The organism is Streptomyces sp. AK010, assembly GCF_014207295.1.
Lineage (GTDB): Bacteria > Actinomycetota > Actinomycetes > Streptomycetales > Streptomycetaceae > Streptomyces > Streptomyces massasporeus.
This window is the reverse complement of sequence record NZ_JACHCX010000002.1, coordinates 164,855-260,070: the sequence shown is the minus strand read 5'-3', so window position 1 is coordinate 260,070 and position 95,216 is coordinate 164,855. Positions and strand designations below refer to the sequence as shown.

At 72.3% G+C, this 95,216-nt stretch carries 80 protein-coding genes and 3 pseudogenes (1 of these 83 cut by a window edge); 33 read left to right on the top strand and 50 right to left on the bottom strand.

Annotation, left to right across the window (positions count from 1 at the left end; all coding sequences use genetic code 11):
• Nucleotides 1-751 (bottom strand): annotated as a pseudogene (locus HDC93_RS04440) (hypothetical protein); the annotation flags it as partial.
• Between the two features lie 202 nt (nucleotides 752-953).
• A complete protein-coding gene (locus tag HDC93_RS04435) occupies nucleotides 954-2,339 on the bottom strand; it encodes a transcriptional regulator (RefSeq protein ID WP_185007363.1) in 1,386 nt (461 codons plus the stop codon).
• A 306-nt stretch (nucleotides 2,340-2,645) separates the two neighbouring features.
• On the opposite strand from HDC93_RS04435, the gene HDC93_RS04430 reads away from it, so the two are divergent.
• From HDC93_RS04430 to HDC93_RS04420, 3 genes are all read left to right on the top strand, one after another.
• Entirely contained in the window at nucleotides 2,646-3,308 is a 663-nt protein-coding gene (locus HDC93_RS04430; RefSeq protein WP_185007925.1) for a bifunctional DNA primase/polymerase, read from the top strand.
• A gap of 113 nt (nucleotides 3,309-3,421) precedes the next feature.
• Nucleotides 3,422-4,213 carry an ABC transporter ATP-binding protein gene (locus HDC93_RS04425; RefSeq protein ID WP_185007361.1) on the top strand — a complete coding sequence of 264 codons (792 nt, stop codon included), beginning with the start codon at nucleotides 3,422-3,424 and terminating at the stop codon, nucleotides 4,211-4,213.
• Entirely contained in the window at nucleotides 4,210-5,802 is a 1,593-nt protein-coding gene (locus HDC93_RS04420; RefSeq protein ID WP_185007359.1) for a transporter, read from the top strand. Before HDC93_RS04425 ends, HDC93_RS04420 begins: the two co-directional genes overlap by 4 nt.
• 103 nt (nucleotides 5,803-5,905) lie before the next feature.
• Here HDC93_RS04420 and HDC93_RS04415 read toward each other — a convergent pair whose 3' ends face one another.
• Nucleotides 5,906-6,805 carry an alpha/beta fold hydrolase gene (locus HDC93_RS04415; RefSeq protein ID WP_185007356.1) on the bottom strand — a complete coding sequence of 300 codons (900 nt, stop codon included), beginning with the start codon at nucleotides 6,803-6,805 and terminating at the stop codon, nucleotides 5,906-5,908.
• Nucleotides 6,806-7,405: 600 nt separating this feature from the next.
• The gene (locus HDC93_RS04410) at nucleotides 7,406-8,098 is read right to left on the bottom strand and encodes a metal-dependent transcriptional regulator (protein ID WP_010035781.1); all 693 of its coding nucleotides are present in this window, start codon (nucleotides 8,096-8,098) and stop codon (nucleotides 7,406-7,408) included.
• A 271-nt stretch (nucleotides 8,099-8,369) separates the two neighbouring features.
• Between HDC93_RS04410 and HDC93_RS04405 the strand changes: the two genes are divergently transcribed.
• Nucleotides 8,370-9,125, top strand: coding sequence for an SIS domain-containing protein (locus HDC93_RS04405; RefSeq protein ID WP_185007354.1), 756 nt, complete (start codon nucleotides 8,370-8,372; stop codon nucleotides 9,123-9,125).
• A gap of 85 nt (nucleotides 9,126-9,210) precedes the next feature.
• Here HDC93_RS04405 and HDC93_RS04400 read toward each other — a convergent pair whose 3' ends face one another.
• Nucleotides 9,211-10,665 carry a PAS domain-containing protein gene (locus HDC93_RS04400; RefSeq protein WP_185007352.1) on the bottom strand — a complete coding sequence of 485 codons (1,455 nt, stop codon included), beginning with the start codon at nucleotides 10,663-10,665 and terminating at the stop codon, nucleotides 9,211-9,213.
• Between the two features lie 131 nt (nucleotides 10,666-10,796).
• A pseudogene (locus tag HDC93_RS04395) lies at nucleotides 10,797-11,209 on the bottom strand (RidA family protein).
• Between the two features lie 298 nt (nucleotides 11,210-11,507).
• Between HDC93_RS04395 and HDC93_RS04390 the strand changes: the two are divergent.
• Nucleotides 11,508-11,984 carry a diadenosine tetraphosphate hydrolase gene (locus HDC93_RS04390; protein ID WP_185007350.1) on the top strand — a complete coding sequence of 159 codons (477 nt, stop codon included), beginning with the start codon at nucleotides 11,508-11,510 and terminating at the stop codon, nucleotides 11,982-11,984.
• Nucleotides 11,985-12,036: 52 nt separating this feature from the next.
• Here the strand turns inward: HDC93_RS04390 and HDC93_RS04385 are convergent, their stop codons facing one another.
• A complete protein-coding gene (locus HDC93_RS04385; protein ID WP_185007348.1) occupies nucleotides 12,037-13,137 on the bottom strand; it encodes a citrate synthase 2 in 1,101 nt (366 codons plus the stop codon).
• A gap of 285 nt (nucleotides 13,138-13,422) precedes the next feature.
• Between HDC93_RS04385 and pdxH the strand changes: the two genes are divergently transcribed.
• Complete coding sequence (gene pdxH / locus HDC93_RS04380; protein WP_185007346.1) at nucleotides 13,423-14,091, top strand: pyridoxamine 5'-phosphate oxidase; 669 nt, start codon at nucleotides 13,423-13,425, stop codon at nucleotides 14,089-14,091.
• Between the two features lie 3 nt (nucleotides 14,092-14,094).
• Here the strand turns inward: pdxH and HDC93_RS04375 are convergent, their stop codons facing one another.
• The 8 genes and pseudogenes from HDC93_RS04375 to HDC93_RS04340 form a co-directional block, all read right to left on the bottom strand.
• Nucleotides 14,095-14,496 (bottom strand): DNA-binding protein, encoded by a 402-nt coding sequence (locus HDC93_RS04375; RefSeq protein ID WP_185007344.1) that lies wholly within the window; start codon nucleotides 14,494-14,496, stop codon nucleotides 14,095-14,097.
• On the bottom strand, nucleotides 14,493-14,741 hold the full coding sequence (locus HDC93_RS04370; protein WP_031106279.1) for a type II toxin-antitoxin system CcdA family antitoxin: 249 nt from the start codon (nucleotides 14,739-14,741) through the stop codon (nucleotides 14,493-14,495). Before HDC93_RS04370 ends, HDC93_RS04375 begins: the two co-directional genes overlap by 4 nt.
• A 53-nt stretch (nucleotides 14,742-14,794) precedes the next feature.
• The gene (locus HDC93_RS04365) at nucleotides 14,795-15,406 is read right to left on the bottom strand and encodes a TetR/AcrR family transcriptional regulator (protein ID WP_185007342.1); all 612 of its coding nucleotides are present in this window, start codon (nucleotides 15,404-15,406) and stop codon (nucleotides 14,795-14,797) included.
• Nucleotides 15,394-16,128 carry an enoyl-CoA hydratase family protein gene (locus tag HDC93_RS04360; protein ID WP_185007340.1) on the bottom strand — a complete coding sequence of 245 codons (735 nt, stop codon included), beginning with the start codon at nucleotides 16,126-16,128 and terminating at the stop codon, nucleotides 15,394-15,396. The genes HDC93_RS04365 and HDC93_RS04360 overlap by 13 nt, the downstream gene beginning before the upstream one ends.
• A pseudogene (locus HDC93_RS04355) lies at nucleotides 16,125-17,012 on the bottom strand (AMP-binding protein). The gene HDC93_RS04360 and the pseudogene HDC93_RS04355 overlap by 4 nt, the downstream one beginning before the upstream one ends.
• 30 nt (nucleotides 17,013-17,042) lie before the next feature.
• Complete coding sequence (locus HDC93_RS04350) at nucleotides 17,043-18,170, bottom strand: acyl-CoA dehydrogenase family protein (RefSeq protein WP_185007338.1); 1,128 nt, start codon at nucleotides 18,168-18,170, stop codon at nucleotides 17,043-17,045.
• Between the two features lie 221 nt (nucleotides 18,171-18,391).
• Nucleotides 18,392-20,236 (bottom strand): biotin carboxylase N-terminal domain-containing protein, encoded by a 1,845-nt coding sequence (locus HDC93_RS04345; protein WP_185007336.1) that lies wholly within the window; start codon nucleotides 20,234-20,236, stop codon nucleotides 18,392-18,394.
• Between the two features lie 5 nt (nucleotides 20,237-20,241).
• The gene (locus HDC93_RS04340) at nucleotides 20,242-21,840 is read right to left on the bottom strand and encodes a carboxyl transferase domain-containing protein (RefSeq protein WP_185007334.1); all 1,599 of its coding nucleotides are present in this window, start codon (nucleotides 21,838-21,840) and stop codon (nucleotides 20,242-20,244) included.
• Between the two features lie 209 nt (nucleotides 21,841-22,049).
• Here HDC93_RS04340 and HDC93_RS04335 point away from each other — a divergent pair, with 209 nt between their 5' ends.
• Nucleotides 22,050-23,249: an RNA-guided endonuclease TnpB family protein gene (locus HDC93_RS04335; protein WP_185007332.1), complete on the top strand. Its 1,200-nt coding sequence runs from the start codon at nucleotides 22,050-22,052 to the stop codon at nucleotides 23,247-23,249.
• Nucleotides 23,250-23,284: 35 nt separating this feature from the next.
• On the opposite strand, the gene HDC93_RS04330 is transcribed toward HDC93_RS04335, so the two are convergent.
• Together HDC93_RS04330 and HDC93_RS04325 are read right to left on the bottom strand one after the other, a co-directional pair.
• On the bottom strand, nucleotides 23,285-24,952 hold the full coding sequence (locus tag HDC93_RS04330) for an acyclic terpene utilization AtuA family protein (RefSeq protein ID WP_185007330.1): 1,668 nt from the start codon (nucleotides 24,950-24,952) through the stop codon (nucleotides 23,285-23,287).
• Complete coding sequence (locus HDC93_RS04325) at nucleotides 24,949-25,743, bottom strand: TIGR03084 family metal-binding protein (protein WP_185007328.1); 795 nt, start codon at nucleotides 25,741-25,743, stop codon at nucleotides 24,949-24,951. The genes HDC93_RS04330 and HDC93_RS04325 overlap by 4 nt, the downstream gene beginning before the upstream one ends.
• 139 nt (nucleotides 25,744-25,882) lie before the next feature.
• Between HDC93_RS04325 and HDC93_RS04320 the strand changes: the two genes are divergently transcribed.
• Nucleotides 25,883-26,260 (top strand): hypothetical protein, encoded by a 378-nt coding sequence (locus HDC93_RS04320; protein ID WP_185007325.1) that lies wholly within the window; start codon nucleotides 25,883-25,885, stop codon nucleotides 26,258-26,260.
• A 161-nt stretch (nucleotides 26,261-26,421) separates the two neighbouring features.
• On the opposite strand, the gene HDC93_RS04315 is transcribed toward HDC93_RS04320, so the two are convergent.
• The 7 genes from HDC93_RS04315 to HDC93_RS04280 all read right to left on the bottom strand — a co-directional run bounded on the left by HDC93_RS04315 (nucleotide 26,422) and on the right by HDC93_RS04280 (nucleotide 36,549).
• On the bottom strand, nucleotides 26,422-27,393 hold the full coding sequence (locus tag HDC93_RS04315) for a DMT family transporter (RefSeq protein WP_185007323.1): 972 nt from the start codon (nucleotides 27,391-27,393) through the stop codon (nucleotides 26,422-26,424).
• A 164-nt stretch (nucleotides 27,394-27,557) separates the two neighbouring features.
• A complete protein-coding gene (locus tag HDC93_RS04310; protein ID WP_185007321.1) occupies nucleotides 27,558-28,694 on the bottom strand; it encodes a peptidoglycan bridge formation glycyltransferase FemA/FemB family protein in 1,137 nt (378 codons plus the stop codon).
• A gap of 138 nt (nucleotides 28,695-28,832) precedes the next feature.
• The gene (locus tag HDC93_RS38125; protein ID WP_260419404.1) at nucleotides 28,833-32,117 is read right to left on the bottom strand and encodes an FAD-binding and (Fe-S)-binding domain-containing protein; all 3,285 of its coding nucleotides are present in this window, start codon (nucleotides 32,115-32,117) and stop codon (nucleotides 28,833-28,835) included.
• A 37-nt stretch (nucleotides 32,118-32,154) separates the two neighbouring features.
• Nucleotides 32,155-32,997 (bottom strand): carbohydrate ABC transporter permease, encoded by an 843-nt coding sequence (locus HDC93_RS04295; protein ID WP_185007319.1) that lies wholly within the window; start codon nucleotides 32,995-32,997, stop codon nucleotides 32,155-32,157.
• 7 nt (nucleotides 32,998-33,004) lie between these two features.
• Nucleotides 33,005-33,997 carry a carbohydrate ABC transporter permease gene (locus HDC93_RS04290; RefSeq protein WP_185007317.1) on the bottom strand — a complete coding sequence of 331 codons (993 nt, stop codon included), beginning with the start codon at nucleotides 33,995-33,997 and terminating at the stop codon, nucleotides 33,005-33,007.
• A 105-nt stretch (nucleotides 33,998-34,102) separates the two neighbouring features.
• A complete protein-coding gene (locus tag HDC93_RS04285; RefSeq protein WP_185007315.1) occupies nucleotides 34,103-35,446 on the bottom strand; it encodes a sugar ABC transporter substrate-binding protein in 1,344 nt (447 codons plus the stop codon).
• Between the two features lie 83 nt (nucleotides 35,447-35,529).
• A complete protein-coding gene (locus HDC93_RS04280) occupies nucleotides 35,530-36,549 on the bottom strand; it encodes a LacI family DNA-binding transcriptional regulator (protein ID WP_185007313.1) in 1,020 nt (339 codons plus the stop codon).
• A 209-nt stretch (nucleotides 36,550-36,758) separates the two neighbouring features.
• On the opposite strand from HDC93_RS04280, the gene HDC93_RS04275 reads away from it, so the two are divergent.
• Complete coding sequence (locus HDC93_RS04275) at nucleotides 36,759-38,111, top strand: mucin-1 (RefSeq protein WP_185007311.1); 1,353 nt, start codon at nucleotides 36,759-36,761, stop codon at nucleotides 38,109-38,111.
• A gap of 72 nt (nucleotides 38,112-38,183) precedes the next feature.
• On the top strand, nucleotides 38,184-39,302 hold the full coding sequence (gene serC / locus HDC93_RS04270; RefSeq protein WP_185007309.1) for a phosphoserine transaminase: 1,119 nt from the start codon (nucleotides 38,184-38,186) through the stop codon (nucleotides 39,300-39,302).
• A gap of 91 nt (nucleotides 39,303-39,393) precedes the next feature.
• On the opposite strand, the gene HDC93_RS04265 is transcribed toward serC, so the two are convergent.
• The 4 genes from HDC93_RS04265 to HDC93_RS04250 form a co-directional block, all read right to left on the bottom strand.
• Nucleotides 39,394-40,047, bottom strand: coding sequence for a formylglycine-generating enzyme family protein (locus HDC93_RS04265; RefSeq protein WP_185007923.1), 654 nt, complete (start codon nucleotides 40,045-40,047; stop codon nucleotides 39,394-39,396).
• A 108-nt stretch (nucleotides 40,048-40,155) separates the two neighbouring features.
• Nucleotides 40,156-41,730, bottom strand: coding sequence for an alpha/beta hydrolase (locus HDC93_RS04260; protein ID WP_185007308.1), 1,575 nt, complete (start codon nucleotides 41,728-41,730; stop codon nucleotides 40,156-40,158).
• A gap of 348 nt (nucleotides 41,731-42,078) precedes the next feature.
• Complete coding sequence (locus HDC93_RS04255) at nucleotides 42,079-43,593, bottom strand: cellulase family glycosylhydrolase (RefSeq protein ID WP_185007307.1); 1,515 nt, start codon at nucleotides 43,591-43,593, stop codon at nucleotides 42,079-42,081.
• Nucleotides 43,594-43,768: 175 nt separating this feature from the next.
• Nucleotides 43,769-44,383, bottom strand: coding sequence for a low molecular weight phosphatase family protein (locus tag HDC93_RS04250; RefSeq protein ID WP_185007306.1), 615 nt, complete (start codon nucleotides 44,381-44,383; stop codon nucleotides 43,769-43,771).
• 330 nt (nucleotides 44,384-44,713) lie between these two features.
• Here HDC93_RS04250 and HDC93_RS04245 point away from each other — a divergent pair, with 330 nt between their 5' ends.
• Nucleotides 44,714-45,187, top strand: a complete 474-nt coding sequence (locus HDC93_RS04245) for an LPXTG cell wall anchor domain-containing protein (RefSeq protein WP_185007305.1) — start codon at nucleotides 44,714-44,716, stop codon at nucleotides 45,185-45,187.
• A gap of 337 nt (nucleotides 45,188-45,524) precedes the next feature.
• Here HDC93_RS04245 and HDC93_RS04240 read toward each other — a convergent pair whose 3' ends face one another.
• Both HDC93_RS04240 and HDC93_RS04235 read right to left on the bottom strand, forming a co-directional pair.
• Nucleotides 45,525-46,517, bottom strand: a complete 993-nt coding sequence (locus tag HDC93_RS04240) for a GDP-L-fucose synthase (protein ID WP_311774485.1) — start codon at nucleotides 46,515-46,517, stop codon at nucleotides 45,525-45,527.
• Nucleotides 46,514-48,097, bottom strand: a complete 1,584-nt coding sequence (locus tag HDC93_RS04235) for a polysaccharide biosynthesis tyrosine autokinase (RefSeq protein WP_260419403.1) — start codon at nucleotides 48,095-48,097, stop codon at nucleotides 46,514-46,516. Before HDC93_RS04235 ends, HDC93_RS04240 begins: the two co-directional genes overlap by 4 nt.
• A gap of 211 nt (nucleotides 48,098-48,308) precedes the next feature.
• Between HDC93_RS04235 and gmd the strand changes: the two genes are divergently transcribed.
• From gmd to HDC93_RS04215, 4 genes are all read left to right on the top strand, one after another.
• Nucleotides 48,309-49,349 (top strand): GDP-mannose 4,6-dehydratase, encoded by a 1,041-nt coding sequence (gene gmd, locus HDC93_RS04230; RefSeq protein ID WP_185007303.1) that lies wholly within the window; start codon nucleotides 48,309-48,311, stop codon nucleotides 49,347-49,349.
• A gap of 4 nt (nucleotides 49,350-49,353) precedes the next feature.
• The gene (locus HDC93_RS04225; RefSeq protein ID WP_311774484.1) at nucleotides 49,354-50,283 is read left to right on the top strand and encodes a glycosyltransferase; all 930 of its coding nucleotides are present in this window, start codon (nucleotides 49,354-49,356) and stop codon (nucleotides 50,281-50,283) included.
• A 96-nt stretch (nucleotides 50,284-50,379) separates the two neighbouring features.
• On the top strand, nucleotides 50,380-51,873 hold the full coding sequence (locus HDC93_RS04220) for an O-antigen ligase family protein (protein ID WP_185007301.1): 1,494 nt from the start codon (nucleotides 50,380-50,382) through the stop codon (nucleotides 51,871-51,873).
• 18 nt (nucleotides 51,874-51,891) lie between these two features.
• The gene (locus HDC93_RS04215) at nucleotides 51,892-52,653 is read left to right on the top strand and encodes an FkbM family methyltransferase (protein WP_185007299.1); all 762 of its coding nucleotides are present in this window, start codon (nucleotides 51,892-51,894) and stop codon (nucleotides 52,651-52,653) included.
• On the opposite strand, the gene HDC93_RS04210 is transcribed toward HDC93_RS04215, so the two are convergent.
• From HDC93_RS04210 to HDC93_RS04170, 9 genes are all read right to left on the bottom strand, one after another.
• Entirely contained in the window at nucleotides 52,654-54,267 is a 1,614-nt protein-coding gene (locus HDC93_RS04210) for an oligosaccharide flippase family protein (protein ID WP_185007298.1), read from the bottom strand.
• Nucleotides 54,264-55,343 carry a hypothetical protein gene (locus HDC93_RS04205; protein WP_185007296.1) on the bottom strand — a complete coding sequence of 360 codons (1,080 nt, stop codon included), beginning with the start codon at nucleotides 55,341-55,343 and terminating at the stop codon, nucleotides 54,264-54,266. Before HDC93_RS04205 ends, HDC93_RS04210 begins: the two co-directional genes overlap by 4 nt.
• Nucleotides 55,344-55,412: 69 nt before the next feature.
• Nucleotides 55,413-56,255, bottom strand: coding sequence for an FkbM family methyltransferase (locus HDC93_RS04200; protein WP_185007294.1), 843 nt, complete (start codon nucleotides 56,253-56,255; stop codon nucleotides 55,413-55,415).
• Between the two features lie 130 nt (nucleotides 56,256-56,385).
• Nucleotides 56,386-57,273, bottom strand: a complete 888-nt coding sequence (locus HDC93_RS04195) for an FkbM family methyltransferase (protein ID WP_185007293.1) — start codon at nucleotides 57,271-57,273, stop codon at nucleotides 56,386-56,388.
• Nucleotides 57,260-58,465, bottom strand: coding sequence for a glycosyltransferase family 4 protein (locus tag HDC93_RS04190; protein WP_311774483.1), 1,206 nt, complete (start codon nucleotides 58,463-58,465; stop codon nucleotides 57,260-57,262). Before HDC93_RS04190 ends, HDC93_RS04195 begins: the two co-directional genes overlap by 14 nt.
• Entirely contained in the window at nucleotides 58,459-59,697 is a 1,239-nt protein-coding gene (locus HDC93_RS04185; RefSeq protein ID WP_185007291.1) for a glycosyltransferase family 4 protein, read from the bottom strand. Before HDC93_RS04185 ends, HDC93_RS04190 begins: the two co-directional genes overlap by 7 nt.
• 80 nt (nucleotides 59,698-59,777) lie before the next feature.
• On the bottom strand, nucleotides 59,778-61,115 hold the full coding sequence (locus HDC93_RS04180) for a glycosyltransferase family 4 protein (RefSeq protein WP_185007288.1): 1,338 nt from the start codon (nucleotides 61,113-61,115) through the stop codon (nucleotides 59,778-59,780).
• The gene (locus tag HDC93_RS04175; RefSeq protein ID WP_311774482.1) at nucleotides 61,112-61,972 is read right to left on the bottom strand and encodes a WecB/TagA/CpsF family glycosyltransferase; all 861 of its coding nucleotides are present in this window, start codon (nucleotides 61,970-61,972) and stop codon (nucleotides 61,112-61,114) included. The genes HDC93_RS04180 and HDC93_RS04175 overlap by 4 nt, the downstream gene beginning before the upstream one ends.
• 59 nt (nucleotides 61,973-62,031) lie before the next feature.
• The gene (locus HDC93_RS04170) at nucleotides 62,032-63,030 is read right to left on the bottom strand and encodes a UDP-glucuronic acid decarboxylase family protein (RefSeq protein ID WP_185007915.1); all 999 of its coding nucleotides are present in this window, start codon (nucleotides 63,028-63,030) and stop codon (nucleotides 62,032-62,034) included.
• 192 nt (nucleotides 63,031-63,222) lie between these two features.
• Here HDC93_RS04170 and HDC93_RS04165 point away from each other — a divergent pair, with 192 nt between their 5' ends.
• From HDC93_RS04165 to HDC93_RS04150, 4 genes are all read left to right on the top strand, one after another.
• A complete protein-coding gene (locus HDC93_RS04165; RefSeq protein ID WP_185007284.1) occupies nucleotides 63,223-63,882 on the top strand; it encodes a sugar transferase in 660 nt (219 codons plus the stop codon).
• A 103-nt stretch (nucleotides 63,883-63,985) separates the two neighbouring features.
• Complete coding sequence (locus HDC93_RS04160; RefSeq protein ID WP_260419401.1) at nucleotides 63,986-65,899, top strand: DUF4012 domain-containing protein; 1,914 nt, start codon at nucleotides 63,986-63,988, stop codon at nucleotides 65,897-65,899.
• A 171-nt stretch (nucleotides 65,900-66,070) separates the two neighbouring features.
• Nucleotides 66,071-67,588, top strand: coding sequence for a polysaccharide biosynthesis tyrosine autokinase (locus HDC93_RS04155; RefSeq protein WP_185007282.1), 1,518 nt, complete (start codon nucleotides 66,071-66,073; stop codon nucleotides 67,586-67,588).
• A gap of 214 nt (nucleotides 67,589-67,802) precedes the next feature.
• Entirely contained in the window at nucleotides 67,803-68,531 is a 729-nt protein-coding gene (locus HDC93_RS04150; protein ID WP_185007977.1) for a glutaminyl-peptide cyclotransferase, read from the top strand.
• Between the two features lie 124 nt (nucleotides 68,532-68,655).
• On the opposite strand, the gene HDC93_RS04145 is transcribed toward HDC93_RS04150, so the two are convergent.
• A complete protein-coding gene (locus HDC93_RS04145; RefSeq protein WP_185007280.1) occupies nucleotides 68,656-69,630 on the bottom strand; it encodes a WD40 repeat domain-containing protein in 975 nt (324 codons plus the stop codon).
• A gap of 123 nt (nucleotides 69,631-69,753) precedes the next feature.
• Here HDC93_RS04145 and HDC93_RS04140 point away from each other — a divergent pair, with 123 nt between their 5' ends.
• Nucleotides 69,754-70,428 carry a GDSL-type esterase/lipase family protein gene (locus tag HDC93_RS04140; protein WP_185007278.1) on the top strand — a complete coding sequence of 225 codons (675 nt, stop codon included), beginning with the start codon at nucleotides 69,754-69,756 and terminating at the stop codon, nucleotides 70,426-70,428.
• A 120-nt stretch (nucleotides 70,429-70,548) separates the two neighbouring features.
• Nucleotides 70,549-71,541 carry an aldo/keto reductase gene (locus tag HDC93_RS04135; protein ID WP_185007276.1) on the top strand — a complete coding sequence of 331 codons (993 nt, stop codon included), beginning with the start codon at nucleotides 70,549-70,551 and terminating at the stop codon, nucleotides 71,539-71,541.
• A gap of 219 nt (nucleotides 71,542-71,760) precedes the next feature.
• Here the strand turns inward: HDC93_RS04135 and thpR are convergent, their stop codons facing one another.
• The gene (thpR, locus tag HDC93_RS04130) at nucleotides 71,761-72,333 is read right to left on the bottom strand and encodes an RNA 2',3'-cyclic phosphodiesterase (RefSeq protein WP_185007274.1); all 573 of its coding nucleotides are present in this window, start codon (nucleotides 72,331-72,333) and stop codon (nucleotides 71,761-71,763) included.
• 26 nt (nucleotides 72,334-72,359) lie between these two features.
• Between thpR and HDC93_RS04125 the strand changes: the two genes are divergently transcribed.
• Together HDC93_RS04125 and HDC93_RS04120 are read left to right on the top strand one after the other, a co-directional pair.
• Entirely contained in the window at nucleotides 72,360-72,878 is a 519-nt protein-coding gene (locus tag HDC93_RS04125) for a GNAT family N-acetyltransferase (RefSeq protein ID WP_185007272.1), read from the top strand.
• Nucleotides 72,879-72,978: 100 nt separating this feature from the next.
• Nucleotides 72,979-73,566 carry a Uma2 family endonuclease gene (locus HDC93_RS04120; RefSeq protein WP_185007270.1) on the top strand — a complete coding sequence of 196 codons (588 nt, stop codon included), beginning with the start codon at nucleotides 72,979-72,981 and terminating at the stop codon, nucleotides 73,564-73,566.
• 7 nt (nucleotides 73,567-73,573) lie between these two features.
• Here HDC93_RS04120 and HDC93_RS04115 read toward each other — a convergent pair whose 3' ends face one another.
• Nucleotides 73,574-74,950, bottom strand: coding sequence for an MFS transporter (locus tag HDC93_RS04115; protein ID WP_185007268.1), 1,377 nt, complete (start codon nucleotides 74,948-74,950; stop codon nucleotides 73,574-73,576).
• Nucleotides 74,951-74,977: 27 nt separating this feature from the next.
• Entirely contained in the window at nucleotides 74,978-75,415 is a 438-nt protein-coding gene (locus HDC93_RS04110) for a MarR family winged helix-turn-helix transcriptional regulator (RefSeq protein ID WP_030849396.1), read from the bottom strand.
• Nucleotides 75,416-75,564: 149 nt separating this feature from the next.
• Here HDC93_RS04110 and HDC93_RS04105 point away from each other — a divergent pair, with 149 nt between their 5' ends.
• Nucleotides 75,565-75,798 carry a ribbon-helix-helix protein, CopG family gene (locus HDC93_RS04105; protein WP_185007266.1) on the top strand — a complete coding sequence of 78 codons (234 nt, stop codon included), beginning with the start codon at nucleotides 75,565-75,567 and terminating at the stop codon, nucleotides 75,796-75,798.
• Here HDC93_RS04105 and HDC93_RS04100 read toward each other — a convergent pair.
• The gene (locus HDC93_RS04100) at nucleotides 75,768-77,219 is read right to left on the bottom strand and encodes an NCS2 family permease (RefSeq protein WP_185007264.1); all 1,452 of its coding nucleotides are present in this window, start codon (nucleotides 77,217-77,219) and stop codon (nucleotides 75,768-75,770) included. The genes HDC93_RS04105 and HDC93_RS04100 overlap by 31 nt on opposite strands.
• Nucleotides 77,220-77,336: 117 nt before the next feature.
• Between HDC93_RS04100 and HDC93_RS04095 the strand changes: the two genes are divergently transcribed.
• The 3 genes from HDC93_RS04095 to HDC93_RS04085 all read left to right on the top strand — a co-directional run bounded on the left by HDC93_RS04095 (nucleotide 77,337) and on the right by HDC93_RS04085 (nucleotide 81,152).
• On the top strand, nucleotides 77,337-77,618 hold the full coding sequence (locus HDC93_RS04095) for a DUF2530 domain-containing protein (RefSeq protein ID WP_185007262.1): 282 nt from the start codon (nucleotides 77,337-77,339) through the stop codon (nucleotides 77,616-77,618).
• Between the two features lie 138 nt (nucleotides 77,619-77,756).
• Entirely contained in the window at nucleotides 77,757-78,602 is an 846-nt protein-coding gene (locus HDC93_RS04090; protein ID WP_185007260.1) for a class I SAM-dependent methyltransferase, read from the top strand.
• A gap of 156 nt (nucleotides 78,603-78,758) precedes the next feature.
• The gene (locus tag HDC93_RS04085) at nucleotides 78,759-81,152 is read left to right on the top strand and encodes an HAD-IC family P-type ATPase (protein ID WP_185007258.1); all 2,394 of its coding nucleotides are present in this window, start codon (nucleotides 78,759-78,761) and stop codon (nucleotides 81,150-81,152) included.
• A 446-nt stretch (nucleotides 81,153-81,598) separates the two neighbouring features.
• Here HDC93_RS04085 and HDC93_RS04080 read toward each other — a convergent pair whose 3' ends face one another.
• From HDC93_RS04080 to HDC93_RS04070, 3 genes are all read right to left on the bottom strand, one after another.
• Complete coding sequence (locus HDC93_RS04080) at nucleotides 81,599-82,345, bottom strand: hypothetical protein (RefSeq protein WP_185007256.1); 747 nt, start codon at nucleotides 82,343-82,345, stop codon at nucleotides 81,599-81,601.
• Between the two features lie 129 nt (nucleotides 82,346-82,474).
• A complete protein-coding gene (locus tag HDC93_RS04075) occupies nucleotides 82,475-85,603 on the bottom strand; it encodes a sacsin N-terminal ATP-binding-like domain-containing protein (protein WP_185007253.1) in 3,129 nt (1,042 codons plus the stop codon).
• A 207-nt stretch (nucleotides 85,604-85,810) separates the two neighbouring features.
• A complete protein-coding gene (locus tag HDC93_RS04070; protein ID WP_185007251.1) occupies nucleotides 85,811-86,737 on the bottom strand; it encodes a DUF3027 domain-containing protein in 927 nt (308 codons plus the stop codon).
• 270 nt (nucleotides 86,738-87,007) lie between these two features.
• Here HDC93_RS04070 and HDC93_RS04065 point away from each other — a divergent pair, with 270 nt between their 5' ends.
• The 4 genes from HDC93_RS04065 (at nucleotide 87,008) to HDC93_RS04050 (ending at nucleotide 90,596) form a co-directional block, all read left to right on the top strand.
• Nucleotides 87,008-88,441 carry an MFS transporter gene (locus tag HDC93_RS04065; RefSeq protein ID WP_185007249.1) on the top strand — a complete coding sequence of 478 codons (1,434 nt, stop codon included), beginning with the start codon at nucleotides 87,008-87,010 and terminating at the stop codon, nucleotides 88,439-88,441.
• A gap of 76 nt (nucleotides 88,442-88,517) precedes the next feature.
• The gene (locus HDC93_RS04060; RefSeq protein ID WP_185007247.1) at nucleotides 88,518-88,991 is read left to right on the top strand and encodes a DUF2771 domain-containing protein; all 474 of its coding nucleotides are present in this window, start codon (nucleotides 88,518-88,520) and stop codon (nucleotides 88,989-88,991) included.
• Entirely contained in the window at nucleotides 88,961-89,761 is an 801-nt protein-coding gene (locus HDC93_RS04055; RefSeq protein ID WP_260419428.1) for a futalosine hydrolase, read from the top strand. Before HDC93_RS04060 ends, HDC93_RS04055 begins: the two co-directional genes overlap by 31 nt.
• The gene (locus HDC93_RS04050) at nucleotides 89,751-90,596 is read left to right on the top strand and encodes a 1,4-dihydroxy-6-naphthoate synthase (protein ID WP_185007245.1); all 846 of its coding nucleotides are present in this window, start codon (nucleotides 89,751-89,753) and stop codon (nucleotides 90,594-90,596) included. The genes HDC93_RS04055 and HDC93_RS04050 overlap by 11 nt, the downstream gene beginning before the upstream one ends.
• 4 nt (nucleotides 90,597-90,600) lie before the next feature.
• Here the strand turns inward: HDC93_RS04050 and HDC93_RS39225 are convergent, their stop codons facing one another.
• A complete protein-coding gene (locus HDC93_RS39225) occupies nucleotides 90,601-90,984 on the bottom strand; it encodes a cold-shock protein (protein WP_185007243.1) in 384 nt (127 codons plus the stop codon).
• Between the two features lie 164 nt (nucleotides 90,985-91,148).
• Here HDC93_RS39225 and HDC93_RS04040 point away from each other — a divergent pair, with 164 nt between their 5' ends.
• A complete protein-coding gene (locus tag HDC93_RS04040; RefSeq protein ID WP_031110609.1) occupies nucleotides 91,149-91,397 on the top strand; it encodes a hypothetical protein in 249 nt (82 codons plus the stop codon).
• Here the strand turns inward: HDC93_RS04040 and HDC93_RS04035 are convergent.
• A complete protein-coding gene (locus tag HDC93_RS04035; RefSeq protein ID WP_185007241.1) occupies nucleotides 91,376-92,008 on the bottom strand; it encodes an HAD family hydrolase in 633 nt (210 codons plus the stop codon). The genes HDC93_RS04040 and HDC93_RS04035 overlap by 22 nt on opposite strands.
• Before the next feature lie 53 nt (nucleotides 92,009-92,061).
• Complete coding sequence (locus tag HDC93_RS04030; protein ID WP_185007239.1) at nucleotides 92,062-93,051, bottom strand: hypothetical protein; 990 nt, start codon at nucleotides 93,049-93,051, stop codon at nucleotides 92,062-92,064.
• A 164-nt stretch (nucleotides 93,052-93,215) separates the two neighbouring features.
• Between HDC93_RS04030 and HDC93_RS04025 the strand changes: the two genes are divergently transcribed.
• Nucleotides 93,216-95,216, top strand: partial view of a helicase C-terminal domain-containing protein gene (locus HDC93_RS04025; RefSeq protein WP_185007237.1) — the 5' portion only. Its footprint extends 540 nt past the window's final position; 2,001 of the gene's 2,541 nt are visible here — the first part of the coding sequence; it begins with the start codon at nucleotides 93,216-93,218; its stop codon lies off the right edge, out of view.

Here is a 95,216-nt window from a genome sequence, read left to right as displayed (position 1 = left end):
CATCGGCACCCGGCTGCGGCTGGGCGCTCCCGGCGGCGACGCCGTAGGCACCGGCGGCCGGCCCCTGCGGATACCCGTATCCGGAGCCACCCTGCGGCGGCCCGCCTGCGTCACCACCCCCGTACGCATCGGCACCCGGCTGCGGCTGGGCGCTCCCGGCGGCGACGCCGTAGGCACCGGCGGCCGGCCCCTGCGGATACCCGTATCCGGAGCCACCCTGCGCCTGGTCGTCCCCGGCAGGGTGTCCGTATCCGGCGGCGGAGTGCGGCGGCTGCCCGGGCGCGTTGCCGGAGCCCTCCGGAGGCAGCGGGGCCGCACCGGGGGTGCCGTACGGGTCGTACCCGGCGCCGCCCGCGGGCGGCTGGCCCGTGCCGTACGGGTCGGGGTGCTCGGGGATGCCGTAGGGGCCCGGGGACGGGGTGCCCTCCGGGGGGAGCGCTCCCGAGGGGTACGCGTCCCACGCGGGCTGCTGCGGCGTGCTCCACTGCTCGGGCTGCGACTGCCAGGTCTGGCCCGGCGCGGCCGGGGTCTGCTGCCGGTCGGGGCCCCAGGGCTGGCCCCAGGTCCGGCCCTCCGCGGGGGCCGAGGCCTGCGGCCCGGCCGTCGACGGCGGGGCGGGCCGGCGGCCGGGGGCGTCGGCGGGTCCGCCCGTCATGCCCGGCAGCAGGGGTTCGCCACCGTCGGAGGGCAGCACGATGCCTTCGCGCGCGGGGCGCGCCGAGGGCTCCTCGCCCTGTCCACTCTGCGTCACCGGGACTCCTACTAATGGGGGACCTTGTGAATCGTCGGGTCACGCTACCGGGTCCCCAGAGCCCCGTGCCACGCAGCACAGGGCGCGACCTCATTGCCCTGTGAGCGCGGTAACACCACCGGCTCACGGCGCGCTGTTCATGTCACCTCCTGCGCGCCGAGCCGCTGTTTCCCGCACGTTCACGCACCCGCAGACCTCGTGTTCACGCCGCCGCCTGCAGGTCGAGCCGCGCCCCGAACTCCCTCACCACCGCCTCGTCCCGGTACGGCTCCAGCCGCTGCTGGAAGTCCTCCAGGTACTCGGCGCCCCGGTTGGAGCGCAGCCCCTCCAGCAGTTCCACGGCCTTCATGCCGCTGGCGCACGCCTCTTCGATCTCGCGCTGCTGCACCTGCGCCGTGGCCAAGAGCACATATCCGATGGCCCGGCGGCGAGCCCGTGTCTCGGGATGCCCGGCCAGCGACTCCTGGGCGCACCGGGCCGCCGCCTCGGCCTGCCCGAGATCCCGGTGGCAGTGCGCCAACTCGTCGGCCAGATAGGCCTTGTCGAAGTGCGCGATCCACACCGGGTCGTCCCCGGCGGCCGGGTCGGCCGCCTCCAGGGCGCTCACCGCGCGCCCTGCCGAGGACTGGGCGGCGTGCACGTCGCCCATGAGGGCGTGCCCGCGCGCCTCCGCCGCGAGGAACATCGACTCCGCCCGCGGCGACACGCGCCCCCGCGCCCCCTCCTGCGCCGCCCGCGCCAACTGCGCGATCTCCCGCGGGTTTCCGAGCTGCGCGGCGAGGTGGCTCATGGACGCCGCGAGGACGTACCCGCCGTAGCCGCGGTCCCCGGCGGCCTGTGCCAGCCGCAGCGCCTGGATGTAGTAGCGCTGGGCCAGGCCGGGTTGCCCCGTGTCGACGGCCATGTACCCGGCGAGCTCCGTGAGCCGGGCCACCGCGGCGAACAGGTCCCGCCCGACCGCCTCCCGGTAGGACCCCGCCAGCAGCCCCGAGACCACGCTGTTGAGGTAGTGCACGACGACCGGCCGCACATGCCCGCTGCCGTACTGGTGGTCGAGATCCACGAGCGCCTGCGTCATGGCCTGGACCGCCTGCACGTCGGACTGCCCCACCCGCGGCCCCGCCGAGCGCGACACCTGCGAGTCGGGCGAGGAGATCAGCCAGTCGCGGCTGGGCTCGACCAGCGCGGACGCGGCGACGGAGGAGCCGGACAGGAAGTCCCGCCGCCCCACGTCGCTGCGCCACAGCTCGCAGACCTGCTCGACGGCCCCCAGTACCGTCGGCGAGAACTGCAGGCCCACGCCCGAGGCGAGGTTCTTGCCGTTGGCCATGCCGATCTCGTCGATCGTGACCGTACGGCCGAGTTTGCGGCCCAGGGCCTCGGCGATGATCGCCGGGGCCCGGCCCCGTGGCTGCTGTCCGCGCAGCCAGCGCGCCACCGACGTCTTGTCGTAGCGCAGGTCGAGGCCGTGCTCGGCACCGCACATGTTGACCCGGCGGGCCAGGCCGGCGTTGGAGCATCCGGCTTCCTGGATGAGCGCCTGGAGCCGTTCGTTCGGCTGCCTGGCGACGAGCGGCCTTGCGGCCATGGCGTACCCCCTGTGGCTGCGGTGCCTGCCCACGCACCGAGTTGACGTGTCTTCCGCGGCCGAGCCCCTCACGTCCCAGCGAAAAGATCCGGCCGTGAAGATCAATGCCCCGCCCACCAGGTGAAAATGCGAGGCATGTGAGGATTGCCGGGGTAACGGCTGTTGCCGGCCCCACTCGTGGCTACCCAGCTCCGGCCACGGTTCCTCCTGCGCGCCCCCGCACATGCACCCATGCGCCCCGGGAACAGGGGCGATGCTCTCCCCCGCGCACGCGGGCGGGCGTAACCCCTGGTGACGACCAGAGTTGTGTTCATCGTGGAAGAGACGATCGCCGGCGCCGAAGCCGCTCAGATCCCGAAGCAGCGCGGGGAATCGCTGCTGGAGGCCGCTGTTCGCTACGCCGAGGAGCGCCACTGGGACGTGTTCCCCGGCACCTGGCTGGAAGCCGTCGACGGGAGTCAGCGCTGCTCCTGCGGTGACGCGGCGTGTCCGGCGCCGGGGTCGCACCCGGCGCGTCCGGACTGGGCGACGCAGGCGACGGGCAGTGCGACGGTCGCGCGGCGGATGTGGCAGAAGCAGCCGACCGCGTCGATCCTGCTGCCGACGGGGCGGACGTTCGACGCGATCTCCGTGCCGGAGACGGCCGGGTTCCTCGCGCTGGCGCGGATGGAACGGATGGAGCTGACGCTCGGGCCGGTGACGCTCACGCCGGATCGGCGGATGGAGTTCTTCGTGCTGCCGGGGGCCGGGGTGAAGGTGCCCGACCTGGTCCGCAAGCTGGGGTGGTCGGTGTCGTCGCTGGATCTGACGGTGCTGGGTGAGGGGGCGTATGTGGCTGCGCCGCCCACGCGGTTCGGGTCCCGGGGGGCTGTGCAGTGGGCCTGCCGGCCTACTCCGGCGAATCGGTGGCTGCCGGATGCGGAGGAGTTGATCTCGCCGTTGGCGTATGCGTGCGGGCGGGATCGGTAGCGCCTGAAACGTCTGCGTGGTTCCTCGTCGTCGGCGGCTTCGGGTCGTGTGTGGTTGATCGCGCAGTTCCCGCACCCCTGAAAGAAGGGCGTCGCCCCGCCGTAGGGTTCTCCGTGACGGAGGGAGGCGCGGTGGGATCCAGCGCTGTGCGTGTGCGGGGGCTCTGGAAGCGGTTCGGGCAGCAGGTCGCTGTTGCCGGGATCGATCTCGAGTTGCCCGCGGGCAAGTTCATCGGGCTCGTCGGGCCGAACGGGGCCGGGAAGACCACCACCTTGTCGATGGTGACCGGGCTGCTCCGGCCCGACCACGGGACCGTCGAGGTGGTCGGGCACGACGTGTGGCGCGACCCCGTCGAGGTGAAGGCCCGGATCGGGGTGCTGCCGGAGGGGCTGCGGCTGTTCGAGCGGCTGTCGGGGCGCGAACTGCTGGCGTACACGGGGCGGTTGCGCGGGCTGCCCGGTGCCGAGGTCGACAAGCGGGCCACCCAGCTCCTCGACGTCCTCGACCTGGCCGGCGCCCAGCACAAGCTGGTCGTCGACTACTCGACCGGCATGCGCAAGAAGATCGGGCTCGCCGCCGCTCTCCTGCACAATCCCGAAGTGCTGTTCCTGGACGAGCCGTTCGAGGGGGTCGACCCCGTCTCCGCGCAGACCATCCGGGGCGTCCTGGAGCGGTACACGGCCTCGGGCGCCACGGTCGTGTTCTCTTCCCACGTCATGGAGCTCGTCGAGTCGCTGTGCGACTGGGTCGCCGTCATGGCCGCCGGGCGGATCCGCGCCACCGGCACGCTCGCCGAGGTGCGCGGCGACGCACCGTCGCTGCAGCGGGCGTTCCTCGAACTCGTCGGCGCGCAGAGCCGGGACGCCGGGTCCGACCTGGACTGGCTGGGCGGCGGGTCGCGGTGAGCGCCCCCGCGATCACCCCGGTCTTCGTACGGCTGAAGCTGTCGCTGCTGCGCAACGGGCTGCGGCAGTCCGGCGGGCGGAAGGCCGCCTACATCACCTCGGCCGTCTTCGCCCTGCTCTTCGCCGCGCTCCAGCTGATCGGCCTGATCGCGCTGCGCGGGCACGCCCACGCCGAGTCGGTGGTCGTGCCGGCGGTGGCGGTGCTGGGGCTCGGCTGGGCGGTGATGCCGCTGTTCTTCCCCAGCGGTGACGAGACCCTCGACCCGACCCGGCTGGTGATGCTGCCGCTGCGGCCCCGGCCGCTGGTGCGGGCGCTGCTCACGGCCTCGCTGGTGGGCATCGGGCCGTTGTTCACGCTGTGCCTGCTGGTCGGGTCCGTGGGCGCGGTGGCGCGGGGCTGGGCGGCGTTCGCCGTCGGTGCCGTCGCCGTCGTCCTCGCGCTGCTGGTGTGCGTGGCCCTCGCGCGGGCCGTCGCCGCCGCCAACGTACGGCTGCTGACCAGCCGCAAGGGGCGGGACCTCGCGGTGCTCAGCGGGCTCGTCATCGCCATCGGGGCGCAGATCGTCAACTTCGGCGCGCAGCGGCTCGGGGCGTCCGGGCTGGGCGAGCTCGACCCGGCGGCCGAGGTGCTCCAGTGGGTGCCGCCCGCGTCGGCGATCGGCGCCGTGCACGCGGTGAGCGAGGGCTCGTACGGTCCGGCCGTCGCGCAACTGGCGCTGAGCGCGGGTGCGCTGGTGACGCTGCTCGCGCTCTGGTCGCGGCATCTGACCCGGCTGATGACCTCGCCCGACGGCTCCACCCTGCCGAGCGCCGAGTCGGCCGCGAAGGAGCGCTCGTCGAGCGGGCTCGCGCGGCTGCTGCCCGCGGGCCGTACGGGCACGGTGATGGACCGCAGCCTGCGGTACGTGTGGCGCGACCCCAAGACCAAGGCCGCCTGGGTGACGTCGCTGGCCATCGGGCTGATCGTGCCGGTGTTCAACGCCTGGCAGGGCACCGGGTCGGTGTACTTCGCGTGCTTCGCCGCCGGGATGCTCGGCATCCAGATGTACAACCAGTTCGGGCAGGACACCTCGGCGTTCTGGATGGTCGCGATGACGATCTCCTCGGCGCGTGACGCCTACGTCGAACTGCGCGCCCGGGCGTACGCCCTGCTGCTGATCACCCTGCCGTACGCCACGCTCGTGACGGTGCTGACGACGGCCATGCTGGGCGACTGGCGGCGGCTGCCCGAGGCGCTGGGGCTGTCCTTCGCGCTGCTCGGCGCGATGCTCGCGACCGGGGCGTGGACCTCCGCCCGCTTCCCCTACTCCATCCCGCAGGAGGGCTACAAGAACGTCGCCCCCGGGCAGACCGGGCTCGCCTGGATCTCCGTCTTCGGCGGGATGATGGCGGCCGCCCTGCTCTGCGCGCCCGTCATCGCGTTCACGATCTGGCTGAACGTGAGCGCCGACGGCGACGACTGGACGTGGTTGCTGCTGCCGGCGGGCACGGCCTACGGGGCGGTGCTCACGGCGGCGGGGCTGAAACTGGCCGCTCCGCGGACGGCCCGGCGGCTGCCGGAGATCCTGGCGGCGGTCAGCAAGGGGTGACACCGGAGCGCCGGGCACGCCCTTGGGCGCCGGGGCGGGCCGGTCGGTCCGACGGAGGCCGCAGACGGTGAGCAAGGGCTGACACCGGCCCCGGGAGCCGGTGTCAGCTGTCGCCCAGCGAGTCCAGGAACGGTTCGATGGCGGCGCGCCAGGCCTCCGGCTGGTCGTAGTGCACCAGGTGGCCGGCGTCGGCGACCTCCGCGTACTGGCCGCGGGGCAGGACCCGGACCATCTCCTGGGCCTCGGCGCGGCCCAGCTCGCCGTCCAGGCCGCGCAGGACCAGGGTGGGGCAGCGGACCTGGGTCAGCTCCTCCCAGTGCGCGTCGTAGACCCATGTCTCGCGGGAGCGGAGCATCTGCTCCGGTTCGAAGACGGGGCGCCAGCCGTCCGGGGACTCGGCCATCACCTCGGCGTAGAACTCGCCGCGGGCCGGATTGGGCCGCTCCACCCAGGGGTCGTCCTCGCCGAACCACTTGCGGACGTCGGCGAGGGTGGCGAAGGGCAGCGGCCAGGACTCGAACCACTGGCCCCACTCGCGCTGGGAGGCGGCGCCGAGCGCGGACGCCCGCATGTCGCAGATGATCAGCCCGCGCACCAGGTCGGGACGCTTGGCGGCGAGCTGCCAGGCGGTCAGCGCGCCCATGGCGTGGCCGATGAGGACGACCGGGGCGAGGCCCAGCTGCTCCAGGGCGGCCTCGGCGTCGTCGACGTAGGCGTCACGCGTGAAGGAGCCCTGCGGGGGTTTGTCGCTGCGGCCGTGGCCGCGCTGGTCGAGGGCGACCGCGCGGTAGCGCCCGGAGAGCCAGCGGGCGGTGGACGCCCAGTGCGAGGCGCGGCCCATGAGGCCATGCAGTAACAGCACGCCCGGGGAGCCCTCCGGTGCGATGTGCCCGGCGTGCGCCCCCTGGCCGTCCTGCGCCGGATCGGTCTTGGGCGGGTCGCCGAACTCCCAGGCCGCCAGGCGTACGCCGCCCGTCCCGGTCACGTCGATGCGTCGCGCCATGTCCTGGCACCCCCCAAGCTTCGCGCGGACCACGGCTCCCTCGAGCCGTCCGGTCCTGTGAACCGTGTTCTGCCTGCTGTGCCTTCTGCCGTGCTGGTTGCCGTGTCCGTCGGTGCAAGTGTGCCGTGCGCCGCCCGCAGACTATCGAATGCGCATTCGAGAATCGGGTTTCCGCGGACAACACCCCTCGTTCGAGTGACCACTCCCGGGGATTGATCGCCGCCGCCGAGGGGAGATCTTCAGCGGGGGGCGGACCGCTCGGGGAAACCGGTCCGCGGGGAATGACCCTGAGAGCTCGGGGCTCCGGGTCAGCACGGGGGAGGACAGGCCCCGGCGCCACACGGCGCCGGGGCCCTCCACATCTGCGCGGCACATCCTCCCGCCCCCTCCCCGGCCGGCGACATCGCTGTCGAGCCGCGGCCCAGAGCCCCTCAGGTCATATGCCTCACGCGACAGCGTCGCACGGGAAGCGTACGGGCGCTGCCATTCGGCGGACTGGATCCCGGATTCGGTCCGGATCACGCCAAGAGCCCACCGGCGCCACAACAGCCGCACGCGCAACTGGAGTTGGCGTATTCCCCGGCGCGACAGGCGGTCGGCTCAGGGCTTGGCGACGAACACGTGGGAGGCGACGTCCGACTCCAGCTCGGCCGCCTCGCCGCCGCTGCCCACCAGCACCCCGCCCGCCGACTCGGTCACGCTCACCACCGAGCCGGGCTGCACGCCCGCCCGCCGCAGCGTGTACATCAGCTGCGCGTCCGTCTGGATCGGCTCGCCGATCCGGCGCACCACGACCGTCTTGCCCTCGGCACCCGGGTCGAGGCTGGCCAGCGACACCATGCCCTCGTCCAGGAACGGGTCCGCGCCGTCCTTCTCGCCGAGCTCCTCGAGACCCGGGATGGGGTTGCCGTACGGCGACTCGGTCGGGTGCCGCAGCAGCTCCAGGACGCGGCGCTCCACGGCCTCGCTCATCACGTGCTCCCAGCGGCACGCCTCCGCGTGGACCTGCTCCCACTCCAGACCGATCACGTCGACGAGCAGACACTCGGCGAGGCGGTGCTTGCGCATCACCCGCGTGGCCAGCCGGCGGCCCTCGTCGGTCAGCTCCAGATGCCGGTCGCTGGCGACGGACACCAGGCCGTCACGCTCCATCCGCGCCACGGTCTGGCTGACGGTCGGCCCGCTCTGGTCCAACCGCTCGGCGATACGGGCGCGCATGGGGACCACACCCTCCTCCTCCAGCTCGAGGATGGTGCGGAGATACATCTCCGTGGTGTCGATCAGTCCGGACATACGTGCCCCTCGAATGAGATCTGCCGGAGGCTGGACGGCTCACCGGCGTGTGCGCTGGCCCTGCACCCAATTCTGCCGGATACCACCGACAACCGGGCCTCGGGAGGGAAAGCCGGGGATTACCCGGCCGGGCGCAAGGGTACGGACTACCCTTTCGGCGGCTTCCCCGGGCTCGGCGCGCGGCACCCACGGCCGTATTGACACCGCACTGGTCCAGACCGCACCGTGATGCGCGACACAAGCCGCCCAGGCCAGCCCGAAGGGACCCCGTATGAGCGACCGCGCGCCGGCCGGCCAGTTCCTCGACGCCGCGATCGGCCTGCTGGAGCGGCTCCGCGACGAGGAGGCCGGCAGCATCGCCGCGGCCGGCACGCTCCTCGCCGACACCGTCGCGGACGGCGGCCGCCTCTTCGCCTTCGGCGCCGGGCACTCCTCCCTCGCCGCGCAGGACCTCGTCTACCGCGCCGGCGGTCTCGCGCTGATGAACCTCCTCGTCGTACCGGGCGTCGTCGGCGTGGACGTCATGCCCGCGCCGCTCGGCTCCGCCCTGGAGCGCGTCGACGGTCTCGCGAGCGCCGTCCTCGACAGCTCCCCGCTCCGCGAGGGCGACGCCCTGCTGGTCATCTCCCTGTCGGGGCGCAACGCCCTGCCCGTGGAGATGGCCATGAGCGCCCGCGCCCTGGGCGTGAAGGTCATCGGCGTGACCTCGGTGTCCTACGCCTCGCAGACGAGGTCCCGGCACGCCTCCGGCACGTATCTGAAGGACCACTGCGACCTCGTCCTCGACTCGAAGATCGCGGTCGGCGACGCGGAGCTCACCCACGACGGCATCCCGGCCCCCTTCGCCCCCGCCTCCACGGTCGTCACCTCGGCCCTCCTCCAGGCCGTCATGGCGACGACGGCCACCACCCTCGCCGACCGCGGCATCGAACCGCCCCTGCTGCGCTCCGGAAACGTCGACGGCGGCCACGACTGGAACACCCGGGTGATGGAGCAGTACCGCGACCGGATCTTCTACCGGCACTGAGCGGGCCGGGGCGGGTACCGCGACGGACCGGCCTCCCCCAGCTCGGCGCGGAGTACGGCGGGGCGGTGCCGCGAGGCCCGGCCCCTCACACCTCGTCCGACAGCCCCGCCAGATCCAGCGACGCCGCGATCCGTACCGCCACGTCCTCCGCGTACATCGCGTCGGACCGCTCGAAGGCACTGCGGCCCGCGCCCCGCAGGAACGTCACGACCCCCAGGGTCCGGCCCCGGCTGCGCAGCACCGCGCACAGGGCGTGCACCGCGTCCGGGGGCCACTGGCGGGCCAGGGCCCACTCGCGGGCCGCCTCGGGCGGGGCCCCGCCCGCGCTCGCGCGCAGGGCTCCCACGCGCTCCACGCACTGGAGGGCCGGATGCCCCTCGGCGTAGCGGACGGGCAGGCCCGCCAGGTCGGCCAGCTTGCTCGGGCCCGGTGCGCCGGACGGCGTGGCGGCCACCCGGACCAGCCGGACGGGTCCCTCGGCCTGCGTGTCGGTGAGCGCGCCGCCGACGACCCGGTCGATCACCGCGTGGTCCGCGAAGCCGGCCAGGGCGAAGTCCAGGTGGACCGTGGCCGCCTCCGCCGGGTCCTCGCACTCGGCCGCGGCCCGCGACGCACGGTGCAGCTGCTGCGTACGGAACCGCAGCAGGGACGCCTCCTGCTCGGTCTGCTTGGCCTCCGTCACGTCCTGGAACAGCCAGCCCACACCCAGCGGAACCGGTTCTTCCGCGAGCGGTGAGGCCAGCCGGAGGAAGCCGCTGCGCCAGCACCGCCGCTTCTCGCCCTCCGTCGCGCGCACGCTCACCCACACCTCGGCGGGCGCGGGCGGGGCGCCCTCCGCCAGCACATGCTGCAGCGCGCTCTCCAGCTCCTCCACGCCCTGCGACAGGAGCTCGCCGAGCGGCCGCCCCAGCACCGACGTACGGCCCGTGCCCAGCGCCCGGGCCGCGTGCGCGTTCACCACGGCCGGCCGCAGGTCCACGTCCACCAGGACGACACCCCAGCTGGCGTCGTCGAACAGCGCCTCGCTCAGCGCGATCGAACGCTCCAGGTCGATCTGCGCGTGCACCTCGCTGAACGCGCAGTACACCCCCGCCGGTTTTCCGTCGGGCCCGCGCACCGCGGCCGACTGCGTCCGCACGAGCACCCGCCCGCCGTCCTTGGTCAGCAGGGCGAACTCGTGCACCTGCCGCCCGGGCGCGTGCATGACGGACAGCAGTCGCCCCTCGACCTCCTCGGCGTCCGCGGTGCGCACGGCCCACCCGGCCAGACCGCGCCGCCCCACGGCCTCGTCCGCGCTCCACCCGAGGATCCGCTCGGCCTCGCGGTTCCAGTGCGTCACGACCCCGTCGGCGTCGAACGCGCACAGCGCCGCGTCCATCCCCTCCAGCAAAGCGGCAAGCAGATCCGAACCATCCGAGTTCTCCCGCTCGGGCTCGTCCGGCCCCAGCTCGTCGGTGGTCCCACTACGCCGGGAAGCACTCACCTGGACCCCCTGCAGGCTGCGTCCGCACGTCCGGCACGTCGGTTCGCTCCTTGCCATCATTCAACTGGAACGTGACCCAGCGCACACCGAGTTCCCACAACATTGAGGGAATCGTTGTACGGCGGCAATCCCCACGTCAACGCCACGGAGGCCGCCCGGCCGGACAGATCATCAGCCGATCGTCGACGTCAGTCGATCAACGGCAGGGCCCCGGCGCCGCTCCCCCGCCGCGCGTACACCTCGACCTCGATCTTCATACGGGGGTCCGCCAGCCCGCACACCACCATCGTCGCGGCCGGCCGCACCTCCCCGAAGCACGCGCGCAGCACCGGCCAGCACGGCTCGAAGTCCTCCCGCTCCGGCAGCAGGTACCGCACCCGCACGACGTCCGCGAGGAACACTTGGCCTCCTTCAGCGCGGCCCCGATGTTCCGCAGACACTGCTCGGCCTGCTCCACCACGTCGTCCGAGATCGTCATGTCCGCGTAATCGAACCCGGTCGTCCCCGAGACATGCGCCCAGTCCCCGTCCACGACGGCCCGGGCGTACCCGATCCGCTCCTCGAACACCGAACCGCTGAGAATCGCCTGCCGCTGCGTCACGGAGTCAAGCTCTCAGAAAAACGGTTGATCCGAGGCCGGACCGTTTCCTAGGCTCCAGGTACACGAGAGAGGAGGTGGTTCGGCAGATGTATGAGAACCGGACGCGTGAGGTGGCTGCGGGCTAGCGGCCCGTCACCACACACAGTGCGGTGCCGGACCAGCGCGTGAGCGAACGCGCAGCCGGCCCAATCTCCAGCGGTCACCCGACCCGCGAGTCGCCGGTACGTCCGGCCGGCTCCTCCCCAGGAGGAACCAGACTCGCGGGTCGTCTGCGTTTTTCCGCGGCTTCCCGGGGGCGATGACGGTGGACGCGTGGCGTGACGACCGGATCGGGAGCGCCCTGCGGGGTGAGAACCCGGCCGTGATGCGGCGGCTGGGCTCGGGGTTCGCGGTGATCGGGGATGTGCAGTTCCTGCCCGGCTACTCGGTGCTGCTGACCGATGATCCCGCGGTGCGGCGGTTGTCCGGGCTGCCGCGGAGCGGGCGGCCGGCGTTCCTGGCCGACATGGACCGGCTGGGGGAAGCCGTCGAGCAAGCCTGCCGGCGGGTGGAGTCAGGGTTCCGAAGGGTCAATCTGGAGATCCTCGGCAACGCCGACGGATTCCTGCACGCCCATGTGTGGCCGCGCTACGACTGGGAGCCCGGGGAGTTCATGCGGCTGCCCGTGTGGCTCTATCCGCGACAGCGGTGGAGCGAGGAGCGGTACGCGCTCGGGCCCCGGCACGACCGGCTGCGGGAGGCCATCGGCGAGGAACTGGACCGGCTCGCGGGGTGAGCACGCGGACGGCCTCACCCGGAGGTGGGTGAGGCCGTGCGGGGCGGGTCGGTCAGTGGGCGATGTCCTCGTAGCCCTCGATCTCCCGGGGGTTGCGGGTGCCCGGGCCGACGTAGCGGGCCGAGGGGCGGACCAGGCGGCCCGTGCGCTTCTGCTCCAGGATGTGGGCGGACCAGCCGGCGGTGCGGGCGCAGGTGAACATCGAGGTGAACATGTGGGCCGGGACCTCGGCGAAGTCCAGGACGATGGCCGCCCAGAACTCGACGTTCGTGGCGAGGACGCGGTCGGGGCGGCGGGCGTGGAGCTCGGCGAGGGCCGCCTTCTCCAGGGCCTCGGCGACCTCGAAGCGGGGGGCTCCCAGCTCGCGGGCCGTGCGGCGCAGGACCCTCGCCCGCGGGTCCTCGGCGCGGTAGACGCGGTGCCCGAAGCCCATGAGGCGCTCGCCCTTGTCGAGCGCGTTCTTGACGTAGGCCTCCGCGTCGCCCGTGCGCTCGATCTCCTCGATCATGCCGAGGACGCGCGAGGGGGCGCCGCCGTGCAGCGGGCCGGACATCGCGCCCACGGCGCCGGAGAGCGCCGCCGCCACGTCCGCGCCGGTCGAGGCGATGACCCTCGCCGTGAAGGTGGACGCGTTCATGCCGTGCTCCGCGGCGCTCGTCCAGTACGCGTCCACCGCCGCCACGTGCTTGGGGTCCGGCTCGCCCCGCCAGCGGATCATGAAGCGCTCGACGACGGACTGCGCCTTGTCGATCTCCCGCTGCGGAACCATGGGCAGGCCCTGGCCGCGGGCGGACTGGGCGACGTAGGAGAGCGCCATGACGGCCGCCCGGGCCAGGTCCGCGCGGGCCTGCTCGCCGTCGATGTCGAGGAGGGGTTTGAGGCCCCAGACGGGCGCGAGCATGGCCAGGGCGGACTGGACGTCCACCCGGATGTCGCCGGAGTGCACGGGGATGGGGAACGGCTCGGCGGGCGGCAGCCCGGGGTTGAAGGCGCCGTCGACGAGCAGGCCCCAGACGTTGCCGAAGGAGACGTGGCCGACCAGGTCCTCGATGTCGACGCCCCGGTACCGGAGTGCGCCGCCCTCCTTGTCCGGTTCGGCGATCTCCGTCTCGAACGCGACGACTCCCTCGAGCCCGGGTACGAAGTCGGACATCAGGCGGCTCCTCGTGATGTAAGTGACAGATGGTGTGATGTGGGGTGGGGCGAACGAACCATGTGTCAGTCAGCTTGCGAAGCGGGCGGCCGTCCGGAGGATCCACGGTCGTCTGCGCGACTCGCGGTCCTGGCCGGTCTCCCCCTGTGATGCCCCGAACGGCTTGCGGTCACCCAACCGATACGGCACCGAAACGATATCCCCGAGTGCCATGTTTGGGGAGGGTTCACGGCACTCAGTGCCATGCAGTGACGAAGGACACCGTCCGTACGGCAAGATGACCGGGTGACCGACCGCGACGACGTCCCTTTCGATCTGGCCTCGATGCGCAAGCAGTACCGGGCCGAGGGGCTCTCCGAGACCGAGCTGGCCGCCTCGCCCGTCGAGCAGTTCGCGCGCTGGTTCAAGCAGGCCGCGACAGACGGCGGGCTGTTCGAGCCGAACGCCATGATCGTCTCGACGGCCGACGCCGAGGGGCGGACGAGCGCCCGTACGGTGCTGCTGAAGCACTTCGACGTGCAGGGCTTCGTCTTCTACACGAACTACGACTCCCGCAAGGCCCGTGACCTGTCGGAGAACCCGTACGTCTCGCTGCTGTTCCCCTGGCACCCGATGGCCCGGCAGGTCATCGTGGCCGGGGTCGCCCGGCGCACCGGCCGGGACGAGACGGCCGCGTACTTCCGCACCCGGCCGCACGGCTCACAGCTGGGGGCGTGGGCCAGTGCCCAGTCCTCGGTGATCTCCACCCGCGCCGACATCGACGCCGCGTACGCCGAGCTGGCGGCCCGCTACCCGGAGGGCGAGCAGGTGCCGGTGCCGCCGCACTGGGGCGGCTTCAGGGTGGCCCCGCAGACGGTGGAGTTCTGGCAGGGCCGCGAGAACCGGCTGCACGACCGGTTGCGGTACGTGGAGCAGGCGGACGGCAGCTGGCGGGTGGAGCGGCTCAGTCCGTGAGGCTCAGATGCCGATGAGCCGGACTCGGTCGCCGCACAGCCGCGCCATGTCGTCGACGTCGGACGTCAGCACGGCCACTGGGCCCGGCTGCCGCAGTGCCACCTCGGCGACGGTCGCGTCGATCGCGTACCTGTGACCGGGCAGCCCGGCGGCCTTCAGCAGTTCCGCGGACGCTTTCGCGGCGCCCTCGGTCACCGGCTCGACCTTGACGCGGGAGAGCGCCCACTGCAGACGGGGCATGTTCACGCGCGCATGACTGACTTCCACGATGGTGTTGGCGCCGATGACGAAATCGGCGCCCATGGCGTGGAGAACCTGGAACATCGCCAGGATCTTGCGATCCTGGGCGATCCAGGCGGAGAGCCCCTGAGAGTCCAGGACAACCGTCTCGACGTGCTCCGTCACGCCGCGCTCGCCGATCCGCCGGCATCCGCGGTGCCGAAGATCCTGGAGCGGGCCTCGGCCAGCTCCTCCTCGGTGAACGCCCCGTGCTCCTCCTGGTGACGCATCAGGTCGGCACCGAGCAACTGATGCCGCAGCTGGCGTGCCACCGCCTCGGCGACATAGCCGGAGACGTTGTCGGTGAGCTTCCTGAGTTCGGCGACCTGGTCTGTCGGCAGTGTCACCGTGATGCGCGTCGTGTCCGCCACGCTTCGAGCATACCGCGGTATGCACGCTCCGCGTCCGTGCTGCCACCAGCCCCTCAGCCCAGCGACTCCTCCAGCAGCCCCGCCCACTGCGCGACCACCCGTTCCCGGCGGGCCGCGTCGTCCGTGAGGAGGTTGGCGAGGCCCAGGCCGCGGGCCATGTCGAGGAGGCCCTGGACGGTTTCGCGGACGCCGGGGACGGATTCGTCGGCGGACAGCAGGTCGACGGCTATGCGGTGGGTCTCGCGGCCGACGCGGGATTCGAGTTCGGTGACGCGGGGCCGCAGCTGCTCCTCGTTGGACGCGGCGACCCAGAGATGGAGGGCGGCGCGGAACAGCGGCCCGGTGTACAGGTCGACCAGGGCGGCGACGACGGCGTGGCGGTCTCCGGCCGCGCCGTCGGGGAACAGGTCGCGCAGGGCCGTGGAGCGTTCCTCGGCGACGTACTCGACGGCCGCCGTGAAGAGGTCCTCGCGGGTCGGGAAGTGGTGCTGGGCGGCGCCCCGGGAGACGCCGGCGCGTTCGGCGACCACGGAGACGGTGGACCCCGCCCAGCCGTGTTCGGCGAGGCAGGACACGGCGGCTTCGAGGAGCCGCTGCCGGGTGGCCCGGCTGCGGTCCTGCTTGGGGACTCTCTCCGCACGGTCGACCGTGCTCACACCACCCATGCCGGATCCCGTCGTTCGAGGAAGGCCGTCATCCCCTCGCGCGCCTGCGGGGAGGAGAACAGCCGGGCCGAGAGCGCGGTCAGGTCGGCGGCGTCCCGGTCGAAGGCTTCCAGCACCCTAGCCGTGAGCAGCCGTTTCGTCTCGGCCAGGGCGTCGGGGGCGGATCTGCGCAGGCCTTCGAGGATGGGGTCGAGGGCCTTGTCGACATCGCTGTCACAGGTGGTGAGCAGGCCCGTTGCCACGGCCTCGGAGGCTGCGAAGCGTTCGCCGGTGAGGTAGTGGCGGGCCAGGGCGCGGGGGTCGGCGCGGGGCAGGATCGGCAGGGAGATCACGGCCGGGGCGACCCCGATGCGGACCTCCGTGAAGGCGAAGGTGGCGTCCGTGGCGGCGACCGCGATGTCGCAGGCTGCCAAGAGGCCGAGGCCGCCCGCGCGGACGTGGCCGGTGACCCGGGCGACGACCGGCTTGGGCAGCTCGACGATCTGCCGCAGCAGGGCGACCAGCGCCTCGGGCACGGGAGGGTCCTTGAGGTCGGCGCCGGCGCTGAACGTGTTGCCGGTGTGGGTGAGGACGATCGCGCGGACGCCGGTGTCCTCGCCGGCGTCGGTGAGCGCGTCGGCCAGTTCGCCGACGAGGGCCGCCGACAGGGCGTTGCGGTTGTGGGGCGAGTCGAGGGACAGGGTCTCCACGGCACGCGCGCGGGTACGGGTGATCAGCGTCATGCGCTCTCCCTGAGCTGTCGGCGGAGGATCCTGCCGGAGGCCGCGCGGGGGACGCCGACGATGAAGGTGACGTGGCGGATCCGCTTGTAGAGGGCCACGCGCTCGGCGACGTACATCATGATCTCCGCCTCGGTGAGCTCCCCGGCGGACGGCTGGCGGACGACGTAGGCGTGCGGGACCTCGTTTCCGTCGGCGTCGTACCTGCCGATGACGGCGGCGTCGGCGATGCCCGGGTGGGTGAGGAGCAGGGCCTCCGGCTCGGCGGGCGCCACCTGGAAGCCCTTGTACTTGATGAGCTCCTTGACGCGGTCGACGACGAACAGCCAGCCTCCCCCACTTACGGCTTCGCTCGAGCGGGAGGTGCCCCCATCGTCCGCATGGCCCACGTCGCCGGTGTGCAGCCGGCCGTCGGGGTCGATCATCGCGGTGGTGGCGTCGGGGCGGCCGGGGTAGCCCTTCATGATCTGGGGGCCGCGGATGAGGATCTCGCCGGATTCGCCGGCCGGAAGGTCCTTGCCGGGGTCGTCGAGGGGGACGACGCGCATCTCGGTGCCGGCGATGAGCTTGCCGACGGTGCCGGGCGGGGCAGCGGGTGCACGGTGGTGACGGTGGCACCCGCGCGCGTGGCCGCGTAGAAGGCGGTCGGGAAGGCGATGGTGTTGGGGCTGTGCAGGGCGAGGACGTCGCCCTTGCGGACACCGGCCTCGGGCGAGGGCGGCGGCGACGCGCCGGTGGAACCGGTCCACCTGCTCGTACGAGAGGGTGGTGCCGTCGGTGCCGTCGATCAGGGCAGGGGGGTCGCCGAACTCGGCGGCCCGGGCCAGGACCGCGTCATGGATGGGCAGGTCGACGGGCGGGACGTCTGCGTACTCGCTGCGGAACATGGACGGTTCCTCCTCGCGGCGCGGGCCGTCTCAGTACGACTTGGGCAGGCCCAGGGTCTGGTGGGAGACGTAGTTGAGAATCATCTCCCGGCTCACCGGGGCAATACGAGCCACGCGCGCGGCCGTTATCAGCCGGGCCAGGCCGTACTCGCGGGTGAGGCCGTTGCCGCCGAGGGTGTGCACGGCCTGGTCGACCGCCTTCACACAGGCCTCCCCGGCCGCGTACTTCGCCATGTTGGCGGCCTCTCCGGCGCCCATGTCGTCGCCCGCGTCGTAGAGGGCGGCGGCCTTCTGCATCATCAGGCGGGCGAGTTCGAGTTCGATGTGCGCCTGGGCCAGGGGGTGGGCGATGGCCTGGTGGGCGCCGATGGGGGTGTTCCAGACGGTGCGGTCGCGGGCGTACTCGACGGCCTTGGCGAGGGCGTGGCGGCCCATGCCGATCGCGAAGGCGGCGGTCATGATGCGCTCGGGGTTGAGGCCGGCGAAGAGCTGGAGGAGTCCCGCGTCCTCGTCGCCGACCAGGGCGTCGGCGGGCAGCCGTACGTCGTCCAGGACGAGTTCGAACTGCTTCTCCGCGGCGTTCAGTTCCATGTCGATGGGGCGGCGGGTGAAGCCGGGGGTGTCGCGCGGGACGATGAACAGGCACGGCTTGAGGCGGCCGGTGCGGGCGTCCTCGGTGCGGCCGACGATGAGGGTCGCGTCGGCGATGTCCACGCCGGAGACGAAGACCTTGCGGCCGGTGAGGAGCCAGTCGCCGGTGTCCTGGTCGCGGCGGGCCGTGGTGGTGATGCGGTGGCTGTTGGAGCCGGCGTCGGGCTCGGTGATGCCGAAGGCCATGAGGCGGGTGCCGTCGGCCAGGGCGGGGAGCCACTGTTGCTTCTGGGCGTCCGTGCCGAAGCGGGCGATCACCGTGCCGCAGATGGCCGGGGAGACGATCATCATCAGCAGGGGGCAGCCGGCGGCGCCGAGTTCTTCGAGGACGACGGAGAGTTCCGAGATGCCGCCGCCTCCACCGCCATGGGCCTCCGGCAGGTTGACGCCGATGTAGCCGAGCTTGGCCGCGTCGGACCAGAGTTGGGTGGTGTCCCCTTCTCGGCCGTGGCGTTTGCCGAGTGCGGAAACGGCTTCTCGCAGGGCTTTGTGGTCTTCGGTGTCCATGGAGTCCTCCTTCGGGTGCGGGCTCGTCGTGGCTTGTCGCGCGGTTCCTCGCGCCCCTGAGGGGTCCTTTCACTATGAGCGTCCGATCAGGGCGCGTGGTCTGGTGCCGTGCGTCGCAAGGCACCGGGAAGCCCTCGTAGCGGAGCTACCAGGGCTTTTCGGCAACGCGGCGAGGTGCGGTGCCAGGCCGCGCGACCCGGACGGGCATAGTGAAAGGACCCCTAAGGGGTCTCCGTCACCACCGCCAGGAGCGTGCCCGGCTCCACCTGTTGGCCGGGTACGGCGTGCAGAACGGTCAGCGTTCCCGTCGCGGGGGCCGTGATCTTGTGCTGCATCTTCATCGCCTCCAGCCAGAGGAGGGGCTCGCCCGCCTTGACCGGGGCTCCTGCCGTGAGGCCGTCGGCGACGCGGACGACGGTGCCCGGCATGGGGGCCAGGAGGGAGCCGGGGGCGTGCTGGGTGGTGGGGTCGGGGAAACGGGGCAGGGCGGTCAGGGCCGTGGTGTTGACGTAGACCTGGTCGCCGTGGCGGGCGACCTCGTACGTCCGCCGCACCCCGTCCACGTCGAGGATCACGAGCCGCGCGTCGGCGTGCACCACCCGCACCCCGTCCGCCTCCAGGCCCCTGCCGCCGTGCCGGTAGCGGGCCTCGTGCTCCTCGCCCGCCATCAGGTACCGCTTGGTCTGCGGCTGGGAGGGGACGTTGCGCCAGCCGCCGAAGCGGGAGCGGCCGTGGGCGTCGGCGAGGGCGGCGGCGAGCGGGGCGTGCGGGTCGGGGGCCGGTTCGGTCAGCCCGGGCAGGTGGCGGTCGTAGAAGCCGGTGTCCATGCGGGCGGCGGTGAACTCCGGGTGGCGCAGGGAGCGGACCAGGAGGTCGCGGTTGGTGACGGGGCCGTGGATCACCGCGCGGTCGAGGGCTGCGGCCAGCTTGCGGATCGCCTCGGCGCGGGTGGGGGCGTGGGCGACGACCTTCGCGAGCATGGGGTCGTAGTGGACGCCGATGTCGTCGCCGTCCGCGTAGCCGGTGTCCAGGCGCACGGCGTCGGGGACGGCGAGGCGGTGCAGTCGGCCGGTCTGCGGTGCCCAGTCCCTGGCCGGGTCCTCGGCGTAGAGGCGGGCCTCGACGGCGTGGCCCCGCGCGCGTGGGGGGTCGACCGCGAGGGCGTGGCCCTCGGCGACGCGGATCTGCTCGGCGACGAGATCGACCCCGAACACCGCCTCCGTCACGGGGTGTTCCACCTGGAGGCGGGTGTTCATCTCCAGGAAGTGCGCCCGCTCGCCCGCGACGAGGAACTCCACGGTTCCGGCGCCGACGTAGCCCACCGCGCGGGCGGCCCGTACGGCGAGGGCGCGGACCTCCTCGTCGAGCGCCGCGGACAGTCCGGGCGCCGGGGCCTCCTCGATCACCTTCTGGTGACGGCGCTGCAGGGAGCAGTCGCGGGTGCCGAGCGCCCACACCGTGCCGTGCGTGTCGGCCAGCACCTGCACCTCGACGTGCCGGCCGCCCTCCACGTACGGCTCGACGAACACCTCGCCGTCGCCGAAGGCGCTCACGGCCTCGGCCCGGGCGGCGGCCAACTCGGCGTCCAGGTCCGCCAGGTGCCGTACGACGCGCATGCCGCGGCCGCCGCCGCCCGCCGCCGCCTTCACCAGCACCGGCAGATCGGCCTCGGTGACCTCCCGCAGGGGCTCGATGCCCAGCAGCTCCTTGGCGCGCGTCTTGGACGCCATCGCCTCGATCGCCTCCGGGGGCGGCCCGATCCACACCAGACCGGCGTCCCGGACGGCCCGGGCGAAGCCGGCGTTCTCCGAGAGGAAGCCGTAACCGGGGTGCACGGCGTCCGCGCCGGCGGCGAGGGCGGCCTTCACGATCAGGTCGCCGCGCAGATAGGTGTCGGCGGGTGCCGACCCCGGCAGTCGTACGGCGGTGTCGGCCACGCGCGCGTGGAGGGCGTGTGCGTCGGCGTCCGAGTGCACGGCGACCGTCCGGATCCCCGCCTCCCGGCAGGTGCGGACGACACGGCAGGCGATCTCGCCCCGGTTCGCGACAAGAACTGAAGTGATCATTGGCCTCACATCCGGAAGACGCCGAAGCCGCCGCGGGCGCCCTCGTAGGGGGCGGTGTGGATCGCGGACAGGCACAGGCCGAGGACGGTGCGGGTGTCGCGCGGGTCGATGACGCCGTCGTCGTAGAGCCGCCCGGACAGGAACATCGGCAGCGACTCGGACTCGATCTGCTGCTCCACCATGGCGCGCAGCGCGGCGTCCGCCTCGTCGTCGTAGGGCTGCCCCTTCGCGGCGGCCGACTGGCGGGCGACGATCGACAGCACGCCGGCGAGCTGCTGCGGGCCCATGACGGCGGACTTGGCGCTGGGCCAGGCGAAGAGGAAGCGGGGGTCGTAGGCGCGGCCGCACATGCCGTAGTGCCCGGCGCCGTACGACGCCCCCATGAGGACGGAGAGATGCGGCACGCGGCTGTTGCTGACCGCGTTGATCATCATCGCGCCGTGTTTGATGATGCCGCCCTGCTCGTACTCCCTGCCGACCATGTAGCCGGTGGTGTTGTGCAGGAAGAGCAGGGGGATGTCGCGCTGGTTGGCGAGCTGGATGAACTGGGCGGCCTTCTGGGACTCCTCGCTGAACAGGACGCCCTGGGCGTTGGCGAGGATGCCGACCGGATAGCCGTGCAGGGCGGCCCAGCCGGTGGTCAGGCTCGTCCCGTACAGCGGCTTGAACTCGTCGAAGTCGGAGGCGTCGACGATCCGGGCGATGACCTCGCGCGGGTCGAAGGGGCTCTTGAGGTCGCCGGGGACGATGCCCAGCAGCTCCTCCGGGTCGTACTTGGGCGGTTCTGCGGGCCCCGGATCCTCGTACGCCTTGCGGTGGTTGAGGCGGGCGACCACGCGGCGGGCCTGCCGGAGCGCGTCCGGCTCGTCGACGGCGCAGTAGTCGGCGAGGCCCGAGGTGCGGGCGTGCATCTCGGCGCCGCCCAGGGACTCGTCGTCGCTCTCCTCCCCGGTCGCCATCTTCACCAGCGGCGGGCCGCCGAGGAAGACCTTCGCCCGCTCCTTGACCATGATCACGTGGTCGGACATGCCGGGGATGTAGGCGCCGCCGGCGGTGGAGTTGCCGAAGACGACCGCGACGGTCGGGATCCCGGCGGCGGACAGCCGGGTGAGGTCGCGGAAGATGGCGCCGCCGGGGATGAAGATCTCCTTCTGCGACGGCAGGTCGGCGCCGCCGGACTCCACCAGGCTGATGCAGGGCAGCCGGTTGGCGAGGGCGATGTCGTTGGCGCGCAGGGCCTTCTTCAGCGACCAGGGGTTGCTCGCTCCGCCGCGCACGGTCGGGTCGTTGGCGGTGATCAGGCACTCCACGCCCTCCACCACCCCGATCCCGGTGACGAGGGACGCGCCGACGGTGTGGTCGCTGCCCCAGGCGGCCAGCGGGGACAGCTCCAGGAACGGCGTGTCGGGGTCGAGGAGCAGCTCGATGCGCTCACGGGCGAGGAGCTTGCCGCGCTTCCGGTGCCGTGCGACGTACTTCTCGCCGCCGCCCGCGAGGGCCTTGGCGTGCTCGGCGTCGAGTGCGGCGAGCTTGGCGAGCATCTCCTCGCGGGCCGCCCGGTGATCGGGACTGTCGGTATCCAGCGTGGAGTGGAGGATCGTCACTGCTCACCTCCGAGGATTCCCTGACACGGGGCACTCCAACGATGCACCCGACGATGCCCGAAAAGGCGAACATGCGTCCGATGGTTCACCAGTTGCGGTAGTGAGTGCTGAATTGCAGTACGTGTGTGCAGATGTCGTACATACGGTCCATCCATGAAGGTCGCCTGATCCGGGCGAGCGAGGCCGGACGTGCACACGGAGATGCCGACATGGCAGCGGGACAAGCGGGCGGGGCGGGGCCCGCTCGATATACGTACCGCCTGCGCGTGTCGGCCACCGCCCGTGCTGCGCTGCTGGCGGAGTGGGGCCGGTGCCGGTGGATCTGGAACGAGTGCGTGTCGCGCTCGAAGAAAGCCCATGTGGAGGAGGAAGAGTGTGGTCCGGCACGGCTGGACCGGATGCTTACCGAGGCCCGCGCCATCACGCCCTGGCTGGCCGAGGGAGCATCCGTTCCGCAGCAGCAGCTGATCCGGGACTTCGGCAAGTCCCGTGCGAAAGCCCTCAAGGACATCAAGAACCGACTGCCAAAGCGGCTGCGGGCCGGAATGCCGGGCTACAAGAAGAAGCATGAGGCCGATCCGAGTCTGAACTGCACCCGCCGCGGCTTCCGGCTCAAGGACGGCCGATTGCACCTGGCGGGCGGGATCGTTCTTACTGTGGTGTGGTCGCGGGAATTGTCGGCCGAGCCCTCGTCGGTGCGGGTATACCGGAACTGCCTTGGCGACTGGTACGCCTCGTTCGTCGTCCCCGCCTGGATCGAACCGCTGCCTGGAACCGGTCGGGCCATCGGGGTGGACTGGGGGGTGAAGGAGGTCGCGACTACTACCTCGGACGGCCACGACCTGCCCCACCCCGGGCATGGCAAGAAGGCGGAGAAAGAACTGTCCAGGTACGACCGGATGATGGCCCGCCGCAAGCCCGCCAAGGGGCAAGTGGCATCTAAGGGCTATCGGGAGGCGAAGAAGTGGCGGGCGAAGACCTACCGGAAGATCGCCCGGCAGCGGCAGGACGCGGCACGCAAGTGGGCGAAGAAGGTCGTGCGCGATCATGACGCCATTGCGGTCGAGGACTTCCGGCCGAAGTTCCTCGCCAAAACGAGCATGGCGCGCAAGGCAGCGGATGCAGCGATCGGCGCTACGAAGAAGGCTCTGATCGAAATGAGCCGCAAGCACGGACGGGACATCCGCCTCGTCCACCCCGCGCACACCACCATGGAATGCGCATCGTGCGGAGCGAGAACCAAGCACGCACTCCCCCTTTCGGAACGTACTTACACCTGCACCGCGTGCGGATCCGTGTCCCCCCGGGACAAGAACTCTGCTCACGTGATGTTGGTCCGGGCTGGTCTGGCCCCGGCTGGTGTTGAGGGCGTAAGACCTTCTGGAGCGCTGCTCCAAGAGGCCGCCTGAGTCAGAAATTTCCCTGAGGCCGCAAGGGAAAGCAGTCAAAGCAGGGCCTCCGGTATCTCCAGGTGGCGGGAGCGCAGCCATTCGCCGAGGGCCTTGGCCTGCGGATCGAAGCGGTGCTGCGCGGCGACGCCGGCGCCGAGGATCCCCTCGACGACGAAGTTGAGGGCGCGCAGGTTCGGCAGCACGTGCCGTACGACGGTCAGTTCGCGGCTCTCGGGGATCAGCTCCCGGAACCGGTCGGCGGTCAGCTCGTGAGCGAGCCAGCGCCAGGCGTCGTCCGTGCGTGCCCACACCCCGACGTTGGCGTTGCCGCCCTTGTCCCCGCTGCGGGCTCCCGCGACGAGCCCGAGAGGGGCGCGCCGGGTGGGCCCGGGCTCCGGCGGCTGAGGCAGGGATGGCTGCGGCACCGCGTCGAGTACGGCCGTGTCGTGGGCCGGTGGCACGGGGATCCGGCGCCCGTCGTGGAGGACGGCCACATGGTCGACGGAACCATGGGGGACGTACACATCCTCGAAGACCCCATAGGGCGAGCCTTTTCCGGGTGGGGACAGCACATGGAAGCCGGGGTAACTGGCCAGCGCCAGCTCCACGGCCGCCCCGCTCAGCGCCCGCCCGACGGCCCCCTGGTCGGGGTCCCGTACGACGAGCCGCAGCAACGCGCTCGCCGTCTCCTCGGTCGGGGCGTCGGGACGGTCGGTGCGGGCCAGCTCCCAGCGCACGTCGGCGACCTTGCCCAGGGCCGGTTCCAGCTGCTCCCGCACCAGGGCGGCCTTGGCCTCGATGTCGAGGCCGGTGAGCACGAAGACGACCTCGTTGCGGAAGCCGCCGAGCCGGTTGAGTCCGACCTTGAGGGTGGGCGGCGGTGCCTCCCCGCGCACGCCCTCGATCCGCACCCGGTCGGGCCCGTCCTGGCTCAGCCGTACGGTGTCCAGCCGGGCGGTGACGTCCGGACCCGCGTACCGGGCACCGGCCGTCTCGTACAGCAGCTGCGCGGTGACCGTGCCGACGTCGACGAAGCCGCCGGTGCCGGGGTGCTTGGTGATGACGCAGCTGCCGTCCTCGTGCAGCTCGGCGAGCGGGAAGCCGGGGCGGCGGGCGTCGCCGTCCCGGAAGAAGGCGTAGTTGCCGCCGGTGGCCTGTGCCCCGCACTCCAGGACGTGCCCGGCGACCACGGCGCCCGCGAGCCGGTCGTACTCCGTTTCGCTCCACCCGAAGTGGGCGGCGGCGGGCCCGGTGACCAGGGCCGCGTCCGTCACCCGCCCGGTGACGACGACGTCGGCGCCCGCCCGCAGGCACCGCGTGATGCCGAAGCCGCCGAGGTAGGCGTGGGCGGCGAGGGAGCCCGGGTGCGCGGCGGTGAGGTCGTCGCCCGCCACATGGGCGACGCGTACCGGAATGCCCAGCCGGTCGGCCAACCGCCGTACGGCGTCCGCGAGTCCGGCCGGGTTGAGCCCGCCCGCGTTGGTGACGATCCTGACGCCCCGCTCGTGCGCGAGCCCGAGGCACTCCTCCGACTGCCGCAGGAAGGTGCGGGCGTATCCGGCGGCGGGGTCCTTCAGGCGGTCCCGGCCGAGGATCAGCATGGTCAGTTCGGCGAGGTAGTCGCCGGTGAGGACGTCGAGATCGCCGCCGGTGAGCATCTCGCGCATCGCGTCGAAGCGGTCTCCGTAGAAGCCGGAGGCGTTGCCTATGCGCAGGGTCACGAGGCGGACTCCTTCGGCGGGCGTCCGCCGCCCGGCGGCCCGGCGAAGGCCTGCGCGATGTCCAGCCAGCGGCCGGCGTCGGGGCCGTGGGCGCGCAGCGCGAGGTCGGTGCGGTGGGCGCGCTGGGTGACCAGCAGGCAGAAGTCGAGGGCGGTCCCGGTGAGGCGCTGGGCGGCGTCCTCGGGGCCGTACGTCCACAGGTCGCCGGAGGGGGCGCGCAGTTCGACGCGGAAGGGGTCGGCGGGCGGGGTGAGGCCGTGCACGCCGAAGGCGAAGTCACGGGTCCGTACCCCGAGCCAGGCCACATGCCGAAGCCGGTCGGTGGGTGGGCTCACCACACCCAGGGCGTCGGCGACGTCCTGTCCGTGGGCCCAGGTCTCCATCAGCCGGGCCGTCGCCATGGAGGGGGCCGACATGGGCGGGCCGTACCAGGGGAAGCGCGCCCCGGGCGGGGCGGCCCGCAGGGCCCCCTCCAGTGCCGCGCGGCCGCCGCGCCACCGTGCGAGCAGTTCGCCGGGCGGGAGTCGCGCGCCCTCCTCGGCGCCCTCGTCCACGAAGGAGCCGGGCGCGGCGAGGGCCTTCTCGACCAGGGCGTGGAAGCCGTCGGGGTCCGTGACGGCGAGCAGGGCCGAGCGGTCCGTCCAGGCGAGATGGGCGATCTGGTGGGCCACGGTCCAGCCGGGCGCGGGGGTCGCGAGCGACCAGCGCCGCGGGGGCAACCCGGCCACGAGGCGGTCGAGTTCCTCGCTCTCCTCGCGCAGGTCGTCGATCACGGACGTCGGATCGGACACGGGGCGCTCCCCTCGGGGCACGGCGGTGTGCGGGGTGTGGCGTGTGCGGGGTGGTGCGGCACGCGGGGTGGCGCGGCGTGCTGAGGAGCATGGCAGCGGGAACGGAAACAATCAAGCGTGCTTGCATGAAACCTTTGCGGTGGCCGGAAGCGTGCTCTTCGGCGGCGAGATCAATACACTCCGGCTCGCGCTCGTGGGCGTCCTGCCGGCGCCGACCGCGCCGTCGGCCCGGCGGGACCTGCTGCGCCGGGCCGCGAACCCGTCCGGTGCGATGGTGGCCCTGATCGCCGCGGTGTTCGTGATCCCGCTGACGGTCCTCACCGGCTTCGTCGAGGGGCGGTTCGCCACCAACCCGGCGATGACGGTGGTCACCTGGGTGGTCGTCGTGCTCGTCCTGGTGTGGGTGCTGCCGTTCATCGCCTGGGGCGTCGGCCTGGCGCCGCTGCCCGTGCCCGCACGTCCGACATCCACCAGACCATGCCGCCGCTGCTCGCCATGGCGCTGGTGTGGGAGATGACGCTGATCGACCTGTTCACCGCCGGGACCTGTTCAACGGGGCCGGACCGGACAAGGACCGCTCCCCTCGCCGGGCAGGACAGCGGCCGCTTTCCCTCGCCGGGCAGAAAGTGGCCGCTTTCCTTCGCCGGGCAGAAAGTGGCCGCTTCCCTCGCCGGCTGCTCAGCCCTCCAGCCCCGTGCTCTCCAGCGCTGCCCGCTTCTTGCGGCCGCGACCCACCTGGGTGCGCACCGCGCCCATGCTCGCCGCGACGACGAGGGCGATCGCGGCGGCCTCGGCGGCGCTGAGGGCCTGGTCGAGGATGAGGAAGCCGGCCGTCGCGGCGATGGCCGGTTCGAGGCTCATCAGGATCGCGAAGGTGGAGGCGGGCAGGCGGCGCAGGGCGAGGAGTTCGAGGGTGTAGGGCAGCACGGAGGAGAGCAGGGCGACCGCCGCGCCCAGCCCCAGCGTCACCGGGTCGAGCAGTTTGGTCCCCGACTCGGCGATGCCCAGGGGCAGGAACAGCACCGCCCCGACGGCCATGGCCAGGGCCAGCCCGTCCGCCTGCGGGAACCGGCGGCCCGTACGGGCGCTGAAGACGATGTAGGCGGCCCACATGGCGCCCGCGCCCAGGGCGAAGGCCGCTCCTGTGGGGTCGAGCCCGCTGAAGCCTCCCCCGCCGAGGAGGAACACACCGGCGCAGGCGAGCGCCGCCCAGACGACGTTGATCGCGCGGCGGGAGGCGAAGACCGAGAGGGCGAGCGGGCCGAGCACCTCGAGCGTGACCGCCGGGCCCAGCGGGATACGCGCGACGGCCTGGTAGAAGAGGCCGTTCATCGCGGCCATGGTGATGCCGAAGACGACGACCGTGCCCCAGTCGGTGCGCGAGTGGCCGCGCAGGCGCGGGCGGCAGACCAGGAGCAGCACGACGGCCGCGACCAGCAGGCGCAGGGCCACCACCCCGAGGGCGCCCGCCCTGGGCATCAGCGTCACGGCCAGGGCGCCGCCGAACTGCACGGAGATCCCGCCCGCCAGCACCAGGCCCACGGGCCCGAGGGAGCCGAGCCGGCCCGGGCCGGAGCCCGGCGCGGTGGCGTCGGCGGTCGCGGACGGGGCTGGGGAAGGGGCTGGGGTGGCGGTCTCCGGCGTGGTCACGGGCGGTCCTGTGCTTCGGGGGGGGCGGTGTCAGGGGTGTGGCACGTGTGCGGTGCGTGTACCGGGATGCACTCAACGTACATCCCGATGCACTGCACAGTCCAGGGTAATGGACTTCGTCAGGTGCGTGAATCCTTTTTGCCTCTGTCTCGGGCCGTGAGACGTCAGCGGCGGGCGAGGTACAGGTTCAGCGCCTTGTAGAGCAGCCGGTTGAGCGGGTAGTCCCATTCGCCGAGGTACTCCACGGCCTCGCCGCCGGTGCCCACCTTGAAGCGGAGCAGGCCCAGCAGGTGGCTGGACTCCTCCAGGGTGTCGGTGATGCCGCGCAGGTCGTAGACGGCGGCGCCCAGTTCGTGCGCGTCGGTCATCATGCGCCACTGCACGGCGCTGCTCGGCTGGACCTCGCGGCGGCGTGCGGTGGAGGCGCCGTAGGAGTACCAGACGTGGTCGCCGACGGTGATCATGGTGGCCGCGGCGAGCACCTCGCCGTCGTGGTAGGCGAGGTAGAGCCGCATGCGGTCGGGGTGTTCGGCGGTGAGCGCGCTCCACATGCGCTGGAAGTACGGCAGCGGGCGGGGGATGAACCGGTCCCGTTCGGCGGTCTCGCAGTACAGCTCGTGGAAGGCCGGCAGATCCCCCAGGTCGCCGCGCACGACCTTCACCCCGGCCTTCTCCGCCTTCTTGATGTTGCGGCGCCACTGCTGGTTCAGGCCGTCGTGGATGTCCTCCAGCGACCGGCCCGCGAACGGCACCTGGAAGACGTACCGGGGCTGTCCCGCGGCGAAGCCGTCCTCGGCGGAGGCCTCGGACCGCCGCCAGCCCATGCGGCGCAGACCGTCCGCGACCTGGCCGGCGCGCGGTTCGTACGACGTCGCCTTCACGTCGCGCAGTCGCCGGGCGGCCGGGTCGGCGATCGCCGCCTTGACCACGTCCGCGCTCCAGCGGCGCACCACGACCGGCGGGCCCATCCGCACGGCGAAGGCGCCGCGCCGTCTCAGATGCGCGAGCATCGGCTCCAGCAGGCGGTCGAGGCCGGGCTCGTGCCAGTCGAGAAGCGGACCCTCGGGCAGGTACGCGAGGTGGCGCGGCAGCCCGGGCACCCGCGGCCCGGGCAGGGGGCGCAGCAACACCAGTCCCGCGCCCACGAGCCGACCGCCGTCGTCGAACCAGCCGAGGCTCTCCGCCTGCCAGTCGGGCTTCACCTCGCCCCAGGAAGGGACCTGGGTGTGGCTGGCGGAGGGGCGGGCCATGACGAACGCCAGGTGCTCGTCACGGGTGATCGGCTGGACACGGACGCTCATGCGGCGGGCTCCTTCGAGCAGCGGCCCTAGGCGGGCGGTGACTGGTCCCGCGAGCCTAGGAGCGGCCCCGTCCCTCCCCCTGCTCAGACACTCGGGTCCGCCCTCCCGTGGCCCGAACGCCTCACGTCCCGTCGTGCCTCAGTCCCCGTCCAGGGCCTCGGCCAGCACCTCCGCCAGGTGCCTGCCCCGCACGCCCGCCAGCTGCTCCAGCTGGGTACGGCAGGAGTAGCCGTCCGCCAGGACCACCGCGCCCTTTGGGGCGTCCCGTACGGACGGCAGGAGCTGCTCCTGCGCGCAGGCGGCGGACACCTCGTAGTGGCCCTTCTCGAAGCCGAAGTTTCCCGCGAGGCCGCAGCAGCCGCCGCTCAGTTCGCCGGTGAGCAGGGCCGCGTCCCGCAGCCGGCGGTCGGCGGCGTCGCCGAGCACCGCGTGCTGGTGGCAGTGGGTCTGCCCGGCCACCGGGCGGTCGACGCGCGGCGGCGTCCAGCCGGGTGCGTGGCGCTCCAGCGTCTCCGCGAAGGTGAGGACCTTCGCGGCGAGCCGGGCCGCGCGCGGGTCGTCGTGCAGCAGTTCGGGGACGTCCGTGCGCAGGGCCGCGGCGCAGCTCGGCTCCAGGACGACGACCGGGGCGTCGGTCTCCAGGACCGGTTCCATCAGGTCGAGCGTGCGGCGCATGACGGCCCGGGCCCGGTCCAGCTGCCCCGTCGACACGTACGTCAGCCCGCAGCAGACCCGGCCCCGGCCGCGCAGCAGGGACAGCGGGTCGAGGGCGACCGTCCTGCCGTCGCCCACCGGTGGCTTCTCCAGACGCAGCGTCGGCGGCAACGCCACCCGCAGCCCGGCCGCCTCCAGCACCCGCACGGCGGCCCGCCCCACGCCCGGCGCGAGGTGCTCGGTGAAGGTGTCGGGCCACAGGACGACGAGCGGCCCCTGCCCCGCACCGCCCGAGCCATGACGAGCAGGCCCACCATCACCGGGCGCACCGTTCGCGCCCGCCGCCGAGCCCTCACCGACAGGCCCCCTGCCGACACCGGGCACCCCCGCCGAGCCCTCACCGACAGGCCCGCTGCCGGCACCGGGCACCCCCGCCGAGCCCTCACCGACAGGCCCCCTGCCGACACCGGGCACCCCCTCCACGACACCGCCCGAACCACCACCGCCGACCGCACCGCCCGCGTCGCCGACCGCACCGCCCGCGTCGCCGACCGCACCGCCCGTGTCGGCGGCCGAACCGCCACCGGCAGGCCCTCCACCACCGACCGGCGCACCACCCACACCATCACCCGAGCCCCCACCCGCAGGCCCGCCGCCACCGCTGACCTCACCCCCCACACCGCCACCACCACCCCCGGCCGCACTCGACTCGGCCCTGCGCCGCTCCCACCACCCGCTGAACGTCCGCGTGGCCAACCGCGGAATGTCCCGCTCGGGCGCGAGACCGCCCAGCCGTTTCGCCGCCCAGGCCAGGGGCGGTACCGCGGACAGCGCGTTGACCAGCCGTGCCGTGTGGGTGCGGGACACCGTGCGCAGCCACACCGGCAACCGTCCCAGGGCGTAGTGCGCGGCGGGCCGGCGGCGGCCGGCGTAGTGCTGGTGCAGGAACTCCGCCTTGTACGTGGCCATGTCGACCCCGACCGGGCAGTCCGAACGGCAGCCCTTGCAGGACAGGCACAGGTCCAGCGCGTCCCGGACCTCCTCCGAGCGCCAGCCGTCCGTCACCACCTCACCGGCGAGCATCTCGTGCAGCAGCCGGGCACGACCGCGTGTGGAGTGCTCCTCCGCGCCCGTCGCCCGGAAGGACGGGCACATGACGCCCGAGCCGGACACCGAGGTCGTACGGCACTTGGCGACGCCCACGCAGCGCCGCACCGCCGCCGAGAAGTCGCCGCCGTCCGAGGGGTAGCCGAAGGCCACGTCGACGGGCTCGCGGGGCAGGACGGAGAAGCGCAGGCCGCTGTCCAGGGGCGCGGGGCGGACGAGCATCCCGGGATTGAGCAGGTCGTCCGGGTCCCACACGCCCTTGACCCGCTCGAAGAGGCCGACCATCTCGGGGCCGTACATCCTCGGCAGCAGCTCCGCCCGCGCCTGCCCGTCGCCGTGCTCCCCGGACAGCGACCCGCCGTGCGCCACCACCAGCTCCGCGAGCTCCTCCGAGAAGCGGCGGAAGCGGGCGACACCGGCCTCGGTGAGGAGGTCGAAGTCGATCCGGACGTGGATGCAGCCGTCCCCGAAGTGCCCGTACGGCGTGCCGCGCAGCCGGTGCGCCGCCATCAGCGCCCGGAAGTCCCGCAGATACGCCCCGAGCCGGGCCGGCGGCACCGCGCAGTCCTCCCAGCCCGGCCACGCCTCGGTCCCGTCGGGCATGCGCGTCGCCGTACCGCTCGCGTCCTCCCGGATCCGCCACAGCGCCCGCTGCCCGGCCGGGTCGGTGACCACGCGCGCGTCCAGGACGTCGGCGGCCCGCACGATCGCCTCCGCACGCGCGCGTGCCTCCCCCGCCGACTCCCCGCCGGTCTCCACGAACAGCCAGGCCCCGCCCCGCGGCAGTTCGGCCGTGGACGGCACCAGGTCCGCCGCCATGCCCTCCACCGTGAGCGGCCCGAAGGGCAGCAGCCCGGCCGCCGCCTCGGCCGCCGCGCTCTCGTCGGCGTAGCCCAGCACGGCCAGCGCACGCGCGCGTGGCGCCTCGACGAGGCCTACGACGGCCTCCGTCAGGACGCCGAGCGTGCCCTCGGAGCCGCAGAAGGAGCGGGCCACGTCGGCGCCGTTCTCCGGCAGCAGGGCGTCCAGCGCGTAACCGGAGATGCGGCGGGGCAGCTCCGGGAAGCCGGTGCGCAGCCGGGCGAGTTCCCCCTCGGCGAGTTCTCGCAGCCCGTCCGGTGCCCCGGCCCAGTTTCGACCGAGCCGCAGCCGCCCGCCCCGCGCGCAGACGACGTCCAGTTCCCGCACGCTGTCCGCGGTGGTCCCCCACGCCACGGAGTGCGAGCCGCACGCGTTGTTGCCGATCATGCCGCCGAGCGTGCAGCGGCTGTGCGTGGACGGGTCGGGCCCGAAGCGCAGCCCGTGCGGGGCGGCGGCCTCCTGGAGCCGGTCCAGCACCAGCCCCGGCTGCACCACGGCCGTCCGCGCCCCGGGGTCCAGGGCGACCAGCCGGTTCATGTGCCGGGTGAAGTCCAGGACGACACCGGTGCCGGTGGCCTGCCCGGCGATGGAGGTGCCTGCGCCGCGGGCGACCACGGGCACGCCTTGCTCCCGGCACACCGCGAGCACCGCCGCGACGTCGTCGGCGTCACGCGGAGCGACCACGCCGACCGGGACCCGCCGGTAGTTGGACGCGTCCATGGTCGTCAGCGCCCGGGACGTGACGTCGAACCCGACCTCGCCCCGGACGACGGCACGCAGCCGTGCTTCGAGATCCGTCATGCGTCCAGGATGCATCCGGTCACTGACGGTGACTCCCCTAGCCCTTGACCGCGGAGCTCGCCACGCCCTCCACGAACCAGCGTTGGAAGAACGCGAAGACGATCAGCACGGGCAGCACCAGCAGCACTCCGAAGGCGAGGATCTGGCCCCAGTCCGGCGGCTGCTGGCCCTGGAAGACGCTCATCTCCAGCGGCAGGGGACGCACGGACGGGTCGGACACCATCAGCACCGGCCACAGGAAGGAGCCCCACTGGATGAGGAAGGTGAGGATCGCGACCGAGGCGAACACCGGCCTGGACATCGGCACGATGATCGCGAAGAAGGTGCGCCAGGGCCCCGCGCCGTCCAGCCGGGCCGCCTCCTCGATGGTCGTCGGGATCTTCTTGAAGAACGTGTGGAACTGGTAGATCGCGAAGGCGTTGGCGACGAACGGCAGCGCCTGGATGAACAGGGTGTTGCGCTGGCCGTTGAACATGTAGAACAGCGGCACCGCCACCGATTCGAACGGGATCAGCATCAGCAGCAGGACGAGGGTGAACACCGCGTTCTGTCCCCGCCACTTCAGCCGCGTCAGCCCGTAGGCCGCCATCGAGTTGACGATCAGCCCGCCCGTCACCACCACGAACGACAGCAGCACGGAGACGCCCATGAACTGCCAGAAGTAGCCGGTGCTGTCGGAGTTCAGGCTGTCGAGGACGGCGGTGTAGTTGTCGAAGGAGAGGTGGGTGGGCAGGAAGCCGGACAGGCCGTTCAGGACCTCGTCGGACGGCTTGAGGCTGCCGAGGAAGAGGTAGAGCGCGGGGAGGGCGAAGACGAACGCCAGGACGCTCAGGACGGTGTAGTCGAGGACGCGGCGCACGGGCGTACGGGTCATGGCCATGGGTGGGTCAGTCCTCGTTGTCGGGCCGGACGACGCGGCGCTGGACGACGGTCAGGGCGACGACGATCAGGAAGAACACCACCGTGACGGCCGAGGCCTGGCCGATGTCGTTCTGGTCGAAGGCCGTGGTGACGGCCTGGTACATCACGGTGCGGGTGGCGTCCTCGTCCAGGCCGCCGCCGCGGATGAGGATGTACACCTGGTCGAAGACCCGGAAGGACAGCACCGAGGTGAGCATCGCGACGAAGACCAGGGTGCCGCGGATGCCGGGCAGGGTGACGTGCCGGAACTGCTGCCAGCGCGAGGCCCGGTCCAGTTCGGAGGCCTCGTAGAGCTCGCCCGGGATCTGCTGGAGGCCGGCGAGCAGGATGACCATCTGGAAGCCGACGCCCTGCCACACCGACAGCACGATGACCGAGCCCATCGCGGTGAGGCCGTCACCGAGCCAGTCGAAGGCGCCCCAGTTCCCGAAACTCACCGTGTCCAGTAGCGAGTTGAGCATGCCCTGCTCGCTGCGGGCGAGGACCAGCCGCCAGATCACGGCGACCAGCGCCATGGGGAAGACCACCGGCATGAAGAAGAAGGACCGGAACACGCCGATCGCCTTCAGCTTGCGGTTGAGAAGGATCGCCAGCGCCAGCGCCAGCCCCGTCTGGAGCGGTACGACGACGACGGCGAAGGTCAGGTTGTTCAGCAGCGCCCGCAGGAACGGGCCGGACAGGTCGGGGTCGGTGAACAGCCGCCGGTAGTGCTCCACTCCGAAGAAGGCGGGCTCCAGCGGCGAGCCGAGGCGGACGTTGTAGAAGGAGAGCACCACGGCATAGCCGAACGGGACGCCGACGAAGGCGATCAGCCCGACGACGGCCGGGGCGGACATCAGCAGCCCGTGCAGCCGGTCACGGTTGCCGCGCGCGGGACGCGGGGGCTTGGCGGGGGCTGCGGACGAGACGGCCTGCGCCCGGTCTGGGCCCGCGGCCTGAGCGGATTCCACGGTTTTCACGGGAGGGGTCCTCTTCCCGGCGGGGCGGGCCCGGCCGGGAACGCGGGCCGCGTCGCAGCGGCACCACGTCACCGACGGCCCGCCCGGGCCGATGCGTCCTGCGGGTTACGGGATCTCGTAGCCGGCGTTGTCGGTGAAGTCCCGGTCGATGGCGCGGGCGGCCTTCCGCAGGGCTTCCTCGGGGTCGGCGCCGCCGTAGATCGAGTTGAGGGCCGTGTTGAACTTGGCGGTGACGGTGGGGTATCCAGCGGTCACCGGGCGGGTGACGGCGACGCAGGAGGAGGCGATGTCGCTGTCGCCGCACGGCTTGGCCAGCTGGTCGGCGAAGAGCTGGAGCGGGCCGCCCTTCTTGTACAGCTCGCTCCCTGCGAGGGCCGACTTGGTGGCGGGCACCGCGCCGTTGGCCTTCGTCATGGCGCCGACGTTGGTGTCGTTCAGCAGGTAGTCCAGGAAGGCGCCGGCGGCCTTGCCGTTCTTGCTGTCGGCGCCGATGCCCCACGCCCACGAGCCCTGGCCGGTCTTGGGGCCGTTGCCGAAGTCCGGCAGCGGCAGCACGGCGAGGTCGTCACCGAGGGCCTCGCTGTAGGCGGGGTAGTTCCAGTGGCCGACCCAGCTCAGCGCCACCTTGCCCTTGGCGAAGGCGTTGCCGTCGGTGTTGGGGTCGACGTAGGGCTTCCAGGACTGGAAGGTCTTCATCGCGGAGACGGTCTTGGGGCTGTCGAGGGCGCCCTCGGCCTTGCCGTCCTTCAGCAGGCCGCCGCCGGCCGACCAGACGATCGGGGAGAAGCCGAAGGTGCCCCACTCGGAGGCCAGGCCGTACTGCTCCGAGATGTCGAGGACCTTGCCGTCGGAGTCCTTGCCCTTCAGCGCCTTGAGGGCCTTGCCGAACTCCTCGGCCGTCCAGGCGTCGTCCACGCTCGTCGGGTACGTCACGCCGGCCGCGTCCAGCAGCTTCTTGTTGGCGTACAGGCCGAGCCCGGCGTCGAACATGCCCAGGCCGTAGTGCTTGCCGTCGATCTCGCCCTGCGCCTTGATCGCGTCGGTGGCGTTGCCGAGGGTCTTGGCGGAGACGTGGCCGTCGACCGGGGCGAGCTTGCTGTTGTAGACGAAGTTCGCCATGGTCGGGCCGTCGAACTCCAGCACGTCCGGCAGTTCGGAGGCGTCGGTGGCGGTGATGGTCTTCGTGTAGTCCTTCTCCGGTATGAGCTTCAGCTCGGCCTTGACGTCGCTCTGCGAGGAGTTGAAGGACTTCACCGCGTTCTGCAGCGCGGTCGCCTCGCTCGCCTGGCCCTGGTGGGCCCAGACGCTGATGGTGCCCTTGCCGCTGCCCTTCTGGGCGGAGGTGTCGCTGCCGCCGCTCCCGCCGCCACAGGCGGCCAGCGCGGCCAGCGGCAGCAGGGCGAGGGCCGTCAGGCCCGTACGACGGAGTCTTCCGTGGCCGGTGATCATGGTGGTGCCTCCGAGCGGGGTGTGCGGTGGGTGCGCGGACGGTGGGGAGGAGAGGGGAGGGGGAGCCGGGGAAGCCCCGCCCCCTAGCGCTGCCGGCCGGTGTGCGGCGGGGCGGTGGTCTCGCGGAGGATGAAGCGGATGGGCATCTCGACGGGGCGCGGCGGCCCGGCGTCCGGCTCGTCGAGCTGCGCGAGCAGCAGCCGGGCCGCCTCCCGGCCCTGCGCCGCGACCGGCTGGGCCACGGTGGTCAGCCCGACCACCTCGGACAGCTCGTGATCGTCGAAGCCGACCACGGACACGTCCTCCGGGACCCGCAGCCGATGCCGGCGCAGGGCGCGCAGGGCGCCCATCGCCATCTCGTCGGACTGGGCGAACACGGCGGTCGGCGGCTGGCGCAGCGCCAGCAGTTCGGTCATGGCCCGCTCACCGCCCTCGACCGTGTAACCGCCGTCCGCCTCCAGGGCGGGGTCGGGCTCGATCCCGGAGTCGGTGAGCACGTCCAGGTAGCCCTGCCGGCGGTCGAGGGGCGTGGTCCAGTGCAGCGGCTCGCTGGCGCCGGAGATCATGCCGATCCGCCGGTGGCCGAGGTTCACCAGGTGCCGTACGGCGCTCTCCGCGCCGCCCCGGTCGTCGATGCCGACCACCGTGAAGCCGGGCCGGGCGCCGCCGACCGTGGTGGCCAGCGGCACGGCCAGGGACCGCAGGGCGGCGGCCTCCTCCGTGTCCGGGATCAGCAGGGACAGCACGGCGTCGACCCGCTTGCGGATCGGCAGCTTGGTGAAGAAGCGCTTGCGGGCCTCGGGTGAGCCGAGGTTGTACAGCAGCACGTCGTAGCCGGCGGCGCTGAAGACCTTCTCGGCGGCGTCCAGCACGGTGCCGAAGAACCATCGGCCGACGTACGGGACGACGACGCCGATGGTGTAGGTGCGTCCGCTGGCCAGGCTGGAGGCCGAGCGCGAGGCGGTGTAGCCCAGGTCGGCGGCGACCGCGACGATCCGGGCCCGCATCCCCTCCGACACACCGGGACGGCCGCGCAGGGCCCGGGACACGGTGGACGCCGAGACCCCGGTGGCCTCGGCGACATCGGTGATGCTGACCGTCACGGGACGCTCCTAGATCGGGTGCACGCCGTGTACTCGGGGTCGTCCGGAACACATCGGCGTGTGAGGGAGTGACGAGACCGTAAACCCGCTCCTGTGGTTGCGCAAGCGTTTGCGTTCGGATTTACTTCGGCTGACTTCCAGAGGAACTCCGCCCAGCAAGATCACAGCGCACACGTTTGAGTGCCGCTGTCGGCAGACAGGACCCGTCCATGCGATACGCGCCCCCCGGCCTCTGCGTGAACGACTTCGACCTCCTGCGCCACGCGGACGGCACCTACACCGCGCTGCACCTCCAGGGCCCGTGGACGGCCGAGTTCGACCACCTGCGCATGGAGACCTCCTACGGCCGGGCCACCTCCACCGACCTGGTCCGCTGGGAACCGCAGGGCACGGCCTTCGGCAACGGCCTGCCGGGCCGCTTCGACCAGCAGGCGGTGTGGACCATGCACGCCTTCCCGCACGGCACCGGCATGGCGATGCTCTACACCGCCGTCTCCGGACTCACCCCGGGCGGCTGGCCCCTGCAGTCGGTCGGCCTGGCGTACTCCGGCCGCACCGACGGCACCGGCTGGCACCGCCACGGCACCGGACCGGTCGTCGAGGCGGACGGGCGCTGGTACCGCACGGGCGAACGCATGGGCTGGCGCGACCCCTTCGTCGTACGCGACGACGAGTCCGACGGCTGGGTCATGCTGGTCTGCGCCGCAGACGCCTCCCTGCCGGTCGAGGTCAGCGGATGCGTCGCCTGGGCGACCTCCGACGACCTGGAGCACTGGACGGTCCACCCCCCGCTCGTCTCCCCCGGCGACGTGGACGAGCTGGAGTGCCCGGTCCTGGAACGCCTCGACGACGGCGGCTGGTTGCTGCTCGGCTCCGTCGGCGCCACCCGGGGCTTCGAGGCGTGGACCGCCCCGCGCCTGCGCGGCCCGTGGACCCGGCGCGGCCCGCTCGGCCCGACGGGCGCGTACGCCCCGCGCGTCGTCACCGCCCCCGACGGCTCCCGCGTCGTGCTGCACACCACCCCGCGCCGCGTCGGCCTGACCGACACCGGTGACCGCTGCCGCGGCATGCTCGCCCAGCCCAAGTCCCTCGTCGTACCGCGGGACGCGGCGCCCCGCCTGGAGTGGTGGCCCGGCCTGGACGCCTGGCTCGGCGAGGAGACGTACGACGACGCCCCCTTGCACGCGGTCGGCGACATCGCCCTCTCGGGACGCACCGACGTCACCTTGCGCACGCATGTCTTTGACGGGGACCGGCCCGCGCTCACGGTCGGCTGCGACGGCAAGCACCTCCGCGTCACCGGCCCCGACGGCACCCCGCTCGGCGAGATCCTCCTGCCGGAACCCGCGGCCGGCTTGCGCATCCTCACCGTCGGGGAGTACGTCGAGGTCTACGCCGACGGCGTCTTCGTCCTCACCACCCTGTGCTACTCCGGCCGCCCCGCACCCTGGACGGCCGCCGCCGAGGACGGGGTCCGGCCCGTCGCCGTGCGCCCCCTCCGGCTGCCGGACCCGCACCGCGACGACGCCTCGGCCGTCTGGCCCGGCCCGGCCCGGCACTGACCCGTCCACCTCCCGTCTCACCCGACGGACGACGTTTCGCCCACGTTTCTGGAAACGGCTACGCTCCCCTGCGTGGCTGAGATCCGGATTCCCTCTGACATCAAGCCCGCGGACGGACGTTTCGGCGCGGGTCCCTCCAAGGTGCGGACGGAGGCGCTGGACGCCCTCGCCGCGACCGGCACCTCTCTCATGGGCACCTCCCACCGCCAGGCTCCCGTCAAGAACCTGGTCGGCCAGGTGCGCGAGGGCATCAGTGAGCTGTTCCAGCTCCCCGACGGCTACGAGGTGATCCTCGGCAACGGCGGCTCGACCGCCTTCTGGGACGTCGCGACGCACGGCCTGATCGAGAACAAGTCGCAGCACCTGAACTTCGGCGAGTTCTCCTCGAAGTTCGCCAAGGCCGCCAAGCTCGCCCCCTGGCTGGCCGAGCCGGACGTCATCGCCTCGGACCCCGGCACCCACCCCGAGGCCGTCGCTCAGGCCGGCGTGGACGTCTACGCGTTCACCCACAACGAGACCTCGACCGGTGTCGCCATGCCGATCAAGCGCGTGGCCGGTGCCGACGAGGGCTCCCTGGTCCTGGTCGACGCCACCTCCGGCGCGGGCGGCCTCCCCGTGGACATCACCGAGACGGACGTCTACTACTTCGCCCCGCAGAAGTCCTTCGCCTCCGACGGCGGCCTGTGGATCGGTGTCTTCTCCCCGGCCGCGATCGAGCGCGCGGAGCGCATCCACGCGTCCGGCCGCCACGTCCCGGAGTTCTTCTCGCTGCCCACGGCGATCGACAACTCCCGCAAGAACCAGACGTACAACACCCCGGCGCTGGCCACCCTCTTCCTGCTGAACCAGCAGCTGGAGTGGATCAACGGCCAGGGCGGCCTGGACTGGTCCGTCCGGCGCACGGCGACCTCCGCCCGCACGCTGTACGGCTGGGCCGAGGACATCAAGTACGCCAACCCGTTCGTCACCGACCCGGCCAAGCGCTCGCAGGTCATCGGCACGATCGACTTCACGGACGAGGTCGACGCCGCCGCCGTCGCCAAGGTGCTGCGCGCCAACGGCATCGTCGACACCGAGCCCTACCGCAAGCTCGGCCGCAACCAGCTGCGCGTCGCGATGTTCCCGGCGATCGACCCGGCGGACATCGAGGCGCTCACGAAGTGCGTCGACTACGTGATCGAGAAGCTCTGATCCTTCTCGCGTACGTGACCGAGGGGCGCCCCGCTCGTGCGGGGCGCCCCTCGTTCGTGCTGGTGGCCTCGCACCACGGCCTGCGCTCGCGCTACGCCCCCGGCGTCGAGCACGCCACCCGGAACCCCACGTCGTCGATCCGGAACGTCGGATGGCTCCGGCGGCGCACCGAAGCGCGGCAGCTCCAGTGCTCGTCGGACCAGCCGCCGCCGCGCAGCACCCGGTAGGTGCCGTAGACCTCGGCGTCGTAGAGGTCCCAGCACCAGTCCCAGACGTTGCCGAGCATGTCGTACAGGCCCCAGGCGTTGGGCAGACGGCCGCCCACGGGGTGGACGCGGTCGTCCGCGTTGCCGCGGTACCAGGCGATCTCGTCGAGCGGGCCGTAGCGGGGGCCGGTGCTGCCGGCGCGGCAGGCGTGTTCCCACTCGGCCTCGGTGGGCAGCCGGTAGCCGTCGGCGGCGGGGTCCCAGTCGGCGCTCCCGGAGCCGGGCCGCTCCTCGTACGCAGGGGTCAGGCCCTCGCGCCGGGACAGGGCGTTGCAGAACCGGATCGCGTCCCACCAGGACACGCCCTCGACGGGCAGCCGGTCGCCCCGGGCCGTGCTCGGGCGCTCGCCGGTGACCTGGGCGTACCACTCCTGTGTGACCGGGAAGGCCGACATCCGCAACGACGCGACCTCCACCGCCCGACTGCGCTGCGTCCGCCGGTCGGACAGCGTGACCCGTCCCGCCGGGACGGCCACCATCTCGTCGTCCGCCGTGGCTTCCCCCATGACCGGACAGCTTAGGGGGCGCCCGGCGAGTATCACCGGACGCCCCCCTGTCGTCCCGTCAGGCCTGGTTCACCGAGACGCTCAGCGTCCGGACCCCAGGATCGCGCGCAGGCCGTCACCGGCCGCCGCGACGGCCGGCTGCGGCTTGGGGTCGGGGTTCTTCTTGCACACCGCGTCCGCCACACCGCTGCCGTGCGGAACCTTGCCGTTGGTGAGGTACGCCGCGAGGTGCTTGTCGAGGCAGGCGTTGCCGCTCAGCGTGATGCCGTGGTTGCCGCCGCCCTGCTCCACCACCAGGCTGGAGCCCTTCAGCAGCCGGTGCATGGTGACGCCGCCCTGGTACGGGGTGGCCGCGTCGTCCGTCGCCTGGAACAGCAGCACCGGCGGGAGCTTGCTGTTGGCGACGTTCACCGGCTTCAGCGTCTTCGTCGGCCAGAACGCGCACGGCGCGTTGTACCAGGCGTTGTTCCACGCCATGAACGGAGCCTTCTCGTACACCGCCCAGTTGTCCTTGCGCCACTGCTTCCAGTCGCGCGGCCAGGACGCGTCACGGCACTGCACCGCGGTGTAGACGCTGTAGCCGTTGTCGCCGGAGGCGTCGATCGCCGCGATGTTGTCGTAGGCCTTCACCAGCGCCGCGGTGTCGTGGTTGTTGACGTACGCCGCGAACGTCTGGGCGAGCGTGGGCCAGTAACCGTTGTTGTAGCCGCCCGGTATGAAGATGTCCTCAAGCTCCGAGGCGCCCACCTTGCCACCGGCCGGCTTCTTGGCCAGGGCCGCCCGCATGGCGTACCACTTGGCCTCGATCTTCTTCGGGTTCGTGCCGAGCTTGTACGTGGAGTCGTACGTGGCGATCCACGCCATGAGGGCCTTGTGGCGCTTGTCGAAGGCGTAGTCCTGCTGGATGTTGTCCTCGTACCAGACGCCGGTCGGGTCGACGATCGAGTCCAGCACCAGGCGCCGCACCCGCTCGGGGAACAGCTTGGCGTAGACGGCACCGAGGTAGGTGCCGTACGAGTAGCCGAAGTAGTTGATCTTCGACGCGCCGAGGGCCTTGCGGATCGAGTCCATGTCCTTCACGGCGCTGACCGTGTCGATGTACGGCAGGACGTCCTTGTACTTCGTGCCGCAGGCCTTGGCGAAGGCCTTGGCACGGTCGAGGTTGGCCTTCTCCAGCGCCGGGGTGCTCGGCACGGAGTCGGGGCGCACGGGGTCGAAGTGGCCCGGCTTGCAGTCCAGGGCGGGCTGGCTCCTGCCCACGCCGCGCGGGTCGAAGCCGATGACGTCGTACTGGGCGGCGACGGCCTCGGGCAGGGAGGACGCGACGAACTCGGCCAGCGACAGGCCGCTGCCTCCCGGACCGCCGGGGTTGACGAGCAGCGGGCCCTGGGACTTCGGCGCGGTGTGCGGCACGCGGGAGAGAGCCAGCGTGATCTGCTTGCCCCGCGGCTTCGCGTAGTCGAGCGGCACCTTGACCGAGCCGCACTGGAGCGTCGGGGTGTCGTCCGTCGCGCACTTCTTCCAGGTGACCTTCGCGGCGGCGGTCGTCAGGGCGGTGTTCGCGGAGTGCGACGCGTCGGCGTTGGCGGGGACGGCGGCGAGTGTCCCGGCCAGGACGACCGTGGCACCGCACAGGACGGCTGCGCTTCTTCTCATGTGGAGTTCTCTCGCAACGGTGAGGGGGGTCAGGCCTGCGAGTGACGCGGGCCGTGCCGCATCGTTTCGGAAGAGCGCACCGCGCATGTACGAATTCGAGCAAGACTTGACCAAATCGAGGCACAGTCAGCTCTCAGGAAGCCTCTGAAAGCGGGGCGTTCCGGCAATTTCTGGACACACGTCCCGGCCGCGCGGGCCGGACAGTCGGTCAGGCGGGCTGAACCCTCTATCAGGCGGGCCGGACAGTCGGTCAGGCGGGCTGCACCGTCGATCAGGCGGGCCGGGCAGGGCAGGCGGGTCGGACAGGGGGCGCCCGGCGAGCACCGGGCGCCCCGCCTCACTCCGTGCTCATGTCGCCGTGCACCTCACGCTCGGCACCGCCCCGCCCCCGGGCGCGCCGCCCAGGCCGAAGTTCGTCGAACCACCCACCGGCACAGTCCCGTTGTGTGCCGCGTTCACCGCCGTCACGGTCGCCCCGCTCTGGGTGTGTGAGGCGTTCCACATGTTCGTGATCTTCTGGGATCCGCTCCAGGTCCATGTCACCTTCCAGGACTTCAGCGGCACGCTCCCCGCGTTGGTCACCTTCACCTCGGCGTTGAAGCCGCCGCCCCAGTCACTGCCGACGGTGTAGGCGGCGGTGCAGGTGGCGTTCCCGCCCCCCGGGTCACCGGGGCCGCCCGGACCGGGACCGCCGGGGTCGAAGCCCGGGGCCTTGACGGACGCCAGGTACCCGTCCTTCACCGTGTCGACCGTCTGCCAGTCGTCCTTCAGGATGCCGCCCGTGTCACCGGAGTTGGGGTTCCAGGACCAGAACGTCCAGTGGAAGCTGTCACCGCCGTACGCCGACGTCGAGCGCAGGTACTTCACCAGCTCGGCCAGCCACTTCTGGTCCACCGAGGGCTGGAGCGTCGTACCGAACTCCCCGAGCCACACCGGGGCGGTGTTCTGCTTGAAGATGTAACCCCAGTACTTGTCCCAGATCCCGGGCATGTTGGCGGGGAAGGACGGGTCGGAGAACCAGGACTGCTGCGCCACCGAGGTCGCGTAGTCGTGCGCCGAGTAGACCAGCCGGTTCGGGACGTCCAGTTGGACCGGGTACTGGGCCACACCCATGAGGTTGCCGCCCCACCAGCCGTTCGTGCCGTTGTACGACTGCACGCCCTCGACCATGATCAGCAGCTCGGGGTTGGCCGAGAGCACCGCGTTGCCCGCGCGCTGGGCGGCCAGTCGCCAGTCGCGGGAGGTGTCGCCGCAGCCCCAGCAGGCCGGGTCGTGGGGCTCGTTGTGCAGGTCGATGCCGACGACGGTGGAGTTGCCCCGGTAACGCGTCGCCAGGGCCTTGAGGTTGGTGATCCACGTCGACTCGGACACCGACGCCGTGTACCAGAGGGCCGACTGGCCCGCCGCGTCCGGCCGGTGCCGGTCCAGGACGATCTTCAGGCCGGACCGGCCCGCGTAGGCGACGATCCTGTCCAGGACCTGGAGGGACGTCAGCCCGCGCAGGTCCGTGTTCCTGCCGTCGGTGTTGATGCTGTCCGGCATGGTGCCGGGCCCCAGGATGTCGTCGCTGTAGGGCATCCGTATGGTGTTGTAACCCAGCGACTTCATCTGGTCGATCATGCTCTTGTAGTCGCGGGCCCACAGGCCGTGGGCGACGTGGTTGGCGGTCTCGAAGCCGAACCAGTTGACGCCGGCGATACGGACCGGCTGCCCGGCTGCGTCCAGGATCTGCCGGCCACTGGTGTGCCAGTAGCCGGCACCTGCCTGCGCGTCGACGTCGGCGACTGCCGACGACTGCGTACCGGCCAGGGGCAACACGAGCGCCGCGGCGACGCACAGCGCTCTTCGCAGAGTGCGGAACATGGCTGCTTCCTCTCGGGGAGGCGCGGCCCCGGAACAGGTGGGAGCGCTCCCACTCGCGCCGCGCACTTCCCAGGAAACGGGCACACCATGAGCACGTCAAGGAGGGTGCGTGCACTCATCACGCCGCTCGGCCCTCCGCGGGGTGCGGTGGCAGCGTCGACAAGCCCGCGGACCGCTACGGACACACCCCGGGCTCGGCCGGGCCGGCCGTCGCCGAAGACGGATGCAGTTCCGGTCGCACGAGTACGGCGATCCGCTCCACGACCTCCTCGATCTGAACCAGGCACTGCTGTGCTTGGGGCGGGGGTGCGCCTAGGGGGTCCTCCACATCCACCTCACCCATACGGGCCGACACGGCACCACGGCGAGCGGCCGCACCCTGCACGAGGGCGGCAAACCGTGCGGCCGGGTCCAGCATGCCGACGGTGTCCTCGGACCGCGCCAGCCGGGCGAACTCCCGGAAGGTGAACGCACGGGACAACGCACGCACGGGGGAGAGCCGCACGGCGGCCTCACGATGCTCCCGCGCGGCACCCAGCACCAGGTCCGCGTTCTCGACCATGTCCTCGGTCAGCCGGCGTGAGCCCACCCCGCAGGGCCGCAGGCCGCGCCCGGCGAGGAAGGAGGTGACAGCAGAGGCCACGGGCACACCCGCGACGGCCCGGGTGCCGGCACTGCTCACATGGATCACGTGTTGATACTCGATCAGCTGATGCCTGAGCAGACACTCGGCAAGCGGGGAGCGGTAGAGGTTGCCGGTGCAGACCACGAGTACACGGAACGGGGGCACGCACCCTCCAGAAGGGGAAGAAGAGCGGATCGGACGTGCGGCACGGGCACATGGCGCCGCGGTTCACGCCGGACGGGCCGGGGCGGTCGCCGCGGGCCTGCCCCCTCACATAGCGCATATCGGGCGACTTCGATCCTCGAAGCGGGGCAAACGACGGCCAGTCCGGTGATCCGTATGCACCATAGGGCGCCATATTTGCCAAAAATGCCTAAACGAGCCCTTTCAGCGTTATCTATGCACATACCGTACTCGGGGTCGGACCATGCCGTCGCCTGACTGCACTTGAGGAGCGTGAAAGCGATGACGGCGTCATCGAAGTGTCGTGCCGCCTTGGCGACCGCGGCAGCCTCTGCTGTCCTGGCCGCAGTCCCCGTCATCGGGGCCCAGCCAGCCCACTCCCAGCCATATCCGCCCAATCCCCCAACCCTGACCCTCACCGCCACCACGGTCGTCGCGGGAGACGACCTCGGCTTCACAGGGACCGGGTTCCTGCCGACCGAGGGGGTGAACGCATTCCTGTTCTCGAAGCCGGTCAAGCTGGGCCGCTTCACCGCCGACGCGAACGGCACGGTGAAGGGCACCGTCACCATCCCCAAGTGGACGGATCCGGGCAAGCACATCTTCCGTCTCAAGGGAGTGAAATCGAAACGGTCCTTGGGGGCCAAGATCATCGTCCGCCCGCACAGGCCTCACCTCGCCAACACCGGTGAGGACCGCTCGCTCGTCATGGCGGGCGGATCCGCGGCACTGCTGGCACTCGGGGCCGGCGCGATCGTGGCCGTCCGGCGACGGAAGCACAACTGACCACCCGTCGACCGGGCAGGCGCGAGGCCTGCGCATGTGCGGGCGCCTGACGGCGGATCCCCCGACCCATCCGTCGGGGGATCCGCCGTCGGCTGCCTCCCCCGGTCCGCCCGAGGCAGTTCCCCGGGGAAGGCGCGCGCCGGACCCTGACGTCCCTCACGCACGTCGAACGGCAAGCCCGGTGGGCTGAGCCGGTCGTCGTGCCGTGCCCACCAGGACGACCCGTGCGCCGTCGCGGGACCGGAGGCGCCGAGGAGCGGCGCCCGTGGCGTCCCGCCGCTGACGGCACCGGAGGGGCGGCTCGCCTCCGGTCCGGCTCCGGCCGTCGCGCGGACCGTCAGCGCCGCAGTGTGCCGGCCTCCAGGTTCTCCACGTACCAGGCGTACGTCCGGGCGATGCCTTCCCGCAGGCCGATACGAGGAGCCCAGCCGAGCGAGGTGAGCCGGGATACGTCGAGGAGCTTGCGCGGAGTACCGTCCGGCTGCCTCGTGTCCCACTCGACGCTCCCCCGGTACCCCGCGACGTCCGCGACGAGCTCCGCCAGCTCCCGGACGGTCAGGTCCGTGCCGGTGCCGACGTTGACCGGGCCGTCCGCGTCGTAGCGCTCCAGCAGGTGGAGGCAGGCCCGGGCCAGGTCGTCCACGTGCAGGAACTCCCGGCGGGGCGCCCCGGAGCCCCAGTTCACGACCCGCTGTGCTCCCTCCTTGCGGGCCTCGTGGAAGCGCCGGATCAGCGACGGCAGTACATGGGAGTGCTCCGGGTGGAAGTTGTCCCCGGGGCCGTACAGGTTGGTCGGCATCGCGCAGATCCACGGCAGTCCGTACTGGCGCCGTACGGCCTGGACCTGCTGGATTCCGGCGATCTTGGCGATGGCGTAGGCGTCGTTGGTCGGCTCCAGAGGCCCCGTCAGCAGCGCCTCCTCGCGGATCGGCTGCTCGGCGAACTTCGGGTAGATGCAACTGGACCCCAGGAACAGCAGCCGCTCCACCCCGTGCTCCAGAGCCGCGTCCAGCACGTTCACCTGGATGCGCAGGTTGTCGGAGAGGAACGCGGCGGGCCGGGTGGCGTTGGCCTTGATCCCGCCCACGCGCGCGGCGGCCAGGACCACCACGTCCGGACGGGCGGCGGCGAACCAGTCGAAGACCTCGCGGCGCTCGCGCAGATCCAGTTCCGCGGACCCGGGCCCCACCAGGTCGGTGAAGCCCTCCCGCGCCAGATGCCGCCAGACGGCCGAGCCGACCAGTCCACGGCTTCCGGCCACGAGCACCCGGGCCGAGCGGTCCAGCGGGCGGTCGGCGACCCCGTACGGCTCCGTCACCACGGCGGTCACGACTGCACGCTCCGTTCGGCGGCCACCGGGCGCGGCGGTTCGTCGGAGAGCACCGCCACCGGAGCGGTGAGCCGGGCGTCCGGCCCGCCGCCCGGAGTCGGCAGGGCCGGTGCGGTGCCGGCGGACGGCCTGCGCCGCAGCGCCCGTGCGATCCGCGCCAGGCGCGGGAGGCCAAGGGCCCTGGCCAGGCGGGTGAACCGGCCCGCCTTGTGGCACTGCGGCCGGTACTCGTAGGCGTACCCGTGGGCGCCGCGGTCCTCCTTCGGCGACGCCATGTTCAGGACCGTGCCGACCACGGAGGCGCCCACGTGCCGCAGGGAGCGCAGGGCCTCGGCGATCTGGTCGCGGCTGGTGCGGGAGGCCCGTACGACCAGGAGGTAGCCGTCCACCTCGGAGGCGATCACGGAGGCGTCCGCGACGGGGAGGACCGGAGCGGTGTCCACCACGACGTGGTCGAACCTCTCGGCGAGGCCGCGCAGTACGGCCTTCATCTGGGCGCTGCCCAGCAGTTCGGTGGGGTTCGGCGGCACCGCGCCGCTGGTCAGTACGGAGAAGGAACCGGCGGACTGCAGCAGTTGCCGCACCTCGGCCCGGCCGATCAGCGCGGTGGTGAGCCCGGCGTCCCTGATCACGCCCAGGGTGCGGGCGGTGGAGGGACGGCGCAGGTCGGTGTCGACCAGGCACACCGAGGCACCGGTCTCGGCCAGGGTGGCGGCGAGGTTGACCGCGACACTGGTCTTCCCCTCGCCGGACAGCGGGCTGGTCACCGCGATCACCTTCGGCGGCCGGTCCACGTCCACGAACTGCAGACAGGTGCGCAGCCGCCGGAAGCCCTCGGCGCGCAGGCCGTGCATGTCGTCGCGGAGCGCCAGCGGCCGGCTGGTCGCCTGGGGGTCGTGCACGATGCTGCCGAGCACGGGCGGTCCGCCGAATCCGGCCAGCGCGTCGGTGAGCGCCTTGGACGTGCGTACCGACGAGTCGAGCGTCTCCCTCGCCAGGGCGAAACCGGCGCCGAGGATCAGACCGGCCAGGAGCCCGAGTGCGATGTTCACGGCCGGCCGCGGCGAGAAGGGCGCGGCGGGCACGGAGGCCGGCTCGGTCACGCTCAGCCGCACCGGCGACGACTCGGCGTCGACCGGGCGCTCGAGCCCGCGGATCACCCCGGTGAACCTTTCGGCGACGGCGTTGCTGATCCGCGCCGCCCGTGCCGCCCGGGTGTCGGTGACGGTGAGCTGGAGGAGCACCGTGTCCGGCTGGGCCGTGGCGCTGATCTTGCCGCTCAGCGCGGCCGGCGACATCTTCAGCTTCAGCTGCTTCACGACGTGCCCGGTCACCAGGGGGCTCGTCGCCACCTCGGCGTACGACCGGACACGCGCCTGGGTGAAGAGGTTGCCCTGGGCGAGCTGGGCGGTGTCCTCGTCGGTGCCGCCCTGCAGCGAGACGAAGAGCTTGGCGGTGGCCCGGTACTCGGGGACGGCCGTGTAGGTGAGGAGTACACCGGCCGCCGTGCCGAGCAGCGTCAGCACGGTGATGGCGCGCCAGCGGCGAGAGAGGACTCGTAGGTAGTCGCGAAGGTCCAAGGTGTCCGTCCCCGATCGGATCCGGTGATGGGGTGGGTGGTGATGGGTGGGGCGGTGCCCCACCTTACGGCGAAAGGGGCGGGAGACGACATAACGCCACATTGCATAAGAAATGCAGTAATTGTTCCCTACACTGGTGCGGTGCCGGGGGTGCCCACCAGCAATGGAGCCTTCCGACGCCTCTTGAAACCTCATCAGCCAAGGAGCGCGTGTGACCGTCAAAACGGCACTCATCACCGGCATCACGGGCCAGGACGGCTCCTACCTCGCCGAACTGCTGCTGGAGAAGGGGTACCGGGTGCACGGAATCGTCCGCCGCGCCTCCACCTTCAACACCGAACGCATCGAGCACCTCTACCGCGACCCGCACGACCCGGAGGCGCGCCTCTTCCTGCACTACGGGGATCTCACCGACGGGACGCGGATGACGGGCCTGCTGGAGCAGGTGAAGCCGGACGAGGTCTACCACCTGGCCGCCCAGTCCCATGTGCGGGTGTCGTTCGACGAGCCCGAGTTCACCGGGGACACGACAGGGCTGGGTACCACCCGGCTGCTGGAGGGCATCAGGAGGACGGGCCTGCCCTGCCGCTTCTACCAGGCGTCCAGCTCGGAGATGTTCGGCGCCGCCCCGCCTCCCCAGGACGAGGCCACCCCCTTCCATCCCCGCTCGCCCTACGGGGCTGCGAAGGTGTACGCGTACTGGGTCACCCGCAACTACCGCGAGGCGTACGGAATCCACGCCGTCAACGGCATCCTGTTCAACCACGAGTCCCCGCGCCGCGGCCCCACGTTCGTGACCCGGAAGGTGGCCGTGGCCGCCGCCCGGATCAAGGCCGGCCTGCAGGACGTGGTCCACCTCGGCAACCTCGACGCCCGCCGCGACTGGGGCTACGCCGCCGAGTACGTCGAGGCGATGTGGCTGATGCTGCAGCAGGACCGGCCGGACGACTACGTGATCGCCACGGGAGCCAGCCACAGCGTGCGCGAGTTCGTCGACCAGTGCTTCGCCCACGTCGGCCTCGACTGGCGCGACCACGTGCGCTTCGACGAGCGCTATCTGCGCCCGACCGAGGTCGACCACCTGATCGGCGACGCCTCCAAGGCGGAGTCGCAACTCGGATGGCGAGCGACCGTGCGCGCACCCGAGCTGGCCCGCCTGATGGTCGACGCGGAACTCAGCGTCCTCCGCAACGGACTCGCGCCGGGAGACCAGGCCGCGCCGTCCGCCGTTCCCGCCCCGGCCGCGCGGTGACCCGGTGCTCGCCGATCGCATTCCGCCCGGGGGAGCTCCGCGCGGCGTCGCCGTCCTGATGACCAGTCACAACCGCCGGGACCGGACGCTCGCGGCCATCTCCTCGGTACACACCCAGACCGGCCTTCCGGCCGGAACCCGCTGCACCGTCCACCTCGTCGACGCCGGCAGTGCCGACGGCACGGCCGACGAGGTGCGGGCCGCCTTCCCCGGCACCGACGTGGTGACGGTCGGCGCGGACGTGCACTGGGGCACCGGTACCGGGATCGCCGCCACCCGGGCCGATCCCGCCGCCCATGTGCTGTGGCTCAACGACGACGTGGTCCTCGACCCGGGCGCGCTCGCCGCGCTGCTGCGCGCCGCCGCACCCCTGGACCGCCCGGCCGTCGCCGTCGGCGCCATGCGCTCCGGTGACGGAACCCGCACCACCTACAGCGGCTACCGCCTCGTCAGGTCCCGGCTGCGGCCCCCGGTCCTGGAACGGGTGGAACCCGACGCCCACGACGCCACGCCGTGCGACACCTGCAACGGCAACGCGGTGCTGGTCACGGCCCCCGCCCGGCGGGTCCTGGGCGACCTCGACCCGGCCTTCCCCCACCGGATGGGGGATCACGACTACGGGCTCCGGGCCCGCCGGGCCGGCATCCCCGTGCTGCTCGCACCGGGCCACGTGGGCACCTGCGACGACAACTCGGGCGCGGTACAGGGCACTTCGGCCGAACCCGGACTCGACGCGCGCACCGCGCTGCGGAGGCTGGTGTCGGTGCGGGAGCAGCCGCCCGCGCCGTGGTGGCGGTACTGCCGCCGTCATCTCGGCCCCTGGGCCCCTCTGGTCTTCTGCTCCCCGTATGTGAAGACCGTCCTGAGAGCCGGCGTGCGCCTGCCGGGACCCGTACCGCGGCACCGGCAGTCGTCCCTTCGCGCGGACCCCTGAGCCACCGGTCCCGCGGCCGGACGGGAGAACCGACCGTGCCACCGGCCGCGGGGACCCGTTCGGCCCACGCATCCCCACACCCCAGAACGGATCACGGTGCGACTCCTACCCGTTGACCCGCAGACCCTGCTGATGCTGCTCACGGCGCTTCCGGTCGTCGGGCTGCTGCTGTGGGTCTTCGCCCGGCACTGCGGGATCGCGATCGGCCTGCTGCTGGGCACCCAGGTCTGGGTCGTCGTCGCCGGCGGGCAGACGGCCGCCCTCGACATCGGCGTTCGCGTGTACCCGACCGACATCCTGGACGTGTGCGCGATCACCGTCGCCCTGGTGCGCGTGCCCCGCTGCAACCTCAAGTCCCACGCCGGGGTGGCGGCCCTGCTGGCCATGGTCGTTCTCACCGCCTGGTCCACCCTCCGTGGGGCGGCCGCCTTCGGACTGCAGGCCGCGGGAAACGACTCCCGGACGTACTTCTGGCACTTCCTCGCCATCACCCTGTATCTGGCCACCGCACCGCTGAGCGCCTCGCTGAGCCGGGTCGTCCCCCGGGCCTGGCTGGCCACCGCGGCTGCGTACGCGCTGCTCGGTGTGGCCGGCTGGGCGGACCGCGGACTGCACGCGGCGAACGCCCATCTCGCCGTCGACGGTGTGACGGTGGACTCCCGGCCGGTGCCCGCCGCCGCGGCACTGGTCCTGGCCCAGGCCGCGATGCTGTTGCTGGCTCCGGGTGCGTCCGCCCCGCCGGCCGCCGGTGTGCCGGACCGCGGTGGCACGGCGAGCGGACTGCGGGTGAAGGGCAGACACCTGACGGCCTTCGTGTTCCTCGTTCTCGTGGTACTGCTCCAGCACCGGACGGTCTGGGCGGCCACCGCGATGATGGGGCTGGCCTGGTGGGTGCTGCGTCCCGCGCGCGGCGGACAGCGCTTCGTGTCGGCGGGCGCGGGAACGCTCGCGCTCTGCCTGGTGGCGCTGCTTTACGCCGCCGGCGCCTTCGGCGCGATCGGCGGTTTTCTGACGGACTCGTTCAAGGAGACGCAGGGCACCCACAGCACCTTCGCGTGGCGGATGCTCGGCTGGCAGGATCTGCTCGAGGCCCCGCGGACCTTGGTCCAATGGCTGATCGGCGCGCCGTTCGGGTCCGGCTACGAGCGGTTCATCGGGGGCGGCCTCGTCACGGTGTCCCCGCACGACTACTACCTGCACATCATGCTGCGGCTCGGACTGGTGGGGCTGCTGGCGCTGCTCGTCGTCTACGTCCGGACCTGGAGACGCCTCGTGCGGGGTGGCACCGCGACCCTGGCCCTCCGTGTCGTGATGGTCGGCCAGCTGGTGCTGTTCGTGTCCTACTCGGCCTTCCCGGAGCAGGCGGTGCTGCTCGGTTTGTGCATGTGGCAGGCGCGGCTCCGGCCGGCCGACGGGCTCCCGCCGACGCCGTCGCCCGACGCTCCCGCCCCCGTGGCACCCGTGCCACGTCCCGACCCGCTCGGCCGATCCGCCGTCATGAAGCAGGAGGGCGCAGCACCCTCGGAGACCGCCGGAACCCGTGAAGGCACGGCGTGTGAAACATCGCCATCAGTGACAAAGCCGACATAAGCCGATCACAATGGGCGGGTGACTCTTCTTCACCGGGCCCGCAAGGCCGTGCAGCGCTTCGGATTCGACGTGAACCGGTTTCCGGAGTGCTCCTACGACTACCGCATGGTGCGGCTGCTGCGTCATTCCGGCGCCGACGTGGTGCTGGACGTGGGGGCGAACCGCGGTCAGTACGGGCACAACCTGCGGCGATTCGGGTACCGAGGACGCATCGTGTCCTTCGAACCCCTGCGCGGACCGTTCGAGGCGCTGCGCCGCCGGGCGGCCGCGGACCCGCTGTGGTCCGTGTTCCCGTACGCCCTCGGCGACGAGCGGACCTCCGTCACCCTGAACGTGGCCGGAAACAGCGGACTGAGCAGTTCCGTACTGCCCATGCTGTCCCGGCACGCCGAGGCGTGCCCGGACTCCCGGTACGTGGGCCGCCAGGAGGCCGAGCAGTACCGCCTCGACGACCTCTGGCCGCAGCTGGCGGAACCCGGGGACCGCGTCTTCGTCAAGCTGGACGTCCAGGGCTACGAGGAAGCCGTACTGAGGGGGGCCGAGGATCTCGCGCGACGCTGCTGCGGACTGCAACTGGAAGCGTCCTGCGTCCCCTTGTACGAAGGCGGTCCCCTGCTGCACCAGGTGATGGACCGTGCGCAACGGCGCTACGGCCTGACCCTGACGGCGGTGGTGCCCGGCTTCACCGATCGCCGGACCGGCCAGATGCTCCAGTGCGACTTGGTGTTCCTCCGCGACCGGGAGCCGCCGGGGCCACCGGAAGCGGCACCCGGGTCCTGATCACTGCGCCTGCGGCCGGGTGGTCCGGCTGCGGCGGAGGACCGGTACCCGGAGAGGGAGCAGGCCACGGGCGGCAGCCACCCTGTACAGCGGAAGCCGGGTGCGCAGCGGGCGGCAGAGGACCACGGCGAGCCCGACGGCCGGCAGCACCAGCAGGACGGCAGGACAGGGCAGGCCGGCGGCCGTCCGGGACAGCGCGGCTCCCGAAGCGTACGCTGCGAGCCCCAGGGCTGCGTGCACTGCGTAGCCGACCCACAGACGACGTGCCTCGACCACGCCGTGACCGCGCCACTTCCACATCTGCACCGCCAGACCGCCCAGTTGACCTGTCAGGGCGGCCAGGGCCAGCAGAGTGAGGCTGTCTCCGGCGGTGGCCAGCACCGCCCCCGCGAGGGTCACGACCGCCGCCGCGGCCTGTGCGGCCGCCATCCGGCGGTGGGAACCGCACACCGTGTCCACGGAGAGCCCGACCGCGTACACGACGGCGACGGCGGAGAAGAGGCACAGCGGGGGCACCAGTCCGGCCGCTTCGTCCCAGCCCGGTCCCAGGAGCAGTCGCAGCGCCCCGGACCCGGCCCCGGCGAGGAACGCGAACGGCAGGAAGGACAGCGCGGAGGCTGCGAGCAGGACGTCGGTCGCAGCGCGGCGGACGGCGGGCTCCTCCCGGCCTCCGGGCGGGCGCGCCTCCGGCGACGGCTCCGGCGCCTGCGCACGCACCCTGGTGAGGGCGGGGGTCGTGACACGGGTCAGGCCGGCCGCGAGCGTGGTCAGGAGCAACCCGGTGAACAGTGTCGAGCGCGAGTAGTACCCGGCCGCTACAGGACCGAGCACCGCCCCGGCCGCCCACAACGGCACCGTGTTCGTGACGTACTGGGCGAGCTGGTGTCCGGCCAGGAACCCGGAGGATCCCGCGAGTTCGCGGTACCGGCCGGGCCGGCCGCAGGTCCGGTCGCCCGGCGGCAGGCGCCGGGCGACCAGCATGCCGGCGAGGACCGCGATGCCCAGCTGGGTGGTCACCGAGGTGGCGGCCAGGCCCAGCGGGGTCCAGCCCGCCGCCAGGAGCAGGGTTCCCGTCAGCAGCCCGGCGGCCAGCGCCCCGGTCTCGACCAGGACCGCGGCCCGCTGGGCCTGCAGACGCCGCAGGCCGGCGGCGCTCACCGCTCCCACCGGAAGAAACAGGAACTGAAGGGCGAGCACGCGCAACAGCCCCGTCGTCTCGGGGGCGTTCCACACCTCGGCCCACAGCGGGGCCGTCGCCTGCACGAGGGCGAAGCACACGAGTCCGCTGAGCAGGCCCAGTCGGACCGTCGCCACCAGCAGTCCGCGCGTGAGCTCTCGCGAACGCAGCACGGTCGTGGCGAGTCCGGCGTTGGCGAAGTAGCCCAGCAACTGGGTGATGGACAGCGCGGACGCGAAGGCCCCGAAGGCCGCGGCGCTGACGGCGCGTCCGGTGTACGCCGTGTATCCGAGCTGGAGGAGGGAGGCCACGACGGCCGCCGAGTAGTTCCACAACGTCCCGCTGACCACCGCGCGGGAGTGCGGACGCTCCTCACCGGAAAGGACGGTCTCTTCCCCCGTCCGCGCTCCACCCGCCGGGCCGCCGTCGATCCTCACCCCCGGTGCTCCTCCTGGGCCGCGATCCGCTGCCATGGGTCGGTGGGCGGCGAAGGCAGCGGCACGAACGCGCCCAGCATGAACTGGACGGAGTGCAGATCGGTCAGGCGCGAGCGCACCCAGCGGCGCAGTCGCTCCGCTGCGGAGTCCAGCTCGTGCTGCTCCTCCCGCAGCAGGTCCCCCACGCGGTCCACCGCGTCTCGGGGAGTGCGCATGAGGTGCAGCCCGTCCTGAGGACCGGGCAGCCATTCCATCCCGGGCCGTCCCTGGCCGACGTGGACGCGGCCCGCGGCCCCGGAGATCGGCAGCCGGTCGGAGAAGTACCCGGGGTACCGCCCGTAGTGGTCCCATCCCACGCTCATCCGCGCGGAATGGAGGACGGCGATCTGCCGCTCGAAGGGGACCGGGCCCCGGGCGTGCGGACCGTGCCAGCCGGAGCCGAACACGCCGAGCCGGCAGCCCAGGCGTCTCAGCCCGCGGACGACCCGTACCCGCTCGCCTGCGCCCGGCAGACGGGGGAGGATCCGGGCCCGCACCACGCAGTTGCCGATCGTCACCACGTCGAACAAGGCTGCGTCGCCCGGTGGAGCCGGCTGGTCCTGTTCGGGAAAGCAGTCCAGCGGCAGGGTGTGCGGCACGTAGCGGACCGGCTTGCCCGCGATGCGCCGCAGCATGGCCAGTTGCGCGCCTCCGGCGACGCTGAACACGGCGTCCGCCGCGCGCAGCCACGAGCGGCTGGACGCGGGAAGCCGTTTGTTGCCGCCCCAGGCGTCGCCCTCCTGGTACACCACGGGAGGCGAGCCGGCCAGCCGCAGCAGCCGTGCGACCTCCCCGTCGGAGAAGGGGAATCCGTGCGGGGACTGGACGAAGACCACGTCGGGTCGGGACTCGACGACCGTGGCCTCCAGCGATTCGACTGCGGCCCGATGCCCACCGCGGAGCAGTTCGGCCCGTGGCGCGGCCGGTACATGACTGAGGTGTCCTTCGGCCTGCAGTCTCCGGAAGGCGCCGGTGAACCGGCTGCGCCGCGTCAGCTCGGTCTCGTTGTTGAGGTGCAGCACCACCGGTGCGCTCACTTGTGCTCCTCGCGTCCAGGGTCACCGTCGCCACGGGCCTCCTGCGGCGTCTTCGACACGCCGGGGACGTCAGTCCACGAGGAAGTTGGCGTACCGCGGCGGTGGTACGAATCCGGGCGGGGCCGGCACCACTCCCTCCCTCCCGAGGTGGCGGATCTGCCGGTATCCGAGTTCGAGAACGGCCCCGCGCAGCCTCTCCAGGGCGGTTCCGTCGAGGCACTCGGCGATGATCGTCGGACGGTGGGCCGAGATCGTGCGGCTCATGCCGCTCAGCACCTCGGGTTCCAGCCCTTCGACGTCGATCTTCACCAGATCGACGGGGAGGTCCCCGATCGCGTCGTCCCCGGTGGTGACGTCGACTTCCACCGTGTCGTTCGAGGGCCCCGCCGCGAGCAGGGAGGCGGCGGTGGTGTCGGCCGGGATCCCGAGGACCGCCCGGCCGCCGGCGCTGGACAGCGCCTTCTCGACGAGGACGACCCGGTCCTGGAGACGGTTGACCTCGATGTTGCGGCGCAGTTTGCGCATCGCGGCCGGATTGGGTTCGACGGCGACGGCCGTCAGGCGCGCGTTGGCCCGGCAGGCCAGCAGGGTGTAGATGCCGGAGAAGGCGCCGATGTCCACGAACCCCCGGGCGTTGCGGGCGAGGTCGAAGAAGACCGGGTGGGTGGTCTCCTCCCAGTGGCGCATGTTCGTCCAGATGAGGCTGCGGGCCAGGATGTCGTCGGCGTCGCTGGCGTAGCGGAACCCACTGCCGTCCGGCGCGCGGAGCGTCCATACGCCGGTGGGGTGGAGGCGCTTCCATACGGCGTTCGGCACGCAGCCGCGCATCGTGGCGAGTCGGACGGCCCGCTGCACACCGGGCAACCGGAACAGCGAATCGCGGGCACTACGCAAGGTGTCGTGCACAGTCACGCGGGTCAACGTACGGCAGCGGCCTCGGAGATCCGCGGCCAACGCCGAAGTGTCGGTGTTCTTCCCGACCGCTTCACTCCTCGGCACCAGTGACCCGGTGGCGGCGGTATCCGCGGCACCGGATCCGGGGTCATCCGGCGACGGGCTCCGCCCGCTTCCGGCCGGCGGGTGTGCGCCGAGTACGAGGCTCGGGCGTTCTGAGCGACGCCACGTAGTTGCTCACCCCGCGGAAGTGCTCGAGCTCCTCGGTATACCTTCGTACGGGCAGCAGGAGGCCGCCGGGGCAGATGCGCCACAGGCGGTAGCCGAGCGGGGAGAGGAGGTCCCAGAAGTCGCGGAAGAAGGTGCGGGAGTAGACGTTGGCCGAGCCGAACTCGAAGGCGATGGTCGTCACCTTCCCGTCCCCGAGACTGCCGGCCGCTCCGCGCAGCGCCTGCAACTCCGCTCCTTCGATGTCGAGCTTCAGCAGGTCGATCCGCTCGATCCCCCACCGCTCCACCTCCCGGTCGATGGTGGTGACCGGCACCTTCTCCTGATGTGCCGTCATATCGCCGAAATAGGAGTCACGGCGGCGGTGGACGGACGCCACGCCCGAGCCCGGTGTGTCGGCGAAGATCGTCGCGGAGCCCTCCTCGTCGCTCACCGCGGCGGGAATGACCACCTGGTTGGGGATCCCGGCCCCGGCCAGCGCCGACTGGCACGCGGGCTGTGGTTCGAACAGGAAGAAGCGGCCGGTCCGCGTGCCGAGGGCGGAGCGCAGCCCGGCCGACCACTGGCCGTAGTTCGCACCCACGTCGAAGACCACGGGGGCCTCGACGCCCTGGAGGCAGCGTCGCGCGGCGACGATCTCTCCACGCAGGTCCCAGCCGGTCCCGGCGCCCCTTCCCTGGAGGATCTCCAAGTAGATCTCGAGCAGACGGGTCCCCTGCCGCATCCGCCCGCTGCTCGCCAGCCGGCACAGCTGGGGCGCCGCGGCTTTGGCCGTCCGGCCGAGGAGACCGGCTTCATGTACCTGCATGGGGGTTCCTTTGGTCTCGTTCCATCGCCTGCAGCAGCCCGTCGCGGAAACGCGCCGCCATGCCCTCCGCCGTGTACGCCGGGACGTCGTCCCGGCATGCCGTGCGGAGGGCCTCCAGCCGTGCGGGGTCGCGCAGCAGCGCGGTCACGGCGCCGACGTAGGCCGCGGGGTCGTCCGGTGCGACCAGCGCGTTGCGGCCGTCGGCCAGGTACTCGAACTCGGGGGCGTGCCAGGGCCAGTCCGTGGTGACGACGGGTGTTGCGAGGGCGAAGGAGTCCACCGCGCAGAGTCCGACCCGGCCCGGCATCAGCATGACGTCGCTGACCGCCCCGAGCGGCGCGGCCCCCGCTCCGCCCGTGTGGCCGATCGCGACCACCGGGCTGCCGGGCCGGTTCGCGGCGGCGTCGACGAGGTGCCGGTCGGCGCCGTCGCCCGCCACCAGAAGCCGGAATCCCGGGAGTTCGGCAGCGATGCGGTCGGCGCAGTCCAGAAGGAACGGGATCCGCTTGGGCGTGTCCAGCCCGCCGAGATAGAGGGCGGTGCGCCCCTCGCTCAGGCCGTACCGCTTCCGCAGCAGCGTGGCCTCGGCGAACTCCGCGGTCCCCGGCCGCGCGGCCCGGGCGCGCGCGGCCACGAGTTCCGCGGTGTCGACGGAGTTGCGCACCACGGTGATCCGGTCGCGGGGGAATCCCCGCGAGGCGACGTGCGCCGCTCCGCCCTCGGTGTAGGCGAAGAACCAGGATCCCAGCCGGGTCAGCGCGCCCTTCACGACGGCTTCCAGACGGCTCGGCGGCTTGGTGTACGTCCGGCCGTGCCCCCAGAACGCGACCCGGGGGGCGTGCCCCGGGCGGCCCGCCGAGCGGAGCAACAGCGGGTACGCCTCCAGGTTGTGCAGCGCCTGCTCCAGTACGACGAGGTCCGCGCCGGCCGCCCGGCCCTGCACCCGGCGCCAGAGCAGGGACCGCCCGCCGGGTACGGGAAGACGCCGGGTGGGGACCTGGGTCGCGCATGCGCAGGATGCGGCGTCCCCGCGTTCGGCCTGGTGCGGGGGCGCCGGTCCGTGCAGCACCTCCAGATCCACGCCCTCGGACGCCAGGCGGGCCTGCAGAAGGTCGAAGAAGGACGTGCGGTACCCCGGGACGTACGGCTGCACCACGACCACGCGGCGCCGGGCGCCTTCGGCGGTCAGCACGCCCGCTCCGCGACGCCGGCTCGTGACAGGGCTTGTGCGTACACGGCCTCCATGCCGGCCGTCCAGGACCGTGCGCTGTACCGCTCGGCGTGCACCCGTCGGCAGCGCTCGCGCAGCAGGGGGAAGCGCTCGCGTGCCGCCGCGAGGGCGTACGGCAGTTCGTCGGAGCCGCCGTAGACCGACCCCGTACCGTCCCTGCGCACACTGTCCGCCGCCGCCGATCCGGCCAGGGCGAGCACGGGCACTCCTGCCGCCAGTGCCTCCTGGCAGACGAGGGCGGTGGCGGACTCGGGGCAGGCGCTGGGGAAGACCAGACCCGTGTAGTGGGGCAGTCGGGCGGCGATCTCCCTGCGCGAGAGCGTGTCGAGCAGCCTGACCCCGCCGGGCGCGGCTTCCCTGCAGGCCGACTCCAGCGGTCCGGAGCCGATCACATCGAGGGGTTCGCCCTCCGGCCAGCTCCGGAGCAGGGGAAGGATGCCCTTCTCCTCGCTGAGCCGGCCCGCGTACACCCAGCGCGTGCCCGCGCCCGGGGCCGGCGCGGTCCGGCCCTCCGGGGCGGCCGGGCTCGCGGGCGCGACGAAGTTGGGCAGCAGGGCCAGCTTTTCCGGCGGCACGCCGAACCGCAGGTACAGGTCCCGGCTGCGCTCGGAGAGCGTCACCAACCGCTGGGCGCGCCGCAGCAGGGGGTGGGCGGCCGTTCCGCGCCGGCCGGCCCAGGCGAGGGGGAGCGTCGCTCCGCGGCCGCCGCGGTAGCAGCCGTGCCGCAGCCCGGTCCAGCGGTCGCCGTCGGGGCACGCGGTGCACACCTTCCCGTCACGGAAGAGCGTGGCGGCCGCGCACACCGGCCGGTAGTTGTGGAGCGTGGCGACCACCGCACCCGGCCAGCGGTCCAGCCAGTCGGTGGCGAAGTTGGGAAAGAGATTGTGCACGTGCACCACATCGGGGTCGAGCCGGCGGAGGTCGGCGAGCGGCGACCGGCCGCGGCCCGTGGCGACCCGGACCGCCGCACGCAGGGCGTAGCCCCGCTCGGTCTCCAGGTCGTCGGTGTGGGCGGCGACCAGGGTGACGTCGTGCCCGGCGGCGCGCAGCGCCTCCGCCTGGTCGAGCACGGCGGCGTTCTCCCCGCTCGGCCGGCGGGAGGAGTAGAAGCTGTGCACCAGTGCCACGCGGTAGGCCGCGGGGTTGCTTGCGGAAGTGCCCGTACCGGGACGGGTTTCCTCTTGTGCTGGCATGCGCTGTGCTGCTCTTTCCGGTTGCGGGTGGGCGGTTGCGGTTCCGGGACCGTCGGCCGCCGCCGACGGGGACCGGCGCTTCAGCGACGGTCCAGAACGGCTTCGTAGAGCCGCTCGGCGAGCTCTGCCTTCGCGGTCCAGGTGTGCTGCCGGGCCCACCGCGGCCCGGCCTCGGCCGTACGGCGGAGGGCTTCCTCGTCGGCGAGCACTCCGGCGAGCGCGTGGGCGAGGCGCTGGGGCAGGTCCGCGGGGTCGCCCAGCGGTACGGGGGCCGCGCAGCCCGGCGCGGAGAAGTCCCCCACACCCTGGTGGTCGAGATGCACCACGGGCAGCCCGCGCGCCCACGCTTCGAGGTTCTGCACGCCGAAGGAGTCCCGGAGGCTGGTGAAGAGCAGCACGTCCGCGTCGTCATACGCGGAGAGGGTGTCCTTCCAGGGCAGTCGGCCCCGGAAGAACACGGACCCGGTGAGCCCCAGCCGGGCGGTGAACCGCTCCAGGTCCGCACGGAGCGGGCCGTCCCCGAGTACCACGAAACGGGCGTCGGGAACGCGGGCCGAGAGGTGCGCGAACGCTCTGAGGGCCAGCTCCGGGGCCTTGATGGCGGTGAGCCGTCCGACCCACAGCACGGTCGGGGGACGTCGGCGCCGTTGCGGCGGCTCCCGCCGGGGCTCGCGCAGCAACGCGTCGGGCACGCCGTCGCTCAGGACCAGTCGGGGGTCGGAGCGGCCCAGGCGGCGGGCCCGTCGCGCCGTGTCGCGATTGGTGGCCAGGACCAGAGCCGCCTCCCGGAGCGTCGCACGGCACGTCGGACGCAGGCTCATGCCCCGCACCCACAGCAACTCCCGCACCATCTCCTGGAAGTAGGCGGGTCCCAGCCAGCGGCGGTGGCTGTGCGGCGCGGTCTGCCCGCCGCCCACGGGGCCGAACACCAGCGGAGGTCCGAGCCGCCGCAGCGCGCTGCCGCCCACGAGCGAACCGTACGAGACGTGGTGCACCAGATCGGCGCGGTCCAGCCCGTTGGCGCGCGCGTGTGCGAGGGCGCGCCGCTGCCATCCGTCGTAGTGGACGAACTCCAGGGCCTGGCTGCGCAGGAAGCCCGGCAGCACGCGCACCCACCAGGGCCGGGGCGGGACGGGGACGACGTGGGTCCTGATCCGCCGCCCCACCGCGCCGAGGGCATCGATGCGCCTGCCGATGTGCTCCGTGTTGCCGCCGTGGGGGCGGGTCAGCAGCTCGACCGTGTGCCCGCGCCGCGCCAGCGCCTCGGCCCAGGCCCAGCCCATGCCCGGCTCGGTGCCGCGGCTGGGGTCGCAGGCGTACGAGGCCAGCACGATGCGCAGCGCCCGTGCGGTGGGGGCGGGGGGCGGGACGTCGTGCCGGTGGGATACGTCCGGGGCCTCGCCGGTCGGGGCCGTCAACGCGCCCTCTCCCGCCTGCCGGTGAGTCCCGTCCCGACGTCCGAAGGCCGCGCCGGCGGGGCTGACGCCCGCGGAGCCGGCCGGAGGGCCGCCTGCCGGACGACGCCCCCGACGAACCGGGCGTTGCCGAACAGATAGCGCCGCCACAGCCGGCGCGGCTCGCAGCCCAGCCGGAACAGCCACTCCAGTCCGCCCTGTTGCATCCAGGACGGCGCCTGCCGCTTGCTGCCCGCGATGAAGTCGAACGCGGCGCCCACCGCCACGGTCACCACCGGCAGCGCCGCGCTGAGCTCGGCGGCCCGGTGGTCCTGCAGCGGAGTGCCGAGCCCCACCCAGACGACGTCGGCCCCCCGTGCGCGGATGTCGTCCTCCTGGTCCCGCAGCTCCTGGGCGGTCAGCGACCGGAACGGCGGGGAGCAGGAACCGGCGAGCACGGCCCGGGGGAAGCGCCTGCGCAGTTCGCGCTGCAGCGCGGCCAGCACCTCGGGTGTGGAGCCCAGCAGGTAGTGGCGCAACCCCGTGCCCTGGCTCATGGAGAAGACGTCCAGCATCAGGTCGGGGCCGTAGACGCGCCTGCGCGGCAGCGCCGTGTCCCGGTGGAGGAGCTGGTTCGCCCAGACCACCGGCTGCCCGTCGGCGAGGTTGAGGAACGCCGAGCGGAGGGTCCTGAGCAGCGCCGGGTCCCGGTCGGCCAGGGCGAGGGTGTAGGCGTTGCACAGGTGCACGTCGCTCCCCGCGGGGGCGGCGGCTGTGCCTGCCTGTGCCGACCGGTGCGCCTCGCGTGCCTCCCGGGTGTGCAGGGCGCGGTGCACCACCCGGCTGGCGGCGCCCTCACGGGTGTGCGCCGTGACGGGCACGCCCAGACACGAGACGACGGGTACGGAGGTTGTGCCGCTCGCCGTTTCACCGACCGCCGTCATCGATGGGCCGTGCCGTTCACCACGGTGACGGGGTGCCGCCGGGAGGTGGTGCCGAGGTCGTCGAAGTCGATACGGCGGCGGAAGTCCCTGACGGTTTCGCGCAGGCCGTGCTCCACCGGGGTCATAGGGTTCCAGTCCAGCAGTTCGCGGGCCAGCGTGATGCTCGGACGGCGCTTCTCGGGGTCGTCCTGCGGCCGGGGGACCAGCACGATCTCGGACGGGGACTCGGTGAGCTTGCTGATCCACTGGGCCAGTTCGAGCATCGTGATCTCGTGGGGGTTGCCGAGGTTGACCGGGCCGCCGTGGCTGCTCCCGATCATCCGCATCAGCCCGTCGACCAGGTCGTCCACGTAGCACAGCGACCTGGTCTGTTTGCCGTCGCCGGTGACCGTGATCGGCTCTCCGCTCAGCGCCTGGCGGATGAAGGTGGGGATCGCCCGCCCGTCGTCCGGGCGCATCCGCGGCCCGAAGGTGTTGAAGATGCGCACGATCTTGGCGTCCACCCCGCGGCTCCTGCGGTACGCCGTCGTCAGTGCCTCACCGAAGCGCTTCGCCTCGTCGTACACCGAACGCGGGCCCACCGGGTTCACATGCCCCCAGTAGCTCTCCGGCTGCGGATGGACCAGCGGGTCGCCGTACGACTCCGAGGTGGAGGCCAGCAGGAAGCGGGCGCCCTTGGCGGCTGCCAGGTCCAGGGCGTGCCAGGTGCCGGCCGAGCCCACCCGGAGCGTCTCCAGGGGCAGTTTCAGATAGTCCGCGGGCGACGCCGGTGACGCCATGTGGAAGACGGCGTCCACCTCCCCCGGCTCGTCCAGGCCCTCGGTGATGTCCCGGTGGCGGAACTGGAAGCGCCGGTCGTCCATGAGGTGCTCGATGTTCTCGGGACCGGACGTCAGAAAGTTGTCCACACAGACGACTTCGTGCTCCGCCTGAAGCAGTCGTTCACACAAATGGGAGCCGAGGAACCCGGCCCCACCCGTCACTACCGCACGCATGCAGGTCCTCTCGGCCGCCCCGCCCGGCCTGGTGGCGAGGGCGGGCTTCGGCGTCATTGCCGAAGCGTGGATCAATGTCGTGTTTCTATTCCTTAGTCAGAGATGATCCGATTGGGATGTTCTGAGGGCCGCAATGCGCCCGAACAAGGACTCCTTTCACCCATTCCGCCGCAGAAGACGAAGGGATGCGCGATGCCGGTATCCGCTGCGAGGACGGCCTCTCACCCGCCGGCTCCCCGGGGCCGTGGGCGCGGGGGAGTCCGGGCCGCCAAGCGGTTCATCGACTGCGCGGGGGCCGCCGTCCTGCTCCTGTTCGTGGCGCCGGTGCTGATCACCGCCGCCGTGGCGGTGAAGCTCGACAGTCCGGGCCCGCTGCTGTTCCGCCAGCGCCGCACCGGCTGGCGGGGCAAGGAGTTCCACGTCCTGAAGCTGCGTACGATGCACGTCGGTTCGGAGCGGATGCGCGACGCCATGGCGGAGTCCAACGAGGCCGACGGGCACCTCTTCAAGATCCGCGAGGATCCGCGGGTGACCAGGGCCGGGCGCTGGCTGCGGCGTTACTCCCTGGACGAGCTGCCGCAGCTGGTCAATGTGCTGCGGGGGCAGATGTCCTTGGTCGGACCGCGTCCGCTCCCGGTCGCGGACTCGGCGTTCACCGGGGAGGCCCGGCGCCGCCTGCTGGTCCGCCCCGGGATCACCGGGCTGTGGCAGGTGAGCGGACGGTCCGACCTCGCCTGGGAGGACGCCCTGCGCCTGGATCTCGAGTACGTCGACACCTGGTCGATCCGGCTCGACCTGGCGATCCTCTGCCGGACTCTCCCCGCCGTGCTGCGCGGTGACGGCGCCTACTGAGCCGGCTCCGGCGCGAGGGTTCACCTCCACATCCCTGCCGCCCACCGGGCGTTGCGGGAGCCCACGGCCCCAGCGAACGAGATCAGCCAGGGAGTGACATCAGATGTCCGAGACTCGCCGTGGTACGTCGCAGGAGCAGGAATCCTCGCCCGGTGCGGAGCGGGCCCGGTGGAATCCGCGCCGGTACAAGGAGTGGGTCCCGCCCGCCGTCGTCGTCCGCCTGCTGCGCGACCGTCGCGTCAGGATGCCGCTGTACGCCGCGGCCGCACTGGTTCTGGCCGGTGCCGCCTGGATCGCGGTCACCGGGGTGCTCGCCCGGAATGAGCTGATGGCCGCCCAGCGAAGCCTGGAGACGCTGCGGCGGCACCTCGCGCAGCCCGCGGCAACCCCGGCTGTCGCTGGCGGCCCGCCTGCGGCGCTGACCGCAACCGTGCAGGACGCGGTGCGCGACGCCGGCGGCCACGCCGCCCGGGCTCATCGGCTCACGACCGGCCCCGCCTGGTTCCCGGCGGCTCATCTGCCGGTTCTCGGCGGCCCCCTCCGTACGGTGCGCGGTATCGCGGAGGCCTCCGCCCGGCTGACCCACGACGTGCTCCCTCCCCTGGCGCACACCGTCGCGGAACTCGATTCCACCGGGACCGACGACGGCCGGCACCTGGACCTCTCCGCGCTGCGCCGTGTGGCTCCCCTTCTCGAACAGGCCTCGCACAGCGCATCGAGGGTGCGGGCCGACGTCGACGGCCTCCCGCACGGCACCTGGCTGCCGGCCACCGACCGGGCGCGCACCGAACTCGCCCGGCAGCTCGACCGGATCACCCCGCTCGCCCACGATGCCGCCGCGGCGGCCCGGTTGATGCCCTCGATGCTCGGAGCCGACGGACCGCGACGGTATCTGGCGGTGTTCGAGAACACCGCCGAGGCCCGTGGAACGGGCGGGCTGCCCGGAGCCTTCGCGGTGCTCAGGGCGGAGCGGGGCCGGCTGAGCTTCGAACACTTCGGCAACGACACCGAGCTGAGCGAGGCCCATGCGGACCTCGACCTGGGAGCGGATTTCAACGGGCTCTACGGTCCCAGCGCCCCGACCCGGACCTGGGCCAACTCCAACATGAGCCCGCACTTCCCGTACGCGGCGCGGATCTGGGCCGCGGCGTGGCAACGGCACAGCGGCCAGCGGGTGGACGGCGCCTTCGGTCTGGACCCCGGTGCGGTCGCCGGGCTCCTCACCGCCTCCGGCCCCGCCCGGCTGCCCGACGGGAGCGCCGTCACCGCCCGCAACGTCGTGGACCTCAGCGAGCGCGCGAGCTACGCGCTCCACCCGGACTTCAAGCGGCGCAAGGCGTACTTCCTCGACATGGCGCGCACGGTGGCCATGCGGCTGCTCGGCGCGTCGACGGACCCCACGCGCCGGACCGCACTCTTCTCGTCGCTGCACCGGCAGTTGGGAGACGGGCGGATCAAGGTGTGGAGTGGGCACGCGGCGGAGCAGCGCGAGCTCCTGGCGCGGTCGTTCGGCGGAGCCCTTCCCAAGGGATCCGCTCCACTGGCCGGACTGGTCGTCAACAACGCGGCGGGTACGAAGCTCGACTACTACCTCGAGCGCCGGCTCATGTGGGTACCGGGCCGGTGCGTCGACGGCCGGCGCGAGGTCACCGTGACGGTGCGCCTTGCCAACCGGGCTCCCGCCTCGGGACTCCCGTCGTACGTCGTCCAGCGGGTGGACGACCCGCCCTACGACACCCGCCCCGGTGACAACCGCCTCCTGGTGTCCTATTACGCCAGTGCCGGCGCCACCTTGTCCGGTGCCACCCTCGACGGACGCTCCGCTCAGCTCAGCCACGGCACCGAGCGGGGCCACCCGGTCTTCACCCTCGACGTCGAACTGCCCGCGGGCGCCGCACGCACCCTCGTACTCCACTTGCTGGAGCGCCCCGCGGACCGTTCCGCCTTCGTGCTGCGTCAGCCCCTCGTGCTTCCCCTGCGGGCCAGCGCGCTCCCGAGCGGTCCGTGCACCGGCTGATCCGGCTGCTCAGCGGCACGGGATCCGGTTCCGGGCCGGGAACGCACGCCTGGCCGGCGGCGAGGGCGGCTCCGGCCGACTCGGCGAGAGATGGCACGTTTTGACCATGTATCGCAGATAAGATCACGCAGCTACCGAATGCAAATCCTGCTGCCGTTTTGCATACCTGGGATGGATATCTTGGATCTGTCCGACTACCTTCGGTTCCTGGTCAGGCGCTGGCGCATCATCGCGGCGCTGGGCCTGCTGGGAACAGCGGTCGGCGTGTTCGTCACCCACACCACCACACCGCAGTACCAGGCCACCTCGACCCTCTTCGTGTCGCTCCAGGACTGGGACGACTCGGTCAAGCTCAATCAGGGCAACAGCTTCGCCCAGGCTCGCGTCCGCTCCTACGCGGAAGTGGTCACCAGTCCTTACGTGACCGGACCGGTCTCCGAGCTTCTGCGCCTGGACATGACGCCCTCTCAGCTGGCCCGGAAGATCACCACGGAGGTGCCTCTCGAAACGGTACTCCTCAAGATCACCGCCACCGACACCGAACCCGCCCGGGCGGCCAGGATCAGCAACGCGGTCGCCCACCGCTTCGCCGAGGTCATCGCCAAGATCGAACGACCGGAGGGCTCACGGCTCTCGCCCGTCCGGCTGAGCATCACCACCCACGCCACCAAACCCAAGACGCCGACCTCCCCGAATCTGGTGCTCAACCTCGCACTCGGCCTCGTGGCCGGCCTGGGGCTCGGTGCCGGCCTGGCGGTCGCGCGGGAGTCGCTGGACACCTCGGTGCGCAGCCGCAACGACCTCACCCGGTGTCTCGCCGAGGCCGGCGGACCGCCCGTACTCGGAAGCGTCGCCCTCGACCAGAGTGCTTCCCGGCACACGGTGGCGGCGGACGACGACGCGTTCGGCCGGCGGGCGGAAGACTTCAGAAGGCTGCGCACCAACCTCCGGTTCGTCGACATCGACGCTCCGCCCAAGGTCATCGCGGTCACCAGCGCAGTGTCCGCCGAGGGGAAGACGAGCATCTCGATCAACCTGGCGTCCTCCCTGGCCGAGTTCGGTTCCTCGGTCTGCCTGGTCGACGCCGACCTGCGGCGCCCCAGCGTGGCCTCCACGCTCGGGCTGGTACAGGACGCCGGGCTGACCACCGTGATGATCGGCCAGGCGAACGCCGAGGACGTGATGCAGTCGGCGGGCGCGTTCTCGGTGCTGGCCAGCGGGGTGCTGCCGCCGAACCCTGCGGAGATGCTGGGCTCGGAGCAGTTCCGCGGCGTGGTGCGCGCGCTCGCCGACAGGTTCGACCATGTCGTGATCGACACCGCGCCGGTCCTCCCGGTCGCGGACACACCTGCGATGGCCCGGGCGGTCGACGGTTACCTGCTGGCCGCCCGGTACGGGAAGACCTCCCGTGGCCAGGTCACCGACGCCCTGCGCACCCTGCAAGACGTCGGCGCCACCGTGCTCGGCAGCGTCCTCAACATGGTGCCCGCCAAGGGCGGCATCGAGCAGTACGGCTACGGGTACCGCCCCCATGCCTCGGGACGCAGGGAGCGGCTCGGGCTCAGGCTCCGGCCGCGGCTCCGCCGCCGCGGCGGGCCGGCGACGATCGGCGCCTTCCCTGCGCCGGCCGCACCGTCGGGAAAGGACACCACGCCGGTGGCCGCTCAGGAAGGCGGAGACCATCACTGACCACGGCAAGGACGCCGCAGCCGGTGCGGGTCGTGCCCGGCGGGTTCCGCGCCGTCGGCCCGGCGGTCGTCGGCGCGGGGGCCCCGGCGTGGCGGTTCGCGGCTCCCGGCCGACCATCAGGTGCGCGCGGACGCGCGTACTCCCGGCCCTCGCGGCCGCGGTCCTCGCAGGCTCCGCACTGCTCTCCTCCTGTACGGCTGACGACCGCTCACCGGTGCGCACGCGGGCCGGATCCGCCGCGGAGCCGGTCGAGCAACTGAGGGTCAGGGTCCTCGACGTCCTGCCCCACGACCCGAAGGCCTACACGCAGGGCCTGGAGATGGCCGGGCGAACCCTCTACGAGGGGACGGGCATGGCCGGTCAGTCGTCGATCCGCCGGGGCCCGCCCGGCCGGCGCCCCACCGTCCGTGCCGACCTGCCGACGCCGCTGTTCGGGGAGGGGGTCACCGTCCTCGGGCCGACGCTGTGGCAGTTGACCTGGCGGGACCGCATCGCGATCGAACGGGACGCCACAACCCTCGCGGAGCTGCGTCGTCTCCCCTACCCGGCGGAGGGCTGGGGCGTATGCCACCAGCCGGGACGCGGGCGGCTGGTCACCAGTGACGGTTCCGCCCGGCTCACCTTGCGGGACCCGCGCACGCTGGCCCCGACGGGTGAACTCCTCGTCACCCTTCGAGGCCGTCCGGTGCCGCGGCTCAACGAGCTGGAATGCGTGGGCGACCACGTGTACGCCAATGTCTGGCCCTCCGACCGGATCGTGCGCGTCGACACCGGCACCGGCGCGGTCACCGCCCAGATCGACGCCTCGGGGCTGCTGCCCTCGAAGGAGCGGCGGCCCGCCGAGGTGCTCAACGGCATCGCCGCCGTCCCGGGCACCGGTGAGTTCCTGCTCACCGGCAAGTGGTGGCCGAAGATGTTCCGGGTGGTCTTCGTCGCCAGGTGATCCGGTCCGGGTCCGGCCGGCCCGGCCGCGCGGCGGGTACGTCGCCGGGCCGCGCCGCACCACGGCTCCACCAACGGGAAAGCGGAGCTCCGGCACGTACCGGTACCGGGCCGCCTTCCGGCCTCTACTTCCGCCGCCGCAGCCCTCGCAGACCGAGCAGGGCGGCGCACGCCACGGCCACGGCGATGGCGCCGGTCCTGAGGTTGCTGCCGAACCCGTCGCCGGCGGCACCGTCGTCCCGTGCGGCCGAACCGCCGCCGCCGGAGGAGGTGCCGGCTCCACCGGGGGCGTCCTGCGGCTCCACCGGGCTGTCCGCCCCCTCGGCGCCGTACATCAGCTTCTTGCCGTCCGCGGTGTACGTGACGGACTCCCCCTGCCCCAGGAACGGCACGCCGAGCCGTTCCTTCTTCTTGATCTTCCCGCCGTTCCAGTCGTACGCGATCGCGCCGAAGTAGCTGCGTACGACGAGGTGTTCGCCGTCCGGGGAGAGCGTGGCGTCGGTGGCCTCCAGGTCGGGGACCGCGGCGACCGGGCGGAAGACGTTCGCACCGGACGGAGAGAGCTCCGCCGGGCCCTCGAAGAGGTGCCCGCCCTTCTCGTTCTTGTCGACGATGTAGACGCGGCCGGTCTTCGGGTGCACGACCAGGGACTCGGCGTCCCGCGCGCCGTCGGAGTACTTCACGACGTACTGCGTGGCCTTGATCGTCTGGTCGCGCAGGTTCTTCGGCTCGGGCAGCCGGTAGATCCAGACGTACGGCCAGGTGCCGCCGAGGTTGTCGCCGATGTCGCCGACGTAGATCTGGCTGTCCGGCCCGATGGAGACGGCCTCGACGTCGCGCGGGCTGCCGACGCCGGACATGGTGATCGTGGCGACCGTCTCGCCCGTCGAGCTGTCGACGGCGTAGAGGTACGCCCCGTCGTCGCTGTCGTTGTGCGTCCAGTAGATGCCGGGGTGCTGCCGCGAGGCCGCCAGGCCGCTGGACTCGGTGATGCGCGGGTCCTTGATCGTGAACTTCTCGTCGCCGTCGGCGGCGGAGGCGGGCGCGGCGAGGGCGCCCGTGAGGAGGGCCGCGGCGAGAAGGGCGAACGGTCTGCGCATGCCCCAAGCCTGCCATCCGGCTCGGCGGTTCACCGGCGTAATGGATCACAGGACCGGCGGCAGGACTCGGTGCGTGTCCCGGCTCACACCCCGTCGGCCGTCGAGATCGTTCATCATGAGCGGATGCTCAGGTTCATGCCCGTCGGTGACTCCATGACGATCGGGAGCACGGGCGAACACACATGGCGCTACCGGCTGTGGCAGCACCTGTGCCGTTCCTACGCCGGTCCCTGCACGCTCGTCGGCCCGCGCGAGACGCTCTACGACAAGCTCGCCGACGCCCCGGTGTCGTACGCCTACGCCGAACCGGACTTCCCGCGGGCCCACCTGGCCGGCTGGGGCGAGGGCTGGCAGCACATGGCGCCGCTGATCGGCGACGCGGTGCGGTCCTGCCGCGCGGACGTGCTGCTGGTCTCCCTGGGCCTGATCGACCTGGGCTTCTACACGAACGCCGAGCAGACCGCCGAGAACGTCCGGGCTTTCACGGCCGAGGCCCGGGCGGCGAACCGCCGGGTGAGGATGGTGTGGCTGCCGGTCACCCCGAACGTGCGCGCCCAGTCGGACGCGGCCTTCGCCGGCGAGGTCACCCGGTTCAACGAGCTCCTCGCCAAGACGGCGGCCGACCTCGACGAACCCGGCTCCCCCGTCCTGCTGGCCTCACCCCCGCCCTCGTACGACGTCGCCACCGACACCTACGACGGCACCCACCCCAACGCGAGCGGCGAGCACAAGATCGCGGCGGCCTTCGCGGCGGCGATGCACCAGGGCTGGGACCTGACGGGCCCTTACGGGGAGTAGATCACCCGGATCACCCGGATCACCCGGATCACCCGGACGAGGTGCTCCGCACAGGGCGGGACGTCGAGGCCCGGATTGCGCGCTTGCCTGGAGCGCACTTCAAGACGTTGGCTGGGAACCATGAAGTACACGCAGCTCGGACGCACGGGACTCAAGGTCAGCCGGCTCGTCCTCGGCACCATGAACTTCGGCCCGCAGACCGACGAGGCCGACAGCCACGCCATCATGGACGCGGCGCTGGACGCGGGCATCAACTTCTTCGACACCGCCAACGTCTACGGCTGGGGCGAGAACAAGGGCCGTACCGAAAGCATCATCGGCAACTGGTTCGCGAAGGGCGAGGGACGGCGCGACAAGGTCGTCCTCGCCACGAAGGTGTACGGCAACATGGGCTCCGACGGCCCGGCCTGGCCCAACCACGACAAGCTCTCCGCGGTCAACATCCGGCGGGCGGTGGACGCCAGCCTGAAGCGGCTCCAGACGGACCACATCGACGTCTACCAGTTCCACCACGTCGACCGGGACACCCCCTTCGACGAGATCTGGCAGGCGATCGACGTCCTGGTCCAGCAGGGCAAGATCCTCTACGTCGGATCGTCGAACTTCCCCGGCTACAAGATCGCCCAGGCCAACGAGATCGCCGCCCGGCGCGGCGGGACCATCGGCCTGGTCAGCGAGCAGTGCCTGTACAACCTCGCCGAGCGCCGCGCCGAGATGGAGGTCGTCCCGGCCGCGCAGGAGTACGGCCTGGGCGTCATCCCGTGGTCGCCGCTGCACGGCGGTCTGCTGGGCGGGGTCCTCAGGAAGGAGGTCGAGGGCGGCCGACGCGCCTCCGGCCGCGCGGCCGACGCGCTCGCCGACCCCGCCACCCGGGCGCGGATCCAGTCCTACGAGGACCTGCTCGACAAGCACGGCATCGAGCCCGGCGAGGCCGCCCTGGCCTGGCTGCTCACCCGCCCCGGCGTGACCGGCCCGATCGTCGGCCCGCGCACCGCCGAGCAGCTCGCCTCCGCCGTCCGCGCGTCCGAGCTGGACCTCTCCGAGGACCTCCTGACCGCCCTGGACGAGATCTTCCCGGGCCCGGGCCCGAGCCCGGAGGCTTTTGCCTGGTAGGTCGCCCTGCAGGGGCGCGGGGCTGTGTCGATGTGCGGCTCCGCCGCGTGGGCGCGACCGGCCCCCACCGGCCCGCGGTGGGGGAACAGCCGTCCACAGTTCCCCCACCGCCCCCTGCCCTACCTCCCGATCACGGAAGCCAGGGCGACGACGAGAAACATCAGCACGAGCACACCGGCCATGATCCGGTTGCGGGTTTTCGGGTCCACGGCACCGAGCCTAACCGGCACCCCCGAGTGCCCAGCGCCCGACCGCCTCGTACCGGGGCTGCTCCCCGGGGACCCCGGAGGTGGGCAGATTGCTCCGCACCAGGCAGAGCTCCCGTACGGTCCAGGTCCGGCCCGTGAAGCCCGCGAGGGTGTCCAGGAAGGCCCGCACGTCCCCCGCCGCCCTGCTCCGCGCCACCGTCAGATGGGCCTTGTACCGCCGGTGCTCCCCCATCGGCACCCCCGCCTTGCGCGCCGCCGCCTCGGCCCGCTCGGCCAGCAGCCGGAGGGTGGCCAGATCGCCCTCGGCCCCGGCCCACAGCGCCTTCCCGTGCCCGAACTGCCCGCCACCCCGCACGGCCAGCGGGAACGGCTCGGTGCGGCGCGCGGCCCGCTCCAGCCGCTTTGACAGCGCGGGGACGAGCCCGTCGTCGACCTCGCCGTAGAAGGCGAGCGTGAGGTGCCAGCCGGGCCGGCTGGTCCAGCGCATGCAGTCGGCGCCCGGCCGCCCGCGCAACTCGTCGACCACGGCGCCGAGTTCACGGCACACTTCGTCCGGGGGCAGCAGGGCCGCGAAGAGTCTCATGGGGCCCAGCCTGGCACCATGGGGCGATGCGGATCACCATCCGGGACGGCGGGCCCGACGACATCCCCGCGATACTCGGCATGCTCGACAGCTGCGTGGAGTGGCTGGTCTCCCAGGGGCGCACGGGGCAGTGGGGGACGAAGCCCCTGTCGCAGAGCCCGAAGACGGTGGAGTCGGTCCGCCGGTACATGGCGCAGGGCAGCGTGTACATGGCCGACGTCGACGGCGTCCCCGCCGGCACCCTCACCCTCACCGGCTCGGCGGGCGCCTACCTCTCCCACCTCCCGCCCGGCGAGCCCGAGCGCTACATCCACTGGCTGGCCTCCGACCCACGCTTCAAGGGCCACGGCGTGGGCAGCGCCCTCCTCACCCACGTCGCCGAGGAGACCCGCCACGCCGGCATCTCCCTCCTCCGCGTGGACTGCTACGCCGGGGACGACGGCAAGCTCGTCCGCTACTACGAGGCCAACGGCTTCACCCGAACCGAGTCCTTCACGGTCGGCGAGAACGACTGGCCCGGCCAGCTGCTGGCTCGGAGGGTGTAGGCACGGGCCCCGCGGACCCGGGCGTGTCCCGGTCACCGTGCGTATCGTTGTACCGCGCGGTCGGATTCATCCACGGGTGCGGCCGGGGAGGAGCGCCACGATGACCGTCCTTGACGACAGGATCGAGATGGCCGACAGCAGCGGTGAACTCACCCTCGACACGATGTTCGAGTGGGTGGAGACGATGCCGGTCCCCGAGGGCTACAAGGTCGAGATCGTCGGGGGGAACATCTTCATGGCGCCTCAGCGGGACACCCACTGGGACATCATCGCGGACATCTACGACCAGCTGCGCACCAAGTATCCGCGCAAGCGCGTGAAGTCCGACGTCCGTGTCGACTACCCGGGCCACCTCAACGGCTTCGCCTCCGACATCACCGTGATGACCGAGGGCGCGGCCAAGAACGCCAAAGGCCTGTGGCGCTACCAGGACGTCGAGTTCGTCGCCGAGGTGATCTCCAGGAAGACCGGCGCCAACGACTACGGTCCCAAGAAGGACGCCTACGCCGCCGCCGGCGTGCCGGTGTACCTGATCGTGGATCCGTACACCGGCCGCTGGCATCTGCACACCAAGCCCAAGGACGGCGAGTACCGGGGCGAGCTGAGCCTGGACTTCGGGGACGAGATCGACCTGACCAAAACCGTGGTCGGGCTCGTCCTCCAGACCGGCGAGTTCCCCCGGGACTGACGGCGCCCTACGCCGCAGGGGCCAGCGCCTCCTGCTGCTCCCGGGGCACGAACCGCACCCGGGGATGCCCGCCGTGCCAGCCCACCGACAGGCGCAGGTTGCCGACCCGGGCCAGGATCAGGCCGATGACGGCCGCGGCGAGTGCCGCCACCGCGCCGCCGGCCGCGAGGCCGACCCGGGCACCGTAGGTGTCGGTGACCCAGCCGACGATCGGGGCGCCGACCGGCGAGCCGCCGAGGAAGATCATCATGTAGAGGGCCATGACCCGGCCGCGCATGGCGGGGTCCGTGGACATCTGGATGCTGGTGTTCGTGGTGACGTTGACCGTCATGCCGAACAGCCCCAGCGGGACCATGAGCAGGGCGAACATCCACAGCGTGGGGGTCGTCGCCGCCACGATCTCCAGCGCGCCGAAGGCCACGGCCGCCACGATCAGCAGCCGCAGCCGGGCCGTGCCCCGCCGCGCCGCGAGCAGCGCGCCCGCGACCGAGCCGACCGCCATCAGCGTGTTGAACATGCTGTAGGCGCCCGCTCCCGCGTGGAACACGTCGTCCGCGAACGCCGACAGGTACACGGGGAAGTTGAAGGCGAACGTGCCGACGAAGCCGACCAGGACGATCGGCCAGATCAGCTCCGGGCGGCCGGTGACGTACCGCACGCCCTCCCGCAGCTGCCCCTTGCCCCGCGGGGCGCGCTCCACGACGTGCAGCTCACGGGCGCGCATCAGCAGCAGTCCGGTGAGCGGCGCGATGAAGGACAGACCGTTGAAGAGGAACGCGTAGCCGGTGCCGACGCCGGTGATGAGTATGCCCGCGACGGCGGGGCCGACCAGGCGGGCGGACTGGAAGTTCGCCGAGTTCAGGCTGACGGCGTTCTGCAGCTGCCCCGGGCCGACCAGCTCGGAGACGAAGGACTGCCGGGCCGGGTTGTCCACGACGGTGGCGAGACCGACCGCGAACGCGGCGACGTACACGTGCCACACCTGGACGTGCCCGGTCAGGGTGAGGACGGCCAGGGCGATCGCCGTGAGCGCCATCGAGGACTGCGTCACGAGCAGCGTGGGCCGCTTGCGCAGCCGGTCGACGAGGACACCGCCGTAGAGGCCGAAGAGCAGCATCGGCAGGAACTGGAGGGCGGTGGTGATGCCGACGGCGGCGGAGGAGCCGGTGAGGCTGAGCACCAGCCAGTCCTGGGCGATGCGCTGCATCCAGGTGCCGATGTTGGAGACGACCTGCCCCATGAAGAACAGGCGGTAGTTCCGCACCTTCAGGGAGGAGAACATCGAGGACCTGCGGGCGGGCCGGGCGGCGGGTGCGTCGGAGGCGGGCGGGGAATCGTGGTGATCAGGTGCGGGGGCGGAAGCTGCTCCGGGTCCCGAACTCAAATGTGTCGCCTCCTTGCAACGGCCTTCCTACAGATGCGCGAGCTTCTCCAGCACGGGGGCGGCGGCGCGCAGTTTCGCCCACTCGTCCTCGTCGAGGTTCTCCACCAGCGTCGCCAGGAACGCGTTCCGCTTGGCGCGGCTCTCCTCGAGCATGGCCTCGGCCTGCTCGGTGCGTGTGACGACCTTCTGGCGCCGGTCCTCGGGGTGCGGCTCCAGCCGGACCAGTCCCTTGGCCTCCAGCAGCGCCACGATGCGGGTCATCGACGGCGGCTGGACGTGCTCCTTGCGGGCGAGCTCGCCCGGCGTGGCCCTGCCGCACAGCGACAGGGTGCCCAGCACCGACATCTCGGTGGGGCTGAGCGATTCGTCGACCCGCTGGTGCTTGAGCCGACGGGACAGCCGCATCACTGCGGATCGGAGGGAGTTCACGGCGGCTACGTCGTCGCCATGGCTGAGGTCCGGCATGTTCTTTAGCGTAACTCATTACTCTCGCTAAATACCAGCGGGAACGCGCAGGAACGGCCGTGACGCCCGCCACTGAACCGTGACATCACTCATATGGGCGACAAGGCGGCGGAACGCGCCCCGCCGCACCGAACGGTGCCGCGACCCTCATGGTCATGGGGACCAGTGTGCTCAGCCTGCGCATAGACCACGACCTGCTCGAACGGCTCAGGCACCATGCCGCGAAAAGGGGAATGAGCGTCCAGGACCATGTCGTCCGGACGCTCATTCGAGAAGACTTCGACCAGCGGTTCCAGGCCGCGGTGGAGGAGACGGAGAGGTTCTACGGGTCACCCGACTCCGGTGACGAGGATCAGGTCAGACCCAGCGCCGGCATCAGGTAGTAGAACGCGAACACCGCCGACACCACGTACATCGCCACCGGCACCTCCCGGCCCCGCCCGGCCGCCAGCCGCAGCACCGCGAAGGTGATGAAGCCCATGCCGATGCCGTTGGTGATCGAGTAGGTGAACGGCATCATCACCATCGTCACGAAGGCCGGGACGGCGATCGTGTAGTCCGCCCAGTCGATCTCCTTGACCGACCCGGCCATGATCAGGAAGCCGACCGCGACCAGCGCGGGCGTGGCCGCCTGGGACGGGACCATCGTGGCGACCGGCGTCAGGAAGAGGGCGACGGCGAAGAGGCCGCCGGTGACGACGTTCGCCAGACCGGTCCGGGCACCCTCGCCGACACCCGCCGTGGACTCGACGAAGGAGGTCGTAGCGGAGGACGAGCTGGCGCCACCGGCGGCGACCGCGAGGCCGTCCACGAACAGCACCTTGTTGATGCCCGGCATCTGCCCCTCGCCGTCGGTCAGCTTCGCCTCGTCGGCGACGCCCATGATCGTGCCCATCGCGTCGAAGAAGCACGACAGCAGCACGGTGAAGACGAAGAGCACGCCGGTCAGCAAGCCGACCTTGCCGAAGCCGCCGAACAGGCTGACCTGCCCGATCAGCCCGAAGTCGGGGCTCGCGACCGGGTTGCCGGGCCACTTGGGCGTGGTCAGGCCCCAGCTCGGCACCTTGGCCACCGCGTTGATGATCACCGCGAGGAAGGTCATGGCGACGATCGAGATCAGGATGGCGCCGGAGACCTTGCGCACGATCAGCGCGAGGGTCAGCAGGACGCCCAGGACGAAGACGAGGACCGGCCAGCCGTCGAGGTGACCGTCGCCGCCCAGCTGGAGCGGGACGGTGGTCTGGGCGGCGTCCGGGATCCGGGAGACGAAGCCCGCGTCCACGAGTCCGATCAGCATGATGAACAGGCCGATACCGATGGAGATGGCCTTGCGCAGCCCGAACGGCACGGCGTTCATGACGCGCTCGCGCAGTCCGGTGGCGACCAGCAGCATGACCACGAACCCGGCGAGGACCACCATGCCCATCGCGTCCGGCCAGGACATGCGCGGGGCGAGCTGGAGGGCGACGACGGAGTTCACGCCGAGGCCGGCGGCCAGCGCGATCGGGACGTTGCCGATGACGCCCATGAGGAGGGTGGTCAGTGCGGCGGTGAGGGCCGTCGCGGTGACCAGCTGCCCGTTGTCGAGCTGGTGACCGTACATGTCCTTGGCGCTGCCGAGGATGATCGGGTTCAGCACGATGATGTAGGCCATCGCGAAGAAGGTGGCGAGACCCCCGCGGACCTCACGGGGCAGGGTGCTGCCCCGCTCGGAGATCCGGAAGAAGCGGTCGAGTGCGCCGAACGTGGGCCCGGCTCCCGACTGCTGAGGGGCGGGGGCCTTGGCAGGAGCCGAGGAGGACATGCGTTTGGTGTTTCCTACGAAGAGAAGTGGTCAGGCGCAAACCGTTTCAGTATGAACATATAAGTCCCTGGTAGGCCATCTCCGCGCGTAGACCTGATCGCCTCGTAAGCTGTCCCCATGGCGAAGTGGACCCCCAGACACGAGGCGCCGGAGCCCCTTGAGGGCCCCGTGGTCGCCACCATCACCGGCGGCACCATCCTGTGGTTCGTCCTCTTCCTGGTCCAGCTCCCCTTCTACGGCTGGTTCGCAGACCACGGCCACACCTGGTGGGTGTGGACCTGCCTGGCCGGCGGCGGGCTGGGACTGATCGGCGTCTGGTACGTCCGCAAGCGCGACGCCGCGATCAAGCGGGCGGAGACCGCCGAGGACCTGACGGCGACGACCCCCTCGGCCGAATAGGCCCCCGGGCCCACGGCACCTTCCTGCCTGCTCTCCGGCGAGACACACCCCCGCCGCCTCCCTACGCTCGTACAAGGCGGCGAAACGCTCGAAAACCGTCGGCGCGAAACCGCCGTCCGACCGGTGAGGAGCGCAGCGATGACGATGCAGAACAGCGTGACCGAGGCCGACCGCGCCCTGAAGACCAAGCACCGGGCGATGTGGGCCCAGGGCGACTACCCCTCCCTGGCCGCCGAGGTCATCCCCGAGCTGGGAGCGGTCCTGGTCGAGGCGTGCGGGGTGCGCTCCGGCGGGCGGGTGCTGGACGTGGCGGCGGGCTCCGGGAACGCCGCGATCCCCGCGGCCCTGGCCGGCGCGGACGTGGTGGCCTCCGACCTGACGCCGGAGCTGTTCGAGGCCGGCCGGGCGGTGGCCGAGAAGCAGGGTGCGCACCTCACCTGGCAGGAGGCCGACGCCGAGGCCCTGCCGTTCGGCGACGCCGAGTTCGACACCGTGCTGTCCTGCGTCGGCGTCATGTTCGCCCCGCACCACCAGCAGGCCGCCGATGAACTCGTCCGGGTCTGCCGCCCCGGCGGCACCATCGGGCTGCTGAACTGGACGCCCCAGGGCTTCATCGGCCGGATGTTCGCCGCGATGAAGCCGTACGCGCCCCCGCCCCCGCCCGGAGCGCAGCCGCCCCCGCTGTGGGGGGACGAGGACCATGTGCGCGCCCTCCTCGGCGACCGGGTCACGGACGTCCGCGCCGAGCGCCGCACGGTCCGGGTCGACCGCTTCGAGACGCCCGAGGCGTTCCGCGACTACTTCAAGGAGCGCTACGGCCCGACCATCAGCGTCTACAAGAACATCGCCGGCGAACCCGAACGCGCCGCGGCCCTGGACGCCGCCCTGGTGGACCTCGCCCGCGACGGCGATCTGGGCACGGGCTCGGGCGGGACGGCCCTGGAGTGGGAGTACCTGCTGCTCACCGCCCGCCGGGCGGGCTGACACCGGAGCGTGGCAGGGGCGTGGAACCGGGCGTGGCACCGGGGTCCGACGGCGTACAACTGCCGTACGACCACGGCACGAAGTCCGTCCTTCCCAGGTCGGATCTTCGCCGCATTCAGCGGGTGAAGCGGCAATTGCGCACGTACCGTCGAATGCATGACGCATCTCGACGCGGGTGCCCGGCCCGACTCCGCACGGCCGGCGACGGTCACCTCCCGCGAGACCGGCCTGACCGGTGCTCAGGTCGCCGAACGGGTGGAGCGCGGGCAGGTCAACGACGTGCCGGTGCGCAGCAGCCGGTCCACCGTCGAGATCGTCCGTGCGAACGTCTTCACCCGCTTCAACGCGATCATCGGCGTGCTGTGGCTGATCATGCTGGTGGTCGCGCCGATCCAGGACAGCCTCTTCGGGTTCGTGATCCTCGCGAACACCGGCATCGGGATCGTCCAGGAGTGGCGGGCGAAGAAGACGCTGGACTCGCTCGCGCTGATCGGCGAGGTCAGGCCGACCGTGCGGCGCGACGGGACCGCCGCGCAGGTCAGCACGTCCGAGATCGTGCTGGACGACCTGATCGAGATCGGGCCCGGGGACAAGGTCGTCGTCGACGGCGTCTGCGTCGAGGCGGACGGTCTGGAGATCGACGAGTCGCTGCTCACCGGCGAGGCCGACCCGGTCGTCAAACAGCCGGGCGACCAGGTCATGTCGGGCAGCTTCGTGGTGGCGGGCGGCGGGGCCTTCCAGGCGACGAAGGTCGGCCGTGAGGCCTACGCCGCCCAGCTCGCCGAGGAGGCCTCACGCTTCACCCTCGTCCAATCCGAGCTGCGGTCGGGCATCTCCACCATCCTCAAGTACGTCACGTGGATGATGGTCCCGACCGCGATCGGCCTGATCATCAGCCAGCTGGTCGTGAAGGAGAACGCCTTCGACGACTCCGTCGCCCGCACCGTCGGCGGCATCGTCCCGATGGTCCCCGAGGGGCTCGTCCTGCTCACCTCGGTCGCCTTCGCCATCGGCGTGATCCGCCTGGGCCGCAAGCAGTGCCTGGTGCAGGAGCTGCCCGCCATCGAGGGACTCGCCCGGGTCGACACGGTCTGCCTCGACAAGACCGGCACCCTCACCGAGGGCGGCATGGACGTCACCGAGCTGCGCCCGCTCCAGGGCACCGACGAGACCTACGTACGGCAGGTGCTCGGCGCGCTCGGCGAGTCGGACCCGCGGCCGAACGCGTCCCTGAAGGCGATCATCGACGCCTACCCCGCCGTCGACGGCTGGCGCTGCACCGAGGCCCTGCCGTTCTCCTCCGCCCGCAAGTACAGCGGTGCCGTGTTCAGCGAAAGCGACGGGCAGACCGGCCGGTGGCTGCTGGGCGCGCCCGACGTGCTGCTGGCGGAGGACGATCCGGCCCTGGCCGAGACCGGGCGGCTGAACGAGCAGGGCCTGAGGGTGCTGCTGCTGGTGCGGGTCACGCGGGACCTGGACGATCCGGAGGTGACGAAGGGGGCGCGGCCCACCGCCCTGGTCGTGCTGGAGCAGCGGCTGCGGCCGGACGCCGCGGACACACTGCGCTACTTCGCCGACCAGAACGTCCGGGCCAAGGTCATCTCCGGCGACAACGCGGTCTCGGTCGGGGCGGTCGCCGCCAAGCTCGGCCTGTCCGGCACGACCGTGGACGCGCGCCGGCTGCCCGCCGAGCGGGACGGCATGGCCGACGCGCTCGACGACGGCACGGTGTTCGGGCGGGTCACCCCGCAGCAGAAGCGGAACATGGTGGGAGCGCTGCAGTCGCGCGGGCACACGGTCGCGATGACGGGCGACGGGGTGAACGACGTGCTCGCGCTGAAGGACGCCGACATCGGCGTGGCGATGGGCTCCGGCTCGGAGGCGACCCGGGCGGTGGCGCAGATCGTGCTGCTGAACAACAGCTTCGCGACGCTGCCGTCGGTGGTCGCCGAGGGGCGCCGGGTCATCGGCAACATCACGCGGGTGGCGACGCTGTTCCTGGTCAAGACGGTCTACTCGGTGCTGCTGGCCGTCCTGGTGGTGTGCTCCCAGGTGGAGTACCCGTTCCTGCCGCGCCATCTGACCCTGCTGTCGACGCTGACGATCGGCATCCCGGCGTTCTTCCTGGCGCTCGCGCCCAACAAGGAGCGCGCGAAGCCGAACTTCGTACGGCGGGTCATGCGGTACGCGATCCCGGGCGGGGTCGTGGCGGCGGTGGCGACCTTCGCGACGTACCTCATCGCCCGGGAGCACTACACGGGGCCGGGGGCGCTGGACGCGGAGACGAGTGCGGCGACGCTGACGCTGTTCCTGATCTCGATGTGGGTGCTGGCGATCATCGCCCGCCCGTACACCTGGTGGCGTATCGCCCTGGTCGCCTCCATGGCCGGGGCGTTCCTGGTGGTGCTGGTCGTGCCGTGGCTGCAGCACTTCTTCGCGCTGAAGCTGGTGGGGATGACGATGCCGTGGATCGCGGTCGGCATCGCGGCGGTGGCGGCGGCCGCCCTGGAACTCCTGTGGAGGTGGGTCGACCGCCGCGTGCCCGCTTAGGGGTCCTTTCACTATGCCCGTCCGGGTCGCGTGGTCTGGCACCGCACCTCGCCGCGTTGCCGAAAAGCCCTAGTAGCTCCGCTACGAGGGCTTCCCGGCGCCTTGCGACGCACGGCACCAGACCACGCGCCCTGATCGGACACTCATAGTGAAAGGACCCCTTAGGGGGCCCGGTCCTACCGGACGTCGACGTAGTCGCCCGTGGCGACGGCGGCCACGGTGGCTCGCATGTGCATGTGTTTCCCCAGGGAGAGAAGTGATCGCGGAGTCTGTTGACTCACGCGATCAGATCCACGAGCCCCCGGCGGGGTTGTAGGGCCGGACCCGGGTTCTGCCGTCTCGTCCGCAACGTTTGACGAACGCGTGGCACATGCCCGGTGTACGGACGATGCCGCCGGCCCCGGCATGGCTCCGGGACCGGCGGTGTCGTCGTCGCTCAGGCGCTGTTACTGCACGTCGACGAAGTCACCCGTGGCGTTGACCGCCGGGGTGGTCGTGGTGCCCGCGAAGGAGTAGCGGAAGTAGCCGTCCGCCGACGCCGTGACGGTGGTCTTCAGCTCGCCCGTGGAGTTCGACTTGATGGTCTTCACGGTGGTGTAGGTGCTGGAGCTCTTCTTGCGGTACTGCAGCTTCACCGACTGGTTGGTGTAGCCGTGGTACTTGTTGTCGTCCCAGTTGGCGCGGGACAGCTTGCCGGTGACCGTGATGGTCTTGCCCTTCTTCACCGGCTCGGGCGAGGCGTTGACCGTCAGCTTCGAGTAGCGCTGGAGCTTGAAGGAGTTCGTCGGGTCCTTCACCGCGACGCCCACGTTGTCCAGGTTCGGGTCCTCGGGGTCCTCGCCGTTGAACGCGACCGCGAACGCGGCCGCCTTCCAGGAGCCGGCGTCCTCGTTCAGCAGCGCGAACGGGTCGATGGCGACGGTGGCCTTGCAGCTCGCGACGGTCGCGGACGAGTCCGTGCAGGTCGCGTCGTTGCTGTCGAAGAAGAAGATCGAGTCCTCGAACGAGGCACCGCGGTACAGCTCGACGCCCGCGAAGAAGTCCGCGGCGTGGATGTTCACTTCCTTGCCGTGGGTCAGCGTGAAGGACACGGGGACCTTGACCACGTTCGTGGTCCCGACGGCGATGTTCTTGCCGTTGTTGACCTTGACCGAGGAGAAGGTCACGTTCAAGGCGATCGGCGCGCCGTCCACGGCTCCGACGAAGGCCGAACGGCCGGAGTCGGCGTGGACGAATGTGTGCGGAATTTTCCACGAGCGGTCGCACGTCACCGTCGGCTCGGTCGCCCGTCACCGTCGGCTCGGTCGCCCGTCACCGTCGGCTCAGTCGAACCACCGGTCCCGCGCCAGTTCCTCGGTCCGGGACGGGTCCTCCAGCAGTGCCGCCACCTCGAAGCGCCGCGGCCACTGCCCCGCCGCCCAGGCGAGCCCCGCGGCGACGCCCTCCAGGGTGGCCGCGTGCAGGACGCCGTCGTCGGTGAGCCGCCAGTCGATCTCCACGCCGTCGACGACGAGTTCCTCGTGCTCGATGTAGAAGGACGGGGTGTTCGGGCCGAGCAGCACCCGCACCGGCTCCGGGACGTCGTGCTCGGTGCCCTCGGAGGTGACCTCCCCGGTGACGGACTCGCTGAGCCGCCGCACCTGGAACAGTTCGGCCAGGTCGGCGGCGCGGGACGGCCGTACGGGAAGCAGGGGGACGCCCTCGGTGAACGGCAGCAGGTCGGGCGAGTCGCACACCACGGCGTCGGCCGCGTCCACGACCTCCACCCGGCCGTCGGTGACGGCCCGCAGGTCGTCCGGCAGGGTCACCTGCTCGGGGTCCAGCTCGGCCAACGCCCCGTACAGGGCGTGCAGCTGAGCGCCCGTCACCTCGCGCTCGGGGTCGGCGAGCCGCTCCAGCAGTTCGGCGGCGCCGCCGGGCTCGTCCAGCAGCGCGGCGACGGACGTCCGCACGCCCAGCGCCCGCAGCACCTGTTCGTCCTCGAACCCGGTCGCGTCGGCCTCGTCGTAGAGCCCGCGCAGCAGCGGGTCGCCGCCGGCCGCCCGAAGACCGGCCGGGCGGCGGCCGGCGAGGACGGGGTTCCCGCGCAGCCACCACGCGGTGTACGGCCGGACGACCTCGTGCGTCCCGTCCGGCAGCAGGATCCGCACGGGCTGCACGATGGCGTCCCGCAGGGGCGGCCGGGACAGCAGCGCCAGCGCCTGCGCCCACTTGTCCTCGTCGACGAGGTCGAGGTCACGGACGGCGACGATCTCGGTGGCGACCGGTGGCACCGGGCTGTCCGGGAAGCGGTCGAGGATGTCCTCGCACCACACGTCGACGGCGTCCAGCAGGCCCGCGTCGTCGGGTGCGGCGAAGTCGCCCTCGTGGGGATCCAGTTCGTCCGGGTCGAGGACGACGTCGGTGGCGCGGACGATCGCGAAGTTCACCAGGACACCGCAGGCGGCCAGCGGCTGTTCGCCCCACTTGCCGGCCAGCTCGGCGTCCACGGCGGCGAGTTCGCCCTCGCGCATGACCTGGGCGAAGGGGCTGCCGGGATAGACGAGTTCGCAGGCCGGGGCCGGTTCGCCGTCCTCGTCGGGCAGGGCGAGCGCGCCGAGCCAGGGCTCGTCACCGGGTTCCAGGCCGGCGTCCCGCACGAGCGCGAGCACGGTGTCGGCCAGTTCGTCGGCGTCGAGGACGTCCTCCTCCCAGTTCACGGCGCCCTCGTCGTCCAGGGACGCGGCGACGGCGGCCCGGACCTGCGGGGTGGTGAGGACGGCCCGGGGTGTCGCGGGCAGCGCGCCGAGCTTCTCCAGGATCGGGTGGGCGGCGTCCGGGTGGGCGACCTTCAGTCCGAGCCGGGCCAGCACCTCGGGGTCGATCCCGGCGGCCTCCGCGCCGGGCAGCAGGATCTGCCGGGGCCCGATGGTCGTCCGGCCGTCGGCGAGCGGGACCGGGAGCCCCGACAAGCGGTCCGGGTCGATCCCGGCCAGGCTGTCGTAGAGCCGCCGCCACCAGCCGGGTTCCTTCTCCAAGCCGGCGAGGCGGTCGATCGCGTCGGTCAGCGGGACGCGGGCGACGCCCAGGGTCCGCAGCTCGGCGCGGCGCTCCAGCCCGGCGGGCAGCAGCGTGGGCAGCACCTCGGCGAGCACCCGCACGGTGTCCGCGCCCGCGCCCTCGACGATCTCGGCGTCCCGGGGCCGCAGGGTTTCGGGCAGGTCGTCGCCCTCGCGCGGGGGCAGCGCGGGTGGCAGGAAGGAGGTCCGCGGCAGCCGGTCCAGGATCGCCTGGCGCAGGGCGCCGTCCAGCTCGCCCTTGCCGAGCGGGCCGGGCACCAGGCCGATGATCCCGGAGGTCACCGGCCGCCAGTCGCCGAGGAGTTCGGTGTAGGCGTCGGCCGCGCGCTGGACGAGGAAGTCGGTCAGCGGGCCGGGGGCGGCGTGCCGGCGGGTGGAGTCCAGCGGGAACGAGGCGATGAGCAGCGCGGGGACGCCGAGCGGTTCGTCGCTCGGCGTGGGGGCGTGCACGACCGCGCTGGTGCGGGGCCGGGCGGGGCTGCCGTCGCTGTCCACGGGGACGGCCCAGGTGACCGACCAGTGGGGCCGCAGCCGCTCCTCGACGGGCCGGTCGGTGAGGAGGTCGGGGGTGAGGGGGCCGTGGGCCGCCGCGGTGCGCCAGTGGGTGACGCCGTGGACGGAGTCGTCGACGACGGTGAAGGCACCGTCGGTACGGCGGGTGAGGGTCCGCGGGTTCTCCCCGTTGATCTCGACGACGAGCTCTTCGAGTCCGGGGAGGGTGAGCATCAGGGCGTCGTCGACGGCCCTCAGGAGCCGCTCGGCGAGATCGGCGGCGGCCGCGTCCCGCAGCGGCAGGATGACGGCGGTGTCGTACGGGGCGGGGGCGGTGCCCTCGGCGGCGTACGGCAGCCGCAGCAGGGGGACGTGGCCGTCGCGCCGCCGGACCTCGTCCCCGAGGCCTGGGCTGTGCCGGGCGGTCTCGGCGGCCAGTGCCCTGGCCTCGGCGAGCGACCACCGCACACCGCCGTGCCGGCCGACGACGGCGGGCTCGTCGGTGACGGAGAGCACGGCGGCGAAGCCGACACCGAACCGCCCCACGGAGGACGTGTCCCGCGTGTCCCGCTTGGCGGACGCCCGCAGCGTGGACAGCGACTCGACCCCGGCCGCGTCCAGCGGGGCGCCGGTGTTGGCGGCGACGAGCACCCCGTCGCGCAGGGTGAGCCGCAGCCGTCCCGGCACTGCGGCCCGGGCCGCGGCGTCGGCGGCGTTCTGGGCGAGCTCCACGACGAGCCGGTCCCGGTAGCCGCCGAGGACCAGGTCCTCCTCGGCGTTGGCGTCCTCGCGGAACCGGGCGGGGCTGGTGGCCCAGGCGTCGAGGACACCGCGTCGCAGGCGGGCGGTACCGAACGGATCGGCCCCCTCGGCGGCGGGCCGCACGAACTTGCTGCTCACGTTCCGTTCCTTCTCCTCGTGGACGTGAGGACGAAGGTACCGCCTGAGAAGCACCCACCGTGCGCCCGCCCGGCGCGGGCCACCGCGACGCGGGGGCGCCCTCTCCGGGCGGACCGCCGTTGACTCGACGGCGCAGGGCCCCTGTTCGTGCGCGCCCTCGATGACGCGGCGGCGCACAGCACCCCGCGCCGGGTCGGCCGCCGGCGGCTACGAGTGGCCCAGTTCCTCCGTGTCCGCGTCCGCCGTCGGGGTCACCGAGCCGGAGTCCGAGGAGGGGCGGAGCGGGAACGGGTCGACGCGGGTCTCGTCGATGACCGGGGCGGGCGGCTGGGGCGGGCGGGGCATGACCGCGGCCTCGGAGTGGCCGCCGCAGCCGTAGGCGAGGGAGACCAGGCGGCCGTCGGCCGGGGAGAACTCGTTGGCGCAGGCGCCGAAGGCCTGACCGAGGGAGCCGCCGATGGGGACGAGGAAGCCGCAGCTGACGCAGGCGGCGGGGGCCGACTGGGCCATGGGCGTCTTGGGGCCGAACGCCTCCTCCCAGCGGTCGGCCGCGGTGTGCAGGCCGTAGCGGGACAGGACGCGGGCCCGGCGCATGCCCAGTTCCTCGGCGATCGCCGGGATCGAACCGCGCAGGGGGGCGACCGTGAAGCCGGACGAGGGGCCCGTGGCGAGGTCCGCGTCCTCCGCCTCCACCAGGTCGGCCATCTCGTGCGACACGGGAACGTTCGGCGCGGGCTCGTCCTCGCCCGTGTAGCCCGGCTCCAGCCGCAGGTCCTCGGCGTCGGTGGGCAGCAGGTCGCCCGGCCCCATGTCGCCGGGCCGCAGCCGCTCGCTCCACGGCACCCACTCGGGCGCCAGCACCGCGTCCGGGCCGGGCAGCAGCGCGGCCTCGTCCACCGTGACGATCTTCGCCCGGGACGCCCGTGCCACCGTCACGGCCCAGCGCCAGCCCCGGTACCCGAGCTTTAGGCACTGGAAGAAGTGCGTGACGACGCGGTCCCCCTCGGAGACCAGCCCCACGTGTTCGCCGACGATGCCCGGCGCGGCGGCCTCCTCGGCTGCGGCGCGGGCGAGGTCGACGGCCTCGGCACACAGACGGTCAGGGGTGCGGCTTCGCGTTGTCGCTGCGCTCACAGGTATCGCTTCTCTCCATACGCCGTCTCACGAGTGCGCCACTCCCAGCGCGGGGGCGGACGGAGCGGACCGGGGGACCGCGTCGACATCCTTCATCCATTTTGCGGGATGGCTGAGATACGCACGCTACCCTTCCGCCCCACTTCGCGTACACCGGCGGTCCTGTTGCACCGCCCACCCGACCCCGTCCCGCCCCCGGACAGTCACCCCACAGGCCCTATACAAGCGGTAATGGCACTACCCACAGCCTTCTCGGGGCACTATGACGTCGTGGCAGCCGCGAAGACACCCCCGGGCGCCACCGGGACCGGTGGGTCGAAAGGGGTCAAGGGAAGCAGCCGACTGAACGGACGGGGCCGTCTGGGCGGCTCCTTCCGCGCGGTCGGCCGTGCCCTGCACTTCCCCGTGACGGGCACGGCCCGCGGAATCCGCAAGGCCACCCACGCGCACGGCGCCGGCGAGTCCGGCCTCGGCAAGCTGATCGAACTGCACGGTGTGAACGGCGCCGGAGACATGATGATCACCGTCGCCCTCGCGTCGACCGTGTTCTTCTCCGTGCCGACCGACGAGGCCCGGGGCCGGGTCGCGCTGTACCTCGCCATCACCATGGCGCCCTTCACCCTCCTCGCGCCGGTGGTCGGCCCCCTCCTCGACCGCGTCCCGCACGGCCGCCGCGCGGCGATGGCCTGCGCGATGCTCGCCCGGGCGCTGCTCGCGATCGTCCTGTCGGGCGCGGTCGTCAGCGGCGGCCTGGAGCTGTATCCGGCCGCGCTGGGCGTCCTCGTCTCGTCGAAGGCGTACGGCGTGGTCAGAAGCGCCGTCGTGCCCCGGCTGCTGCCACCGCGCTTCTCCCTGGTGAAGGCCAACTCGCGCGTCACCCTCGGCGGCCTCCTCGCCACCGGCATCGCCGCGCCGGTCGGGGCCGGGCTCCAGCAGATCGGGCCGCGCTGGCCCCTCTTCGGCGCCTTCGTGCTGTTCGTCGCGGGGACGATCCTGTCGTTCACGCTGCCGCCGAAGGTCGACTCCGCCAAGGGCGAGGACCGCGCTCTGCTGGCGGCGGACGAGCAGCACCTGCACGGGCCGCACCGGCAGCCCGTCAAGCGCCCCGGGCTGCGCACGGTCGGCCCGGCCGTCACCCACGCCCTGGCCGCCAACGCCGCCATCCGCTGTCTGACCGGGTTCCTGATCTTCTTCCTGGCGTTCCTGCTTCGAGAGCACCCGGTCTCCGGCCAGAGCGCCGCCGTGTCGCTGGGGATAGTGGGCGTGTCGGCGGGCGTGGGCAACGCGCTCGGTACGGCCGTCGGGGCGTGGCTGCGGTCCCGGGCGCCGGAGATCATCATCGTGACGGTCGTGGCGTGCGTGGCGGGCGCGGCGATCACGGCCGCGGCGTTCTTCGGCGCCGTCATGGTGGCCGGGCTGGCCGCGATCGCCGGGTTCGCGCAGGCCCTGGCCAAGCTGTCGCTGGACGCGCTGATCCAGCGGGACGTGCCCGAGAGCGTCCGTACATCGGCCTTCGCCCGCTCCGAGACGCTGCTGCAGATGTCGTGGGTGCTGGGCGGGGCGGTCGGCATCGCGATGCCGCTCACGGGCACGGCCGGGCTGGCGGTGGGCGCCGCGATCGTCGGCGTGGGGTGGCTGACGACCGTGCGGGGGCTGATCGGCTCGGCGCGGCGCGGGGGCTCGGGGCGGGCGCGTGTCGCGTAGGGCCCTTCTGATGGATCTCCGGGGGAGCCGTACCCCGCGTGGGCGGTGCGACCCACGCGCCCTATAGCCTTCGCCCATGAACACGTTGCAATCCGTTGTGCGACGCCGCCGCGCCGTCGCCGTCGCCGGCGTCGTATCCGCCGGACTGCTCGTCCTGTCGGCCTGTGACAAGCCGACGCCGATGGCCACGGTCACCGTGGGCAGCGACACGGTGAACTCCGAGGCCACCTGCGGCGGCGAGGGCGACGCCCTGAAGCCGTCCGATCTCGCCGGGTGCCTGAAGGACAAGGGCATCAAGAGCATCTCCGTCGACCCCGACGAGACGGTGCGCTTCGGTGTCGACCCCGAGATCGCCGACAACGGCTGGACGATCCTGATGAACGGTCAGCCTCTGACCGACTCCAGCACGAAGACCTACCGCACGATTCCGGGCAGCGTGTTCTTCAACGCCCAGTACGGCGCGCAGGGCAACTCGACGCTGGTCTCCATCAAGGAAGGCGACAAGGACACCTCCGGGCTCTGGAACTTCAAGCTCAAGAAGGACGCCTGATCGCTGCCGCCGGGCTCGGCCGGATTCTGGTGGCCACGGCTGTTCCCGTGGAGAGGGACGCTGTGGCCGCGGGGCTGGGCGTGCCCCTGGGGGCCGATGAAGCGGTACTCGGCGCTGTCGGCCGTGCCCACCCGTTCCGCCCCAGCGGAACGACTGCCCACGGCGGCGCCGCCGGGTGTTCGTTTGATGTGATCGCCGGCGGCGTGGGGCCCGCGCTCGCCGCCGCCTCCACCGCCTCCGCGCTCACCGCCGCCGCCCTGAAGGGCGCGCCCTACGGCCTGGTCGTGTCGGCCGGGATCGGGGGCGGGTTCCAGCCCGAGGCGCCCGTGGGGTCGCTCGTGGTCGCCGACGGGATCGTCGCGGCCGATCTGGGGGCCGAGACCGAGGACGGGTTCCTTCCGGTGACCGAGCTCGGGTTCGGGACCGTCAGGCACGAGCCGCCGGCGGATCTCGTGCGGCGGGTCGCCGAGAGCGCCGGGGCGAGGACCGGGGCCGTGCTCACGGTGTCGACCGTGACCGGGACGGCCGTCCGGGCCTCCGCGCTGCGGAAGCGGCACCCCAGCGCCCTCGCCGAGGCCATGGAAGGCTTCGGCGTCGCCGAGGCCGCCGCCGCGCAGGGGGTACCCGTGCTGGAGATCCGGGCCGTCTCCAACCCCGTCGGGCCGCGTGACCGCGCCGCATGGCGGATCGGCGACGCTCTGGCAGCCTTGACCGAGGGGTTCGGGAAGCTCGCGCCCGTACTGGAGAGTTGGAACCGGCATGACAGTTGAGCTGCAGATCGCGTACTCGCCCTGCCCGAACGACACGTTCGTCTTCGACGCCCTCGCCCACGACCGCGTCCCCGGCGCCCCCGCCCTCGACGTGACCTTCGCCGACATCGACCTCACCAACGGCATGGCCGAGCGCGGCGAGTTCGACGTGCTGAAGGTGTCCTACGCGGTGCTGCCCTACGTCCTCGACGACTACGCCCTGCTGCCCTGCGGGGGCGCGCTCGGGCGGGGCTGCGGGCCGCTGGTGCTGACGCGGGAGGCGGACACCGACCTGACCGGCCGGACCGTCGCCGTGCCCAGTGAGAAGTCCACCGCCTATCTGCTGTTCCGGCTGTGGGCCGCGGACACCGTGGCCGACGGGGTCGGCGAGATCGTCGTCATGCCGTTCCACGAGATCATGCCGGCCGTGCGGGACGGCAAGGTCGACGCGGGGCTCGTGATCCACGAGGCGCGCTTCACGTACCGCAGCTACGGGCTGCACAAGCTCGCCGACATGGGCGAGCACTGGGAGAACACCACGGGGCTGCCCATCCCGCTGGGCGCGATCATCGCCAAGCGGTCGCTGGGCGAGCAGAAGCTGCGGCTGCTGGCCGACTCGATCCGCACGTCCGTGCGCGCCGCCTGGGACGATCCCGAGGCGTCCCGGCCGTACGTCATGGAGCACGCCCAGGAGATGGACCCGGCCGTCGCCGACCAGCACATCGGGCTGTACGTCAACGAGTTCACCGCGGACCTGGGCGAGGACGGCTACGCGGCCGTGCGCGGGCTGCTGACACGCGCGGCGGCCGAGGGACTCGTACCGCCCCTCGGCCCGGACTCGCTGCGCTTTCCCTGAGGTCTCAGACGTCCAGCTGGTCGGCGACCGCGCGCAGCAGGCCGGCGATCTTCTTGCCGGCGGTCTTCTCGGGGTAGCGGCCGCGCTCCAGCATCGGCGTGATGTTCTCCAGGAGGGTCGTCAGGTCCTGGACGATGGAGGCCAGCTCGTCCGGCTTCCTGCGGGTCGCGGCGGCGACGGACGGGGTCGGATCCAGAATCGCCAGGGACAGCGCCTGGTCGCCGCGCTGTCCGGCGACGACGCCGAACTCCACGCGCTGACCCGGCTTGAGCGTCTCGACTCCGGCGGGGAGGACCGAGGAATGGACGAAGACGTCACCGCCGTCGTCGCGGGAGAGAAAGCCGAAGCCCTTCTCGCCGTTGAACCACTTGACCTTGCCGGTGGGCATGTCTGTCCTCGTCCTCGTACTCGTCGGAAAACTGCTTCTGGAAACGGCTCTTGATAGCACTCGGGCGGGTCGTACGGACCCGCCGGTACCCAGGCTAATGCTCTTGCAGCCGGTGACAAGACGTCACCCGGTTGTTCCTTCGCGCTGGGAACTACCCTGGTCGGGTGCGTGACAAAACCCAAACGAATTCCGCCGCTCCCGGTGACCGCCTGGTCCGTGCCGGAGCCGTCGTCTTCTTCATCGGTGCCCTGGCCACACTGGTCACGGTCGCCCCGCTGTTCCTCGGGACGACTCCCTTTCCGACGTACATGTTCGGATTGAGCATGCTCATGGCCGTCGGATTCCTGATGGCCGGTGCGGGAGTGCTGCGTTCCGTGGCGGCGGGCCGCCGTCAGGCGCGCGCGGGACGGTAGTCCGAAAGCCACCGCGGGAATTCGGTCAGATCGGCGAGGACGACGTCCGCGCCCGCCACGCGCAGTTCCTCTTCGGGGCACGGCCCGGTGGCCACGGCGACCGAGAGCGCCCCGGCCCTCCGGGCGCCGCGGACGTCCCCGACGTGGTCGCCGACGTAGACGCCCGCGTCGTGCTCGCGCAGGGCCTCGGCCTTCTGCTCGGCCCACAGGTCGCCGATGACGGCGTCGGGCTCGATGCCCAGGTGGGCGAGGTGCAGCTTGGCGTTGGGCTCGTACTTGGCGGTGACGACTATCGCGCGTCCACCGGCCTCCCGTACGGCCGCGATGGCCTCCCGGGCGCCGGTCATCGCCGGCGTCGCGGTGATGGCGATGGTCGGGTACATCGCGCGGTACAGGTCCGCCATGACCGCGATCTCCTCGGCCGGGAACCAGTTGATCAGCTCCTCGGCCAGCGGCGGCCCGAGCCGCGTGACCGCCAGGTCGGCGTCGATGTACGTGCCCGTCCGCTCGGACAGCGCCTGGTAGCAGGCGCGGATGCCGGGCCGGGAGTCGATGAGGGTCATGTCGAGGTCGAAGCCGACGGTGAGCGCGGGCGGGGTCATGAAGGCCATATGGGCCATTGTGCCCAGAGGGTGTGAACGACAGGCGACCGGCTGTGGCGGCCCTAGCGCGAGCGCTGTGAACGCCACACCAGGAACAGGGCCGACGCCACCGCCGCGCCCCTGACCACCCACGGCCAGGTCTCCGCCACCGCGGCGTTCATGTGGCCGTCGGCGATCGGGTCGCCCCAGCGGCCGTTCATCCGGCCCCACAGCCAGACCAGGCCTCCCACCACGGAGAGGCTCGGCAGGATGACGACCGCCCACTTCGTCTCGGCCTGGGTGAGGCGGCGGGACGCGTAGGCGATGAGCCAGCCGAGCAGGAGGACGAACCAGTTGCCGAGCACGGCACCGGCGACCAGGAAGCCCGCGGCGATCAGGAGGAGCGGGTTGCTCCAGTTCGTGCCGGTCAGGCGCGGGAGCCGGCGGCGGCCGCCCTTCTCGGTCACCTCGGCCGTCTCGACGACCGGGGCGGCGTCCTCGGAGTCCGGCTTCTCCTTCTCCGGCTTCCGCGGCGCCGGCGGCTTCAGCAGGTCCGGCACCTCCACACCGCCCACGAACCCCGGCACCTCGTCGCCCACGCCGAAGGGGCTGCTGTCGACCCTCCACCAGTCCGGCTGGAGCGCGCTGTCGCCGAGCTCGTGCCCGGCGGCCAGGTGCGGCGGGGCCGGGCCGTCGGAGGGGGCGGGGTGCGGCTCCCCGGCGGACCGTGACGGCCGGGGACGCGGTACGACGCGCCGCATGACGCCCTTCGCCCGCTCCTCCGGCTCGGCCTCGCGCTGCACGGGGACGGAGGCGGGGGCGGCGCCGTGCAGCTCACCGCCCGTACCGTCCGCTGCCGCGGTCACGACGTCGTCGGGGCTGCCCAGGCGGGTCAGGATGCGGCGGACGGCGGCGGGCGAGTCGACGGTGGCCTTCGCGCGGCGCTTGTCGATCTCGTTGCGCAGGTCCGCGACCAGACGCATCCGGGTGGCCGACGACAACTGCCGCTGCTGGGCCACGTCGCCGACGCGGCTCAGATACTCGTAAACGACCTGGTCGCTCTCAATCCCCACGAAGTCCCCTCCGGGGCGGGTGCGTTGCGTGACGCCGTCGCACGACGGTACCGCGAGTGCCCACGAAGCGGCCAAAACCCCGTCCCGCGTTCGGGGAGGGAGCCGCGGCCGCGGCCCCGCACAGTCGGCCCGGCCGCCGGGGCCGACCCGCTACCGTGGACCGGATGAGCACCGAGGACAGGCCCCCGGCCCCCCGCTCCCTCGCGGAAGCGCTCCGCGCGCGGGGCGACGCTTCGCTGGGCGCGCTCCTGCGCAGCCGCCCGGATCTCATCACGCCCGTCCCCACCGACCTCACCCAGCTCGCGACCCGGGCCGGCACCCGCGCCTCGGTCGTGCGGGCGCTGGAGCGGCTGGACCGGTTCGCGTTGCAGACGGCGGAGGCGCTGGCCGTGGCGGCGGACCCGGCGGCGTACGGCGAACTGCTCGGGCTCATGGCCGGGGACGACGCGGACCCGGCCGTCGTCGCCGCGCTGCCGCACGCCCTGGACCTGCTGCGCGAGCAGGCCCTGGTGTGGGGCGACGACGACAGGCTGCGACTGGTGCGCACGGCGCGTGAACTGCTGGCGCCCTCGCCGCAGCACCCCTCGCCGACCGGGCTCGGCCCGACGGTCCAGGAGGCCACCGCCGGGATGTCGCCGGGCCGGATCCAGGAGATCGTCACGGCCGCCGGACTGGCCTCGACGCACGACTCGGTCTCCGCGGTGACCGCCCTGGCCGGCCTGTTCACGGACCGGGCCCGGATGGCCGCACTGCTCGCCGACGCCCCGGCCGACTCCCTCGACGTGCTGGAACGCCTGGTGTGGGGACCGCCGTACGGTCAGGTCACGGCCGATCCGGCGCCCCGGCTGCGCTGGCTGCTGGACCGCGGACTGCTGCTGCCGACCGCGCCGGGGACGGTCGTCCTGCCGCGCGAGGTCGCCCTGCATCTGCGGCGGGGGCTGGCGCACCGGGCGCCCGAGCCCGTGCCGCCGGTCGTGGAGACGGCGGCCGTTCACCGTCCACAGGTTGTGGACAGCGCGGCGGCCGGACAGGCGTACACCGCGCTCGCGACCGTCGGGGAGCTGCTGAAGGACTGGGACGAGGGCGGGCCCGTGGTGCTGCGGGCCGGCGGGCTCAGCGTGCGCGACCTGAAGCGGACGGCCGTCGCGCTGGACGTGCCCGAGCCGGTCGCCGCGTTCTGGGTGGAACTGGCGTACGCGGCGGGCCTGATCGCCTCGGACGGCGAGGCCGACGAGCGGTACGCGGCGACCCCGGCGTACGACGAGTGGCTGGAACTGCCCCCCGCCGAGCGCTGGTCGCGGCTGGTCACGGCCTGGCTCGCGGCGACCCGCACGGCCGGGCTGGTGGGTGGGCGGGACGCGAAGGACCGTACGTTGTCGGCGCTCGGGCCGGGCCTGGACCGCTCGGCCGCGCCCGAGGTACGGCACCGGGTGCTGGCGCTGCTGGCCGGGCTGCCGGAGGGCGCCGCACCGGCCGCCGGGTCGGTGCTGGCCCGGCTGCGCTGGGAGCGGCCCCTGCGCGGCGACCGGCGCGAGGACGATCTGCGCGGCCGGCTCGCCGAGTGGGCGCTGTCCGAGGCGGAGCAGCTGGGTGTCACGGGCCGGGGCGCGCTGTCGGCGCAGGGCCGGGCCCTGCTGGGCGCGCCCGCGGCTCCCGCGCCCGGCCCGGAAGCGGAACCCTCCGGGCCGGGGGACAAGCTGCCCGTCCACCACCATCACCGCCCCGCCCCGCTCACCGCCCTCTCCCCCGCCGAACAGGCCGTGGCCTCGGCCGCCGCGGCCCGGCTGCTCGCACGGCTGCTGCCCGAGCCGCTGGACCACGTGCTGCTCCAGGCCGACCTGACGGCGGTGGCGCCCGGCCCCCTGCAACGGCCGCTCGCGGACATGCTGGGCGTGCTGGCGGACGTCGAGTCCAAGGGCGGGGCGACGGTCTACCGGTTCACGCCCGGCTCGGTGCGGCGGGCGCTGGACGCCGGGCAGGCCGCCTCCGATCTGCACGCCTTCCTCGCCGCGCACTCCCGCACGCCGGTGCCGCAGCCGCTCGCGTACCTGATCGACGACGTGGCCCGGCGGCACGGCCACCTCCGGGTCGGCGCGGCCTCGGCGTACGTGCGCTGCGACGACGACGCGGTGCTCAGCGAGATCCTCGCCGACAAGCGGGCCGCC

Coding starts and splice junctions, on each gene's coding strand:
- HDC93_RS04435 (WP_185007363.1), bottom strand. CDS start 2,339: ATGGCCGCAAGGCCGCTCGTCGCCAGGCAGCCGAACGAACGGCTCCAG.
- HDC93_RS04415 (WP_185007356.1), bottom strand. CDS start 6,805: ATGGCGCGACGCATCGACGTGACCGGGACGGGCGGCGTACGCCTGGCG.
- HDC93_RS04410 (WP_010035781.1), bottom strand. CDS start 8,098: ATGTCCGGACTGATCGACACCACGGAGATGTATCTCCGCACCATCCTC.
- HDC93_RS04405 (WP_185007354.1), top strand. CDS start 8,370: ATGAGCGACCGCGCGCCGGCCGGCCAGTTCCTCGACGCCGCGATCGGC.
- HDC93_RS04400 (WP_185007352.1), bottom strand. CDS start 10,665: ATGGCAAGGAGCGAACCGACGTGCCGGACGTGCGGACGCAGCCTGCAG.
- HDC93_RS04390 (WP_185007350.1), top strand. CDS start 11,508: ATGACGGTGGACGCGTGGCGTGACGACCGGATCGGGAGCGCCCTGCGG.
- HDC93_RS04385 (WP_185007348.1), bottom strand. CDS start 13,137: ATGTCCGACTTCGTACCCGGGCTCGAGGGAGTCGTCGCGTTCGAGACG.
- HDC93_RS04365 (WP_185007342.1), bottom strand. CDS start 15,406: ATGGGTGGTGTGAGCACGGTCGACCGTGCGGAGAGAGTCCCCAAGCAG.
- HDC93_RS04360 (WP_185007340.1), bottom strand. CDS start 16,128: ATGACGCTGATCACCCGTACCCGCGCGCGTGCCGTGGAGACCCTGTCC.
- HDC93_RS04350 (WP_185007338.1), bottom strand. CDS start 18,170: ATGGACACCGAAGACCACAAAGCCCTGCGAGAAGCCGTTTCCGCACTC.
- HDC93_RS04345 (WP_185007336.1), bottom strand. CDS start 20,236: ATGATCACTTCAGTTCTTGTCGCGAACCGGGGCGAGATCGCCTGCCGT.
- HDC93_RS04335 (WP_185007332.1), top strand. CDS start 22,050: ATGGCAGCGGGACAAGCGGGCGGGGCGGGGCCCGCTCGATATACGTAC.
- HDC93_RS04310 (WP_185007321.1), bottom strand. CDS start 28,694: ATGAGCGTCCGTGTCCAGCCGATCACCCGTGACGAGCACCTGGCGTTC.
- HDC93_RS38125 (WP_260419404.1), bottom strand. CDS start 32,117: ATGACGGATCTCGAAGCACGGCTGCGTGCCGTCGTCCGGGGCGAGGTC.
- HDC93_RS04295 (WP_185007319.1), bottom strand. CDS start 32,997: ATGGCCATGACCCGTACGCCCGTGCGCCGCGTCCTCGACTACACCGTC.
- HDC93_RS04285 (WP_185007315.1), bottom strand. CDS start 35,446: ATGATCACCGGCCACGGAAGACTCCGTCGTACGGGCCTGACGGCCCTC.
- HDC93_RS04275 (WP_185007311.1), top strand. CDS start 36,759: ATGCGATACGCGCCCCCCGGCCTCTGCGTGAACGACTTCGACCTCCTG.
- HDC93_RS04265 (WP_185007923.1), bottom strand. CDS start 40,047: ATGGTGGCCGTCCCGGCGGGACGGGTCACGCTGTCCGACCGGCGGACG.
- HDC93_RS04260 (WP_185007308.1), bottom strand. CDS start 41,730: ATGAGAAGAAGCGCAGCCGTCCTGTGCGGTGCCACGGTCGTCCTGGCC.
- HDC93_RS04255 (WP_185007307.1), bottom strand. CDS start 43,593: ATGTTCCGCACTCTGCGAAGAGCGCTGTGCGTCGCCGCGGCGCTCGTG.
- HDC93_RS04195 (WP_185007293.1), bottom strand. CDS start 57,273: ATGCAGGTACATGAAGCCGGTCTCCTCGGCCGGACGGCCAAAGCCGCG.
- HDC93_RS04185 (WP_185007291.1), bottom strand. CDS start 59,697: ATGCCAGCACAAGAGGAAACCCGTCCCGGTACGGGCACTTCCGCAAGC.
- HDC93_RS04170 (WP_185007915.1), bottom strand. CDS start 63,030: ATGCGTGCGGTAGTGACGGGTGGGGCCGGGTTCCTCGGCTCCCATTTG.
- HDC93_RS04165 (WP_185007284.1), top strand. CDS start 63,223: ATGCCGGTATCCGCTGCGAGGACGGCCTCTCACCCGCCGGCTCCCCGG.
- HDC93_RS04160 (WP_260419401.1), top strand. CDS start 63,986: ATGTCCGAGACTCGCCGTGGTACGTCGCAGGAGCAGGAATCCTCGCCC.
- HDC93_RS04155 (WP_185007282.1), top strand. CDS start 66,071: ATGGATATCTTGGATCTGTCCGACTACCTTCGGTTCCTGGTCAGGCGC.
- HDC93_RS04145 (WP_185007280.1), bottom strand. CDS start 69,630: ATGCGCAGACCGTTCGCCCTTCTCGCCGCGGCCCTCCTCACGGGCGCC.
- HDC93_RS04140 (WP_185007278.1), top strand. CDS start 69,754: ATGCTCAGGTTCATGCCCGTCGGTGACTCCATGACGATCGGGAGCACG.
- HDC93_RS04135 (WP_185007276.1), top strand. CDS start 70,549: ATGAAGTACACGCAGCTCGGACGCACGGGACTCAAGGTCAGCCGGCTC.
- thpR (WP_185007274.1), bottom strand. CDS start 72,333: ATGAGACTCTTCGCGGCCCTGCTGCCCCCGGACGAAGTGTGCCGTGAA.
- HDC93_RS04125 (WP_185007272.1), top strand. CDS start 72,360: ATGCGGATCACCATCCGGGACGGCGGGCCCGACGACATCCCCGCGATA.
- HDC93_RS04120 (WP_185007270.1), top strand. CDS start 72,979: ATGACCGTCCTTGACGACAGGATCGAGATGGCCGACAGCAGCGGTGAA.
- HDC93_RS04110 (WP_030849396.1), bottom strand. CDS start 75,415: ATGCCGGACCTCAGCCATGGCGACGACGTAGCCGCCGTGAACTCCCTC.
- HDC93_RS04105 (WP_185007266.1), top strand. CDS start 75,565: ATGGTCATGGGGACCAGTGTGCTCAGCCTGCGCATAGACCACGACCTG.
- HDC93_RS04100 (WP_185007264.1), bottom strand. CDS start 77,219: ATGTCCTCCTCGGCTCCTGCCAAGGCCCCCGCCCCTCAGCAGTCGGGA.
- HDC93_RS04095 (WP_185007262.1), top strand. CDS start 77,337: ATGGCGAAGTGGACCCCCAGACACGAGGCGCCGGAGCCCCTTGAGGGC.
- HDC93_RS04090 (WP_185007260.1), top strand. CDS start 77,757: ATGACGATGCAGAACAGCGTGACCGAGGCCGACCGCGCCCTGAAGACC.
- HDC93_RS04085 (WP_185007258.1), top strand. CDS start 78,759: ATGACGCATCTCGACGCGGGTGCCCGGCCCGACTCCGCACGGCCGGCG.
- HDC93_RS04060 (WP_185007247.1), top strand. CDS start 88,518: ATGAACACGTTGCAATCCGTTGTGCGACGCCGCCGCGCCGTCGCCGTC.
- HDC93_RS04050 (WP_185007245.1), top strand. CDS start 89,751: ATGACAGTTGAGCTGCAGATCGCGTACTCGCCCTGCCCGAACGACACG.
- HDC93_RS39225 (WP_185007243.1), bottom strand. CDS start 90,984: ATGCCCACCGGCAAGGTCAAGTGGTTCAACGGCGAGAAGGGCTTCGGC.
- HDC93_RS04035 (WP_185007241.1), bottom strand. CDS start 92,008: ATGGCCTTCATGACCCCGCCCGCGCTCACCGTCGGCTTCGACCTCGAC.